The organism is Amphritea atlantica (assembly GCF_018860855.1).
GTDB classification, from domain to species: domain Bacteria; phylum Pseudomonadota; class Gammaproteobacteria; order Pseudomonadales; family Balneatricaceae; genus Amphritea; species Amphritea atlantica_A.
This window is the reverse complement of sequence record NZ_JAHKQE010000005.1, coordinates 1-115343: the sequence shown is the minus strand read 5'-3', so window position 1 is coordinate 115343 and position 115343 is coordinate 1. Positions and strand designations below refer to the sequence as shown.

The 115343-nt window shown below is 47.8% G+C and carries 109 protein-coding genes and 1 tRNA gene (1 of these 110 running past the window's edge); 51 read left to right on the top strand and 59 right to left on the bottom strand.

The features are described from left to right. Positions 1-2080, top strand: the 3' portion of a protein-coding gene (locus KO512_RS02435; RefSeq protein ID WP_215950749.1) for an acyl-[ACP]--phospholipid O-acyltransferase. It extends 1373 nt beyond the left edge of the window; the window shows 2080 of its 3453 coding nt (coding positions 1374-3453); its start codon lies off the left edge, out of view; its stop codon occupies positions 2078-2080. Between the two features lie 141 nt (positions 2081-2221). On the opposite strand, the gene KO512_RS02430 is transcribed toward KO512_RS02435, so the two are convergent. Both KO512_RS02430 and KO512_RS02425 read right to left on the bottom strand, forming a co-directional pair. Beyond that, on the bottom strand, positions 2222-4069 hold the full coding sequence (locus KO512_RS02430) for a monovalent cation:proton antiporter-2 (CPA2) family protein (RefSeq protein ID WP_215950748.1): 1848 nt from the start codon (positions 4067-4069) through the stop codon (positions 2222-2224). 561 nt (positions 4070-4630) lie between these two features. Continuing rightward, positions 4631-5155, bottom strand: a complete 525-nt coding sequence (locus KO512_RS02425; RefSeq protein ID WP_215950747.1) for a lactoylglutathione lyase family protein — start codon at positions 5153-5155, stop codon at positions 4631-4633. Positions 5156-5304: 149 nt separating this feature from the next. Here KO512_RS02425 and KO512_RS02420 point away from each other — a divergent pair, with 149 nt between their 5' ends. Further along, positions 5305-6147 (top strand): LysR family transcriptional regulator, encoded by an 843-nt coding sequence (locus KO512_RS02420; protein WP_252734749.1) that lies wholly within the window; start codon positions 5305-5307, stop codon positions 6145-6147. Between the two features lie 50 nt (positions 6148-6197). Here KO512_RS02420 and KO512_RS02415 read toward each other — a convergent pair whose 3' ends face one another. Beyond that, positions 6198-7967, bottom strand: coding sequence for a sensor domain-containing diguanylate cyclase (locus tag KO512_RS02415; protein ID WP_215950745.1), 1770 nt, complete (start codon positions 7965-7967; stop codon positions 6198-6200). A gap of 410 nt (positions 7968-8377) precedes the next feature. Between KO512_RS02415 and apbC the strand changes: the two genes are divergently transcribed. From apbC to KO512_RS02395, 4 genes are all read left to right on the top strand, one after another. After that, the gene (gene apbC, locus KO512_RS02410) at positions 8378-9190 is read left to right on the top strand and encodes an iron-sulfur cluster carrier protein ApbC (RefSeq protein ID WP_215950744.1); all 813 of its coding nucleotides are present in this window, start codon (positions 8378-8380) and stop codon (positions 9188-9190) included. 141 nt (positions 9191-9331) lie between these two features. Continuing rightward, positions 9332-9898, top strand: coding sequence for a dCTP deaminase (gene dcd / locus KO512_RS02405; protein ID WP_215950743.1), 567 nt, complete (start codon positions 9332-9334; stop codon positions 9896-9898). Next, positions 9895-10536 carry a hypothetical protein gene (locus KO512_RS02400; protein ID WP_215950742.1) on the top strand — a complete coding sequence of 214 codons (642 nt, stop codon included), beginning with the start codon at positions 9895-9897 and terminating at the stop codon, positions 10534-10536. The genes dcd and KO512_RS02400 overlap by 4 nt, the downstream gene beginning before the upstream one ends. A 385-nt stretch (positions 10537-10921) precedes the next feature. Beyond that, a complete protein-coding gene (locus KO512_RS02395) occupies positions 10922-11725 on the top strand; it encodes a hypothetical protein (protein WP_215950741.1) in 804 nt (267 codons plus the stop codon). Between the two features lie 43 nt (positions 11726-11768). Here KO512_RS02395 and KO512_RS02390 read toward each other — a convergent pair whose 3' ends face one another. After that, positions 11769-12248, bottom strand: coding sequence for a MarR family winged helix-turn-helix transcriptional regulator (locus KO512_RS02390; protein WP_215950740.1), 480 nt, complete (start codon positions 12246-12248; stop codon positions 11769-11771). A gap of 288 nt (positions 12249-12536) precedes the next feature. On the opposite strand from KO512_RS02390, the gene ectA reads away from it, so the two are divergent. From ectA to mgtE, 6 genes are all read left to right on the top strand, one after another. Then, on the top strand, positions 12537-13031 hold the full coding sequence (gene ectA, locus KO512_RS02385; RefSeq protein ID WP_215950739.1) for a diaminobutyrate acetyltransferase: 495 nt from the start codon (positions 12537-12539) through the stop codon (positions 13029-13031). Between the two features lie 65 nt (positions 13032-13096). Next, a complete protein-coding gene (gene ectB / locus KO512_RS02380; protein WP_215950738.1) occupies positions 13097-14404 on the top strand; it encodes a diaminobutyrate--2-oxoglutarate transaminase in 1308 nt (435 codons plus the stop codon). 139 nt (positions 14405-14543) lie between these two features. Then, positions 14544-14948: an ectoine synthase gene (locus tag KO512_RS02375; protein ID WP_215950737.1), complete on the top strand. Its 405-nt coding sequence runs from the start codon at positions 14544-14546 to the stop codon at positions 14946-14948. Between the two features lie 17 nt (positions 14949-14965). Then, positions 14966-15865 carry an ectoine hydroxylase gene (thpD, locus tag KO512_RS02370; protein ID WP_252734747.1) on the top strand — a complete coding sequence of 300 codons (900 nt, stop codon included), beginning with the start codon at positions 14966-14968 and terminating at the stop codon, positions 15863-15865. An 88-nt stretch (positions 15866-15953) separates the two neighbouring features. Next, a complete protein-coding gene (locus KO512_RS02365; RefSeq protein WP_215950735.1) occupies positions 15954-17411 on the top strand; it encodes an aspartate kinase in 1458 nt (485 codons plus the stop codon). A gap of 129 nt (positions 17412-17540) precedes the next feature. Then, positions 17541-18890, top strand: a complete 1350-nt coding sequence (gene mgtE, locus KO512_RS02360) for a magnesium transporter (protein WP_215950734.1) — start codon at positions 17541-17543, stop codon at positions 18888-18890. A 60-nt stretch (positions 18891-18950) separates the two neighbouring features. Here mgtE and KO512_RS02355 read toward each other — a convergent pair whose 3' ends face one another. Next, positions 18951-21977, bottom strand: coding sequence for an EAL domain-containing protein (locus tag KO512_RS02355; protein ID WP_215950733.1), 3027 nt, complete (start codon positions 21975-21977; stop codon positions 18951-18953). A gap of 109 nt (positions 21978-22086) precedes the next feature. On the opposite strand from KO512_RS02355, the gene KO512_RS02350 reads away from it, so the two are divergent. Further along, a complete protein-coding gene (locus KO512_RS02350; protein ID WP_215950732.1) occupies positions 22087-22887 on the top strand; it encodes a substrate-binding periplasmic protein in 801 nt (266 codons plus the stop codon). 150 nt (positions 22888-23037) lie between these two features. Here KO512_RS02350 and KO512_RS02345 read toward each other — a convergent pair whose 3' ends face one another. The 5 genes from KO512_RS02345 to KO512_RS02325 form a co-directional block, all read right to left on the bottom strand. Beyond that, complete coding sequence (locus KO512_RS02345; protein WP_303493054.1) at positions 23038-24348, bottom strand: TolC family outer membrane protein; 1311 nt, start codon at positions 24346-24348, stop codon at positions 23038-23040. Further along, positions 24345-27419, bottom strand: a complete 3075-nt coding sequence (locus tag KO512_RS02340) for an efflux RND transporter permease subunit (RefSeq protein WP_215950731.1) — start codon at positions 27417-27419, stop codon at positions 24345-24347. Before KO512_RS02340 ends, KO512_RS02345 begins: the two co-directional genes overlap by 4 nt. Positions 27420-27421: 2 nt before the next feature. Further along, the gene (locus tag KO512_RS02335) at positions 27422-28483 is read right to left on the bottom strand and encodes an efflux RND transporter periplasmic adaptor subunit (protein WP_252734745.1); all 1062 of its coding nucleotides are present in this window, start codon (positions 28481-28483) and stop codon (positions 27422-27424) included. Then, complete coding sequence (locus KO512_RS02330) at positions 28473-29105, bottom strand: TetR/AcrR family transcriptional regulator (RefSeq protein ID WP_215950729.1); 633 nt, start codon at positions 29103-29105, stop codon at positions 28473-28475. The genes KO512_RS02335 and KO512_RS02330 overlap by 11 nt, the downstream gene beginning before the upstream one ends. Positions 29106-29309: 204 nt before the next feature. Beyond that, a complete protein-coding gene (locus KO512_RS02325; protein WP_215950728.1) occupies positions 29310-30491 on the bottom strand; it encodes a pyridoxal phosphate-dependent aminotransferase in 1182 nt (393 codons plus the stop codon). A 260-nt stretch (positions 30492-30751) separates the two neighbouring features. Here KO512_RS02325 and uvrB point away from each other — a divergent pair, with 260 nt between their 5' ends. Continuing rightward, positions 30752-32764, top strand: a complete 2013-nt coding sequence (gene uvrB, locus KO512_RS02320) for an excinuclease ABC subunit UvrB (protein WP_215950727.1) — start codon at positions 30752-30754, stop codon at positions 32762-32764. Between the two features lie 453 nt (positions 32765-33217). On the opposite strand, the gene ald is transcribed toward uvrB, so the two are convergent. From ald to KO512_RS02305, 3 genes are all read right to left on the bottom strand, one after another. After that, positions 33218-34342: an alanine dehydrogenase gene (gene ald / locus KO512_RS02315; RefSeq protein ID WP_215950726.1), complete on the bottom strand. Its 1125-nt coding sequence runs from the start codon at positions 34340-34342 to the stop codon at positions 33218-33220. A 229-nt stretch (positions 34343-34571) separates the two neighbouring features. Then, entirely contained in the window at positions 34572-35516 is a 945-nt protein-coding gene (locus KO512_RS02310; RefSeq protein ID WP_215950725.1) for a sensor histidine kinase, read from the bottom strand. Further along, the gene (locus tag KO512_RS02305) at positions 35513-36067 is read right to left on the bottom strand and encodes a heme NO-binding domain-containing protein (protein ID WP_215950724.1); all 555 of its coding nucleotides are present in this window, start codon (positions 36065-36067) and stop codon (positions 35513-35515) included. Before KO512_RS02305 ends, KO512_RS02310 begins: the two co-directional genes overlap by 4 nt. A 238-nt stretch (positions 36068-36305) precedes the next feature. Between KO512_RS02305 and KO512_RS02300 the strand changes: the two genes are divergently transcribed. The 5 genes from KO512_RS02300 (at position 36306) to KO512_RS02280 (ending at position 42932) form a co-directional block, all read left to right on the top strand. Next, positions 36306-36878, top strand: coding sequence for a response regulator (locus KO512_RS02300; protein WP_215950723.1), 573 nt, complete (start codon positions 36306-36308; stop codon positions 36876-36878). Positions 36879-36978: 100 nt separating this feature from the next. After that, positions 36979-38994, top strand: a complete 2016-nt coding sequence (locus KO512_RS02295) for a putative bifunctional diguanylate cyclase/phosphodiesterase (protein WP_215950722.1) — start codon at positions 36979-36981, stop codon at positions 38992-38994. Positions 38995-39155: 161 nt separating this feature from the next. Further along, positions 39156-40430, top strand: coding sequence for an HD domain-containing phosphohydrolase (locus tag KO512_RS02290; RefSeq protein WP_215950721.1), 1275 nt, complete (start codon positions 39156-39158; stop codon positions 40428-40430). A gap of 45 nt (positions 40431-40475) precedes the next feature. Continuing rightward, positions 40476-41297: a phosphate/phosphite/phosphonate ABC transporter substrate-binding protein gene (locus tag KO512_RS02285; protein WP_215950720.1), complete on the top strand. Its 822-nt coding sequence runs from the start codon at positions 40476-40478 to the stop codon at positions 41295-41297. 15 nt (positions 41298-41312) lie between these two features. Beyond that, positions 41313-42932 (top strand): ATP-binding protein, encoded by a 1620-nt coding sequence (locus KO512_RS02280; RefSeq protein ID WP_215950719.1) that lies wholly within the window; start codon positions 41313-41315, stop codon positions 42930-42932. 88 nt (positions 42933-43020) lie between these two features. On the opposite strand, the gene KO512_RS02275 is transcribed toward KO512_RS02280, so the two are convergent. The 3 genes from KO512_RS02275 to KO512_RS02265 form a co-directional block, all read right to left on the bottom strand. Continuing rightward, positions 43021-43545 carry a HugZ family protein gene (locus KO512_RS02275; protein WP_215950718.1) on the bottom strand — a complete coding sequence of 175 codons (525 nt, stop codon included), beginning with the start codon at positions 43543-43545 and terminating at the stop codon, positions 43021-43023. Between the two features lie 8 nt (positions 43546-43553). Beyond that, positions 43554-43961 (bottom strand): heme utilization cystosolic carrier protein HutX, encoded by a 408-nt coding sequence (gene hutX, locus KO512_RS02270; protein WP_215950717.1) that lies wholly within the window; start codon positions 43959-43961, stop codon positions 43554-43556. 73 nt (positions 43962-44034) lie between these two features. Further along, on the bottom strand, positions 44035-45999 hold the full coding sequence (locus KO512_RS02265; RefSeq protein ID WP_215950716.1) for a TonB-dependent hemoglobin/transferrin/lactoferrin family receptor: 1965 nt from the start codon (positions 45997-45999) through the stop codon (positions 44035-44037). A gap of 327 nt (positions 46000-46326) precedes the next feature. Between KO512_RS02265 and KO512_RS02260 the strand changes: the two genes are divergently transcribed. The 7 genes from KO512_RS02260 (at position 46327) to KO512_RS02230 (ending at position 51103) form a co-directional block, all read left to right on the top strand. Beyond that, positions 46327-47193, top strand: a complete 867-nt coding sequence (locus tag KO512_RS02260; RefSeq protein ID WP_215950715.1) for an energy transducer TonB — start codon at positions 46327-46329, stop codon at positions 47191-47193. A 28-nt stretch (positions 47194-47221) separates the two neighbouring features. Beyond that, positions 47222-47788 (top strand): MotA/TolQ/ExbB proton channel family protein, encoded by a 567-nt coding sequence (locus tag KO512_RS02255; RefSeq protein WP_215950714.1) that lies wholly within the window; start codon positions 47222-47224, stop codon positions 47786-47788. After that, the gene (locus KO512_RS02250; protein ID WP_215950713.1) at positions 47785-48204 is read left to right on the top strand and encodes an ExbD/TolR family protein; all 420 of its coding nucleotides are present in this window, start codon (positions 47785-47787) and stop codon (positions 48202-48204) included. Before KO512_RS02255 ends, KO512_RS02250 begins: the two co-directional genes overlap by 4 nt. Next, a complete protein-coding gene (locus KO512_RS02245) occupies positions 48201-49103 on the top strand; it encodes a heme/hemin ABC transporter substrate-binding protein (protein ID WP_215950712.1) in 903 nt (300 codons plus the stop codon). Before KO512_RS02250 ends, KO512_RS02245 begins: the two co-directional genes overlap by 4 nt. Next, entirely contained in the window at positions 49103-50125 is a 1023-nt protein-coding gene (locus KO512_RS02240; protein WP_215950711.1) for a FecCD family ABC transporter permease, read from the top strand. The genes KO512_RS02245 and KO512_RS02240 overlap by 1 nt, the downstream gene beginning before the upstream one ends. Continuing rightward, positions 50125-50886, top strand: a complete 762-nt coding sequence (locus KO512_RS02235; RefSeq protein ID WP_215950710.1) for a heme ABC transporter ATP-binding protein — start codon at positions 50125-50127, stop codon at positions 50884-50886. Before KO512_RS02240 ends, KO512_RS02235 begins: the two co-directional genes overlap by 1 nt. A 140-nt stretch (positions 50887-51026) precedes the next feature. Then, positions 51027-51103 (top strand) — tRNA-Val (locus KO512_RS02230). Between the two features lie 345 nt (positions 51104-51448). Here the strand turns inward: KO512_RS02230 and KO512_RS02225 are convergent. Next, the gene (locus KO512_RS02225; protein ID WP_215950709.1) at positions 51449-51670 is read right to left on the bottom strand and encodes a hypothetical protein; all 222 of its coding nucleotides are present in this window, start codon (positions 51668-51670) and stop codon (positions 51449-51451) included. A gap of 330 nt (positions 51671-52000) precedes the next feature. Here KO512_RS02225 and KO512_RS02220 point away from each other — a divergent pair, with 330 nt between their 5' ends. Both KO512_RS02220 and KO512_RS02215 read left to right on the top strand, forming a co-directional pair. Beyond that, positions 52001-52864, top strand: coding sequence for a hypothetical protein (locus KO512_RS02220; RefSeq protein ID WP_215950708.1), 864 nt, complete (start codon positions 52001-52003; stop codon positions 52862-52864). A gap of 228 nt (positions 52865-53092) precedes the next feature. Then, the gene (locus KO512_RS02215; RefSeq protein ID WP_252734744.1) at positions 53093-53296 is read left to right on the top strand and encodes a hypothetical protein; all 204 of its coding nucleotides are present in this window, start codon (positions 53093-53095) and stop codon (positions 53294-53296) included. A 346-nt stretch (positions 53297-53642) separates the two neighbouring features. Here the strand turns inward: KO512_RS02215 and KO512_RS02210 are convergent, their stop codons facing one another. Further along, on the bottom strand, positions 53643-54593 hold the full coding sequence (locus tag KO512_RS02210) for a DUF7450 family protein (protein ID WP_215950707.1): 951 nt from the start codon (positions 54591-54593) through the stop codon (positions 53643-53645). Between the two features lie 309 nt (positions 54594-54902). Between KO512_RS02210 and KO512_RS02205 the strand changes: the two genes are divergently transcribed. After that, on the top strand, positions 54903-55778 hold the full coding sequence (locus KO512_RS02205; protein ID WP_215950706.1) for an AEC family transporter: 876 nt from the start codon (positions 54903-54905) through the stop codon (positions 55776-55778). Positions 55779-55871: 93 nt separating this feature from the next. Here the strand turns inward: KO512_RS02205 and KO512_RS02200 are convergent, their stop codons facing one another. From KO512_RS02200 to KO512_RS02170, 7 genes are all read right to left on the bottom strand, one after another. Continuing rightward, positions 55872-56525, bottom strand: a complete 654-nt coding sequence (locus tag KO512_RS02200; RefSeq protein ID WP_215950705.1) for a cytochrome b/b6 domain-containing protein — start codon at positions 56523-56525, stop codon at positions 55872-55874. 79 nt (positions 56526-56604) lie between these two features. Continuing rightward, positions 56605-57078 (bottom strand): c-type cytochrome, encoded by a 474-nt coding sequence (locus KO512_RS02195; protein WP_215950704.1) that lies wholly within the window; start codon positions 57076-57078, stop codon positions 56605-56607. Positions 57079-57406: 328 nt separating this feature from the next. Then, positions 57407-58738 carry a tetratricopeptide repeat protein gene (locus KO512_RS02190; protein WP_215950703.1) on the bottom strand — a complete coding sequence of 444 codons (1332 nt, stop codon included), beginning with the start codon at positions 58736-58738 and terminating at the stop codon, positions 57407-57409. Positions 58739-58853: 115 nt separating this feature from the next. Beyond that, complete coding sequence (locus KO512_RS02185) at positions 58854-60239, bottom strand: aminotransferase family protein (RefSeq protein WP_215950702.1); 1386 nt, start codon at positions 60237-60239, stop codon at positions 58854-58856. A gap of 25 nt (positions 60240-60264) precedes the next feature. Continuing rightward, positions 60265-61026: an SDR family NAD(P)-dependent oxidoreductase gene (locus KO512_RS02180; protein ID WP_215950701.1), complete on the bottom strand. Its 762-nt coding sequence runs from the start codon at positions 61024-61026 to the stop codon at positions 60265-60267. Between the two features lie 10 nt (positions 61027-61036). Further along, the gene (locus tag KO512_RS02175; RefSeq protein ID WP_215950700.1) at positions 61037-61774 is read right to left on the bottom strand and encodes a sulfite exporter TauE/SafE family protein; all 738 of its coding nucleotides are present in this window, start codon (positions 61772-61774) and stop codon (positions 61037-61039) included. A gap of 126 nt (positions 61775-61900) precedes the next feature. Continuing rightward, entirely contained in the window at positions 61901-63370 is a 1470-nt protein-coding gene (locus KO512_RS02170; RefSeq protein WP_215950699.1) for a PLP-dependent aminotransferase family protein, read from the bottom strand. Positions 63371-63535: 165 nt separating this feature from the next. On the opposite strand from KO512_RS02170, the gene tauA reads away from it, so the two are divergent. The 3 genes from tauA (at position 63536) to KO512_RS02155 (ending at position 66415) form a co-directional block, all read left to right on the top strand. Beyond that, a complete protein-coding gene (gene tauA / locus KO512_RS02165) occupies positions 63536-64564 on the top strand; it encodes a taurine ABC transporter substrate-binding protein (protein WP_215950698.1) in 1029 nt (342 codons plus the stop codon). A gap of 97 nt (positions 64565-64661) precedes the next feature. Continuing rightward, entirely contained in the window at positions 64662-65510 is an 849-nt protein-coding gene (locus KO512_RS02160) for a taurine ABC transporter ATP-binding protein (protein WP_215950697.1), read from the top strand. Next, positions 65510-66415, top strand: coding sequence for an ABC transporter permease subunit (locus KO512_RS02155; protein ID WP_215950696.1), 906 nt, complete (start codon positions 65510-65512; stop codon positions 66413-66415). The genes KO512_RS02160 and KO512_RS02155 overlap by 1 nt, the downstream gene beginning before the upstream one ends. 258 nt (positions 66416-66673) lie before the next feature. On the opposite strand, the gene KO512_RS02150 is transcribed toward KO512_RS02155, so the two are convergent. The 8 genes from KO512_RS02150 to KO512_RS02115 form a co-directional block, all read right to left on the bottom strand. Continuing rightward, positions 66674-67186, bottom strand: a complete 513-nt coding sequence (locus tag KO512_RS02150; protein WP_215950695.1) for an RNA methyltransferase — start codon at positions 67184-67186, stop codon at positions 66674-66676. Positions 67187-67209: 23 nt separating this feature from the next. After that, entirely contained in the window at positions 67210-68127 is a 918-nt protein-coding gene (locus KO512_RS02145) for a glutaminase (protein WP_215950694.1), read from the bottom strand. A gap of 11 nt (positions 68128-68138) precedes the next feature. Next, positions 68139-69353: a DEAD/DEAH box helicase gene (locus tag KO512_RS02140; RefSeq protein WP_215950693.1), complete on the bottom strand. Its 1215-nt coding sequence runs from the start codon at positions 69351-69353 to the stop codon at positions 68139-68141. A 198-nt stretch (positions 69354-69551) separates the two neighbouring features. After that, positions 69552-70256: a mobilization protein MobD gene (locus KO512_RS02135; protein ID WP_215950692.1), complete on the bottom strand. Its 705-nt coding sequence runs from the start codon at positions 70254-70256 to the stop codon at positions 69552-69554. A 329-nt stretch (positions 70257-70585) separates the two neighbouring features. Further along, complete coding sequence (locus tag KO512_RS02130) at positions 70586-70888, bottom strand: DsrE family protein (RefSeq protein ID WP_215950691.1); 303 nt, start codon at positions 70886-70888, stop codon at positions 70586-70588. Positions 70889-70907: 19 nt separating this feature from the next. After that, the gene (locus KO512_RS02125) at positions 70908-71639 is read right to left on the bottom strand and encodes an ABC transporter ATP-binding protein (protein ID WP_215950690.1); all 732 of its coding nucleotides are present in this window, start codon (positions 71637-71639) and stop codon (positions 70908-70910) included. After that, the gene (locus KO512_RS02120) at positions 71624-72406 is read right to left on the bottom strand and encodes an ABC transporter permease (protein ID WP_215950689.1); all 783 of its coding nucleotides are present in this window, start codon (positions 72404-72406) and stop codon (positions 71624-71626) included. The genes KO512_RS02125 and KO512_RS02120 overlap by 16 nt, the downstream gene beginning before the upstream one ends. A 9-nt stretch (positions 72407-72415) precedes the next feature. Continuing rightward, positions 72416-73435: an ABC transporter substrate-binding protein gene (locus KO512_RS02115; protein WP_215950688.1), complete on the bottom strand. Its 1020-nt coding sequence runs from the start codon at positions 73433-73435 to the stop codon at positions 72416-72418. 468 nt (positions 73436-73903) lie between these two features. Here KO512_RS02115 and KO512_RS02110 point away from each other — a divergent pair, with 468 nt between their 5' ends. The 6 genes from KO512_RS02110 to KO512_RS02085 all read left to right on the top strand — a co-directional run bounded on the left by KO512_RS02110 (position 73904) and on the right by KO512_RS02085 (position 80525). Beyond that, positions 73904-74209 (top strand): ArsR/SmtB family transcription factor, encoded by a 306-nt coding sequence (locus tag KO512_RS02110; RefSeq protein WP_215950687.1) that lies wholly within the window; start codon positions 73904-73906, stop codon positions 74207-74209. Between the two features lie 26 nt (positions 74210-74235). After that, positions 74236-75288 carry an alkene reductase gene (locus KO512_RS02105; protein WP_215950686.1) on the top strand — a complete coding sequence of 351 codons (1053 nt, stop codon included), beginning with the start codon at positions 74236-74238 and terminating at the stop codon, positions 75286-75288. Positions 75289-75561: 273 nt separating this feature from the next. Next, positions 75562-76224, top strand: a complete 663-nt coding sequence (gene pnuC / locus KO512_RS02100; protein WP_215950685.1) for a nicotinamide riboside transporter PnuC — start codon at positions 75562-75564, stop codon at positions 76222-76224. After that, on the top strand, positions 76182-76733 hold the full coding sequence (locus tag KO512_RS02095; protein ID WP_215950684.1) for an AAA family ATPase: 552 nt from the start codon (positions 76182-76184) through the stop codon (positions 76731-76733). Before pnuC ends, KO512_RS02095 begins: the two co-directional genes overlap by 43 nt. Positions 76734-76885: 152 nt before the next feature. Then, entirely contained in the window at positions 76886-78604 is a 1719-nt protein-coding gene (locus tag KO512_RS02090) for a sensor domain-containing diguanylate cyclase (RefSeq protein ID WP_215950683.1), read from the top strand. Between the two features lie 214 nt (positions 78605-78818). Further along, on the top strand, positions 78819-80525 hold the full coding sequence (locus KO512_RS02085; RefSeq protein WP_215950682.1) for a sensor domain-containing diguanylate cyclase: 1707 nt from the start codon (positions 78819-78821) through the stop codon (positions 80523-80525). 188 nt (positions 80526-80713) lie between these two features. Here the strand turns inward: KO512_RS02085 and KO512_RS02080 are convergent, their stop codons facing one another. Both KO512_RS02080 and KO512_RS02075 read right to left on the bottom strand, forming a co-directional pair. Next, on the bottom strand, positions 80714-81217 hold the full coding sequence (locus KO512_RS02080) for a hypothetical protein (protein ID WP_215950681.1): 504 nt from the start codon (positions 81215-81217) through the stop codon (positions 80714-80716). 147 nt (positions 81218-81364) lie between these two features. Further along, a complete protein-coding gene (locus tag KO512_RS02075) occupies positions 81365-81994 on the bottom strand; it encodes a cation transporter (RefSeq protein ID WP_215950680.1) in 630 nt (209 codons plus the stop codon). An 83-nt stretch (positions 81995-82077) separates the two neighbouring features. On the opposite strand from KO512_RS02075, the gene KO512_RS02070 reads away from it, so the two are divergent. After that, the gene (locus KO512_RS02070; protein ID WP_215950679.1) at positions 82078-82509 is read left to right on the top strand and encodes a MerR family transcriptional regulator; all 432 of its coding nucleotides are present in this window, start codon (positions 82078-82080) and stop codon (positions 82507-82509) included. A 156-nt stretch (positions 82510-82665) separates the two neighbouring features. On the opposite strand, the gene KO512_RS02065 is transcribed toward KO512_RS02070, so the two are convergent. From KO512_RS02065 to KO512_RS02055, 3 genes are all read right to left on the bottom strand, one after another. Beyond that, positions 82666-83529, bottom strand: coding sequence for an aminotransferase class IV (locus KO512_RS02065; RefSeq protein ID WP_215950678.1), 864 nt, complete (start codon positions 83527-83529; stop codon positions 82666-82668). 393 nt (positions 83530-83922) lie between these two features. Beyond that, a complete protein-coding gene (locus KO512_RS02060; protein ID WP_215950677.1) occupies positions 83923-84807 on the bottom strand; it encodes a LysR family transcriptional regulator in 885 nt (294 codons plus the stop codon). 72 nt (positions 84808-84879) lie between these two features. Continuing rightward, positions 84880-85341, bottom strand: a complete 462-nt coding sequence (locus tag KO512_RS02055; RefSeq protein ID WP_215950676.1) for an Lrp/AsnC family transcriptional regulator — start codon at positions 85339-85341, stop codon at positions 84880-84882. 140 nt (positions 85342-85481) lie between these two features. On the opposite strand from KO512_RS02055, the gene KO512_RS02050 reads away from it, so the two are divergent. Further along, positions 85482-86534, top strand: coding sequence for a PLP-dependent cysteine synthase family protein (locus tag KO512_RS02050; RefSeq protein ID WP_215950675.1), 1053 nt, complete (start codon positions 85482-85484; stop codon positions 86532-86534). Positions 86535-86731: 197 nt separating this feature from the next. On the opposite strand, the gene KO512_RS02045 is transcribed toward KO512_RS02050, so the two are convergent. The 8 genes from KO512_RS02045 to KO512_RS02010 all read right to left on the bottom strand — a co-directional run bounded on the left by KO512_RS02045 (position 86732) and on the right by KO512_RS02010 (position 93266). Further along, positions 86732-87016 carry a hypothetical protein gene (locus KO512_RS02045; RefSeq protein WP_215950674.1) on the bottom strand — a complete coding sequence of 95 codons (285 nt, stop codon included), beginning with the start codon at positions 87014-87016 and terminating at the stop codon, positions 86732-86734. 295 nt (positions 87017-87311) lie between these two features. Further along, positions 87312-88166 carry a DUF4392 domain-containing protein gene (locus KO512_RS02040; RefSeq protein ID WP_215950673.1) on the bottom strand — a complete coding sequence of 285 codons (855 nt, stop codon included), beginning with the start codon at positions 88164-88166 and terminating at the stop codon, positions 87312-87314. 87 nt (positions 88167-88253) lie between these two features. After that, positions 88254-89192, bottom strand: coding sequence for a biotin-dependent carboxyltransferase family protein (locus tag KO512_RS02035; protein WP_215950672.1), 939 nt, complete (start codon positions 89190-89192; stop codon positions 88254-88256). Further along, on the bottom strand, positions 89189-89878 hold the full coding sequence (pxpB, locus tag KO512_RS02030; RefSeq protein ID WP_215950774.1) for a 5-oxoprolinase subunit PxpB: 690 nt from the start codon (positions 89876-89878) through the stop codon (positions 89189-89191). The genes KO512_RS02035 and pxpB overlap by 4 nt, the downstream gene beginning before the upstream one ends. 17 nt (positions 89879-89895) lie before the next feature. Next, complete coding sequence (locus KO512_RS02025; RefSeq protein WP_215950671.1) at positions 89896-90630, bottom strand: 5-oxoprolinase subunit PxpA; 735 nt, start codon at positions 90628-90630, stop codon at positions 89896-89898. Between the two features lie 14 nt (positions 90631-90644). Then, the gene (locus tag KO512_RS02020) at positions 90645-91433 is read right to left on the bottom strand and encodes a putative hydro-lyase (protein ID WP_215950670.1); all 789 of its coding nucleotides are present in this window, start codon (positions 91431-91433) and stop codon (positions 90645-90647) included. Between the two features lie 296 nt (positions 91434-91729). Continuing rightward, positions 91730-91927 (bottom strand): hypothetical protein, encoded by a 198-nt coding sequence (locus KO512_RS02015; RefSeq protein ID WP_215950669.1) that lies wholly within the window; start codon positions 91925-91927, stop codon positions 91730-91732. A 130-nt stretch (positions 91928-92057) separates the two neighbouring features. Continuing rightward, positions 92058-93266 carry an EAL and HDOD domain-containing protein gene (locus KO512_RS02010; RefSeq protein ID WP_215950668.1) on the bottom strand — a complete coding sequence of 403 codons (1209 nt, stop codon included), beginning with the start codon at positions 93264-93266 and terminating at the stop codon, positions 92058-92060. A 217-nt stretch (positions 93267-93483) separates the two neighbouring features. On the opposite strand from KO512_RS02010, the gene KO512_RS20415 reads away from it, so the two are divergent. Further along, positions 93484-94002: an SH3 domain-containing protein gene (locus KO512_RS20415; protein ID WP_215950667.1), complete on the top strand. Its 519-nt coding sequence runs from the start codon at positions 93484-93486 to the stop codon at positions 94000-94002. Between the two features lie 376 nt (positions 94003-94378). Here the strand turns inward: KO512_RS20415 and hpf are convergent, their stop codons facing one another. From hpf to modA, 4 genes are all read right to left on the bottom strand, one after another. Then, entirely contained in the window at positions 94379-94726 is a 348-nt protein-coding gene (hpf, locus tag KO512_RS02000; protein ID WP_215950666.1) for a ribosome hibernation-promoting factor, HPF/YfiA family, read from the bottom strand. A 229-nt stretch (positions 94727-94955) separates the two neighbouring features. Beyond that, positions 94956-96056: a molybdenum ABC transporter ATP-binding protein ModC gene (gene modC, locus KO512_RS01995; RefSeq protein ID WP_215950665.1), complete on the bottom strand. Its 1101-nt coding sequence runs from the start codon at positions 96054-96056 to the stop codon at positions 94956-94958. Next, positions 96053-96739 carry a molybdate ABC transporter permease subunit gene (modB, locus tag KO512_RS01990; RefSeq protein WP_215950664.1) on the bottom strand — a complete coding sequence of 229 codons (687 nt, stop codon included), beginning with the start codon at positions 96737-96739 and terminating at the stop codon, positions 96053-96055. The genes modC and modB overlap by 4 nt, the downstream gene beginning before the upstream one ends. Beyond that, positions 96729-97490, bottom strand: coding sequence for a molybdate ABC transporter substrate-binding protein (gene modA, locus KO512_RS01985; RefSeq protein ID WP_215950663.1), 762 nt, complete (start codon positions 97488-97490; stop codon positions 96729-96731). The genes modB and modA overlap by 11 nt, the downstream gene beginning before the upstream one ends. Before the next feature lie 160 nt (positions 97491-97650). Here modA and KO512_RS01980 point away from each other — a divergent pair, with 160 nt between their 5' ends. After that, positions 97651-98439, top strand: coding sequence for a TOBE domain-containing protein (locus KO512_RS01980; RefSeq protein ID WP_215950662.1), 789 nt, complete (start codon positions 97651-97653; stop codon positions 98437-98439). A 44-nt stretch (positions 98440-98483) separates the two neighbouring features. Continuing rightward, positions 98484-99323: a hypothetical protein gene (locus KO512_RS01975; RefSeq protein ID WP_215950661.1), complete on the top strand. Its 840-nt coding sequence runs from the start codon at positions 98484-98486 to the stop codon at positions 99321-99323. A gap of 68 nt (positions 99324-99391) precedes the next feature. On the opposite strand, the gene KO512_RS01970 is transcribed toward KO512_RS01975, so the two are convergent. Together KO512_RS01970 and KO512_RS01965 are read right to left on the bottom strand one after the other, a co-directional pair. Further along, positions 99392-100009, bottom strand: a complete 618-nt coding sequence (locus KO512_RS01970; protein WP_215950660.1) for a glutathione S-transferase family protein — start codon at positions 100007-100009, stop codon at positions 99392-99394. Between the two features lie 12 nt (positions 100010-100021). Further along, positions 100022-100789, bottom strand: coding sequence for a hypothetical protein (locus tag KO512_RS01965; protein ID WP_215950659.1), 768 nt, complete (start codon positions 100787-100789; stop codon positions 100022-100024). Positions 100790-101108: 319 nt separating this feature from the next. On the opposite strand from KO512_RS01965, the gene KO512_RS01960 reads away from it, so the two are divergent. Together KO512_RS01960 and KO512_RS20410 are read left to right on the top strand one after the other, a co-directional pair. Then, the gene (locus KO512_RS01960; RefSeq protein ID WP_215950658.1) at positions 101109-101714 is read left to right on the top strand and encodes a DUF924 family protein; all 606 of its coding nucleotides are present in this window, start codon (positions 101109-101111) and stop codon (positions 101712-101714) included. A gap of 69 nt (positions 101715-101783) precedes the next feature. After that, positions 101784-102740, top strand: a complete 957-nt coding sequence (locus tag KO512_RS20410) for a GGDEF domain-containing protein (protein WP_215950657.1) — start codon at positions 101784-101786, stop codon at positions 102738-102740. Between the two features lie 199 nt (positions 102741-102939). On the opposite strand, the gene KO512_RS01950 is transcribed toward KO512_RS20410, so the two are convergent. After that, positions 102940-104358, bottom strand: coding sequence for an FGGY family carbohydrate kinase (locus KO512_RS01950; protein ID WP_215950656.1), 1419 nt, complete (start codon positions 104356-104358; stop codon positions 102940-102942). A 145-nt stretch (positions 104359-104503) separates the two neighbouring features. Here KO512_RS01950 and KO512_RS01945 point away from each other — a divergent pair, with 145 nt between their 5' ends. Beyond that, the gene (locus tag KO512_RS01945) at positions 104504-106501 is read left to right on the top strand and encodes a tRNA(Met) cytidine acetyltransferase TmcA (RefSeq protein ID WP_215950655.1); all 1998 of its coding nucleotides are present in this window, start codon (positions 104504-104506) and stop codon (positions 106499-106501) included. On the opposite strand, the gene KO512_RS01940 is transcribed toward KO512_RS01945, so the two are convergent. Continuing rightward, complete coding sequence (locus KO512_RS01940) at positions 106474-107313, bottom strand: MOSC domain-containing protein (RefSeq protein ID WP_215950654.1); 840 nt, start codon at positions 107311-107313, stop codon at positions 106474-106476. The genes KO512_RS01945 and KO512_RS01940 overlap by 28 nt on opposite strands. A 162-nt stretch (positions 107314-107475) precedes the next feature. Here KO512_RS01940 and KO512_RS01935 point away from each other — a divergent pair, with 162 nt between their 5' ends. From KO512_RS01935 to KO512_RS01920, 4 genes are all read left to right on the top strand, one after another. Further along, positions 107476-107730, top strand: a complete 255-nt coding sequence (locus KO512_RS01935; protein WP_436792258.1) for a DUF3820 family protein — start codon at positions 107476-107478, stop codon at positions 107728-107730. 113 nt (positions 107731-107843) lie between these two features. Next, entirely contained in the window at positions 107844-108383 is a 540-nt protein-coding gene (locus KO512_RS01930) for a BPSL1445 family SYLF domain-containing lipoprotein (RefSeq protein ID WP_252734743.1), read from the top strand. Between the two features lie 140 nt (positions 108384-108523). Further along, the gene (gene ybaK, locus KO512_RS01925; protein WP_215950652.1) at positions 108524-108997 is read left to right on the top strand and encodes a Cys-tRNA(Pro) deacylase; all 474 of its coding nucleotides are present in this window, start codon (positions 108524-108526) and stop codon (positions 108995-108997) included. A gap of 167 nt (positions 108998-109164) precedes the next feature. Beyond that, positions 109165-109518, top strand: coding sequence for a YkgJ family cysteine cluster protein (locus KO512_RS01920; protein WP_215950651.1), 354 nt, complete (start codon positions 109165-109167; stop codon positions 109516-109518). Positions 109519-109676: 158 nt separating this feature from the next. Here KO512_RS01920 and KO512_RS01915 read toward each other — a convergent pair whose 3' ends face one another. The 5 genes from KO512_RS01915 to KO512_RS01895 all read right to left on the bottom strand — a co-directional run bounded on the left by KO512_RS01915 (position 109677) and on the right by KO512_RS01895 (position 114500). Then, positions 109677-111050, bottom strand: coding sequence for a sigma 54-interacting transcriptional regulator (locus KO512_RS01915; RefSeq protein WP_215950650.1), 1374 nt, complete (start codon positions 111048-111050; stop codon positions 109677-109679). Positions 111051-111072: 22 nt separating this feature from the next. Then, entirely contained in the window at positions 111073-111573 is a 501-nt protein-coding gene (locus tag KO512_RS01910; protein ID WP_215950649.1) for a hypothetical protein, read from the bottom strand. Next, the gene (locus tag KO512_RS01905) at positions 111566-112945 is read right to left on the bottom strand and encodes a sensor histidine kinase (RefSeq protein WP_215950648.1); all 1380 of its coding nucleotides are present in this window, start codon (positions 112943-112945) and stop codon (positions 111566-111568) included. Before KO512_RS01905 ends, KO512_RS01910 begins: the two co-directional genes overlap by 8 nt. A 79-nt stretch (positions 112946-113024) precedes the next feature. Beyond that, positions 113025-113393, bottom strand: a complete 369-nt coding sequence (locus KO512_RS01900; protein ID WP_215950647.1) for a hypothetical protein — start codon at positions 113391-113393, stop codon at positions 113025-113027. Positions 113394-113600: 207 nt separating this feature from the next. Continuing rightward, positions 113601-114500, bottom strand: coding sequence for a fumarylacetoacetate hydrolase family protein (locus KO512_RS01895; RefSeq protein WP_215950646.1), 900 nt, complete (start codon positions 114498-114500; stop codon positions 113601-113603). 143 nt (positions 114501-114643) lie between these two features. On the opposite strand from KO512_RS01895, the gene KO512_RS01890 reads away from it, so the two are divergent. Next, on the top strand, positions 114644-115343 hold a 700-nt coding region (locus KO512_RS01890), incomplete at its 3' end, for a hypothetical protein (protein WP_215950645.1).

Genomic DNA, 115343 nt, shown 5'->3' with positions numbered 1-115343 from the left:
GGATTGGGCGATGATCCAGATGGCTTGCCCACGCCATATCCATTTCGTGATGGAGCGTTCAATCTACGAGCGCTGGTACCTGAAATGGTTTTTATCGATGTATAAAGTGGTGCCTATCTCTAAGGGCAAAAGCCGCGAAGCGTTGAATAGTGTCAGAGAGCTGATTAGCGCGGGTCATGTGGTGTGTCTCTTCCCTGAAGGCGCGATCAGTTATACCGGTCAGATCGGCGAGTTTAAACGGGGTTTTGAGCATGCTTGTGAAGGGGCAAATGGCGTCATCGTACCCTTTTATCTACGAGGCTTATGGGGCAGTCGTTTTTCTCGCTCCACCGATAAGATGAAGACCATTCGCCGTGGTGGGTTGAAGCGAGATGTGATTGTCGCTTACGGGCAGCCGATGCCGGTCAGCAGCAACGCTTCTGAGGTTAAGAAGAAAGTCACTGAGCTATCGATTCATACATGGGAGCGTTATACCCAGACCCTGAAACCGATCCCACAAAGTTTTATTCAGACGGCCAAATCTCAGTTGTCTGATATGGCCATTACCGAAGTGCAGGGTGAACCGCTCAGTTATCGCCGTTTGTTAACCGCCGTGGTGCTGTTTAGTCGGCGGCTTAAAAAAACACCGGGGCAGCGGTTAGGATTATTGCTGCCGACCTCGAGTGCCGGCGCCATTGCTAACCTCGCCGGATTATTTGCCGGACGGACACTGGTTAACCTGAACTTTACTGCCAGTGAGGCGGCGCAATTAGCGGCGTTGGAACAGGCTGAGGTTCGCACCATTCTAACGGCACATAAGTTTGTGGCTAAACTGAAGGCCCGTGGTATTGATCCTGAACCGCTGTTTGCCGGGCGTCAGGTGGTCTACATGGAAGAGGTTAAAGAGACGATTGGCAAAACTGAAGCACTGCTAACCATGGGATTGCTGAGTTTTCTACCTACCTCCGTTCTACAGGGCTGGTTAGGTGCCGGGCGTCGAGTTGAAGATACCGCTGCGATTATGTTTTCGTCCGGCAGTGAAGGCGCGCCGAAGGGGGTTATGCTGAGTCATCGGAATATTTTGGCTAATCTACGTCAGATTGCCGATGTGTTAAATGTGCGGGATGATGACTGCATTATGGCGACACTGCCGCTGTTCCACGCTTTTGGTCTGACGGTCACCACCTTTATGCCATTGATTGAAGGGATACCGGTGGTGTGTCACCCGGACCCAACCGATGGTTTCAATATCGGTAAAGGGGTGGCTAAATATCGGGCGACGATAATCTGTGCGACATCGACATTTTTGCGCCTCTATACTCGCACTAAAAAGCTTCACCCGTTGATGTTTCAGTCTATTCGCGTGGCCGTTGCTGGCGCGGAGCGGCTTGATCCCGCGGTGCGGCAAGCATTTGAAACACGTTTTCGGGTACCGGTGGTTGAGGGCTATGGTTCGACGGAGACAACCCCGGTGGCCAGTGTCAATTTGCCGGATCATCTGTCGGTCGATGGCTGGTTTTTACAGGTGGGCACCCGTTCTGGCACCGTAGGTCTGGCGTTACCTGGATCGACTTTTCGGATTGTTGACCCCGAGACGTTGGCGGAGCTACCGACCGGTGAGGATGGTTTGATTCTGATCGGTGGCACGCAGATTATGCAGGGCTATCTTAATAATCCAACTAAAACCGCAGAGGTTATTGTCGAGCTGGACGGGCTGCGCTGGTATAAAAGCGGAGATAAAGGCCACCTCGACGAGGATGGTTTCCTAACCATTGTTGATCGCTATTCTCGGTTTGCCAAACTCGGTGGCGAGATGGTCAGCCTAGGGGCGGTCGAACTTGAGATACGCAAACACCTTGAGCAAGATGATGCTGGGCTGGTGGCGATTAATATGCCGGATGAGCGTAAAGGCGAGCAGGTCGTGCTGTTGGTGGATGCGGATATCGAGGTAGACGCTTTCCGCCGGGTTCTAGTCAGTCAGATTGCACCGTTGATGTTACCGGCCAAGATCTTTCGGGTTGATCAGGTGCCGCTGTTGGGCAGCGGTAAAACGGATTATCCCGCTGCACGGCTGATGGCAGAGCAGTTGATGAACGCTTGATGATTCATCGCGCCTCTTAAAAGGTTTCTTTTTCGAGGCGCTCGACTTTTCCGTTTGCTTTATGACCGTAGAAAACCCGCAAAAACACTCAGTTGATCGTAGGCTAAGGGGGTTATCGCAAAGGGCTGCCAACCTGTCGTTTTACTTATCCTGAAGTTGCTCTTTCATCGCTGCTTGCATCTCTTTTTCTAGCGAGATAAACAGTTCGATATAGTTATTAACCAGATGACTTTCTTTATTGGCATCAATGGACGCTTTTAGCAGGTCTTTATGGTGTTGTTGTTCCGTCTGGTAATACACTGATTTCGCTTTTTCGGCATTACTCTGTGAAAAACCCAATACCTGTAATGATGTTTTGCTCATTTCCAAGGCAGTGAAATAGGATTCAATAAAAACATGATCAGCACCGGCCTCTTCGAGGGCATAGGCCTGACCACGATCATAAGCGCGTGTAACGATCGGTAAGTTTGGGTGAAACTGCTTTACATGTTTAATCAACGGTAAGACACGCTCTTTATCATTGATGGCTATGATGAACAGCGATGCTTCATCAAGCCCTGCGGTGTTTAACAGGGCAGGATCGGTCGCATCGCCAAAGTAAGCATGCATGCCAATCTTTTTAACTCTATCGATCACAGTGATTGATTGGTCAATAACCGTGGTTTCAAAACCATTTACGGTTAATAAGCGATTGATAACCTGTCCAAAGCGGCCAATGCCGGCAATGATGACTTGCCCCTTTTTATCGATACTATCGGCTTCTTTCGGTTGCTGGCTGACGAGATATTTAGGGGTGATAACCTTGTCATATAAGATGAAGAGTAGCGGAGTCAAAAACATAGAAAGGGTGATCACCGGCGATAGGATGGCGATCCATTCGCCGGGGAGTGCCTGACTCTGTGATGACACACTGAGGACGACAAAACCAAACTCCCCCGCTTGTGCCAAGCTTAATGTCAGTAACCAGCCATCTGATTTTCTAATCCTAAAAATGATCGCTAAGGATAATAGTACCAATGCCTTTATGATAATAACCGCCAGCGTTAAGCTACTAATCAGCCAGAAGTTTTCAGCAATAACTGAAAAGCTAATCCCCGCGCCTACCGTAATGAAAAATAGCCCCAGCAGTAAGCCTTTAAAAGGCTGAATGTTACTTTCTAATTCATGCCGAAATTCGCTGTTCGCCAACACAACTCCGGCTAAAAATGTTCCCAGTGCGGGCGACAGGCCGACTAAACTCATCAACGCAGCGATAGCGATAACCAGTAATAATGCGGTGGCGGTATATATTTCGCGTAGCCCCGTGTTGGCAACCCAGGTGAACAAGGGTTTCGACACATAATGGCCGACGACAATAATCAGAGTGATTGCAAAGGCGATAACACCTGCATATTGCCAGCCAGATAGCTGTTCAACTAATGAAATGTTGTCGTGCTCTGAGGCTGATGAGGCGATCTCTGGCATACCAAAATAGGTTGGGATCGCTAAGAGAGGAATGACCGCCAGCATCGGAATAACGGCGATATCTTGAGATAACAAAATGGAAAATGCGGCCCGGCCACCGTCGGTTTTGTTGAGTGATTTTTCGGCGAAAGTTTGCATGACGATCGCGGTTGATGATAGCGAAAATATGAGCCCGACCACTAATGAGGGTTGCCATGGAAACTCTAATGCCATACCTAGCAGGGTGATAATTAGGGTGGTTAAGCTAAGTTGTAAACCGCCCAAGCTAATGAGTCGGTTTTTCATATTCCATAGCGCTTTAGGTGAAAGCTCTAGACCCACAATAAAGAGCATCATCACGACACCAAACTCAGCAAAGTGTTGAATAGTGGTTGTTTCGTTTCCGACTAATCCGGTAATAGGGCCGATGATGACACCGGCGATGAGGTAACCTAGCACCGAACCTAACCCCAGTCGTTTGGCTAGCGGCACGCAGATGACTGCAACTAAGAGGTAGATAGCAGCTTGGATGAAGTAAGTCGTCATAATGAATTCTTTTGTTCGAAAGTCTTATTGCTAGCGATATTGCTGTCTCTAATGCAGCGAGTCAGGATGTGTTAATAAGCTAAATATTGGCGGATGTGGCGCGGATCAGTATGCCATTTTTTAAGGGGTGTTATCGAGAAAATATCATAGCGATGGCACTGTTGTCATTTCAGTGGTTGGGGTTTGAGGCTCAATGGTTAGCATCAAGCAAGCGAATCGTTCACCGCTGCTAGGCGCTTCACCGTTAACATCAAATGCTTATTTGAATGCGTAGGCGAATATCGCTTCATACTGGGGAGGGCCGCCTACTGATCAGTGTTATCGTGATATAGGGTGAGGATTTTAGTGGTAGCAGGATTCCAAATGACACGCCTACAACGGCGGGTGAATAGCAGATAACTACCTTATCTAATCCCCGTTGAGGGTTAAGCACTATTTTCTTGTGACAAATTGACAGTCACTATTAAAGCAAAGCGGCTGCGATGACCTGAGCCAGCGTTATCGCTGCCGCGGTTGTCTTGAGGATGTTTGGATTAGGGATTAGGGATTAGGGATTAGGGATTAGTTGTAGGCACCTGATGCATAGTGCAGTTCGTAACTATGGCTGTAAATTTCTAGAATATTGCCGAACGGGTCTTCCATATAGATCATCCGGTAAGGTTTTTCACCGGGGTAGTAATAACGTGGTTTTGCCATGCGTTTTTTGCCCCCGGCGGCGACAATTTTTTCTGCTAGGCCTTCAACGTCAGGGTCTTGCACGCAGAAGTGAAATACGCCGGTTTTCCAGTATTCAAAATTATCTTCAGGGTTTTGCTGATTTTTAAATTGGAACAGCTCAACCCCGATGCGATCTCCGGTTGATAGGTGGGCAATTCTAAACGATTCCCAGTTGTCACCAAAGACATCGGTGCACATCTCACCAATAGGGCTGTCATCTTCGATGATCAGTGTCGGCTCCATAATGAGATACCAGCCGAGTACCTCAGTATAGAATTTGACAGCGGCCTCTAGATCAGGGACTGAAATACCTATATGGGAAAAAGTACGCGGGTAGGCGTTAGGTGTGTTAGTGGGTGAATCTTGCATGGTATTCGCTCCAACGCGGTTGTTGTGGTTTGGGGTGGAGAGTGGGTATAGAAAGAGTGTATAAAACCATGTGATTAATATAAAATTATCGTTTATGATTATTTTGATAATTTAACATTATGATTAATCCCGTTTTTCTACGTACCTTCATGAGTCTGGTTCAAACTAAGCATTTCACCCACACCGCACAAATGTTGCATATGACTCAACCAGGGGTGAGTCAGCATATTAAAAAGCTTGAAACCGCGCTGGATAAGCTATTGTTGAATCGCTATGGCAAAACATTTGAACTAACGCCGGCGGGTGAGCGCTTGTATCAGTTTGGCTTACAGCAAGTAGATGCCGAGGCTGAATTAGTGAGTGCACTGGCTGATGATGACCAGTATCGAGGGGCGTGCAAGGTCGCTTGCTCGGGTTCTATGGCCATGCAGCTTTACCCTCAGTTACTCGGGTTACAACAGCAATACCCAGCCATCACTGTGAATATTGAGGCGGCACCTAATATGGCCATTATTGAACGTATTCAAAAAAATCGTTCAGATATCGGCATCGTGACGCAATTAATCGCTGAACCCACATTAGAGCAGCAGGTGTTGGGTGAAGACGCACTTTGCTTAGTGCTGCCCGCAGGGATTGAGGCTAATTGGGAGACATTGCTGCAGTTGGGGTTTATTGATCATTCCGACGGGCAGCATTACGCCACACAAGTGTTGCAGGCTAACTTTCCTGAGTTATACCAAGGCATCGAAAAGATCGCGACATCGGGCTATATCAATCAGCTCAGTCAAATTTTGCTGCCGGTGTCGCAGGGGTTAGGTTTTACGGTTTTACCTCAGTCTTCGGTAAAGGCTTTTCCTTATCCCGAGCAAATTCAATTGGCAACACTGGCATCACCTGTCAATGAAACGGTGTATCTTATCTATAAAAAACACCGCCCCTTAGCGGCGCGCTATGGGTTAATAAAAAGCCTTCTGCTGGGGCTTTGGGCCTAGTTAAGTTTGGCGACGGCATGCGTTATTGGCGAGCAGGCAAGGGCTAACAATTAGCTAACAATCTTATCTCGGCCACTATTTTTGGCTTGATAGAGTTTCCTATCGGCTTGTTCAATCAGGTCATCTACAGACATCGATAAACCTGCATCCACATGGACTACGCCAAAGCTCATAGTGATGTGTTGGTTCTTAATCACAGGGTGGGTCTTGAAGTTCTCTTGGATACTGTTGAGCCGATTCATTACCTGAGTAACATCGGTATTAATGAATACCATGATGAACTCTTCACCGCCGTAGCGGGCAACAATATCGACAGATGCTCGTGTGTTATTTCTTAGGTTTGTAGCAACGGCCACTAAGGCAATATCACCGGCGCTGTGGCCGAACTCATCGTTAATGCGCTTAAAGTGGTCAATATCGCATAATACAAAAGTGATTGGCTGGTGGGATTGCTGAGCCTTTTTTAAGGCGGGTTCCAATACTAGGTTAAAACCTCGTCTGTTATAGAGCTGTGTTAACTCATCGGTTAGCGAGTTCTCAAGTAGAGAAACATTTTCGTCCTGTAAAACAGATGTTCTTTCCGCCACTTTCTTCTCTAAATTCTGCATGATGTCGAAAAGGTTGTCGGCCATCGAACTGAGCCCTTGGCTCAGAGAGTTGATCTCTCGGATATTGCTTAGCGGCTGAGGTAGTTTTTGAATACTTTGAATATTCTTGTTGTTAGCTGCTTGGCTAAGCATTTGTATGGGCTTGCCGATATACCAAGCGATCAATGAGCCGATGAGGCCAATGCAGATAAACAGTGCCAAGGTAATGAGCACAGTGCTTTGAGTGTAGTCTGTTAATAAACTCTTATGATAGGCGCTGGGAATTAGGATGCCGATGAGCCAGTTTTTACCATACTTGAGTGAGATCGATCGGACGAAATATAAATACTCCTGCCCTTTATCACTGAGTTTGTGGGTACCCGGTGTTAAGTTTTGACTCGCCATTTGAAAGGCTTTATTTGGGTGATTGTTAAGGTTAACGCGGGTGGTAACCCCATCCGCTTTGCGATATAGATCACTGTGATCCGAGGTGGCGATTAGTGTCCCATTTTCTTCGGCTAAAAAGATGTAAGCCCCGTCGACGAGCTCAAGCGATTCAAGATATTTATCGAGCTCAATTAACGCGATGCTGGTGGCGGTGACCCCTAAAAGCGAACCTGCTTGATCATATATGGGTGCAGATAAGCCAATGCCGAGGGTTGGAAAACCGTAATAAGGATGGATATCGCTCCAAGCCATTTTGGCCTCTTGAGTGGCATCTGTATAAAAAGGTCTGCCTCTGGGGTCATAGCTAAAGGTGGCATCGGACAGTATTTTTGGGCCGATATTATTCACCGGATCATACTCAAAACCTTCCATCGTCAGCGGTTTGTTAATGAAATTGGCGGCGATATTGTGCTTGCTCCTGTTTGTTGGGTCTTGTGCTGAGGCGAGGTAGCGGCCATCCACCGTTGCCATCGAAATAAAGGTCATTTGATTGTAAGGCGTGGCTTGCTCATAAAATCGACTAGCGAGCGGGGTGAGATCATCGAGTAGCTCAGGCCGGTGGGTAAAGGCCTCAAGGTTCATTTCGACAATATTGCTTAACGGTGCCATAAAATTTTGCACACGGTCATAAATACGGTTTTCAACTTCTTTGATGTATTGCGTGCCGACACTATTGGCTATATTTGAAATAGTAACGGTGGAAACGAAGTACATCGTTATGCCCGATATCAATGCCAGCACGACAAAGGGGGTGACGATCAACCAGCGTAATGGAACAGACTTCATCTACGGTTTTCTCATTTTATAGGTGTCGCCTCAACAGATGCCCGACCAATAACGGGTTGGTAATGGGTTTAACTATAGTCATTAATCAATGATAAATAAGTTGTTTACTACTCATAATGACAGTGTGGTTTAATGTGAGTTTTTTTGGCCGTGTTGCAGCGCTCTCGCGTGCTTTACCCGTAAGCTATTGTTATCGTAATTGTGATAGAGCCCAGCTTCGATATTATGAACCACTGTCTGCTTCTTCATGGTGTGACTTTCATCATTGAAAGGGATTAAATCTCTTTCTACCATCAACGAGAACATCGAGCATCATTGGAGTTATGGGCTACTTTAAGGCATAATTCCTACTAAATTGGTTGGTTATTATTGAGCGGTAATTGGAATGGCCGCTGTTTGGGGTATCTCTAATGCAGAATGTAAAAAATATAGTGGCGGTTGCGTCGGGTAAAGGCGGGGTTGGTAAGTCAACGACGACGGTTAATTTGGCGTTGGCAATGGCCGCTGAAGGCTATCGCGTCGGTGTGCTGGATGCGGATATTTATGGTCCGAGTATGGGTACGATGTTAGGTGTGCCACCGGGAACACGGCCTGAGCCCATTGGTGATAAAGCGATGAAGCCGTTGATCGCGCATGGCTTAGAGGTTATGTCTATTGCGTTTCTGATCGATGAGACGCAGCCGATGGTTTGGCGTGGCCCGATGGCCAGCGGAGCTTTGCAGCAGTTGCTAACGCAGACCGAGTGGAGTGATCTGGATTATCTGTTTGTTGATATGCCGCCGGGTACGGGTGATATTCAATTGACGCTGTCACAGAAAGTGCCGGTGAGTGGTGCGGTCATTGTCACAACGCCGCAGGATATTGCGTTGTTGGATGCCCGTAAAGGGATCGAAATGTTCCGTAAGGTTGATATCCCAGTATTGGGTATTGTTGAGAATATGAGTGTGCATATCTGTAGTCAGTGTGGCCATACTGAAGCGATTTTTGGTAGTGGTGGTGGTGAAGAGCTGTCACAAACCTATGATGCACCGTTATTAGGACAGTTGCCTCTTAAAATGTCGATTCGCGAAGCGGTTGATGGCGGAGTGCCTACACTGGTGGCGGATCCAGATGGGCCAGAGTCTGCGATCTATCGTTCGACGGCGCGTCAGGTTGTTGAGGCGTTGAAGGCGCTAAATGGTGCGCAACAGGCGATGCCGAATATCTCGATCAATCAGGACTGAGGTCTAGACTCGTCATGCGGTCTTTTAGGCGGCGAGACGGGTGAGAACTTACCGCATTTTTTTTGTAAAAGTGCGGTTTTTTTTGAGCAAAAACGATATTATGTGCGGCCGCACAATTAACATACAACTGGAACTGAAAAGATGGGTATCAAATCTGACAGCTGGATTCGTCGTAGATCTTTGGAACAGCGCATGATCGAGCCTTTTGAGCCGGGTCAGGTACGTCGCCGAGGAGATGAAAAACTGATCTCTTATGGTACATCTAGTTATGGTTATGATGTTCGTTGTGCTGATGAATTTAAAATTTTCACCAATATTAATTCCTCTATTGTCGATCCGAAAAATTTCGACGATGGTAGCTTTGTTGATGTGAAATCCGATGTTTGCATTATCCCGCCGAACTCCTTTGCGCTGGCGCGTACGGTTGAGTATTTTCGGATCCCTCGGGATGTGTTGACTATTTGCCTCGGCAAAAGCACTTACGCTCGTTGTGGCATCATTGTCAATGTCACGCCGTTGGAGCCTGAGTGGGAAGGTCATGTGACCCTTGAGTTTTCCAATACAACACCCTTGCCCGCGAGAATTTATGCCAACGAAGGTGTCGCTCAGATGTTGTTTCTAGGGGCGGATGAAGTATGTGAAACCTCATATAAGGATCGTGATGGTAAATATCAGGGTCAAACCGGAGTGGTTGTTCCTCGTACATGATTGAAGCAAGTAAAAAAATTCAGAGTTTCTGGCAGCAAGTAGAACAGACGATCGAACGGTTGTTAATCAGCGAGTCTGAGAGCCAGTTTGAAAATGAATCCCTGTTGCTGGAATACAGTAAAAGCCTGAGAAGCATCGATGCGAATCTGACCTTTCACTTTGAGCGTGAAGAAGGGGAGGGTAATGTTGAGATGGTGTTCGGCTGTGATGGTTATCCTGAATCAATAAGTTCGGTGCTGACCTTGGTGGGTGCGGCACCTGATATCGGTGGTGTTAGCTTCGTCGCGTTTAATAATCGCTATGATCCTGTGCCGGCGACGGTTAACTTTGGCGATGAGCAGTTTCAATTGGACGAGTTTTGGTTCGGCTTTCGGGTCGAATCTGGGCGCTACCATCTGGATATTTATATGCAGGATCTGCCCGCTTCGTTGGATATGGAACCACGTATCGAGGCCGTGATGATCTATCTGGATGCTTTGATTGGCGAATACGATCTGATGACCCGGGTTTCCACCTTGGACTGGTATGATCTGCCTGTTGACCCAGTTGATTATGCACTACAGCCTTTATCGACGTTGCGCAGCTGTTTTGATCAGCGGCGTCATCAGATTAGCCCGATCGGGCTAACCTATCATTGAATCGATGGCGTTAATCGAGGCGTTAGTTGTCTGAAAGAATGTAGATGCTCCCCTCTTCGTTATCTTCATCCGCCGCGTTGTTCCAGAGTATCCAGTTAGACATGATATATCCTCTTCTTATTTTTGTTCGTAGAGGTATGGAGTCTGAGTCTGTTATAAGGAGTCCTGCCTCTCTTTATTTTTTCGGCTGTTAAGCATTAAACATTAGGCTGATGTGAGTCGCGCTAATCTCGTCATGCATCGATGAGGCGAGGGTTGATGTTAAGGGATCGTTTAGAGCTATGTTTAAGTGATAACCTATTCTGTATAGGTGATGATTAGCTGCTTGTCAGCTGATCGACTAATATTCAATGATGCTGTGGGCTGCGGCATTACGGAGATAAATATGAGCCAGTTATTAACAACGCTGATATCGCAGGTAAGAGCTGACTATCTGGATTTGATGGAGACTGGGGGCGGGCGTTACCCCTATACCACGGCAGAAAAAATCTGTAACGAGCGACTCTATCTCGGTGCTGATGAATTGGCGCGTGTGGTGGCTGAAGATCCAACGCTGCTGGCAGCCCGTCGCGGGGCGCTTGTCGTGAGTGAGAGCGAACGCGAAAACCCCTGTGTCGGCATGATTATCAGTGCCAATATTGCGGCGGCGATGATGGAGGGGTTGATCGATATTGCCCTCGATAATAATTGGCTAGAGTTGGGAGAGGATGGACGTCTGCAGCTTGATGCCGAGGAGTTGGCGTTGCCAGAGCTCGATGTAACCGAAGTCGATTACAGTACGTCAGACACAGCACGTGAAAATCTCGTTAAACCGGGTGAGAGTTTACTGACCGGAGTGATGAGCCGTGCCGAGTCGGCCTATGCGGGGTTGTTGGGCGATGCACCCAAAGAGGATGCGTATAGCTTGGCGCTGCAAGTAGCTTCTGAATACTCCCTGTTTGCCCCAGATGATATTGCACCATTAGTACAAGAAAACCCGTTATTGTTGGGGTTGCGAGGTGATGGTATGGTCGATGAAGCCCTGTTCGAGGGCGATCCACCGGCGGGTATGATTATCAGCGCGCATATCACCCAGATGGTGATTTCTCAACTGCTAGAGTTAGCGGTAGAGCAGGGCGCGCTAGGCACCGATAGTAATGGTCATCCACTGCTGCCGGGGGGTGATGCCAGCGAGCCGGTTATCCACTGATTATATTTGACGACGCCGATCGTGTGTCGTCATTTTTTGCAGCTTATTGCTGAGTGCGATCCAGTTCCCCGATATCCAGCAGTGGTGCGGCATCTAGGTGTTGTGCGTTGAGCATAAAGGCGATCCGTTCTAGGCTGGCCACCACCATAGACTGTTCCCAGTTCTGCATATCTTCAAAATTCCTGACAAAAATATCCTGCTGCGTGGTCGGCGCGCCTTTCATTAGTTCGGTGCCTTTATCTGTTAGGCTGACCCACACTTTGCGTTTGTCATCTTTGCCCCGTTCGCGGGCGACCAATTCCTTTTTTTCCAAACGATCAAGAATGCTGGTGATAGTGGCCTGAGTTAACACCATCTCTTTGGCGAGTTCGCCGCTGGTGAGTTGGGTATTCTCTCGGAGTGTTTGCATGACCATCAGCTGTGGTGGCGTCACCCCAGTGCCGCGGCTGATCTCTTTATCTTGCATATCGGTCGAGCGAATAATCTGACGCAGCAATACCAGTGCCTTCTGGCTGTTTTCCATGGCTTATCTCGTGTCAATTTTGGTTGGTTATTCTACGGATATCTGTCCCTATAATCTATGGGATGGGAACGATTTAGAGCCTGAACGAAAATATAATTAGCATATCTAATTAATAATTTTGGTTTAGTTGTGTTATATTGGCGCAAATGCGATGAGTTAAACGTGTTTGTGGCGTTTTTTGGTGCATTTTTCATCAAAATAGCGTTGTTTATCTGTTTTTAGTATGTTTTATAATATAAAAGTAAATCGTAAAGCTAAATAAAAGTAATTCTAAATATTTGAGGATCAATGGATATTGCAAGCGTAACCTTACGCAAACCTAGGGCTGTCGATGGCGACCCTGTTAATACTCTCATTAGTCATATACCCGAATTAGATAGCAACTCCTGTTACTGTAACCTGCTGCAATGTAGCCATTTTTCAGACACCTCTGTGCTGGCTGAAAGTGATGGTGAAGTGGTGGGTTTCGTGAGTGGATATCAGCAACCGAAAGACCCTTCTGTGCTCTTTATCTGGCAGGTGGCTATCGCCCCAGAAGCCAGAGGAATGGGCCTTGCAAGCAAGATGCTTCAAACATTGGTCGCACGTAAAACCGCTGTCTCCGTGACCCATATTGAGACCACCATCACAGCTGATAATCGTGCTTCTTGGGCACTTTTTAATCGGTTGGCAGATGACTGCGGTGCCGCTCTCGAACGCTCTCTGATATTCGATAGCAAAGATCATTTCAACGATAAGCACGATTCTGAGTTTTTGGCACGTATCGGCCCCCTATCGCGCTAATCCTTCGTATAGCTATATAAATTCATTTTTGACTAATTAAGTTTTAAATAACTAAGAGTACTGTTATGAAAATTTTTGAACAGATTGAATCTGAAGTTCAGTCTTATGCTCGTTCGTTTCCACGTATTTTTAACAAGGCGCAAGCCGAATTTCTCTATGATGAAGATGGTAATCGCTATCTCGATTTTCTCGCCGGTGCCGGCACGCTGAATTACGGTCACAACAATCCGCTGTTTAAAGAAAAGTTGCTGGAATATATCCATAGCGATGGTATTACCCATGGTTTGGATCTGCATACCAAAGCAAAAGGGGAATTTCTCGAAGCGTTTAACGAGAAAATTCTGAAGCCGCGTAATTTAGATTATGTGATGCAGTTTACGGGGCCGACCGGAACGAATGCGGTAGAGGCGGCGCTGAAATTGGCGCGGAACCTGACTGGCCGTGAAAACATTATCAGCTTCACTAACGGTTTCCATGGTGTGACGATGGGCGCACTGGCCGCAACGGGTAACTCTCACCACCGAGGTGCTGCAGGCGTGAGCCTAAGTGGTGTGAGCCGAATGCCTTATGACGGCTATCTTGGCGATGATATCGATACCACTGTCTATCTGGATAAAGTGTTGAGCGATTCCAGTAGCGGTATCGATAAGCCCGCCGCGGTTATTGTCGAAACGGTGCAGGGTGAAGGCGGTATTAATGCGGCTAGCTTTGAATGGTTAAAAAACCTAGATCAAGTTTGTAAGAAGCATGAGGTGCTGTTGATTGTTGATGATATTCAGGCGGGGTGTGGCCGCACCGGCACTTACTTCAGCTTTGAAGAAGCCGGTATTAAACCAGATATTGTCACGCTGTCGAAATCGTTGGGCGGCTATGGTTTGCCGTTCGCTGTCGTATTGTTCCGCCCAGAGTTGGATCTATGGAAGCCCGGCGAGCACAACGGCACATTCCGTGGTAACAACTTTGCTTTCATCACGGCGACGGCGGCGATCAATAGTTATTGGTCGGATGATACCTTCTCAAAAGAGGTGAAGGAGAAGGGCCGTTATATTTCACAGCGCTTGGAAAGCATTGTTGAAGAGTATGGCAATGGCAACTTTACTACCCGTGGCCGCGGTATGTTTCAGGGCATTAGCTGTGTGAACGGTGAACTGGCGGACAAAATTACCACCATCGCGTTTAAGAATGGTTTGATGATCGAAACCAGTGGTGCCGATGATCAGGTTGTTAAGTTGCTTTGTCCGTTGATTATCACTATGGAAAACCTAGCAACGGGTATCGATATTCTCGAGAGCGCGATTCGTGAAGTCTGCGCCAAAGAAGACCGTATTCCGAAGCAGAAAAAGTATTTCGATCCTATCGTGCTGGCGAGTTGATCTGGCGGTTGATGGATTGATGCACTCGGCGTGACGTTGACGCGCCATTGGTTGCCGGCGGAAAGCTGTTTTAGGGCGCGAGTTGCGCCTGCTCTTGAGGCCAGCAACACACACCATAATTGAATTAAAAGGGAATAATATGATCGTTCGTGATTTAGCCGCAGCAGAACAAAGTAATCGCCGCATTGTATCGCCGGATGGCAATTGGGAAAGCACGCGGATGCTGCTGAAAGACGACAATATGGGTTTTTCATTCCATATCACGACTATTTATAAAGGCGCCGATTTCGGTATGCATTATCAGAATCATCTGGAATCTGTGTATTGCGTCTCAGGAGAAGGGGAGATTGAAACCTTAGCCGATGGCAAAGTTTATCCGATTAAAGCGGGCACTCTGTATGTGTTAGATAAGCATGATAAGCATATTCTACGGGCTTTCGAAGAGATGAAAATGGCCTGTGTGTTTAACCCGCCGCTGAACGGTAAAGAAGTGCATAACGCAGAAGGAGCCTACGAACTGAATGCTGATACTGTTACAGCATGAAAACCGAAGGAGAGAGTATGTTAGCCTCGCAATCTTACGAGGATCACTATCCATCTCGCCAAGGTGTGCATCAGTTTACCCCACGGCATGATCCCACAGTGTATGCTCCGAATGATCGTGCAGCACCGATCGCCCAGGAGCAGATTGACGCCTATGTCAAAAATGGCTTCGTGGTGCTTGATGATCTGTTTTCGGATGTTGAAATACGGATGTTTCAGCAGGAAATGGAGCGCTTAACCACTGATAAAGAGGGTAAACCTTCAGAAACCATTACCGAGTCGGGCAGTGGTGAAGTGCGCTCCATCTTTCGGGTGCATGAGCGCAGCGCCCTGTTTAAGAAGCTGGCGTCCGATCCCCGTTTAGCTTCGTTGGCCCGTTATATTCTTAACGATGAGGTGTATATCCATCAGTCTCGATTGAACTTTAAGCCGGGATTTCGCGGTAAAGAGTTTTATTGGCACTCTGATTTCGAAACTTGGCACGTTGAAGATGGAATGCCAAGGATGCGGGCGCTGAGTATGTCGATCACGCTGACCGAGAATTTTGATTTCAATGGCTCACTGATGTTGGTGCCAGGTTCGCATCGCCAGTTTGCAAGCTGTGCTGGTGAAACACCGGAAAGCCACTTTAAAACGTCGTTGAAAAAGCAAGAATATGGCGTTCCCTCGGATGATCAGTTAAAGCAGTTGATCGGCGATGGCTCTATCGTTACTGCGAAATGTAAGCCAGGTAGTGTGATTGTGTTTGATTGTAATGTGATGCACGGCTCCAATGGCAATATTACGCCAGCGCCCCGTTCCAATGTGTTTTTTGTATATAACGCGCTGACTAACCGAGTGGTCGAGCCTTTTTGCAATCAGCCTGCACGGCCGGAATACATTTGTAGCCGTCAGCATATTGTGCCGGTGGCTAACTAACCGGCATCTGCTGCTTGCGTTGCCTTTTTTAAGGTAACGCGAGGTGCAGGCTAGGGCGACATTCTATTTATCTAAAATTCTGAGAGTTATGCATACTATAGAAAAAATCGGCGGCACATCGATGTCTGATTATGTGTCGGTACGCGATAATATTATTTTTAAACCCTCTAATCCTAACAGTCTCTATCAGCGGGTGTTTGTTGTCTCGGCCTACGGTGGTATCACCGACAAATTGCTAGAGCATAAGCGCAGTGGCCAGCCTGGGGTTTACGGTCTTTTTGCGAGCAGCATTGAAGACCGTAGCTGGTTATTGGCGTTAGAGCAGCTGAAATGCGAGATGTATGATCATAACCTGAAGTTGTTTGGTAAAGGTAACGCGCTGATTCGCGCCAATAACTTTATTGATGAGCGACTGCAGGATGCGCAAAAGTGTCTGACGGATCTGCATAGCTTATGTATGCATGGGCACTTTGCGCTGGATGCTCACCTAACGACGGTGCGGGAGATGCTAGCCAGTATCGGCGAAGCCCACAGTGCCTGGAATATGGTTGAACTGTTAAAAAAAGATGGTGTAAACGCCTGTTATATCGATTTGACCGGCTGGGACACTGATCGGCATATGTCGTTAGATGAGCGTATCTGTTCTGCGTTTAAGCATCTGGATCTGAGTACACAGTTGCCGGTTGTGACCGGTTATGCCCATAGTCAGGATGGCCTGATGTCCTCCTTTGATCGTGGTTATAGTGAGATGACCTTTAGTCGTCTGGCCGTGCTGACACAGGCTCGCGAAGCGGTTATTCATAAAGAGTTCCACCTGAGCAGCGCCGATCCGCGTCTCGTGGGTGAAGATAACGCTGTGCCTATTGGTCGCACCAACTATGATGTGGCCGATCAGTTAGCCAATCTAGGTATGGAAGCGATTCACCCGAAAGCGGCGAAAGGATTGCGTCAGCACAATGTGCCGTTGCGAGTAAAGAATACCTTCGAGCCAGAACATACCGGTACCTTGATTACCGGTGACTATGTCAGTGATACGCCTCGGGTCGAGATTATTGCCGGCTGCCGTGGCGTTTATGCACTGGAACTGTTTGATCAGGATATGGCTGGCAGTCTCGAAGATTATGATCGCGAGATCTTAGCGCTGATTAAGCGTTTTCGGGCACAGGTTGTCTCTAAAGATGTGAATGCCAATACGATTACCCACTATTTGGCGACTAACCTGAAAACGGTTAAACGCATTCGTGCCGCCCTGGCCGAACGTTTCTCTGATGCAGAATTAGACCACAAGAAGGTGGCTATCGTGTCGGCGATTGGCAGCGATATGGAAGTGCCAGGCATTCTGGCAAAAGCCGTGTGCGCCATCGCTGAGGGTGATGTCAGTGTGTTAGCTATTCATCAGTCGATGCGGCAGGTGGATATGCAGTTTGTGATCCAAGAAAGCGACTATGATGTCACGATTAAAAGCCTGCATAAGGCACTGGTCGAGGTCCACCATCATGGTCGGGCGATCTGCTTGTCGAGCTACTCGGCGCAACGGCTGAATTAATACTATGTTCGATGGTGCCAGAAACTGATAAGTTAGCAGCCTGAACGTTATACCGTTGTTAGCCATGTCGATAGCAGAGCTGTTGAGCGGTGATGACGTTCAGTTCGTTTAATATCAGGAGTGCTATGCATGTCTCAGGGAAATCTACGTATTGATCAGATTCACACAGCGATCGAGCGAGAGGATGAGGTAACACTCAATAATCTGCTGGCCGAGGTGAGTGCCAGTGAAACGGCCCGATTGATTGAGGGTTCCGCCCCCGAAAAGCGTAGTGTGATTTGGGATGTGTTGGATGTTCAAAAGCGCGCCGGTGTGCTCAATAGCGTTAATGGTGATATCCGTCAGTATCTGATTGATCACACCTCCCACGATGAGCTGTTAGAAAGCTTGTTTCTACTACAGCCCGATGAACTGGCCGATATCGACGAGGATCTGCCCGGCACGGTGATCAACGCCATGATCGCCGCGATGGATGAGTTGCGTAAACGCCGCTATAACAGCGTCAAGCATTATCCTGATAATACTGCGGGCGGTTTGATGGATACCGATACCACGGCCGTCAGGGCGGATGTATCTATTCTCTCTGTGTTACGTTATTTGCGCCTGCTACGAAATAAAGAAGGCGAGATGCCTGAACAATTTGATAGCTTAATGGTGGTTGATCGAAATAATAAACTATTAGGTGTATTGCCCCTCAGTGATGTTGTTTCGTTGCCTACGGACACTTTAGTCGCGGATATTCTCGATGATAGCTTTCAGGCGATCCCCGTTGATGCCAGCCAAGAAAAGGTTGCGCGTATATTCCAAGATTGTGACCTGCTGTCTGCCCCCGTTGTCGATGGTAATTACCGCTTGCTCGGGCGTATCACCATCGATGATGTGGTCGATGTGATTCAGGCGCAGGCCGATGCGAAAATGCTGAGTTCTGCCGGTTTGAAAAACCATACCGATATGTTTTCGCCGATTCTAAGCAGCGCGTATAAGCGTGGCTATTGGTTAGGGATTAATTTAGTAACAGCGTTTGTCGCGGCTTGGGTGATCGGGCTATTTGAAGCGGTCATCGAGCAATTGATCGCACTGGCGGTCTTAATGCCCGTGGTGGCGAGTATGGGCGGCGTGGCGGGGTCGCAAACACTGACCATCGTCACCCGAGGGTTGGCATTAAATCAAATAGGCCGCACTAATATCACCCAGCTAATTATCCATGAAGCCTCGGTAGTATTCCTGAATGGTATTGTCTGGGCGTTGACGGTGGCGGCTATTGCGCTGTATTGGTTTGGCGATCCGATGCTCGGCGCGGTGTTCGGCATAGCGTTGATGATTGTGTTGATTACCGGTGTAATCGGGGGGATCTTTATTCCGCTGATTCTTCAGCGGTTGGCTATCGATCCTGCGGTAGCTGGCAGCGTGGTGTTGACCACCTTTACCGATGCCATTGGTTTTTTCTCGTTCCTCGGCTTAGCCAAAGTATTGATCTGATAGGCGTGGTTTGATCAAAGCCCAAGCGCTTAATCCCTTAAGCGCTTGTCGGCGTCCCGTTTAAACAGTGGCTAGACGGCTCTTTAGCAGGTCCAGTAGTAGCTCATTGGTCATTGGTTTAGCCAATAAGTAACCCTGTATCATCGGTGAGCCATATTGTCGCAGAATATCGAGCTGCTCCTGTGTTTCTACACCTTCGACGATAGTTTTTAAAGATAGAGAGTTGGCCAGTGAGATAATCCCTGATACCAGCGCCTGATCATCTTTATCGAACACTAGATCATCAATAAATGATTTATCAATTTTTAAGCGTTTGACGGGATATTTTTTCAGATAGCTGAGGGATGAATAGCCGGTACCGAAGTCATCAATGGCGATATCGATACCTTGCGAGACGATATTATCGAGTTGGTTGTATATTCTCTTCTGATCCATCATCAGTGCACTTTCGGTGATCTCGACGATAATATCGGTTCCACTGAGCTCAAGTGCCATCAACTCTCTATTTAATATATCGGCGACGTTGCCCCGAAGGAACTGCGCACTGGAAATATTGATACTGACCTTGGGCGTTTGTACCGGCGCTTCACCGAAGCTAATGCGAAGTTGTTTGGCAAACTGGCAAGCCTCTTGGATAACCCACTCACCTAAGCTATGAATGAGTGCAGACTCTTCCGCTAGCGGAATGAATTCCAGTGGTGAAATCGTGCCTCTTTCTGGATGCTGCCAGCGAATCAAGGCTTCCACCGATTCAATACTCTGGCCATCCGTTGACCAGATAGGTTGGTAGACCAAATAAAACTCGCCTCGTTCTAAGGCTTTATAAATGTTCTGCTCAAGCAGGCTGCGTTTTCTTGAGACTTCGTTCATCTCTTCATTAAAGTATTCGCGGGTATTGCGTCCAGCTTCTTTCGCTTTATACATGGCGTTATCGGCATTGATCACCAGCTTTTCGCTGATAGCACCATTGTCTGGATAGATGGCGATACCGATACTGCAGGAGATATAAGCCTCGTGGCCGTCAAGCTGATAAGGCCGGACAAGAGCGCTTAGGGCTTTATCGGCAATCTTATCGATGGTTGATAGTTTTTCTAGTTCGGGCACGATAATGGCGAACTCATCACCACCGAGTCGGGCAACGGTATCGCTTTTACGGACACAGGCCTGTAACCGATCAGCTACCTGCTGGAGTAACAGGTCACCGGTGTAGTGGCCGAATGTGTCGTTGACATATTTGAAACGGTCGAGGTCGAGATATATCAGCGCCGCTTTCGTTTGGCTACGTTCTGAAAACGCAATGGCCTGATTTAGACGGTCATCGAACAGGTTTCTGTTAGGTAGTCCGGTTAGTGCATCGTAGTTTGCCTGATGAATAATAACCGCTTCATTATGCTTACGTTTAGTTATATCGCTGAACAGCGTGACATAACCTTCAAGATTGCCTTTCGGGTCATAGCGAGAGGAGATGACCACCCATTGAGGGTAGAGTTCGCCATTCTTACGTCGATTCCAGATCTCACCTTCCCATAAATGCGTCTTTTCAAGCTCTTCGTAAACGGTTTTATAGAAGTTATCGGTGTGTTTTCCAGATTTTAGTATGGCGGGATTTTTACCTAAAACTTCAGATTGTTGATAGCCGGTGATCGATTCAAACGAAGGGTTTACCATCTGAATGCGATTTTGTTGGTCCGTGACCATGATCGCCTCAGCAGCGGCACCGAAGACCTCTGAAGCGAGTCGGAGTTTTTCTTGGGCTTCTTTTTCTTCGGTAATCGGGCGTTTGAGGGCGATAAAATGGGTGATGACGCCGTCATCATTAATGAGTGGGCTGATGGATGCATTTTCCCAATACAGCGTGCCATTTTTATGTTTATTATGAAACTCACCGGTCCACGTTTCGCCATCCACCAGTGTCTGCCACATCGCTTCATATTCATTATCGGCCATATCACCGGATTTGAGAAAGCGAGGGTTTTGGCCAATAATTTCGTTACGATTATAGCCGGTTACGGTTTCGAAACTTCGGTTTACATATTCGATAGAGCCATCTGGGTCGGTTATCACAATAATGGTTGGGTTGTGTTCGACGACTTCAGACAGCAGGTGTACTTCATCTTTCATTTCGAGTGCGTTTTTGCTCAGGCGCACGACAAAATAGGTACCAGCGATGAGCGCACTGATGGCGATGAACAGAATCAGTATCAGACCATTTTTTTGTTTCAGCCAAAGGACCAAGGAGCGTTTATGGTCTGTCACGACAGATACGGCCAATGGATATTTAGAGAGTAGCTCCATACTAATACTAGAGAATTCAACCGAACTGAGTGACCGGTTAACATTTTCAGCATCGGCATTTTCGGCTAATGCGGCCTTGAGGTTGCCGATAACACGGGGGCGGTTGGGGCCATAGAGACCTTTTTGTAGCAAGGCATTGCCAGCAAAGTCGGTTAGGTAAACGCTATCGGATTTTTCTAAATTGAGGTCATTGATATAGCGTTTGAAATAGCTAGGGTTAAAGGTGGCAATAATTAGTAGCTTGTCACCGTCTGCGGCAAGGGTTTCAAAACCGATTGGGATTAAACTACGAAGATTACCCTCTTCAGGAAAATAGCCTTCTTTGGGGAGAAAACGTCCCTTGAGCGGTGTGCCGATCACCATGCCTAAGGAGAAGGGGCTGCGGTTGGGGTTATTTAAGCCTAGAATATTCAGGTTGATATTATTGTTTGCATTATCGTGTGTATCGATAATGGTATTGTTGCCTTTGACCACCACTATTTGACGTAGTTGTGGGGCAAATTTCAGTGTTTTCAGTGCTCGGTCGCGCATATTATTGATATGTGCTGCACTCAGGTTGCCCTCGCGCAGATCATCTGTGAGCGAGATGAGGGTGATCTCTAGGGCTTCAAATGTTCGGGTAATGGTGCTTTCAATCATCCGAGCATAGAGCGCTGACCGTTCGTTTCTTTCATCAATGCTCTGAAGAAAGCTGAGCCACAGCGTAATGCAGATCAGACTGATCGCACAAATCAGTCCTCCATAGAGCCATTTTGCAAAAGAAGGGGGCTTTTTTACATCATATTTGCGCATATATTTACAACTTAAATCAAAGAAACGCTACAAACACCGCCATAGCTCACATAAGATATTGTACCTTAGAAACCATTTGATTCCAGCCACCACTCAGGAAGTCATGTTTATGAAGAATAAGTATCAGATCCCTTCGTTATTTATCGCTGCTGTTATGGCTATCGGTGTTAACTCTGTATTCGCCAGTGAACGGGCTGAAAAGATTCGGGTGGCTGGGGAAATTAAGGTTTGTATCTGGCCGGATTATTTTGCCATCAGTTACCGTAACCCCCGTACGCATCGGCTAGAAGGTATTGATATTGATATGGCCCGTGAGTTGGCCAAGAGCATGAACGTTAAACTTACCTTTGTGGAGAGCTCATTTTCTCAATTGGTCGAGAATATGGGAAATGATGCCTGTGATATTGCGATGCATGCGATAGGTGTGCGTGATGACCGAAAACCCTTTATGGAGTTTTCTCAACCCTATCTCGCGAGTGGTATCTATGCGGTAGGTACAAAAGATAATGATCAGTTAGATAGCTGGGATAAAATTGATAGAGACGGCGTGGTGGTTGTGGTGCAAAAAGGCACCTATATGGAGCCCGTGGTTAAAGCAAGATTTAAGTATGCAGATGTTTCCGTGGTGGATAGCTTTAAAGCGCGTGAGCAGGAAGTGCTCAGTGGCCGGGCCGATGTATTTATGGGCGATTATCCCTATGGAAAACGGATGGTTGCATTGACCAGTTGGGCCGTTTTGTTAGCACCGGATAAACCCTTTGCGAAGACTAATTATGCCTATGCGGTGCCCAAAGGGGAAACAGACTGGCTAAAAGAGATTGATGCTTTTTTGCTGAAGATGAAAACCAGTGGGAAACTAGCAGAGTATGCCGAGAAGAATGGCCTTACTGAGATCTTGGTGGACGACTGAATTTTTAAGTAAGGTGTTGAATGTGCCATCGAGTGAGCAATAGGCTAATTTTAATGCTCAGCTTATGCGGTTACCTCAAACGGAAAAAGGCGGATATCACTGATATCCGCCTTTTTTAATTGTATTTTTTGGGTGTGGGCAACAATACCCTTAGTCTTTTTTCATCCACTGATCGAGGCCGATAACATCGTCAGGGCTAAGGGTGCCGATCTGTTGCTTGAAGTTAAACAGGTTCTGAATGTAATCGAAACGGGCATTGGCATAGTCGCGTTGAGCCGTATAAAGCTGCTGTTCTGCTTGTAAGACATCGACCACATTTCGGGTACCCACATTGAAGCCTTCTTCTGTGGCATTTAATGCGGTTTCACTCGATAGAATACTCTGCTTACGCGCGGCTACACTGAGTACTCCGGTCTGCAGGTTGCGTAACAAATTACGGGTTTCAAGAATCACCCCACGAAGGGCGTCGTCCTGATTATATTGGGCTTCGCTAAAACCGTATTTAGCTTGACGGCTAAGTGAGTTGATGGAACCGCCAGAGTAAATGGGCATCGACAGGCTTAAGCCGATCTGATTGGTTTCCCAGTCTCCGTTGGGATAGCTCGATGAGCCGCTATCCTTATCATGGCTAACGGTAAGCGACAGGGTCGGTAGGCGGCCACTGGCGGCGGCTTGTGATTGACGACGGGCTGCTTCGGTGGTCGCTTGGGCTACTTTAAGCGCTAGGTTGCCCTCTTGAGCTTTTTCGATCCAAGCCTGGGGTTCTATTGGGCTGATGTTTTCCACAGGGTAATTTGTCGCTAGCGGGTCAATGCTACCTACGGGCTGTCCGGTAAGTCGTTCCAGTGCTTGGAAGCTATTATCGAGATCGCCTTCAGCGAGAATACGGGTAACCTTGGCATTGTCGTAGGTGGCCTGAGCTTCCTGAACATCGGTAATGGCGATTAGACCTACTTCGAACTGTGCGTTTACCTGATCAAGACGACGCTTAATCGCTCGCTCTTCGGCTTGCGACGTTTCTAGGGCTGTTTGTGCCCGTAATACATCAAGATAACTAGTTACCACGTGCAGAATCAACGTTTGCTGTGCCTGATCAAACTGAAGTGATGCGGCCTCAGATTGAGCGATACCCTGTTTATAGGTAAACCACGCCGCAGCCGAAAATAATGGTTGGCTTAAGCTGACGGTATAGCCATTGTTGTTATAGTCGGTGGAGTTGTAATTGACCCAAGTGGTGTTACCCGTCAGAGAAAGCGTGGGTAATAATCCGGCACGGCCTTGAGGTAGCGCTTCTTGGCCCGCTTTAGCTGCCGCTTCTGCCGCTTTAAGTTGCGGATCTTGGGCCAGCGCTTGTTGGTAAATGTTGGTCAGTGCCCCAGCACTGACGTGCGGAGCAACCAGGGCACAGCTGATGGCTGTAGCCAGCAGAGTACGATGAATGGTACGTTTAATTGCTTTCACTGCTCTGATCCTTGTTCCATAAGTTGAATGTCCGGCTCTACTTTTTTGAACAGGCGCCGGCCTAAATAGCTGTAAACTGTCGGTACGATAAATAAGGTTAACAAGGTACCGAATGTCAAACCGCCGACGATAACCCAACCTATTTGCTGGCGGCTCTCTGCACCAGCACCAAAGGCAATGGCCAACGGTATGGTGCCGAGCACCATCGCGCCGGTGGTCATCAGAATAGGGCGTAAACGCATGGTGGCCGATTCAATAATGGCTTCTTGTAAATCGCGCCCCTGATCCTGAAGCTGGTTGGCAAATTCTACTATGAGAATACCATGCTTGGTAATCAAACCTATCAAGGTAATCAAACCTATCTGGCTGTAGATATTCAGGCTGCCACCGGTAAAGTACAGAGCCGACAGGCCACCAAACAGTGCGGGTGGTACTGATAACATGATAATCATCGGGTTACGGAAGCTTTCAAACTGCGCCGCCAGAACCAAAAAGGTAAAGACGAGTGCTAAAGCTGCCGTCAGTATCAGACCGCTACCGGACTTCTTGAATTCGCGGGATTGTCCGCCGAAGTCGTAGAGTGTTTCTGGGCTGATTTCTGCCATTTGTTGTTCAATAAAGTCCAGTGCTTCACCGACACTGTAGCCCGGCGCCAGAATGGCTTGGAATTTAACCGCTTTCATCTTATCAAAATGGTTTAGCTCTTTAGGCGCAACACTCTCGTGAATATCGACGACTGAACTCAGTTGAACCATATGGCCATCATTGGTCCGCAAATATAGATTGCTTAGATCGCTTGGGCTGCGGCGCAAAGAGGGCTCTACCTGCAGAATAACATCGTACTGATCACCATCCTTTTTAAAGCGAGTAACATTACGACTGGCCATGTAAGTCTCGATGCTACGTCCGATCAGGTTGATATCCAGCCCCATTTCAGACGCTTGATCCCGATTGACGATCAATGTTAGTTCAGGTTTGTTCAACTTGAGGTCGATATCCGGTTGAATAAAGCCCGGATTTTTCAAGATACGCGCCATCAACTGATCGGAGATTGTCTTAAGCTCAGCAAAATCGGTATTGGATTTGATAATGAATTCCACCGGACGAGAGATAAAGCTCTGTCCTAGCGAGGGTGGGTTCATCGCAAATGACATGGTTCCGATTACGCCGCCAAACAGCTGTGGCGTGAGTTCGGCAACGATCCCCTGCTGCTTTTGGCTTCGTTCGTCCCAAGGTTTAAGGCCAAGGAATGACATGGAGTTCGTCTCTGTTGGAAAACCAACGATGGTGAAATAGCGATCCGCAGAGGTTTGCTTCGCCAGCATTCCTTCAACCTGTTTAGCGTAACGGTCGACATAGTCGACAGAGGCACCATCAGGAGAGATAGACATAGCCAGAATCGTACCACGGTCTTCGACGGGGGCCAGTTCCTGCGGTAGTTGATTAAACAGGAAGCCTGCACCGACAAGACTACCGACCATGATAACAACTGCCAACAACCGTGAGCGTAGTACTTTTTTCAACAGTGACTGATAGCCGTTGGTTAAGCTGACTATCCAGCCTTCGATCAGGTTGAAGATATAGCTGTGACGTTTTTCATGGTGGAGTAAGCGTGAGCACATCATGGGAGACAGTGACAGGGCGATAAAACCAGACACCAATACCGCACCTGCCAATGTGAGTGCAAACTCAGTAAATAGCTTGCCGGTACGTCCTGGTGTAAAGGCAACAGGCGCAAATACCGCAACCAGTGTCAGGGTGGTCGCGATAATCGCAAAGCCGATCTCTTTACTGCCTTTGAATGCCGCTTGAATCGGGGATAAGCCCTCTTCGACGTGGCGATAAATGTTCTCCAGCATCACAATCGCATCATCGACCACCAAGCCGATCGCCAATACCATTGCGAGCAGTGTCAGGGTGTTAATACTGAACCCCATCATCAGCATCAGTGCAAAGCAACCGACGAGGGATAACGGAATGGTCACAATCGGAATTAACGTGGCGCGAATGTTACGCAGGAAGAAAAAGATAACGGCGACAACCAGCAAGCTGGCTTCAAAAATCGTTTGAAAGACCGATTTAATTGACTCCGAAATGAAGATTGAGGAGTCATAGGCGATCTCAATATTAACGCCTTCAGGCAGTGCCGCTTTAATTTGTGGCAGGCGTTCTTGAATGCCGTTGGACACATCCAGTGGATTAGAGGTGGACTGCTTAACGACACCGAGTGCAACGGCAGGTTTACCGTTAAAACGTGACTTTTTACGTTCATCTTCAGGGGCGATTTCTACCCGTGCAACATCTTTAATTCGTACTGGATAGCTGTTTTCATTACGAATAATGATATTTTCGAACTGCTCAACCGTATTCAAGTCCGTGCGGGACAGCACACTGAATTCGCGCTGATTACTTTCAATTCGTCCCGCAGGAATTTCGATGTTCTGGCTACTAAGGGCCGCTTCGATGTCCCGTGGAATAATCTGATAAGCCGCCATACGAGCGGGGTCTAGCCAGATGCGCATGGCGAATCGACGGTCACCAAAGAGCATCACATTGGCCACACCATCGACGGTTTGTAATGGGTCTTTTACCATTCGGTCGGCGATCTCAGAGATCTCCATCATTGAATGGTTATCGGACGATAATGCTAGCCAGAAAACCGGCTGAGCATCGGCTTCGGTTTTCGCCGTAATCGGCTCTTCGACATCATCCGGTAGGTTACCGCGTACTCGACCGACACGGTCGCGAACATCACTGGCGGCATCATCAGGGTCGCGGCTTAGCTTGAATGTCACGGTTATCTGGCTTGATTCCGACCGACTCACCGAGCTGATATAGTCAATGCCTTCAATACCGGAAAGTGAATCCTCAATGATTTGGGTGACTTGAGTTTCAATAATAGATGCACTGGCACCGGGATAACTGGTTTCAACGGTAACCACCGGCACATCAATTTTGGGATATTCTCGGACGGTCAGGCGATCATAGGAAACCGCCCCCACCAGTAATATCAACAGACTCATGACGATCGCGAGTACCGGTCGCTTGATGCTGATTTCAGAAAGGCTCATGCTCAGGCTCCCGGTTGTTCAGCCGCTGGGGCTGAAGGCTGTTCAGTCCCATCAACGAAAATCGGTGTAACGGGCGATCCAGGGAACAGTTTGAGCTGACCGGCTGTTACAATCACCTGATCAACGGACAGGCCGGAGATAATGTTAACCGCGCCATTACGACGGATGCCTAGCTTAACCGGAACCATGTCAATCTTTTCGTCGGTGACTGTCATGACAAAAAATTCATTGTTTTTCGGGATGATCGCTTCTTCTGGCACCATGATCGCGTGATTATCGATCTGAGTGATGATTTGTATCCGAGCAAATAGACCGGCACGCAGCAGATTATCACGGTTTTCTATTTTCGCCCGGATAGCGATGTTATGGTTACGCGCATCAATATTAGGTGATATCGCGTAGATCTCGCCGCTGAAGCTTTCCCCCGGCAGAGCGTCAATCAGTACCTTAACCTGTTGTCCGATACGGATGTTTGACAGTTGATTTTCTGGTACTTTGAAATCGACCTTCATAATGCTGATATCGGTCAGCTGAACGAGGTCTTGACCAATATTGACATAGTCACCCGGGCTAAATTTACGTAAGCCGATAACGCCATCGAAGGGGGCACTGATGGTCATTTTATTCAATTTTGTTTGTGCCACAGCCTGTTGAGCTTGATCAACCTGTAACTGAGCCAGCGAGGAGTCTTTATCTTGCTGTGAGCCAACCCGCTTTTTGACTAGGCTATCGGCGCGTTGGTAGTCGATACGGCTAAGGTTAACCCGCGCTTTGCTTTCCTGCAGCTGGGCTTTATAAAGAGACGATTCGAGCACAATCAGTTGATCACTCGCCTTGACCGGTGCGCCTTCGGTGAATAACACCTTTTCGACGATTCCGCTCTGTTCAGGGCGAAGTATAATCGACTCATTAGCATTGAGTGTCCCGACGGCTTCAATCATATGAACCAACGGTTCACTTTTTACATGGACAACTTCCGCCGGTAGACCCGCCGCTTGGGCTGGCACAGCGATATTCAGTGCCACACCGATAATTAGGGGGGCAAAAAGTTGATTAAGTTTCATGATGTGTTTCATCCCTGTTGGTCGGGTTAAGTGGTGCAAAGAGTGTACATAGCATATCGGCTGCGTCACTTAAGGGCTGGGTGGAGGCTTCCACTTTAGTACGCAGTAATGCGCCTTGCCAGCAATCCCAGAATAACTGAGCTAATGCCCGTGCGGAAAGGTCGTCACGAAAACTCCCTTCCTGTTGTGCGTTTTGAAAATGTATTTCAATACAATCGATGACTCGGCTGCAGGATGAATCGATAATCTGACGAAATGAATCACTCGCATTACCCAGTTCACCCATCAGGTTGGTGAGCAAGCAGCCGGTTGTCATCGGGTCTTCTTTATATTCCTCGATGAAGAGGTCCAGTGAGGCGCGAAACTGAGTGCGTATGTCGCCGCTGGTGATGGCGCTCCATGACTCCCATTTTTCATCATCGAGTTGGTGGCTATATTCTAATACGGCGACCGCGAATTGCTCCTTACTTGAAAAATAATTATAGAAAGAACCTTTAGGCACCTGACAGGTATCTAAAATCTCTTTTAATCCGGTGCCGTGATAACCTTTGCGGTTAAACAACTCCATCCCTGTCTGCAGAATTCTTTCTCGATTGTGTTCATTTCTCTTAGGTCGAGTCATTTTGATTAGACCGGTCGTCTTAAAAAGATAAGAGCAGGATTATAAGTCCCGACTTGGCAAATGCAAATGAAGTATTAAAGAAAATTTGTCATGACTTGTAAACCACCAAATATGGTGCACAAGCTTAATTAGGTTGCAATGGGTTGCACGAATATGGGGCGAAAAAAAACCGAGCAAGCCCGGTTTTTTTACTGTGCAAAATGATTATTTTTCTAACGCCGCTTTGATGCGGTTGAGCGCGTCTTCAAGAATATCCATTGAGGTTGCAAAGGATAAACGCATATTGCCCGGTGCGCCAAAGGCAGAACCCGGTACAAGTGCAACACCGGCTTCCATGAGCAGGAACTCTGCAAGATCGATATCGTTGGCAAACCGATCATCATTGTCGATGATCTGTTGAAAGCTTGGGAACGCATAAAAGGTTCCGTCGGCAGGGATGCAATCAACGCCTTCAATCTCATTGAGTTTTCCAACCACAAAGTCATGACGTTGTTTAAAAGCTTTAACCATCTCGGCGACGCAGCTCTGATCACCATCCAGTGCGGCTTGGGCAGCAACCTGTGAGATCGACGTTGGGTTAGAGGTGCTTTGCGATTGTATTTTCTTCATCGCGCCAATCAGCTTAGCAGGCCCTGCGGCATAGCCGATACGCCAGCCTGTCATTGAATACGCTTTAGAAACACCATTCAGCACAATGGTACGGTCATAGAGTTCGGGCGCGACGTTAAGGATATTGATGAACGGCGCATCGGTATAAAGGATGTGTTCATACATATCATCGGTGGCAACCAGTACATCTGGGTGCTGCGCCAATACATCGGCTAATGCTCGTAGCTCTGCTTCAGTATAAGCAACCCCAGTAGGGTTAGATGGACTGTTCAGTACGAGTAGGCGGGTTTTGGCAGTGATGGCCGCTTCTAGCTGTGCCGGCGTGATTTTAAAACGGGCTTCCTGGGTGGTGGTCACAATGACCGGCACACCTTCACCCATCAATACCATATCGGGATAGGATACCCAGTAAGGCGCGGGGATGATCACTTCATCGCCGGGGTTTAATAGTGCTAGCGACAAATTGAAAAAGCTTTGCTTACCGCCGCAGGATACGAGAATCTGATTGGCTTCGTAGACAAAGCCGTTATCCCGTTTGAACTTTGCAATAATCGCTTTTTTCAGACCAGGCGTACCATCAACCGCTGTGTATTTCGTGAAGCCGTTGTTGAGGGCTTCAATCGCAGCGTTTTTAATATGATCCGGGGTGTCAAAATCAGGTTCGCCGGCGCCCAGGCCAATAATGTTTTTACCTTCAGCGCGTAATTCAGCAGCGCGATTCGTTACTGCCAGCGTGGGAGAAGGTTTGATGCTGTTAACGCGATCGGAAAGTTGCATTGTCCTAGCCATATCCTCTGAAAAAAAGTGGTCGTGTACCACGGTGTGTTCAACCGATAAATAATACCGGAATCTTGGAGACGGAAAAATCATTTTTATAGTCGAAAATGGTTAAAAATAAACTTTATTGCAATAAAGTGTCGTTATGAAACAAATTTAGGTGTTTTTCCTTTCATTGCTCGATCTATCAGCAGAAAGTTTTCCATAAGCGTATAATGTCCCGCTCAGTTTTTTCCTGTTATTAACGAAGAACATCGAATATGAAACAGCGCTTCCAACTACAGTCAAAGTTTCAGCCCGCCGGTGATCAACCCGCCGCGATTAAAGGCTTGGTTGATGGGATTCATGCCGGGCTTGCCGCGCAAACACTGTTAGGTGTCACAGGCTCAGGTAAGACCTTTACCATTGCTAATGTGATCGCCGAGCTGCAACGACCCACTATTATTATGGCGCACAATAAAACCTTGGCGGCGCAGCTTTACGGTGAGTTTCGCGAGTTCTTCCCGAATAATGCGGTCGAGTATTTTGTTTCCTATTATGATTATTACCAGCCTGAGGCGTATGTACCTTCATCCGATACCTTTATTGAGAAGGATGCCTCGATCAACGAGCATATCGAACAGATGCGGTTATCAGCCACCAAAGCACTGCTCGAGCGAGATGATGCCATTATCGTCGCCACGGTTTCGGCGATCTATGGCTTGGGTGATCCTAAATCTTATCTGGGGATGATGTTGCATTTGGATCGAGGCGATCAGGCGGATCAGCGCACTATTTTGCGCCGTCTAGCCGAATTGCAATATACCCGCAACGATATTGAACTACACCGAGGCACCTATCGGGTGCGCGGTGATGTGATCGATGTCTTTCCGGCGGAATCGGAAAAAGAAGCGGTGCGGATCGAGCTATTCGATGATGAAGTTGAAAATTTAAGCTATTTTGATCCGCTTACCGGCGCGGTGTTGCGCCGTGTGCCGCGGGCGACTATCTATCCAAAATCCCATTATGTTACCCCTCGAGAAACCCTGCTGGCAGCGGTGGATAAGATTCTCGCAGAATTGCATCCTCGCTTAGAGCAGCTGCGCAGTAATGATAAGTTGGTTGAGGTGCAGCGTCTTGAGCAACGGGTGATGTATGACGTGGAGATGATCAAGGAGCTCGGTTATTGCTCAGGGATTGAAAACTACTCCCGCTACCTCTCAGGGCGAGATCCCGGCGATCCGCCGCCAACTCTGTTTGACTATCTTCCCGATGACGCTCTGCTCGTCATGGATGAATCCCATGTGACCATTCCGCAACTAGGGGCAATGTATAAAGGCGACCGTTCCCGTAAAGAAACCTTGGTGGAGTATGGTTTTCGTTTGCCATCGGCGCTGGATAACCGGCCGATGAAGTTTGAAGAATGGGAGCGTCAAGCGCCGCAGATGATCATGGTGTCGGCTACGCCAAGCAAATACGAGGCGGCCAATGCGGGTCAAGTGGTCGAGCAGGTGGTACGTCCCACCGGATTACTTGATCCCATTGTCGAGGTTCGCCCCGCGCTGACTCAGGTGGATGACCTGTTAGGTGAGATTAATAAGGTGGCTGCCTTAGGGCAGCGTATTGTGGTCACGGTGCTAACCAAACGGATGGCCGAGGATCTCACCGACTATCTCGATGAGCATGGGGTGCGGGTGCGTTATCTGCATTCGGATATCGATACGGTTGAGCGGGTTGAGATTATCCGCGATCTGCGTATCGGTGAATTTGATGTGCTGGTGGGGATCAACCTGTTGCGTGAAGGTATCGATATGCCAGAAGTGTCGCTGGTGGCGATTCTGGATGCGGATAAGGAGGGCTTTCTACGTTCTGAAACTTCGATGATTCAGACCATTGGTCGGGCGGCCCGAAATATTAATGGTCGGGCAATTCTCTATGCCGATCGGGTGACAGGTTCAATGCAGCGGGCGATGGATGAAACCGAACGCCGCCGCAATAAGCAGATTGCCTACAATAAAGAACATGGTATCACCCCCGTAGGGATTCAAAAATCGGTGGCCGATATTATGGAGGGGGCTTCGGCGATTCCTGGCCGTAAAACGCAAACCGGTCGTAAAGCCGCTGAGCCGGTGGCGGAATATCAGATCGATCCGAAGAAACTTAGCACCAAGGAATTGGCCAAGGCGATGAGTCGCTTGGAAGATCAGATGTATGAAGCGGCTAAAAATCTGGAATTTGAGAAAGCGGCTCAATACCGTGATCAATTGGAAAAACTTAAACATAGTGGGCTGTAAGGCGATAGGAGTGGTGCGGTTCGCAAGCCAGCAGCCCCAACATAACCACCGATAGGTAGGGTGCGGTGAAGGATGAACCGCACCATCGGTGCCGATTATCCACCACATCATTCGTTTCAATACCGGTGCGGTTCGCAAAGCTCACCGCACCCTACGCGAAATGGGCTGAGGTGTGTGGGGGCCGTGTCCCGTGGCGATGGTTGTTGAGGTTTTTTATGTGGTTCGTAAAGCTCACCAGCCCCAAAATAACCGCCGATAGGTAGGGTGCGGTGAAGCATGAACCGCACCATCGGTGCCGATTATCCTCTAAATGTTTCGCGTGAATACCGGTGCGGTTCGCAAAGCTCACCACACCCTACCCGAAATGGGTGCTGTTTGTGGGAGCCGCGTCCCGTGGCGATGGCTGTTGAGGTTTTTTGATGTGGCTTACAAGCTCATCGACCCCTACGAGGTTCATTGTGCCGCGTCTATCGCTTCCGTAGGGGAAAAATAATCATAGTGGAGTGCCTGGGCAACCGCTTTGCAGGTTATTTTGCCTCGGTATACATTCAGCCCATTCATGAGATGAGGGTCATCTTGCAACGCCTGTTGATAACCTTTATCAGCGAGTGCCAAGGCAAAGGGGAGGGTGGCGTTCGTCAGGGCAAAAGTTGAGGTGCGAGCGACACCGCCGGGCATATTCGCAACGCAATAATGGATCACTCCGTCGATTTCATAGGTCGGCTCCTCATGAGTGGTGGCGTGGGAGGTTTCAAAACAGCCGCCCTGATCAATCGCTACATCCACCAGAACTGACCCCTTCTTCATCGTGCTTAGCATCTCCCGAGTGACCAACTTCGGAGCTGCTGCGCCGGGTATCAACACGGCACCGATGACGAGGTCGGCATGACTGACTTCGGCATCGATGGTTTCAACACTCGAGTAGAGCGTTTTTAGCTGTGGTCCATACTGCTCATCGAGGGCTTTTAAACGGGGAATCGAGCGGTCGAGAATGGTCACGTCGGCGCCAAGGCCCATCGCCATGCGGGCGGCATTAATACCGACAACACCACCGCCAATAACGGTGACTTTGGCGGGTGCTACACCCGGTACGCCACCGAGCAGAATACCCATGCCGCCCTGAGCTTTTTCCAACGCATGGGCGCCGGCTTGAATAGACATACGCCCAGCCACTTCACTCATGGGGGCTAGCAGCGGTAGGCCACCTTGTGGGTCGGTGACGGTTTCATAGGCGATAGCGATGGCATCCGAGGCTATTAGTAAGCGGGTTTGCTCTGGATCGGGTGCTAGGTGGAGGTAGGTAAATAATAGCTGGCCCGGCCGCAACATCTTACACTCGTCCGGTTGCGGCTCTTTTACCTTGATGATCATTTCTGCACTTTTGAAAATCTCGGCGGCGGTATCAATTAGAGTGGCTCCTGCTGCCGTATATTGTTCATTCAATAAACCGATAGCCGTGCCACCATCACGCTGCACCATCACTTGATGACCGTGGCTGACGAGTTCTCGCACGCCGGCTGGGGTCATGCCTATCCGATATTCGTTATTTTTAATCTCTTTGGGGATACCGATCAGCATACGGAACACTCCTCTTAGGGGATGTAATATCTTTATTATGATTATTTTTATGTAGCTGCTTTTAACTTAGCACTGCTTTAAGAGATTTATATTCTGTAAATGACTTATTAGAAGAAATATAGCGGCAGCCATGACCGAAATACAGTAATAACCTAGGGTGAAATTTTACCAATGGCTGCTACGGCGAGCCGTTAAATGCCACGGTGTGTGTCATCTATTTAGCGATGGCTTAAGCTTCAACGGGGAGGCGAATTTCAAAACAGCTGCCTTGGCCCTCAGTGCTGGACACATTAATACTGCCCTTGTGATCTTGAATAATGCCATAAGCGATGGATAACCCCATACCGGTGCCTTGACCGACCGGTTTAGTGGTAAAAAAAGGATCGAAAATAGACTTTAAGACGGTCTCCGGTATACCACTGCCGTTATCTTTTATCCGAATCACAATGCTGTCATCTTCAGTGTCTGTGGAGATGTCTATCTGTGCATCCCGGGTTTCGGATAGTGCATGACAGGCGTTCATAATCAGGTTTAGAAAAACCTGGTTTAGCTCCCCAGGATTACATTTCGTGATTGGAATAGTGGCTAGCTGACAGTTAACCTTAATATTATTTTTTAGCTCGCTTTGCAGTATTTTCAGAGTACTGTTGAGACCTTCATTGAGATTGTATTGAATACGTTCGTTGTTGCCGTCATGGGAAAAGTTACGTAACCCTTGGACAATATCTCGCAGCCGAATCAAACCTTGATCGGTATCGCTGAGCAGTTCGGCCACATCTTCGCAGATAAAGTCGAGGTCCTGTTGCTTAATCAGATCTTGCAATTGGCTAGTTTGTTGTTCGGTCAGTTGCTGCTCCGTTAGCCAGCGATGGCCGAGTTTTAGCAATGTATTATAGGCTTCGACATAGCGCTTGAGACTCTCCATGTTACTGAGCACAAAGGCCAGTGGGTTGTTGATCTCATGGGCAACACCGGCGGCGAGGGTGCCTAAGGTTGCCAGTTTTTCAGTACGGATAATCAGCGCCTGTTGCTCTTTCAGCTGGGAGTTTTGGTCGAGTAGCTGCTGATTAGCGAGAAACAGGTTGCGGGTTTTCACCTCTAGCAGTTGTTCTGCAGCCAACCGGGCTTGCTTCTCACGTTGATAAGCGGCTTTGTAGGCCTCTGTTTCGCTCATAATGTTACCTTCGATGACAGGAACTCAATGACTAAATCGCAATGGTCTGCTTGTTGATGCATACACACCGGATGAGTCATATGGATCTCTGTGTCATAGTATTGTGCCGCACCTCGTACTAGGCCTTCTGCCAAAATGCATAATTTTCGGGGCGATTGATATTGCATGACTAATATGTTGTCGGCCGGTTGGTGATAACTAAAGGTGGGTAGGTTGGGGTTTTCATAAAGCTTATTCACCTCGACATGGATTACATCATGCACGCTCAGGAGAAACCTTTTTAGATCAGGCTGTTGCGCCGTAAATTCAGGATAGCGCTGATTCAGTTGACGAAACAGATATTCGCCAAAGTGGCCAATGACCTTCGGGGTCGGAAGGGCAAGGCGAATAGAAATCTCTTGTACCAGAGCCATCAGTTCTTCATCGGGATAGCTGTGGCCAGCAGTATAAATGCCTTTCAGCTGTAGCGACGCCAGAATGGCGTTCCACGTCGGCATACCGGCTTCTTCAATGACCAGCTCTTCAAGAATATTAAAAATAACCCCTTTCATGCGCGCGCCCCTCGGTTTGCCGGTTTAAATCATTTTGCTTTATCGAGCAGTAAGAAGCTATTGCGAGCGTTACTGCGGAGTTAAGTGAGTGATTCGATAGAAATAACAAAATTAAGACCTAGACTAATGTATAAATAGCGCAAATGTCACAAATGTCGCTTTTGTGTTAAAAGTACACTATGCTATAAGTGTCATCAAGTTAAAAGGACCTAAATTGTATGAGGATTGGTGACCAAGAATGAAAACGTTAAGTACTGGTGATATAGCCCAATGGTGCGATGTGAACCTTCGCACTGTGATTCGTTGGATCGAGAAAGGTGATTTAAAAGGGTTTAAATTGCCAGGGCGTGGTAACAACCGAGTGTTGGTTGAGGATTTTATTGCTTTTCTTGATCATCATGGGATGCCGGTGCCTGAGGAACTGCAGGGGTTTGTTAATAATTGCGTGTTGATCGTTGATGATGAAGAGGCGATTACCCGTGCTATTCGGCGAGCATTAAGGTCGGCAGGTTTTGAAACAATTATTGCACACGATGGTTTTCAGGCAGGCAGCTTATTGATGCAGGAGAAACCGGCGTTGATGACACTGGATTTGAGTATGCCGGGGCTTGATGGGTTTTCTGTGCTTGAGTTTGTCCGACAGCAGCCAAACTTAAGCGGACTTAAAATCTTGGTGGTGTCTGCGCTAGATCAGCACAACCTAGATCGCGCACTTCAGTTAGGCGCCGACCAAGTATTGGGTAAACCGTTTACCGAACAAGAATTATTGAGTGCTGTTACAGGGCTATTGGGTACTGTGACACAAACATGAAACATAATTGATTATAGCGACGCCGCACATAATGTTTCATATGTGGATGTCTGTCGACGCTATTCGGGTAATAACAATACCTGAACACTAGGGGGAAAATATGAAAAGAAGAATCCTGCTCGTCGACGATGAATCCGCTATTCTCAATGCGTTAACACGACTGCTGTCACGTAATGGCTATGAGGTATTGACGGCAAATAATGGCGTGGAGGCGTTGGCGTTGATGGAGATAGAGTCGATCTCAGTGGTTCTCTCCGATTATAAAATGCCTATGATGAGTGGCACGCAATTATTGACGATTGTGCATCAACAGTACCCTGAAACTATCGGTTTAATCATGAGTGGTTACGCTGACTTTAACGCGGTTGTCGAAGCGTTGAACAGTGGTGCAGTGTTTCGTTTTGTGGAGAAACCTTGGCACGATCAGCAATTGTTGGCTGTTCTTGATGGTGCCTTTGCAGCACTGAGTGCCCGGCAACGCAAAGCGAGTTATCAACGGTTATTAATTGAAAGTGAGGAAGCACTATTTGAAATTGATGCCGGTGGTGACATTCACCTCATAAACCCCGCTGCGGTAATCCTATGTGACGCGACGGAGGACGCTGTTTTAGGGCAGCGGATCGACCGGGTGTGTCCGTTATTGGATGATGAGCAGTTAATAGACCTTTGTACGGATCAGCAGGAAATGCTTGAACTCGCTGATATCGATAATAGCCGCTCGCTGCGATTGGTGGTTAAGCCTTTGGCGACGGACCGTTGGGCTGTCTCGGCACAATATCGTGCGACGACCTCTTTAGGGGTTAGCGAGTTATTAACCCGTGAACAGCTTATGAGCTATCTGCAGAATCGGCTTGTTCAAATGGATAATCCGACCACTGTTATCTATTTGGATGTGAATGGCTTTAAACGTTTTAACGACAGTTTAGGGTTTAATGACGCAGACTGCTTATTGGCGCAGATCGCTGCGATGTTGTTAGAAGATAAGCCCATCGATAGCCAGTGGGGACGCATGAGTGGCGATGAGTTTGCCCTTGTTTTGAGTGGTCATTATGCAGCGGAGCAGATCGAGACATTAGCCACCCAGTTGCTGGCACCATTTGAAGGGTTGATCGCTTTTAATGATCAAGAGATCCACGTTTCGTTTCGGGTTGGCTATGCGGTGTCCCCCGAGGATGGTGATAGCGCGATTGAGTTAATCCGTAATGCACAAGCATCGGCGAATCACTGTAAGAGAGGGGGACGCTTTCGTGCGCAACGTTATCAGGTGGACAAAAACAGCCCTGATGTGGAGTCGATGGGCTTACAAAGCGATCTTTATCGTGCCTTGGAGCGCAAAGAGCTGTTTGTCGTCTATCAGCCAAAAGTATCACTGATTTCCGGTTGTGTGGAAGGCGCTGAAGCGCTATTGCGCTGGCAGCATGGTCGTCAGGGGTTGATCTCCCCGATGCAGTTTATTCCCCTCGCTGAAGAAACCGGGCTAATCGAGCCGATTGGCGAGTGGGTAATGGCAACCGCGAGCTCGCAACGGCGCATTTGGCAGGCCGAGGGTTTACCGCCGTTTGTGATGTCGATCAACCTGTCAGGCCGGCAGTTGCAGGATGTTTCGCTGATTTCGCAGGTTGAAAATATTCTCAAGCAGTCAGGCTTAGCCCCCGATCAGATCGAGTTAGAAATTACAGAAACATTTTTGATGCAGGATATTGATCACAGTATTGGGCTTTTGCAAGAGCTGAAACACCTTGGGATTCGGCTGGCGATTGATGATTTTGGCACCGGTTACTCCTCGCTAAACTATTTGCACCGTATTCCGTTCGATACCTTAAAAATTGATCGCTCGTTTGTTTCTGGATTAGGCGAGCAAAGAGAAAGCCTCGAGTTGATTAAACATATTATCGCTATGTCTCGAGATCTGGGTAAGAAAGTAGTGGCCGAGGGGGTGGAGTCGCAATGTCAGTTAGAGCTACTGCGAGACTTGGGGTGTGATGAAATTCAAGGGTTCTTTTTTAGCCCACCGGTTTCTGCCGAGCGGTTTAGACGTCTACTAGAGAATCAGCCGTTGGTCGGTGTTGAATACCGTGGTTCATCCAAATTTGCGGCCACTGGATTGCAGTTATAACACACGAACTCGATAGGTCGAATACTCTGTGTCAGTTAACCATAGAGCGTGTCAGTCAGATTATCGCTTATCAATCGCGTTCGTTACAGGATGTATTGTGATCATCAAATAGTCGTGCGTTTATTTAGGTACGGCACAAAGGAGTCCGAGGAGTGAAAAGCATGGATTGTTCAGAATTTACAATATTGCTGGTGGATGATGAGCCGGCGGTGCTTAGTTCGTTAAAGCGGTTGATGCGGCCCCTAAAGTGTACGCTGTACACTGCAGAATCGGCGGTTTTAGGGATTGCAGTGCTGGAACAGCATCCGATTGATCTCGTCATTAGTGATATGCGCATGCCGGAAATCAGTGGCGATCAGTTCTTGGCCGAAGTGGCTGAACGTTGGCCCGCTACCGAACGGGTGGTTATGACCGGCTATGCGGATACACAGGCGGCTATCGATGCAATCAATAACGGCCGTATTAGTCGTTTTATGTCTAAACCCTGGGATGATGCTGATGTTATCAACGTGGTTCAGAAAAGTTTTGAACTCATCGATCTACGACGCACCAATGAACGCTTAGTACGTGACAATGCTGACAAACAACAACGCCTTGAACGACTTAATCAATCATTGGAAAAAACCATTGAGCAGCGCACTCTGCAGTTACAGCAAAACCATGCAAAGCTGATTAATAGTTATCGCTCGACGGTGAGAATGTTTTCTGCCTTGATTGCTCGACGTTTGGGGCAAAATGCTAAACAAGGCGTATCGCTTAATAAGCTATTTTTAGCTGTGGTCAATCTAGCTGATGTGGATAAGAAAGAACTAAAACAACTGTATTACGCTTGGCAGCTTCGCAACCTGGGTAAACTGAGTTTTGATGATGATCTGTTAAAGCCCGCCTATACAGAATTGGCTCCCATACAGCAGCGGCGTTTTCATCAACACCCGCTACTAGCGCATGCATCGATCAGTTTAGTGGAGCCGCTTTATGGGGCGGGGGAAATCATTCGTCAGCATAAAGAGTATTTAGATGGTAGTGGTTATCCGAACGGATTGCGTGATGAAGCTATCGCGCCTGCCGCGCAGTTGTTATGTGTTGTTAATGATTTTGTTGAGCTGACTAATGGGCGTTATCAGATGCAAGCGATGAGTACGGTTGCCGCGCTGGAATATATGCGTGGTAATGCCCGTGAGCGATATAACTCTGAGGATGTTGAGCGGCTGAGTGTGGCGTTGGAAGCCCTCAGCAAAGAAGGCGAAGCTCTGCATGATCGGATTATCCGAAGCCCTGAAATGGTCGAGGGGATGACGCTGAGCCGGGATCTGCTGACTAGTCAAGGGGTCTTATTGTTAAGTGCGGGCCAGGTTTTAGATAACTTAACCATACAGCGAATGATTGATATGGAGATCAATCTAGCTGAAATTCTAAAAATTTATATCGACCAATAAGGGTGATACACGCCTGCATGGTTTCGGTGAGATAGGGTGAGCGTTATGCGGTTTTCAACATTAATAGCGATATTTGTATTAAGTACAACCAGTTTGAACACGGTGGCTGAAAGCCTAAGTTTTGGCATTGTTCCTCAGCAATCCGCGCAAAAGCTGGCGCATCTTTGGACACCTATCACCGATTACTTGAGTGTAAAAACAGGTTATAAGATCCATTTTACCACTGCGAAAGATATCCCCACATTTGAACAGCGTCTCCATGCAGGGTTATACGATATCGCCTATATGAACCCTTATCACTTTACGGTGTTTCATCAGAAACCGGGCTATCGGGCCATTGTGCGGCAGAAGGATAAGCGGATTAAAGGCATTATGGTGGTACGCAAAGATAGCTTAATTCAGAGTCTTGGTGACTTAAACGGTGCCAAGATGGCGTTTCCGTCACCCGCTGCATTTGCTGCCAGTGTGATCCCCCGTAGCCGTCTGAAACAGGATGGTATTAAATTTTCGCCTAGCTATGTTTCATCCCATGATTCAGTTTATCTCGGGGTGGCGCGAGGCTTTTTTCAAGCGGGTGGCGGGGTGCTCCGTACCTTTAATAACACCAGCCCAGCTATCCGGGAACAGCTGCGGGTGTTGTGGACCAGCGAAGGGTATACGCCTCATGCGATAGCCGTTGCACCGAGTATAAATACAATCCAGCAACAGCGTATTCGTGAGGCGTTTTTGGGTATGGCTGATGATCCCCAGGGCGCTGAATTATTAAAGAGTATCCGCTTTAATGCATTTACGCCGGCTAAAAATAAGGACTGGGATGATGTCCGTTCCCTTAATATTACTTTGCTAGATCATCTGTTGGCCGACTAAGTCGAGGGAACAGACATGTCAATTCGTTTAAAAACCATTCTGGGTGTGGCTCTAATTGAAGGCGTTTTGTTACTGGTTTTGCTGCTGACGATTATGGAGTTTATCCGCGAATCCAGTTATGAGGCGTTGAATAAACGGGCGACTACCACCGCCACTTTATTTGCCACCACCACTAAGGATGCCGTGCTGTCGTTTGATTTGGCCTCACTTGAATCGTTTGTTCATGAGGTGATGCAAAACCCTGATTTGGTGTATGCCCGAGTGCTGGCTGACGATGGTACTTTGTTTGCTGAGGCCGGTGACACATCACACCAGCTAAATGATCTGTTTGTTATGGATCATGGCGCCGATGAGATTGACGATGGAGTCTTTGATGCTACCGCGCAGATTGTCGAAGGTGGGCATCGGTATGGCACGGTTGAGTTAGGAATCGGTATCGGTTCGATTAATGAATCCATTAATCAAGTTTATACCTGGGGGTTGGTGTTAGCCTCAGGTGAAATGTTGCTGGTGGCGCTGTTTTCATTTTTACTCGGTGGTTATTTGACCGGCCAGTTACAAAAATTAAGAGAAGCCGCCACCGCTGTCGCCCAAGGTGTGTTTGATATTGAAGTGCCGGTGAGTGGACGTGATGAGGTCGCGGTGGTGGGGCGATCGTTTAACCTGATGGCCAGCAACCTTAAAAAAGCCAGTGAATCAGAGCAATGTTATAAAACGGAATTACAGGCGTTGAACCAATCGCTAGAACAGCGGGTAGCGCAACGGACTGAACAATTACAAAACCAAAATAAGCAGTTAGAAGAGACACTAACAACCCTTAAAAACACTCAACAAAAACTGATTCAGGCGGAAAAAATGGCGAGCTTAGGCACTATGGCCGCCGGCGTCGCCCATGAGATCAACAACCCCGTGAGTTACATAAAAAGTAACCTTGGGTCGTTACAAAAATACGCCGATGACCTGCTGTGTTACGCCGCGGAGATAGAGAAATTGCTGGCAGTCGAGGATGGGAGTAGCGGGCCTTCTCAATTAGCCGCGTTAAAAGAAGAGCAAGATATTGCTTACTTGATTGAAGATCTGCCGCTGCTTTTGAAGGAGTCTCTTGAAGGCATTACTCGGGTTGAAGAGATCGTGGCGGGCTTAAAGAGTTTTTCTCGCTTAGACAGCGACGATATGAAGCCGGCGGATATTAATCAAGGGATTTCCAGCACCCTTAAGCTGGTGAGTAATCAGTTGAAATATCATTGCAGTGTTCATGAAGACTATGGCGAGCTGCCCCTCGTTAACTGTAATTTGGCGCAGATAAACCAGGTGGTGATGAATTTGCTGGTCAACGCATCTCACGCCATTGAGGGGCAGGGGGATATCTATATAAAAACTCGCTGTGTTGATGCGCAGGTGCAGATTGAGATACGTGATACAGGCTGTGGCATGTCGGCCGAGGTCGTTAGTCAGCTGTTTGATCCGTTCTTTACTACTAAAGGTGTTGATCAAGGCACTGGGCTAGGGTTGTCCATTAGTCACGGTATTGTGCAGAAGCATGGTGGTGATATTCAGGTGGTTAGTGAGCTAGGGCGAGGTAGCTGCTTTACTGTGATTCTGCCGCTTGATGAGGCAATAAATGTTAGTGGTTAGCGGTAACGTTTGATAGGGATTACGGTGCTGAAAGCGTCGTCATAAAGCGAGCCGCGGTTGACTCGCTTTATGACACTAGAGCATCTTTTTATGCCGCCGTTCTTTTGATATGCCCGCCGGTGATATGTTGCACTTCGCTGCCGGTGAGTCCCTTGCCCGCGAGGGTATACGCTCTGCCAAAGCCTTTGACATAACGGCCACCGGTTGGCTTCAGCTTAAACAGCTTAAAGTCTGACAGTTGGCTGAGTTTATTAACTCTGTCCCCATGACGGTTAGCCAGTGCATTTATACCCAGCGTCCATTGCTCGGTTGAGTGAGTTAGTAATTCGGCGTCGATTGAATAGTTGACGCGTACCCGCGCAAATAGCTCATTTGCACTGTCTTCATCTTGAATGATCATCACTGCGGCCTTCGGATTAGCCCGTAGGTTGCTGGCATGTACTGCCATTTCGCTGAGCAAGACATACAGGCAGTCATCACCAATGGCGAAGGGTGAATATGATGCGTAAGGTTGGTTTTCGTCGTCAATGGTGGCCAGCTGTAAACTTTGGCGGCTGTTGATAAAGGTTAAAACTTCCGCTTGCACGCGGGCTTGTAGTGATTCTTTGCTCATGGGATTTCCTAATCTTTGTTTAGCTTAAGCTGTTGTTTAATCGCTTTAAAACGAGTGACTTGTTCGGCGATTAGTTCGCCATCCTCTTGTCGCCCTAAAAAAACTTTGAAAATATTGTTGTTGTTTTTATCTTGAAAATTAAAGGCGTAACTGGTTCGGCCTCGATGGGGTTGATCTTGAAAATCGATATGATCAATAACGCTTAGGTTGATATGCCCATGCAGGCCTGGAATCGGCCCATCGAGGTTGTAGTAACCATGGCCAATACTGCCTTCGGGAAAGCAGCCTTTAAACTCAAATACACAACCGCCATGTAAAATAATGGTGGTGGTATGCCCCCAGTTGGCGAGTTCTCGAAGCAGCGCTTCAGCTTGATCGCCCGCAAGGCTTTTACTGAGATGATTGTCCGCGTTCATTAAGGATATTTCTCCGCTAGCCATTAACAGAGCGACTCGATGGGGAGAGTCGTCTGTTAATGGGATGTTATGTTTAGAACTTGTAAGTGGCTGCTAAGGATACTTCTCGCCCGGCTTCATAGAGTTCAGACCATGCTCGGCGGTAGTATTCGTTAGTCACGTTGTTGACCGTCAGGTTGAGGGTTAAGTTGCGAAGGGCTGGCGGTTGCCATTCGGCATAGAGGTCGGTGAGGGTGTAATCATCATAGGTATCACCGGTCGACAGCGCCTGCTCTTCTGCATGTAGTAGGCGAATACCGGCTTTTAGCTCTTGGTTAAAGAACGCGCGGTTGAGATCTGCGGTCCAGGTATCAGCGGGAATGTTGTTGAGCGGATCACCGGTTGATTGGTCTTTACCACGGGTTTGGCCATAACCTAGGGCTAAATTGAGATTGTCTTGGCTGTAGAGGGCGCTGACTTCAAAGCCATAGAGTTTGGCATCATCGACGTTTTCCCAATAGGTATTACCCGGGAAAGGCGAGAATGAAACCGTTTGTTCAATAAAGTTATCGACATGGTTTTCAAACACCGATGTGGTGATCGACCAGGCCGGGTTAACATTCCACTTGGCAATAAACTCGGTGTTTTCTGCTTTCTCGGCTTCTAAATCAGGGTTAGGCAGGAAGGTGTTACACATCCCCGGTCCCATACAAAAGTGTGTACCGGTACTGTAGAGTTCTTCCGCCGTCGGGGCTCTAAAGGCTCTGTCATGGCGCAGCGTGAGTTGTAAGTTGTCAGTGGTTTGCCAGATCAATGCGGCAGAGGGGGATAGAGCACTATCTGAACGGCTTTCACTGAGATTTTTCGCATCGACGGAGAAATCATCATAACGTGCGCCTAGTTCTATCGACCAAGTCGATGAAAGTGGGATATTGGCTTGGGTAAATGCCCCCCACATATCAATATCGGCATCCGGTGGTGTTGGACGGTCAGTGCCGCCACGTTCTGTTGTAAATGTACTGTGTGAACCATCAACGCCATACAGTAGGGTGATGTTACCAAGTTGAGAAAGGTTATTGATATTTAAGCCGAAAGTTTCTTTTTCGGTACTGTCAGCACGTTCATCGCTCACCCGGGTTTCATCGATGTCGATACTGTCCCAATAAGCCATGAACTGTGCATTCACCAGTGGCGATTGGCTATTAATCTTATAATCGACAGAGGCGCCATCATTGACTTGGTCCTTGTCTAACAGAAAAACACTGCTGCCATTGACTTCAGACGTACCATTCGACGGAACACCGCCTTCGACGGTGGCGTGGCGCAGATTAAAGGCGAGGGACTGATCTTCATCGATCTGCCAGTCCAGCTTTGCTAACGCGCCTTGATCTTGCGAGGATGAGTTTTCCAGTGCGTCTCCATTGCCCATTTCAATGTCGTCAGAATCGCGATAGTAGCCACTGAATAACCAGTCGACAGAGTCGGTACGGCCGGCGAGCACCGCGGTGGTGGTGCTCTGATTGTTATTAAAGTTAAAACCGTTTTTGATCAGCCCTCCGAAATCATCACCCGGCTCTAAAATATCGGCTGCGCCAATGGTGGATTGCGCCACCACGCCACCTAAAGCACCCGATCCCCAGAGGCTACTCGCAGGGCCTTTAATCACCTCAACAGATTTTAATAGGACAGGGTCTAAAAAGTAGCTAGGGCGGTGACCGGATTCAAAATCTTGTCGTACGCCGTCGACCGTTTGTAATATCTGATTACCACCAAGGCCGCGAATATTGACGCTTTGATAGCCCGGACGGGAACCGCCTTCAATCAAAATATTAGGTTCATTGGCCAATACTTCAGCGACTGACTGGGGTTGAATCGTGTCGATAGTCCCTTTATCAATGACGATCACCTGGCGTGAAACATCATCAGCGTCTTGTTCCATCCGTGTTGCATTAACAACGACTTTGCCCACATTGAAGACCGGGCTTTCAGCTGTTGATGCAGCTACTGCTGGCATCGCAATGATGCTGCTAATCAGCACCGCTAAAGGATTAGGTTTCATGAATCGTCCTGTTGAGTTGATGTGAATTAAGTTAATAAAACAACCAGCGGCTCGTTCGAAAGATTTTGGTGATCGGGTCATACCAACCCTTTGTTGTTACCGGTAGCGGAAACCTTTGACACCTTAAATCTGTGTTTTTTCGTCGTTCGCTGATCAAGAGTGAAGGCATGGTACTTGACGTGAAAACGAATGTAAATGATAACGATTTGTATTTACAATCATGTAGCGAGTGTTTTAAGATGATTGCGTTTTGCTGCTCAAAGGGTTGATTCTGAAAGGCAGATTTAAAATTTTATTAGGCAAACGCTAGGGCGAAGGTTTGAATTGATGGCTCAGTTCGTTACAAAAAAAGGCTTACTCAGTTGGCGACTATTGTTTATCGGGGCGCTTTTTCTATTACAAAATTGGGCAGTGGCGGCCCTTGGTAAACCTCATGTTATATCGGGGCATGCTGCTGCGAGTAGTCGTCTAGCCGTGGCGATTTCATTTGCGCCGCCGAGAATTAACCAAGCGCTAACAACGACTGAGTCCAATGAGAGTATCGAGGCTGCTGCGCTTGAACCAACGTTAAAGCCTAGTCCTAACGTGGTTGCAGAGAAGGCGCCGCAAAGTGCTGTGTTCCAGCCTTCGGCAGAATTAACCAAGCCTACGTTAACAAAGACAAAGGTGGCAGCGTCAACGAAGACAACGCTGGCGGTCACTAAAGCTTCCCCACCATCCGCAAAGGCAGCGCAAGCTAAACCGGTCGAGCTATCGTCTCAGCAGCCCGTTGCCTTAGCCGAGAGCAATGAGCGTCAACCGAAAACAGCGCCTGTGAATAAACGGTCCGTGGCGTCGTCAGTCGATTCACATACCGCAGCCAATCCTAATTCCAGCCCAATAGCGCACCAAGCAGGACTGGTCGGTAAGCATGAACCTATTATTACCGAGCCGGTTTTTGCTGCTCAGCCCATGCCTCCGCGTTACCCCTCGGTTGCCCGCAAACGAGGTCAAGAAGGGACCGTTTGGCTTGATATTTGGCTGGATGAAAAAGGTCAAAAATCGAAGTTGGAAGTTAGCGAGAGCTCTGGCTTAGCTCTGTTAGATGCCTCTGCGTTAAAAGCGGTCTCTGGTTGGCAATTTAAACCTTATGAAGAAAACGGTATTCGTACCGCATCAAGGGTACGTATCCCTGTTGTTTTTTCACTTAATTGATCCTTGTTACAGGTTTTAAACGGACATTATGAATATTTTTAGCTTATCCCAGCAATACCTCGGGCCATTAGGTGTGCCTTTGTTAATCTGTTTTGTACTGACGCTGTTGATTCTACTCGAACGGATTGCGGTGCTCTGTTATCACAGTATCAAGCGTAGTTTGCCCTCTGCGGGCATGTTATTGCTTGATCAACACGCCGATCAGCCACGCAGTATGCGGTCAGAAATCGCGGCGATCTGGTTGCAGAGTCGTCAACGGACACTGAATCATGGTGTTCGTTTGTTGCATATTATTGCTTTGGTTGCGCCGTTGTTAGGGTTGTTGGGGACGGTGATCGGTTTGATTCAAGTATTTGATTCATTAGGTGGGCATCAAGGACCTATCGATCCTTCAATGATGGCCGAAGGATTGGGCATCGCGATGAAAACCACGGCGGCCGGTTTGATTATCGCCATACCGGCAGTGTTGGGCGCGCATGGCTTTCAGCTATGGGTGGATAAACTGGTTAGCATGACCGAACAGGGTTTGAATGTCGCTAACCTTCGCCTTGAAGGCGTCAAGATGACGGGCGATGGTCGTGGTGGATTGAAATGATCCGCGTGCAACATAAAACGCAGCTTCACAGCAGCTTAGAGCTCACATCGCTGATCGATATCATTTTTATTGTGGTGGTGTTTTTGCTGCTCACCACCAATGCGCGGCTGCTTTCCTTGCCGGTGGATATACCCAGTAGTGATAGCGAGATCAGCCAACAAGAAACGACAACCAAGCCCATCGTCGTGAGTTTATTCAATGAATCGCCAGCTTATGCCATCGGTGAGGAACGCTTCTATACCTGGCCAGAGTTTAAGGCGTCGTTGCTGCTCAATATTGCCGTAGTCTCAACACCAGAAGTATCGATAGCGGCCGCCCGCGATGTGGAGGTAGAACCGTTATTAAAACTTCTGGCGCTGCTGAATGAGCAGCAGGTAACTAATACCCACATTTTAATGGAAGATGCACAGCCATGAACTCATTACTGTTTCGATCGATTAGACGCAAGCCTGTAAAACTTGTCACTTTTATCTGCATTAAGTTGATGTTGATAACGGCCGTCCCCTTATCGGTTTATGCCGAGCAACCGATGCGGGTGATTAGCACGGATGCTGGCGTAACTGAATTGATGTTCGCTCTAGGGCTCGATAAACAGTTGATAGCCGTCGATGTCACCAGTCAATTACCGCCTGATTATCCCAAGCTAGCTAATATTGGTTATCACCGCACTTTATCCGCTGAAGGTTTATTGAGTTTGAATCCAACGGTTGTCATCGGTAGTGAACATACGGGTCCAGAGAATGTGTTGATGGCACTCAAGCAGGCCAACGTTAAATTCGTGCCATTGAATAGTGCCAAAACGGGCCAGCAGTTAGAGGACAATATTCTGCAATTGTCAGCGGCATTGAACCAAACTGATAAGGGGCAGGCTTTACTCGCTAGCGTTAACGGTAAATTGGCTAAGATTGAGCAACATCATTTAGCAGGGGAGCGTGTTGCTTTTCTGCTGGCGATGGATGAAACCAAGTTACGTTTGGCGGGTAGAGGTACCAGTGGTGATGCGTTTATACAGCTAATGAAAGCCGAGAATGTCGCTGGGTTTGATAACTATCGGAATATATCCGCTGAATCTTTGTTAGAGATGCAGCCGACTATCATTATTGTCGCGGGGCGCACCGCTGACACGGCGGTGCCTAAGCTACTTGCGGCTAATGCCGTATTGGCGCATACCCCCGCCGGAAAACAGCAGCGTATTGTGGCCGTTGATGGTGCCTCCTTGGTGGTTGGCTTGAGTGTATCAGCGATCGATGAAGCGATCCGCTTAACGCAGCAGTTATCCACTATTCGCACGCTTGCTGTACAGGGTGATCATTGATGCCGCGGTCTGTCCCACTTTACGCTTTCGCATTGACGGGGCTGTTGCTGGTTTGTGGATTATTATCGCTGGTGGTCGGTGCTATGAGTCTGCCGGTACTTGATAGCTTACTCATTGTTGTCGACAAAGCATTTGATGCAAATTTCAGCCAGCTACACGATTATCAAGAAGTGGTGGTGTTAGAACTGCGGCTACCGCGTTTGTTATTGGCTATTTTTGTGGGCGCTATCTTGGCCCAGTGCGGCGCCGTTGTGCAGGGTTTATTCCGTAACCCCTTGGCCGATCCAGGCATCATCGGAGTATCGTCTGGGGCGGCGGTGGGAGCGATTGTTGCCATTGTTTTATTTCCATCTGCTTGGGGCAGCTGGACGATACCGGTGAGTGCTTTTTTAGGGGGCTTACTCACAACGCTGCTTGTTTATGGTTTTGCGCAATCAAAAAATGGCACCTCGGTATTGGTATTACTATTAGCCGGTGTGGCGATATCGGCGTTTGCTGGGGCGGCCATTGGTTTTTTAAGTTACTTCGCTGATGACAGCAGTTTACGGGAGTTGAGCGTTTGGCAGATGGGATCATTAACCTCTGCGAGCAGCGCTAATTTATGGTTAGCCTTCACCACGATGCTGGTCTTAATGATCGCATTTCAGCGTCGCGCACAAGCTTTGAATGCTGTACTGCTCGGTGAGTCGGAAGCGCGTCATCTAGGCATCAATGTTGAACAACTCAAACTGCAAATGATTATTCTCACCGCGGTGGGTGTCGGCGTGGCGGTATCTTGTGCCGGCATTATCGGTTTTATCGGTTTGGTTGTTCCCCACTTAGTCCGTTTGGCCACCGGATCAAATCATCACTACCTACTACCGCTGTCTGCATTACTGGGGGCCGTGTTGTTGATGTGTTCCGATCTCTTGGCGCGTGTCGTTGTGCAACCTGCCGAGTTGCCCGTGGGATTAGTTACGGTATTACTTGGCGCGCCGTTCTTTTTGGTTTTATTAGTTCAGCAGCGAAAAAATTGGAGTTGATGATGTTACAACTTGATAACGTGACTTTCGCCCCTCAAGGTAAACGGCTGCTAGATGATGTCTCTATAGAGGTCGTGGCGGGGGAGGTGTACGGCTTGCTCGGACCTAACGGTGCGGGTAAAACCACCTTATTGAAAGCCATCAGCGGTGATATTAAGACCCAGGGTTCTATTCGGTTGTACGATAAAACATTAAGCGACTGGAACCGGCGAGACTTAGCTCAGCATTTAGCGGTGCTTCCTCAAGCGAGTCAGCTGGCGTTTCCCTTCAGTGCTAGAGAAGTTGTTGCGTTAGGTTTAACCCCGTTATCCCTCTCACGAGGGCAAGCTAGCCGATTGATCGATGAGAAAATGCAGCTTACTGACTGCACTCGTTTTGCCGATCGGCCCTATCCTTCATTGTCTGGCGGTGAGCGGCAGCGGGTGCAATTAGCCCGAGTATTGTTACAACTAAGTCAGGCCGGTCGGGCACCCTTATTGTTGCTTGATGAACCAACTTCAGCACAGGATTTAGGCCAACAACACAATCTACTTGGGCTGGTTCAGCAGTTAGCTAGGGACGAAGGTTTTGGGGTGATCGCCATCCTACACGACCTTAATCAAGTGCTACGTTATTGTGATAATTGCTGTTTGTTGGATAAGGGGCAAGTTTGTGTGATTGATACCCCCGCCGAGGTGTTATCCGATGCGCGGATACAGCAGCATTGGCAGTATGAATCTCAACGGGTGGTCCTTGGTAATGGTCAGGTAGTTTTGGTCTGAAATCGGCGTATCAGTTAATCGATCGCCGGTTTTGCTGCAGGTTATTTAAAATCGTCATAAAAATGCAAATTAGGGCTTGAACCCGCTTAATCGCTGCGTATAATAGCCAGCGTTGTTTCCCAACGGGGATCAAACATTCTAGGACTATAGCTCAGTTGGTTAGAGCGCTACCTTGACATGGTAGAGGTCGGCAGTTCGAATCTGCCTAGTCCTACCAAACATAGAAAAGCCTCGCAATTGCGAGGCTTTTTGCTATCTGGACTATGCAGATGAAGAACGGTCAGTTCGAGCCGAGCGATGCAACTTCGGCGCCTGCGACGATGGCCGTAAGGGTGAACAGCGAAGCTGTGAATTATTTGTCTAGTTCTACCAAATCTATACTGACGGTTCAGTCGCTTAGAAGCCGAATATAGCTAACACCAAAGCAACTCATATGTTTCTTTATGTCAGCGCTATCAAATCAAGTTAAACCGCTTCGTATTTCGTTAGGTTTAAAACCGTATGACATGATGTTGCAGGTCGGTATTTCTAGAGGCGATACGCCTGATCAGCACAACCGAGGTTACAGAAAAAAGAGGAGTGAGTCGCGTAGGGTGGCGGTGAGGAACGAACCGCACCGATACAGCCAAACATTGATCGCCGGAGGACGCGGCTCCCACACCACTCCCACCTCCGAGTTCTCTCCTGCAAACAAAGGCATCGATGATGTATGCATCGCACTATAGTGTGATATAGCACCCAGTGTAGCGAGTGACGCTAGCATGCCCTCTGGGTGCCTCGTCACGATTGAATCCATATTTGCTGAGCAGCGAGCCAACACGAGCCAACACGAGCCAACAAAAGTATCGAGCCTTTATTTTGATTTAATGGCATCTGGCTATTATGATTGAGGCAATTTTATGGCATGGAAGCAGCCTCGACAGGCACTATAGTTCTATAAGTTGCCTACTTAATGATCGTTAATCTGCTGATATGAAGTTCGCCTTTGCCTTACCATATTTCCAGAGTCATAGAGCTTGGGAGGTATAGTGCCAAATGGCACTGTAATTGGCTGTTATGTTTCTGCGACGCAAAGGACGTGATGAAATGACATTATATATTTACAGGCAACGTTATGAATATTATTCAAACCGATAGTGGAATGACAGATGAGCAAAGATCAAAGATCATCTTTGCAGGAGACTTGATTGTTTTTCAACAACTGCCAGCAATGTTGGAATTATGCCAATACACCGATCAGCTATTATCAGAATCCTTGAATGGCCTATATCCAGAGCAAGCTCAGTACCATTTAAGTGAGCAGGATTATCGAAGATTTGTTGCCGATACACAGAAAAGAATTCAAGCTGACGATAAAGCGAAGGCGATGTTTTTTCATGCGTTGCAGGAAGCAGGTTTAGCGCTAGATTCGACCTATTATGATTACTTTGCTATGCGAGTAGTATCGGCCGAAAAGACTTTTACGGAGGGGCTGCGTACCGTCGTTGGGCATCATCGTGATACATGGGGAAGCAATATACAAGCGCAGACCAACTGGTGGGCACCTATTTATAAGATAGAAGAAGAACGGAGTATTGCCTTTTACCCAGACCACTGGGAGCATCCAACCCTTAACGATACCGCGCAGTGGAGCTTTAAAGAATATCTTGCTGCGCGCCGCGAAACGCCAGAAGGTGTCGCGGTAAGCTACTCTCCTGCACCTCAGTTATTGCGGCCAGTGGATGAAAGCAAGGCGGTAAAAATAGTGATCGAACCAGGTGATATTCTATGTTTTTCCAGTGCTCATTTACATGCGAGTGTGCCCAATACGACCAAGTTAGCACGTTTTAGCGTTGAAATGCGCACCCTTAATTTAACCGATTTGGACGTTGGCCGTGGCGCACCAAATGTCGATAATGCTGGAGGTAACCCTCAGTACCAGTGGTATCGACACACAGTTGATCAGTCACCATTGAGTATGGCGTTGGCGAGTGTATGAGCCGTTGGCGAGTACTCCAAGAAAATAGATAACAAAAACATTAAGTCGTTCGCTGTGTTCACTGGGATGTTCCGCTCGTACTTCTCTGCGCACCCCTTATGTTGGCTTCATCTTTCATTAGGAAATTAAGTTCATGGATATTTCAAGGAAATCCGGCTCGATCTGATATTGATGGTTATTTATCCCGCTACCCTCAACGTATCTACTGATATACGAATAGATACATCCATGACATCCCCAATGTCTGTTGGCCGTAACGTTGCTGAAGTCCTGCGTGCGCTGGATGCACTGCAAGCAACCGCTAAAGGACCTATTGCGACACCAGCTAATTGGCAAGCAGGCGAAGATGTTATCGTGGGTCTGTCGCTGAATGATGAAGAAGCGAAGGCTAAGTTCGGTACTATCGACGTAAAGCTGCCTACCTACGTATGACTAAACAGCCTTCTTAATGGCTCATTCGTTCGCAGGGTAACACCAACACGCTCTGTCCGTAGCTTCGGCTTGCAGGCAGGGCGTTTTTTTTATGGTGCGCTTGCCGATTGAAGTGCAGCATGCAGCTATTCTTGAAAGGGCTATTGTTAAAGGGGTTATTGTTGAAGAGGTTATTGTTGAAGGGTAAGTCGAATCCGCAGAGAGCCTAGTTACTGTTCGTCGCTGACGTTTTAAATAGCTAATAGGCTTGTAGCAGAAACAGAAAAGCCTAGGTCGAAGCCCAGGCTTTTGGTTTGGCGAGACCTGATTTTTGATCGTCAGGCGAATAAAGATTAATTAAGGCTGGTTAATTCAGCGTTTTCTTCATCGGTTTCATTGCGGCCTCGTGGGATTGAGGACGGGCATCGGTGATATGCTTTTTCAGCGATGGGGCGCAGAAGATTTGACGTTCTCCGGTTTGTAATCCATTGCCTTCAAACTGGTTGTTAATCTGTACTTTCAGACTTTTAGGTGAGCGCTGTTTCAGGATGTTATAGCAAACTAGGTGGCGCTCTTTATTTTGGATCTTATAGCTTTTTTTGCCATGAATTTTAGCTGAAGGGTTACACAGCATAACGGGTTGCCCTAATACCACTTTATCGCGACCAAACTGGTCCTGAATGGTGATTTCAACCGGTTTTGATTTTTCAGCAGGCTTCACATCGTAACATTGGAAATGTTCACCTTTTACGTCAACAGGGCCGCCATAGGGGTTAGCATCGGGGCACGTAACGGTTGTGCGTAATGTCACACTATTAACGGCAGTATCGTCTTGCAGGTATATGCTGAAGGTTCCGTCATTGAGCGTATTCAAAATAGAACCTACACCCGGCAGCGATGCTAAGTTGTATGACAGGTTTTTTGATGCGCCTAGGGGGTCATTTTGAGTCCATACGGTGGTGCTAAAAATACCTTGGGCATTATTCAAAAAGCCTAATTTATCATTCACAGGCACTTGATTGCCGAGCGATGTTACCTTCATATTTAATGTCGCTGCCGATACGCTACAGTTCTTGCCTACCTTAATATTAAAGGTGTGCATAAACATTCTATCGGCGCTGGTCTCATTAAAAGTGGCATGCCAACGAGCGCTTATCTGTGTTGGATAATCATAAACACCGGGGGGGAACTCACTATTGGTGATAGTTAATGGGCCTGAATTCTGCGTTGAGGTATAGGAAACGCTTTGAGCATTCACTAATGTAGGGCTGGCAATACCCAGGGTTGTGATGCCGAGGACAAGTAGATACTTTTTCATGATTAAATTCCATTTTGGCGATTTATTAGCGTTATGGTATTTAATCTACAAAAGTTATCGTCAGTGGGTAACTGTCGTGAACGACAGGTTAGAACGGGTATATCTATAAAAGCAGTTTTGAGGCGTTCAATAGCGAATTCGAAAGGTTAATAGTCGGATCTACTGACGGTTTGGCTGTGAATAACAAAGAAAATATGACGTGCTACTGTGAAATTGTAGGTCTTATGGGGTAAATTAGGTGGCCGATAGGCAGTGTTATCCGCGGTGCTGAGTGTCGACTCAATAATTTATCTAACTTAAGGTTCTTGTATGTTTTCAGTGATCTTTTCTATTTTGATGCCTGTTTTTGTTTGTGTCGGTATCGGCTATGGCTGGTCTAAAAGCGGAAAAGATTTTGATACTTCGCTAGTAACAGCCATCGTGACTTATTTTGCGACCCCTTGTTTAGTCTTTTATGCTTTGGCTAAGGTTGAGTTAGAACCATCCTATTTATACGATATGGGGCTAGCGGCCCTAACGGCGATTTTGGCATTTTCACTGATCGGTGCTGCGGTGCTGGCACTGTTTAAACTGCCACAGCGGGCGTTTTTGCAGGCATTAACTTGGCCAAATGTCGGCAATATTGGTCTGCCCTTATGTATGTTGGCCTTTGGTGAAGAAGGGCTCGCGTTGGCGGTGACTTTTTTTACGGTCTATGTGGTTGTGCAGATGACCCTCGGTGTGGCGTTTGTCTCTGGCAGTTTCTCGCTTAAATCATTGCTGAAGATGCCTATTATTCCGGCGACGGCTTTCGCTGCGGTGTTTTTGTTTAGCGATTTGACCGTGCCTGACTGGCTGTTTAATACAACTAAGTTGATTGGTGATCTGACAATACCGTTGATGCTGTTCACGCTCGGTGTCTCACTCGCAAGTCTGAAAGTTGGCAGTCTGAAGGTTGCCTTTGGCTTGTCGGTATTGCGTTTGTTGATGGGATTCGGTGTCGGCTTAGGGATTGTTTGGATGATGGGGCTGACAGGTGCTGCGGCTGGCGTCATTATTTTACAATGTGCCATGCCTGCCGCGGTGTTCTGTTATTTATTTGCCCAGTTATATGATCAGCGTCCGGAAGAGGTCGCCGGACTGGTTATCGTATCCACGTTTATGGGCTTTGTAACATTACCTGCATTACTTTGGTACGTGCTTTAGAGGGGAGCAATTGACCATTACTTAGTCGATTTTAGTAATGGTCAATCGATTTGAATTCTCTTTTAAGAGCTCGCCTACCGCTGTACTAACCGGTTAAATCGGCAAGCTAAACAGGTAATAAACCCAACCGGCACTGATGGCAAGACAGAGAATTAGCGCAATAGGATTGATTGACTCCCGAGGGATCGCATCGCCTAAATCTTTTTTTGTACCTGTCACCATTGATGTCACCAGTTTTTCTTTAAATAGAATACTGTGCACGACAACACCCAGAATATGTAAGCCGACAAGATAAACGAGTATCGACTGAACGAGGTGATGGGTTTGAGCACCTAAACTGGCAATCTCGTCACTGACACTGGCGTAAAACGGCCCTTCCCACATTATCTCATCGGAGGTGACTAAGCCCGATGCGACTTGCAGCATTAGTAATAGGATTAGCGCTACCACCATCATCGCCCCAGCAGGGTTATGGCCGTAGAAGTGTTTTCCTTTACCGGTGACGGTTGCTTTTAGATAGCTAATACCTTGGATCGGAGAGGTCACAAAAGAGCAAAATCGAGCATAACGAGTTCCCACGACGCCCCATAAAACACGGAAAAGAATCAATCCTGATAACGTATAACCACAATAGAAGTGCCATTGCATCAGGCTGTCATCCCAGCGACCGCTATAAATTAGAAATAGGAAGAGTAAAACAAGCACCCAGTGAAAAATTCGAGTTGGAATGTCCCAAATTTTAACCATCAATTCGATACTCCTTATGCTATTGAAGATTGGGTAGACGGTAGCTTTATAACAAACGTATAAAGCTACCGATGAGGTCTTATTTGGCGCGGTAGTCAGTGTGGCAAGATTTACATGATTTACCTAAAGGACCGATAGCATCACGCAGGGCATCAAGACCTTGTCCTGCATTGGCTGCCATGGTTTCAGTGGCGGCGGCAAAGTCTCCGAATTTTTCACCGATTTCAGAGTCTGCTTGCCAAATAGCGGCTTTCGCTTTGGTATGTCCAGAGAGTCCTTCGGCATCCATATCTGAACCTTTTGGCCACATTAGGCTGTTGTCCATTGTCCCAGCATTTTTCAGGTTATTGGCGATTGCTTGGGCGAGATCCGCATCATAATCTCGTTTACCTTTAGCCATTTCGCCTAGGATACCCATGTTAAATTTAACCACTTGAAAATATCCCTGACGGGCTTCAATTTGGTCTTTATAGGCGAAATCTTCTGCCATAGTAGGTGTAGCCACTGTCGCTAATACCGTTGCGCATAATACTGATTTAACAAACATCTTCATTGTTCGACACTCCTAGTCGTATTAAAAATCGTCATAATGGTATCACTACCAGCTATATGAGAAGAGCATAATATTATTGGCGGATAAGTAAAGTTATGTAAAGTAATGTTGCTTAATTCTTTTTCATGGCGTTGCGTTATGTTGGCTCAGTCGACGCTATTTGGGTGAGTCAACTATCGACAACGTAGCTATTTAAACCATAGATCCACGCAGTACCCGTGATGGCCGGTACTGCCGCAGCCCAGTCTTGATAGCGAGATAGAGTGGGTTGATCGCGCTAGAAGAAACCGTCGTCTGAGCATTTCTTCTCGCGGTAAATGGATTTAGCTTATTGTAGAGATAGTACCTGTTGCTGCTTTTTCTGGTTGTATGGGCTTTGAGGGCGTGCCATTAATCGTTCATTCACCAGTGCGGTGGCGAGGTTTTTATTGCCTGCCCGAAGCGCCGCTTCTAGCAGGGTACGCGCGAAGATATCTCGCTGTGCATGGCTGCCGCCAAACTGTGCGGTGGTATTGCGGATGGGCATCAGTTTTTCAATACAGCGGTTGTAGTCACCTTTAGCAAAGGCAACAATCGCTTCACAGACGGGCAGGCCTGTCTGTAACGACATGGCATGGTTGGTCACCTGTGGATCACCGGAGGCAACATATTGTGTTAGGTCTGAGAGTAGGTTGTTAGCCGCTTGTTCATCATGGTTGATGGCAAACGCGATGATGGCATGGGCATCGTTAAAGGTATAAAACAGCTGATCACTTTTCTGTTTCCAAGAGTCGCTGAGGATTTTCGCACGGTCACCCAAGGCTTCATCTTCAAGGTATAACCGCCATAAAACCGATGATGCATCGACCAACGCCATAGGGATCGGTTCGATATCGGCCCAATGAACAAAGTTATCGTATACCTCAATCGCTTTAGCCATCTCGCCGGTTTCTAGCAAGAACAGTTCATGGTGAATCGCATTATGCGACACCATCACATTATCGTTCTGCCAGTTTTGTTCGTAGGCCTGCATAAAGCGCGTGCCTTGTTCATACTTATTTTGCATCTCGAGTGCATGGGCAACGGCATGGATACCCCAAACATCCTGAGGATTGCGGTCGACCGCTTCCCGTGCGGATATTTCCGCTTGCTCATAGTGGCCGGCTTCCTCTTGACCAAAGCTGAGCATGCCCAGTAGATAGCCATACAGCGGGTGTTCTTTGTCCCAAGAGGGTAAGACGCGATAGACTCGTCCCCGCAAATTTGTTGCATCACCGAGGAAGAAGTCCAGTTGATGACCGCTGAGTAGCGCTAAGATATCCAGTGGGTATTCGATCAGGATTTCATCCAAGAGTGCTGAGGCTTTTACCAGATTGCCTTTAGCCCAGGTTTGCAGTGCAGCAACGTGCATCTGTTCACGTCGATTAAGGCCGGAGGGGTCGATGCGAGAGATTGTTTCTAGGCTTTCTAGCGACCATTGCAGATCATCACGGTCGGTGGTCCAAAGATTGATATGGCCGTTAAAAACTTGGCCCATCACGAAATCGGGTTCAGCTTCTAACATCTGTATAGTGAGGGGAACGGGGTTCTTAAAGCGACAGAGATCGGCAATGACTCTGTTATAGAGGTCTAGGGTTGATGGGTTATGAACGGTGATATCTAAATCGGTTAAATCCTTCACAAGTTTCTCTCCTTAGGCTCCTCAGGTAATGACGTTTAGCCGGTCATTAAGATAAATTATCTTTGTTTAACCCTGAAATAACCGCTCAGCGAATGCTGAGCGGTTAGCTACCTGATTATTTAGGTTCAGAGAGTGAAGCAAATACCCCGCCAAGTATGGTCAATATCTGATCAAGTTGTGCCTCAGTGATACACAGAGCCGGGCTCATGTTGATGATATTGTTGTATTGCTCGAAACTACGGTTAGTACGGCCAATCAGTAATCCCGCTTGTTTACAGGCGTTAGCCACTTGAATGGCAACAGATTCATCCACGGGTTCTTTGGTGGTTCGGTCTTTGACCAGTTCGATACCACAGAAGAGTCCAAGGCCACGAACATCGCCGATAATAGGGTATTTCGCTTGCAACGCTTTTAAGCCTGCCAGCAGGGTTTTACCCAATTCGGTGCAATTTTCGAGTAGATTTTCATCTTCAAGAATCTTCATATTAGCGGCAGCCGCCGCAGGGCCCGCTAGACAGCCACCATAGGTCGAAATGTCTCGGAAATAGCCCATTTTATCGTCTGATGAGTCTTCCTGGAGGCTCTCATAGACCGCTTCAGTGGTAACGGTACAGGAGATTGCTGCATAGCCTGATGCGACGCCTTTCGCCATCGTAACGATATCAGGTTGGATATCATAATGCTGATAACCAAACCATTTGCCCGTCCGACCCAAGCCGCAAACCACTTCATCAATGATGAGCAGGATGTCGTATTTTTTACAGATCTGTTCGACCGCTTTCAGATAACCTTCCGGCGGCAGAATAACGCCGCCACCTGCTGTGATCGGTTCAATAATCACCCCACCAACGGTGTCTGGTCCTTCACGAAGAATGACATCTTCCATCAGTTGGGCGGCTTTTAGGCCATAATTTTCGGTTTCACCAAACTGGCTGCGATATTCAAAACAGTGTGGGAATTCGACAAAGTCAGGTACAAAGGGACCAAACTGATCTTTGCGTTGTGACTGACCCGTAGCGCTCAGTGCAGCGAGGGTGGTGCCGTGATAATCACGTTCACGGTAAAGAATTTTGTTCTTTTTGCCCGCGTATTTTTTGTGAGAGATCTGGCGTACCATTTTAAAGGCTTTTTCGTTAGCCTCAGAGCCTGAACTAGAATAGAAAACGCGCTGCATACCGGGCATCTTCTCGATCAGTTTTTTGGCAAAGATAGCGGCAGGTTTGCTGGCCATTGAGCTGGCAAAGAAGTTGAGTTGCATCAACTGCTCGCTGATCGCATCGACAATCTCTTTACGGCCGTAGCCGACATTGGTGACCCAAACACCACCGGCGGATGCATCTAGGTATTGGTTGCCTTCGATATCCCAGAGGTTTAAACCCTCTCCTTTGACAAACAACGGCATCCCTTTTTCGGCAGCAGCACCGGGTGTTAGATGGTGCCATACATGCTCTTTGTCATGGGACCTAATTTGTTCAGTATTATATTCGCTGTACTGTGACATAAGGTTACTCCTGTTATACGTGCTATCAGGCATCGCGGTTAATTGAAAAGGGTGCCCAGCTTTGGCGCACGGGCATGATTTCTAATGTGTTGATATTGAGGTGGGCCGGTAACTGTGCGATCCACAGTAGCGTATCGGCGATATCGTCCGGTTGAATCGCTTCGGCGCCCTGATAAAGGTTGTCATAGGCCTGTTGATCACCGCCGGTTCTGACCAGTGTAAATTCACTTTCGGATAACCCTGGGGCTAAGCAGCTTACGCGCACGCCGGTGCCGCCTAAGTCACAGCGCAAGGCGAGGGAAAACTGCTCGACAAAGGCTTTGGTACCGCAGTAAACGTTGCCACCGGGGTAGGGCCAGTTGGCGGCAATGGAACCAATATTGATAATGCTGCTGCCTTTACCTCGAGCAATTAACTTGGGTAGCAGGGCGTGGGTCACGGTGGTGAGCCCTTTGATATTGGTATCAATCATGCGGTGCCAATCACTCAGTTCTGAGTGTTGCGCCGGTTCAGTGCCTAGCGCTAAGCCGGCGTTGTTAATCAGTAGATCAATATTGTCAAACGGCGCTTTCAGGTTTTCAAAAGCCTGTTGCACTGCAGCGGTATCACAGACATCTAGGCTGAGTGTCATCACGGCTGTTTTAGGGGACAGTTCAGCGGCGATATCGGCTAGGCGCTCCTCTCGGCGGCCGGTAAGAATTAGGTTCCAACCCGCGTTGGCGAAGCGGCGTGCAGCGGCTAAGCCAAAGCCTGAAGTGGCACCGGTAATAACGGCTGTTTTGTTCATCGTGAACTCCTTAACTAAAGATAACTTGGCTGCTGAAGTAGAGGCTGGTGCTGGACAACAGCATTAGAACGGGTAAGGCGATAGGGCGAAACGACAAGGGTGGCTTGCGGTGGAATAACCACTGGCCGCCCTGCACCCCAATCACAGCAGGAATTAATAACAGTAGGGTGGGTTGTAACAGAGCGTAAGTAACCACGCCGCTGCCAGCCATTAACCCAATGGAAATTAGATCGGTGCCGCTGAGAAAGATCACCATCGTGGCACGTTGAACCTGGGCAACATGGGCGGTCATTAGTAGGTAGCAGACAATCGGAAGTCCACCGACTGAGGCTGCAGCGGTAAAGGCGCCGGAGATTCCCCCGATACCACAGGTTTGCCATTGGCTGGCTTTTATCTTGAGGTTACGGACGAATAGGATCCACAGCGCCATGCCTAAAATGGCGATGCTGATAATGAATTTTAGAATGGGGTCGGGCACCTGAATCAATACCGTTAGGCCTAGCGGCATACCGATAATGGCGCCAATACTCAGGTGTTTCAGTAGAGTACGATCGGCGGACTTCCAGGCACTCGATAACATGCCGATAGCACCAATGGCATCGATAATAAGAATGACCGGTACACTCACCTGCGCTGGCCAGATAAGACTCAGTCCGGATATCGCAATGGCCGCAAAGCCAAAGCCAGTATAGCCACGCACAAGGGCGGCGATAAAGACTAATAGCATGGCCAATTCCTGATGAGGCATAAGCAGATCTCCGGTATCAATGACCCGTCAAATACAAATAATGGCGATCGGGTCGTTGGATATACGGTAGATGGGAAAGGGGGATCTGCTATAGGTCCAGCGCAAAGGAAGTTTAGTACCAGCGTTCTAAAATTGGGCAAAAACCTTTTTTAGTGCCGCAATGCCCGGTTCGATCTTATGGTTAGCAATAGCGGAAAAGCCCAGTCTGAAATAGTTTTTGGGTGGATTAGCAATGGGAAAGTGGATCGCTCCGGGTTCTATCAGAATGCTGTTTCGAGCCGCAGCCCATGAGACTTCCTCGGTATTAACCCCCTCAGGGGCTTTTAACCACATCGAGGTGGCGCCGGAATTGACTTCCTGAGTGGTGCGCATATGGGGAAGATGGCGGTTAACAGATTCAACCATCCGTTGAAGTTTAGACGCATTGATCTCACGAATTTTGCGTAAGTAGGTATCGTAGTAGCCGAGTGAGAGGAACAGTGCCAGTTGTCGCTGATTATTGACCGGAGGGTGGCGATACATCAGACGGCGTAATGCGCGAATCTCAGAGATCAGCTCTTCATCTGCCACCATATAGCCGATTCTGATGCCGGGCGAGATCGATTTTGACATACTGCCGATATAAATTACTCGGTTGTGTTCATCGTTTGCTTTCAGGGCGGGTTTGGGGTCTAGCTTCATGTTGATCTCGGAGTCGAAGTCATCTTCGATAATCACTAGATCCTGATTTACTGTCATATCCAGAAGAGACTGGCGTCTCGGGTCACTGAGTTCAGCACCGGTTGGCACCTGACTACTGGGGGTAATGTAGAGATAATCACAACTATCTAAGCGTTCATCAACGATGATGCCATCCTGATCCACTGGCTGCTGATGTATCTGACTGTCAAACAATGAAAAAATGTTAAACGCATCGCGAAAGCAGGGCGTTTCAACACCCACCTTCGTGTTTGTATTGCAGAGTAAGTTGGCCAGCAGGTAGAGGGAGTTCTGGGTGCCGATGGTCACTATGATCTCGTTAGGCTCGACATAGATCCCCCTTCGAGGTAGCAGACGTGTGCGTATCTGCTCAATGAGAATGGGATCGTCCGAGTCCACCATGTCATTGAGCCAGTATTTATTCCAGTGTCCACTCATACTTTTACGGGCAACGTCCCGCCACTGTTCTAATGGAAAGAATTCATGCTGAATCTGCCCGAATATGAATGGATACTCAAAACTTTGCCAGTCGTTGGGTTTGACGATATTCAACTCAGTACTGGGTTTTTTTCGGAATCGGTGTTGCCAGTTAGGTGAGCTATCATCTGACCTGTGCACTACATTGGTGCTAATGGCTTCGGGGCTTCTGAAATCGTGGGCCACAAAATAGCCTTTTCTGGGGCGAGCTTCGAGAAAACCGCTGTCGACTAAACTCTCATAAATAAGCACGATGGTATTGCGTGAAACCCCCAATAACTGGGCTAATCGGCGGGATGATGGTAAGGGCTGGTTGAACGGCAAATTTCCCGAGAGAATAAGGTTAACCAAATGCTCGCGAGTTTGCTCTTGAAGGGTCCGTTCTGGATCAAATTCGATAAGAAAATGTTGTTCAAGCATGTTTTGCTCATCTATTGAAATGTTATTGCTCCAATCTGATGCAAATAATAGTCCATCTGCTGCCTCTGGACCTATTGTTTTAAATGCTTGGATCTATCGCTTATACCACGTCTGCTTCTAGTCTGGTTACAGATCAACCGATTTCACACCTCTAGGAGTATTAATATGAGCGCAAGAAAGATTACCCAGTTTGTTAAAAAAGCAGCCACGCTATCGGTTCTTGCAAGTGGATTTGTATTTTCCAGCTTGGCCAGTGCCGATACGGTAACGATCGGTTACCAGGGAATGATGAATCCTTGGAAAACGGTGATAGCAGAGAAGCAGCTTGAGAAAGCGACTGGGATGGATATCGAGTGGCGTCGTTTTGATTCGGGTGCCAAAGTGATCACGGCAATGGCCTCCGGCGATATTGATATGGCATCTGCGGGTTCTAGCCCCATTGCTGCGGCGGTGAACCGTGGTTTGGATATCGAGCTGATTTGGATCTTAGAGAATATTAATGATGCTGAGGCTCTTGTGGTACGTGATGGCTCGGGTATCTCTGCGCCACAGGACTTAAGAGGCAAAAACATCGGTGTGCCTTTTGTATCGACAACTCACTTCCATATGTTGTTTGCCATGGAGCAGTTTGGTTTAACTGAAAAAGACGTGAAGTTGATCAATATGCAGCCGAATGCGATTAATGCTGCATGGGAACGGGGCGATATCGATGCTGCCTTTATTTGGGATCCAGCGCTGGGCCGTATTAAGCAATCAGGTCATGTGCTGTTTAGTTCCGGTGATCTTAGCCGCTGGGGTAAAGCCACCTTTGATGGTTTGGTGATTAATAAGTCATTCGGTGAAGACAAGCCTGAGTTTGTTGCTCAGGTGATTAAGTTGATTGCCGATGCCGACAGCACTTACCGCGCTGAAAAAGATAGCCTAACGATTGAGTCGCCTATGATCAAAGGGATTGCTTCGATGACTGGCGGTGCTGTGGAAAACGTTGCCGGTGTCTTGGCACTCTATGACTTCCCTAGTTTGACCGAGCAGACCAGTTGTGCCTGGTTGGGTTGTGGTGCTGAAGGTGGCGCGTCTAAAGCGTTGCAATTCACTTCAGAGTTTTTGAAGGAGCAGGGTAAAGTGCGCGCGCTCGCAGATGATTACAGCGTGTTCGTTAACCCATCTTTCGCCGAAGCTGCCGCCAAGCTTTAATCTTTCTGCTAGATAACCGTTTCGCTTAGGTGGCTGATGCTGTCACCCATCTGAGTGAAAGGGTTCGAGTTACACGGCTGTTTATAGGAGATTAGCTATGAGCCGATTACAAATTCGTGATGTATCCGTTCTTTATCCGGGAGTGAATGGTGGTGAAGCCGTCACCGCACTTTCAGGTATTAATTTTAATATCGAACCGGGGGAGTTTGTGGTTGCACTAGGCGCTTCCGGGTGTGGTAAAACAACGCTGCTAAACTTGATGGCAGGTTTTATCCAACCCTCTGAAGGTTATCTGACACTTGGTGAGAGTAGCATTGCTGGTCTACCTCGGGTCGCATGTGGATTAGATCTGAAAGATCAGATTTCAGGGCCGGGCAAAGACCGTGGAGTGGTGTTCCAGAAGCATGCTCTATTACCTTGGCTGAATGTTTTAGAAAACGCCGCGTTTGGCTTAAAGCTACAAGGGGTTGGCGAGAGCGAGCGTAAAGCGCGCGCCGCTGAGTACCTTAAATTAGTTGGCTTAGAAGATTTTCATAATCACCCCGTTTATCAATTATCTGGCGGGATGCAACAGCGGGTAGGTATCGCCCGTGCGCTGACCAACGATCCACAGATGCTACTGCTAGATGAACCGTTAGGCGCATTGGATGCCCTCACGCGAGAAGTGCTGCAGGAGTTACTGTTGGATGTCTGGTTAGAGACTAAGAAAATGATGTTCTTTATCACTCACAGCGTCGAAGAAGCTCTGTTTATGGCGTCACGGTTGATTATTATGTCGCCGCGTCCGGGGCGTATTACCCATGAATTTCCGCTGGAGTTTAATAAGATTTTTCTTGAGAACCGAGATGCTCGGAAAGTTAAATCTATGCCTGAGTTTATTGCTATGCGAGAGAAAGTGTTAGGTATTATTCACGGCGATGAAGCTGCAGGTGGAGGATTACACTAATGAATCAGACAACAGCTGCTACGACACCGGTTAATGCTAAGGTGTCGATTAACCCAGTCGCAACACCCAGTATTCTGAAACGCTGTTTATCCGTATTTGCCGCAGGTCCGGTAAAACCGGGTGAATCCTACGGTGCGCCGGGACAGGGTAAAAGCTTAGCAATCAGTTTATTCACCACGGCGTTACTGATCGGTCTATGGTATATCGCCACCTATTTTCAGTGGGTTAAGCCGTTATTCTTACCATCCCCTGGCGCTGTTGTGATGCGTTTTTGGGAGGTGGCAACTGAAGGTTTTGCTAACGCCACGCTGCTGGAGCATACCGGCTGGAGTATGATGCGGGTATTCTCTGCCTTCTTATTGGCGTTGGTCACCGCTGTGCCCATCGGGATCTTTATGGGGGTTAATCGTATCGCTCGCGGTATTTTTGATCCGATTATTGAGTTCTACCGTCCATTGCCGCCATTGGCCTATTTGCCACTGGTTATCATCTGGTTAGGTATCGGTGAAGTATCCAAAATTGTACTGATCTATCTGGCGATCTTCGCGCCGATGGCGCTGAGTGCTCGGGCCGGTGTTAAGTCCGTTGCGATGGAGCAGATTCATGCCGCTTATTCGATGGGTGCAAGCCGCTGGCAGGTGATTCGTCAGATTATTCTGATCAACGCCTTGCCTGAAATTTTGACCGGTATGCGAATCGGTATTGGTTTTGGCTGGACAACGTTGGTGGCGGCCGAAATGGTTGCAGCACAGGCCGGTTTGGGCTTTATGGTGCTCAATGCAGCAGAGTTTTTGGTCACTGATATCGTCATCATGGGTATTATCGTTATTGGTATCATCGCTTACCTATTCGATATGTTGATGCGCTACTTAGAGAAAAAACTGGTTCCTTGGAAAGGCCGCTGATACCGGTTGAGAGTATTCACGCTTGATTTAAGGCCGTGAAATATAAAGACAGATAGACCGCTTGCCGTGTTTATCTGTCTTTTGCATATTGGCAGGCTATGCCAGTGGTCTATCCAGAAGTGCTTTTAATAAGTGCTTTAAAAAGTGCTTTTATAAAGGCTGCCATCCCGTCGCGAAAAACATCTTTAATCACTTTCCTCACATCACTTTTCTAACCTCAAATTTTCTAAGGTTATCAGTATGTTCGGTATAGCCCGGTTATGGCTTGTTAAACACCAGTCGATTGTTAACATCACGACTCTGTTTAATCAGGTTGGGGTCTATGTCGCGGTTCTGTTTGGCCATGCGGTCATAGAGCAGTACATTGACGGTGGCTGCTAAGTTCATACAGCCGGTGGTCGGTATATAAACAACGGCATCGGCGGCGTTAATCGTGGCTTGATCTATCGAGCTATCCTCTGGGCCAAAGACATAGAGAGCATGCTCTGGGTGGACGAAGTCGGGTAGGGGGGTTGCGCCTTCGGCGAGCTCGATACAGACCATTTTCTGCGGCGCCTTCGCTAACCCAACAAAGGACTCGACTGGGGTTAATGGCACCTTCAGATGAGCGTCACGGGTGTCAGTATGATACTTAGCCGCTCTTTCAAAACGGGTGCCGTTATAGAAGATCGCCGAGGCGCCATAGCAACCCGCCGCCCGCATGACCGCCCCGACATTGGAGGGGCTTTTAGGGTTACACAGCGCAATGGCTGCTGAACCTAGGTTTTCCACAATACAATCCTTATCCAATCAGGTTATCCGAAAATCGACCAACCGGTGTGCTGCACTAGCTTTTCCAGTGCCTCGGTGCCCAGTTTACTGTTGCCCACGTTATCGAGTCCCGGTGACCAGACGGCGATGGAAGCCTTCCCCGGTGCGATGGCTAAAATGCCGCCACCGACACCGCTTTTGCCGGGTAAACCGACACGGAAAGCGAATTCACCAGAGCCATCATAGTGACCACACATTAACATGAGAGAGTTGATACGACGGGCACGTTGGGTGGATACCACGCGGGTGCCGGTGACTGGGTTTCGGCCATTATCGACCAAAAATAGACCGGCTTTAGCCAGTTGTTGAGTATTCATGGCGATCGAGCAATGATGAAAATAGGTTCCTAGCACACAATCGACAGGGTTATCTATCCGTCCGAATGAGGCCATAAAGTGAGCGAGGGAGGCGTTACGATCCCCTTTACTCTGTTCGGAACGCGCTACTTTTTCATCGATACTGATGCTGTCATCATCGGCGATAAAACGCACAAACTGCAGAATTTCCGCCAGCGTTTCTTTCGGCTGGTGGCCCATCAAAATAGCATCGGCAACGGCGATCGCACCGGCATTGATAAAGGGGTTGCGGGGTTTGCCGTGTTCATGTTCTAACTGCACGATGGAGTTAAACGGGTCGCCCGAGGGTTCGCGGCCAACCCGTGCCCAGAGAGCATCACCGAGTTTGCCCAGTGCAATAGTCAGGGTAAAGGCTTTTGAGATACTCTGTATCGAGAACAGTTGTTGGCTATCGCCGGCGCTAAAGACACGGCCATCCGCCATCGCTACGGTGATAGCAAACTGATTAGGGTCGATACAGGCCAGTTGAGGAATATAGTCGGCGACTTTTCCCCGTTCTTCACTGGCACCTATTGTGGCGACGATCTCGTCGAGTATCGCTTGCATCGGTCTGTCTCCTATCGTCTACGTGAGCGACCCGTTGGTTTGCTATGTCTGCTGTTGCCGCGACCTTTCTTTTTTGCTTGGCCGAAATCCTGCTCAAGGCTAGGTTCGTAGCCGGGTAGCCACTGTTGCATTAAGTGGCCATCAAGGATTTTGTGTACTTCATCCAACAGCCATTTCTCATCGGCGCTCAATAGGGTGATTGCAACACCGGTTTCGCCAGCGCGCCCTGTACGGCCAATACGGTGGATATAATCTTCCGCATTGTGGGGCAGCTCATAATTGATTACATATTTAAGTTGCTGAATATCTAAACCGCGAGAGGCGACATCGGTGGCCACCAAAACGCGAATCGAACCCTCTTTAAACCCTTCGAGTGCTCGTTCACGGGCGCCTTGGGATTTATCTCCATGAATGGCGGCGGTTTTTAAGCCGTCTTTGCACATCTCTTTAGCAAGATCATCGGCGCCTTTTTTAGTGCGGGTAAATACCAGTACCTGCTGCCAGTTTTTCGAGCCGATCAAATAGGAAGTGATCTCTCGCTTACGGTGCTTGTCCACTTCATAGGCGATCTGTTCGACTTGACTGGCAGCGGCATTACGCTGATCGACCTCAATCAGCAGTGGATGATTGAGCAGCTGTTGGCTGAGTTTAAAGACGGCATCATCAAAGGTGGCTGAGAACAACAGCGTCTGACGGCTTTGAGGAACCGCCCGAAGAATTCGCTTAATATCATCAATAAAGCCCATATCTAACATTCGATCCGCTTCATCTAAAACGAAGAAGGCCAGTTGACTAAGGTCGACTGCCCCGCGGGATAGTAGATCCATCAAACGGCCAGGTGTGGCCACTAGGATATCGACACCTTGGGCAATGGCATCCAGCTGTGGATTTACGCTGACACCGCCATAAGCGACGACGGTACGCAGTGAGAGGTATTTACCATACTCCTGAAAACTTTGTGCAACTTGTTGCGCCAGCTCCCGCGTAGGGGTCAAAACCAGTGCACTAACGATATTAGCGGAGGTTTGTTGATCGGCTAAGGTATGTAAAATAGGCAGGGCAAAGGCCGCGGTTTTACCGGTACCTGTTTGCGCGCCAGCCATGAGATCCTGCTGTTTGAAAATAGCAGGGATCGCCTCCTTTTGTACGGGAGTTGGCTGGTTATAACCCTTTTCTTCAATGGCTTGCAGCAGTGAAGGGTGTAAACCAAAAGATGAAAAACTCATAACCGAAACCTAAACGTTTTAATTGGCGCGAGTTTAGCAGATAAGCGATGTTTTTGCGGCTCAAAAAGTGACTAAAAATGGTACCGAAGCAGCGCTAAAGTGTTCGTGTTAGGTGGAAGAGGATGAAAACGGGGGAGAGAGTGCTGTTAGTGCAAAATGATAGCGGGGCCAAAACGCTATGAGTAGCCCCGCATCAGCTTATAGATTGCTCATTAAGTCTTCGAGGGTGTGATGAACTTTGTTGACCCATACCCGACTGCGCTGTCTTTCCATTAAGCCTAGATGTGGGGCTTCGTTGTCTTTCAGGTTGGCCGCGGCCCAAAAGCTCAGACCTAGTTTCTCGATCTTCTGCATGGTAGGGGTGTGTAGTGCGGGGATATAAAATTGAGCGACTGGTTTTTGGTTTGAATCAAACCCCTGCAACGCTGCTAAGGCTTCAATATTACTAAAGTCGGTGCCTCGGCCTTGGTTCTTGGCGACAATTACGGATAGTTGATGGCTGTATTTGTTGAGGAAGTTTTCCAGTAGATTTACAGAATCGGGGCCGCTATCGACGGCATACCAGTAGACTAGTTTAATGCCCATCTCTTGACACATGTCGATAACGCCATTCTCTTCGATCCAGCGATCGAGAAAGCGTTCGCTTTGTGCTGGAAGGTCGATTAGGACATTGCAATCATCCTCTAATGCCAGTTCCATAATCTGATCGATACTTTCAAAGTGATCAAGATTAATTGTTCGGGTGTAATCGAGGTAATAGCGACTAAGTGTCGGGTGTGACTGATCGGCATCCAAGCCGACATAGGGTTGTGATTTATCCAAGAAATATTGTGATAGCAGACGGGATAATACCGATTTGCCTACTCCGCCTTTTTCACCACCGACAAAATGAATCGTACTCATGTATTTAATACCCGTAATAATCGTTAAGTGTAATACTGAGGTATAAAATGCGCTAATGAATAAGGGATTTCAAGCCTATTACGTTAATCATTGGTCTGAGGCGGTAAATCCGTCTAAATGCACACTGCATCAGGGCCTAAGTGATGAATAGCTACAGCTTAGGATCTCATTCAACCAGATCTTGCTGCTTGTCATATACGATCAACTTAACGAGTGCAGGCTTTTATTATTTCGGCCTTGCACCCGTGAAGGGAATGCTTTGAACGTTTAGATTAAAGGGTTCTGACCCATTTAATAGGCTCGGGTATTGATTAGCTGACAGGCAACTCTTAAGCGCGAAGATAAGACCAACCAGCGGCTTGCTGATGAGCAAGGTACTGCACAGCGGCCTCCACCAGCTTAACGTCTGCCTGAGCCGTCAGGGATTGCGCTTGTAGGCTATTACGACACATCACCAGTCGACTTAAAATATCTGAGTCTGTCAAGGTGACTGCCACTGCCATTGCGGGGCCATTGACGACGATTTCCACTTGGGCATCGGGTTCTAATTTGAGTAAATTACGAGCGTTATTTTGTGCTCGCTTTAATGCATCCACTGTTGGTGCATGGATCAACAATTGAGTAACGGGCATGAGACTGTCCTTCTAAAAATTAAAGTGCGTTTGCGATCTCTTGAGCCATTTTTTGCAACCTGTCTGTGCCGCGATCTCTTGGACGGGGCAGATCAATGGGTTTATCTAACACGACGTTCGCCGGTGAACCCGATAGTACAATGACTCGATCGGCTAAATACACCGCTTCTTCAATATCGTGGGTGATAAACATCACGGCTTTGCGCGTCTGTTCCCAGATCGCCAGTAACTGATCTTGTAAATGCTGACGGGTGATCGCATCCACCGCACTAAAGGGCTCATCCATTAATAACAAGTGTGGCTTGACCGCTAATGCTCTGGCAATGCCGCCCCGTTGTACTTGGCCACCCGATAGCTGGTGTGGCCAACGCTCAGCCAACTCGTCCAGGCGAGTCAGTTTTAATACTTCGTCTATACGATTGTGTTTTTCTTCGGCCGTCAGTTTGAGCCCTGTCAGCCCGTAAGCCACATTACTGCGCAATCGACGCCAAGGCATGAGGCGACCATCTTGAAACACCACGCTGCGAGAGCGTCGGGTTTCGTCTTCTTCCACGTTTAGCGAAATAGTGCCATGACTCGCTGAGGTTAGGCCCGCGACACAACGTAACAGGGTTGATTTACCAACGCCTGAACCACCAACGACCGCTATAAACTCGCCGTCTTCTATTTGAAGGTTTAAATTGGCAAACACGGGGTCAGGGTTGTTACCGTAGTGATAACTTAGGTCTTCGATCTTTAGGATGGGCGCCATGTTAACACTCGCTTTTCAATGAAACCAAACAGGGTATCGCTCAAGGTGTAAACCAGAGAAATAATCAGCATGTAAACCACAACCACTTCGTAAGCACCCACGCCTGCGGCTGAATTCATCTCTTGTCCCATGCCGGGGACGCCCAACAATTCAGCGGCGATCAAGGTCATCCAAGCTTGTCCGATACCGGTGCGAATGCCTGAAAAAATACCCGTGGCAGCACCCGGTAAGGTTACTTGAAAGGTTTGACGTAAATGGCCATTTTGACCAAAAGCACGGGCCAGTTCATAAAAACGAGAATCCACATTGCGTACCGCAGAATAGGTTGCAAAGTAGTTTACCCAGAATACACCTATGGCAATCACGAAGGCGGCTCCCGCATGGCTTACTTTAAACCAAGCGATGGCAAAGACGACCCAGGCTAATGGCGGAATTGGACGTAGAATCCGCGCGAGCAAAGCATGTAATGCGTCTAGCAGCGATGAAGACGCCGCTAATGTACCCACTAAGAAACCAAGAAACGTACCAATTGCTAAGCCCCATGCGTAATGAACTAAACTTGAGAGGACTGCTGGCATTAAACGTTCGGATGTCCACTCATCAGCCAGAGCTTGTGGCAGTTTAAAGGGGTCTGGAATGGTGCCAGCCGCCGCCCAGCCTGCCGCTTGCGCGTATTTCCACAACAGCACAAATGCGGCTAGCCCTAGGATTCCCAGTAAAGCACGTCCCCATCGTGAGCGTGTTAAAGGGTGAGTGTGTGATTCCATGATGTGGAATTACTCCCTAATGAGTTCGTTATAAAAACGAACATCAAACAGTGCGTTTAGGTCCACGCTTGCTTTAAGTGTGCCTTGGCTGGCTTGAAAGTCATGCATGGTACGGGTGCCGTCGATAATGGCATTCGGATCTGCTTGGAACTGATCGTGTGAGTTCTTTAATGCATTTAAGATAATGTGTTTCGGTAAACGACCGCCACCCACGTATTTACCAACCGCTTTAACCGCTTGTTCTGGGGCGTTACGCAGTTCATTGGTGGCGGCAATGTGTGCTTTCACGAGCGCTTTTACCAGTTCAGGATGCTCATTGATCAATGATTCACGCACGGCTAATACAGCGCCTGGCTGATGAGGGAACATGCCCGAGCCAGAGGCCACGACTTTTGCAGCGGATTTTTTATCACGAATAATGCTGACGACTGGCTCTAAAATAGCTGCGCCATCGACCGCTTCGGTCATCAGTGCTTGCTGTACCTGAGCTGCGCCTTGGTAAATGATGTCGATGTTTTGCTTAATCTCATCACGGCTCATACCCAACTGGTTTTGCAACCAATACTGTAAGACGGTTTCAGGTACTGAACCCCTAGGGAAGGTGGAGATAACGGCTTTACGGCCTTTATCCGCTTTAAAGCGGGCAAAGGCTGTTTTTGCATCACCATTATCAAAGTAAGGAGACAGTTCGCCCAATGCGATCATGCTGATTTGTTCAACAATGTTAGAGGCAACCACTTTAATATCTGCGCCTTTGGCGCGAGCAACCATGGCAGGCCCAATACCAAGATAGGCAACATCTAATTGACCGGCTAGGAGCGCTTGCACAATAGCGGGGCCATTTTGAAATTGGAACAACTTAGGATCGCTAACGCCGGCGTTTTCCAAGGTGTCACCTTCCAAAACAATAAATGCTTGGGAAATCGGAATAATGGGCATATAGCCAATTTCAAGGTTTTTGTCGGCCGCAGTCACTAAACTACTCCAGCCACACAAGAACAAGGTCATCAGGGCCACGAATCGGGACATTAGAGTACTCCAGAGAATTAAAATTTGGCTATGAATTATATATAAACTAAAAGAATATCAAAGCTTATTTTAAGATCATTTAGAACTAAATAAATAAGCATATTTTATGGGGAGGCAATTGAGAGGTATTTTACAGGAAACATATTTTTAAACCCGTCATAAATTACCTGTCGGCTATGGCTTATAGGGGCGATAGCGGTAAACAGACAAAGTGATCGCATCACAATTATCATGCTAAAGATTCATTAGACTAGTATATCGCGCTGTAACGATATATATTTCGTTATATCGTGTTGTAGCGATATTATGAGTTTTGGTGAATTCACGCCCATGGTGATCGATAGTGCGGGGTGATGAATTTGTTATGAGGACCGAAAGCTTGTGAAACCTGTATTCATCGTCCAATTGGTTTTATGTGATGAAGCCAAGTTGTAAAAATCACAGTCCGAGAATACCTAGGGGAAGGCTATGAGTGCCGCTGAACTCGATGAGATGATAAAGGCGTTATCGCATCCGTTACGCCGAGATATTTTGCATTGGCTAAAACAACCTGAACTGTATTTTTCTGCCCAGGTACACCCACTAAGTTTGGGTGTATGTGCCAGCATGATAGATCAACAGGCAGGGTTGTCACAGTCGACGGTATCGGCACACCTGGCAAGTTTACAGCGGGCTGGTTTTATCCGTAGTAAGAAAGTAGGGCAATGGAATTTTTTTTCGCGTAATGAAGCCGTTGTTCAGCAGTTTTTGACACGCTTGAATGAGCAGCTTTAACTTAATTATTTAGACAGGAGACTGTAATGCCAACTATTTTTGATTCGCTCACCATCGGTGATCTGACATTGAAAAACCGTATTGTTATGTCACCGTTAACCCGCTGCCGTGCTGATGAAGGTCGGGTGCCGAATGTGTTGATGGCGGAGTATTATACCCAGCGCAGCAGTGCAGGGTTGATTTTGTCGGAAGCGACCGCCGTTAGCCCGATGGGCGTTGGTTACCCAGATACACCGGGAATTTGGTCTGATGAGCAGGTACAGGGTTGGAAACTGACCACCGATGCGGTACATCAGGCTGGTGGGCGTATTTTTCTTCAGTTATGGCATGTGGGTCGCATCTCCGATCCCTTTTATCTCGATGGTGAGCAGCCAGTTGCTCCTAGCGCAGTTAAACCGGCAGGTCATGTTAGCCTTGTACGGCCGATGAAAGATTATGTTGAGCCACGGGCGATGACATTGACCGAGGTTAAAGCGGTTATCGAGGATTATCGTCAGGGCGCGATTAATGCCAAAGCCGCTGGTTTTGATGGTGTGCATATTCACGGTGCCAACGGCTATCTGTTGGATCAGTTTCTGCAAGATAAAACTAATCGGCGGGATGATGAATATGGTGGTTCATTAGAAAATCGTGCTCGTTTAATGTTGCAAGTTACCGATGCTTGTATCGAGGTTTGGGGTAAGGATCGAGTTGCCATGCACTTAGCCCCGCGAACAGATGCCCATGATATGGGTGACTCAAACCCGAAAGCGACCTTTAGCTATGTGGCTACAGAGCTTGGCAAGCGTGGAATCGCCTTTATTTCGACACGAGAACACGCCGCCGATGACAGCTTAACGCCGTTGTTGAAAGAGTTGTTTGGTGGTCCTGTGATCGCGAATGAGAAATTCACTAAAGCGCTGGCTAATCAGTGGTTGGCCGATGGTAAAGCCGATGCGATTGCCTTCGGTGTGCCCTTTATTGCTAATCCTGATCTGCCTAAACGGTTAGAGCTGGATGCCGAGCTCAATCCACCGCGTCCGGAGCTGTTTTATACTCCAGGTGCTGAGGGATACACCGATTATCCGACCTTGGGCTAAATAGCCGTAACGGAGCGTTAAAGAAAGTAACAGAAGCCTGTATTATGCAGGCTTTTTTCGTTGTTAACGTCAGCGTTTAGGTTACGCAGCGTTTTATAAGTTTTATCTATAAATGCGGGGCTTAAGCTATGCGGTGTGGGTATGCGTGTATAAGCGCCATCGTTCATCGCGGAATTACTGAATCATAGAGTCGTTAAGTTGAACTGTTAATAACTAGAGCCATTAAGTAGAGCTATTAAGTAGAGCTATTAAGTAGAGATAGGCAGGGACATTATGGAAAATAATTTTTTAGCCACGATTGAGTGGCTCCAGCTATTGGGCAGTACGCCGTTGGAAATACTCGCCACCGTTAGTGCGATTCTAGGCGTGCTACTGATCGCCCGACAAAATATCCTTGGCTGGCCGCTAGGCATTCTATGGGCGTCTATCTCTGCTTGGTTAGCAATCACCGAGTGGCAGCTAGTGTCAGATGGTATTCTTTATCTCTCCTATATTCCTATTCAACTCTACTGCTGGTGGGTTTGGCTAAAGGGCGGCGTTACTCAAGCGCAGCCTTTTGTGCCACAGTGGCTGTCTGGGCAGCGGCAGTTATTACTGATCACAGGGGCCATTATCTGTATCACTGCATGGGGACAAGGGATCACTGTTTTGGCCGATAAGGTCAGCTGGATTCCTCAGCCTTCACTGCTGTGGCTAGATGCGATCACGACCGTATTGAGCTTTTTTGCTCAGTTTTTACAGGCGCGTAAGCGGATGGAAAACTGGGTTATCTGGACCATCGTTAATGTGCTCGGCATCTATATTTATTGGTTGAAAGGCTCGCCTATTTATTCGCTTCAGTATGGTATTTTTCTGCTGCTCGGCGTCTATGGCTGGATTCAGTGGCACCGGTCATGTCAATCGAAGCCTCAATCGTCAACGCCGGTGAATTCCTGATGCGGATAGTCATTACTGGTGCAGAGTCTTCCGGTAAAAGCACCTTAACCGAACAGCTTAGTCAGCGGTTAAATCTCCCTTTTGCACCCGAATATGCCCGTGTCTACCTAGAACAGAATGGGCAGGATTATGATCTCGATCAATTGGTACATTTGAGTCAGCTCCATCGGGCCTATCAGCAAGCACAGGTAGGTGATGCGCCGTTGGCTATTTTTGATACAGACTTGATCAACTATAAAGTCTGGGCAGAGGTGGTTTTTGGCCACTGTCCGACGATGATTAGCGATGCAATGACCGAAGAATCATCTCACCGTTATTTGCTCTGTAAACCCGATATCCCTTGGCAGCCTGATCCGTTGCGTCATAACCCTAATGATCGGGAGGTGCTCTATCAGCGGCACCTAAGCGAGATACAGCAGTTGAACCGGCGCTATGAGATTGTAGCGGGGGTGGGAGAGCTGCGCTTGGTTAATGCGTTGGCGGCGTTTGAACGACTGCTTGTGGATTAGATTGAGTGCTTAGTTGCGCCAGACGTGGCTTCATCAAAATAGCTTACTGAGCATCGAAATCCCTGTGTTGTACTCTTTCGGTCACGAATCAGTTAGGATGATGAATAAGCTTTAAAAGTACTCACTTGCGACCGTGTAATAGAAGGCGATTAATGATCTGCACCCGCTTCCATGCCGTTATTTCATTCCTGTTGATTTTGTGTGTTTGTCTCTTTTCTGGTGCCTCTTTCGCCACGACTCAAAAGATCCCAACCCAGGTTATTGGCAGCGATACGGTCAAACTTGAATCGTTCAGAATGGGCTATTTTGTTGATAAAACGGAAGCGATGACGTTTGCAGATGTGCAACCGCAAAGCTTTATACCCTCGGCCAACGGTTTATCGCTAGGCACCACGTCGAAGGTGACTTGGGTAAAGATCGAACTCGAAAATGCTAATACCTCGCCGATTAAGGTTTACCTTCACCACCCGTATGCCTATCACAACAGTAAGGTTGAGCTTTATGAAGTGGTCGATGGCCAGTTAACGCGGTCCCGTTTGCTGGATATGGATGATAAAACAACGTTGCAGTGGATGTATCGTGGTAGCGCGGTGTTTGATATTGAGCTGCAGGCGGCGCAACATAAGACGCTGTTTGTCAAAAGCCAAGCGTTTTCTCATCAATGGTTTAAGCTGAACCTTTACGATGAAAATCAATCCAAACGGGCGCTGCTAGGTCTGTATACTGATATTGCGCTCCTAGTCGGGATGATACTGGCGCTGATTATCTATAACTTTTTGCTGTTCTTCTCTTCGCGGTTAAGAGAACACTTTTTCTATGCCTGTTATCTGGTTTCGGGTGGCTTTTGGATCGCCCTCTCTTATGGCTTGCTGGCCGACCTGTTTGATGTCTATGGCAGTATTACGTTGAAGTGGCATCTATCGTTAGTGTCTATGCCGATTTTTATCTTGCTGTTTATGATCAATATTTTTGAAACCAAGAAAAAATACCCCGTTGAACATTGGGCGTTGCTGTCCATTCTGACGTTGTTAACCGGTGAGTTTATCTATGGTTTATTTGATATTGTCACCGCACTAAAGTATTCCAGTACACTCGCCGCGCTTATGATGCTGGTTACGCTATGTGTGACCCTGTCGATGTTGGTGCGTAAGCATCCTATCGCTTTATTCTTTCTGTTGGGACATGGCTTATTTATCGGCTTTAGTGGCTTAGCCGTTTTGTTTTATAAGGGTGAAATCGCCTTTAATTATGTGAATAGTCATGGCGTCGGTATTGGTATCGTACTTGAAGCATTGGTGTTGGCGCTGATTATTGCTTACCGTATTCGCTCCTTGGAAAGTTTAAAAGCAAATCAAGCGGACCTTCAGCTATTAGCCTCAACGGACCCATTAACACAGCTGTTTAACCGCCGTCATTTTAGTCTTGCTGCGAACCAGCTATTAGAACAGGCGGTACAAGCACAGCAACCTGTGTCTATTGCGATTATTGATATCGATCACTTTAAGATAATTAATGATACCTATGGGCATGAACTGGGCGATAAGTCCATTAAACAGGTTGTCGATGTGATTCGCTCCCAGTGTCGCCACGAAGATCTGTTAGCCCGTTATGGTGGCGAAGAGTTCGTGATTATGATGCCAGATACCTTTGCGCAAGAGGGCTTTTCACTGTCTGAACGCATCCGCCAAGCAATTGAGGCGATGACCTTGAAAACGGATCGCGAACAGTCGGTTAACGTCACCATCAGTGTGGGTATCGCCGAAGTGGACGCTAGAGCTCCAGATCTGCAAGACACCATTAACCGGGCTGATAAAGCGCTCTATCAAGCGAAGAATAACGGTCGTAATCAGTCGCAGTTGTTTGCGGAATAGGGCGGATCGTTGGTGTTTCAACGGCTTGATTACCCTTGAATGCGTGAGGCCAGCTTATGATGCCAGCTGAGTGAGTGCTCAAGGCTGAGTGTCTCTTAGGTTAAGGGTTCTAAAGCCATGCGGAGCCATTGTTATACTTTTTTATTGGGCAATCGGTTAGGATAGATAACATATTATCAATTATGTTCTATTCCTCCGTCATAGAAGATGGCTAATGACCTGTATTCGCCCCTATTTATTGATGCTTGTGTTGTTATTGCTAAGCGGGTTATTTCCTGCGGCGAGTTGGGCTGCGGCACCTGTGCAGGTGATTCAGGGAAGTGCCGTTAAGCTTGAACAGTTTCAGATGGGGTATTTTGTTGACGAAACACAGCAGATGACCTTTGATGAGGTTTTGCAGCAGACCTTTAAGGTATCGAACAATAGTATTTCATTAGGCACGCATGCGAAAACCACTTGGGTGAAAATCGAAGTAGAAAACAGTAACGCTACCCCCTTTGAACTTTACCTTCACCACCCTTATGCCTACCACAACCGTGCGATCGAACTCTATGAGGTTGTCGATGGTAGGTTGACCCGCGAACGGGTGCTGGATACGGATGATAAAAATACTCTGCAGTGGATGTATCGCGGTAGCGCCGTGTTTGATATCGCGTTACAGCCCCATCAACGCAAAACATTACTAGTTAAAAGCATTGCTTATTCGCATCAATGGTTCGCGCTTAATCTGTATGATGCCGACCAATCCAAAAGAGTCTTATTGAGCCAAAGTACCGATATTTCATTGCTTGTCGGTATGTTGCTAGCCCTGATTATTTATAACCTATTGTTGTTTTTATCATCCCGTTTAAAAGAGCATTTTTATTACGCCTGTTACCTAATTTGTGGCGGGTATTGGATCGCGCTCTCATATGGCTTAATCGCCGATGTTTTTGAGGTATACGGCGCTACCGCTTTTCATGGCCACTTGGCCTTAGGCGGCATACCGATCTTCCTATTGTTGTTCATGATGACAACGTTCGAGACGAAGCGAAAGTATCCTATAGAGCACAAGGCGCTACTCTGGACTCTTATTATATTGGTGGGTGATACTCTCTACGGTTTATTTGATATTGTCAGTGCGCTGCAGGATTCAACCACCTTTGCTGCCCTCATGATGGTAGTCACCTTGTCGGTCTCTGTATCGATGCTGATTCGTAAACATCCAGTTGCCTTGTATTTTTTATTAGGCCATGGGCTCTTTGTTATTTTTAGCGTGCTAGCGGTTTTATTTTATAGAGGTGAAGCGGAGTTTAACTATATTAATACCCACGGTGTTGGTATCGGTATTATGCTGGAGGCCTTGATGCTTTCACTGATTATCGCCTACCGTATTCGCTCGCTTGAAAGTATGAAAGCAACCCAACTCGACCTGCAACTGTTAGCCTCAACCGACCCCTTAACACAGCTGCTTAACCGTCGCTCCTTTAATACTGCTGCGAGCCGGCTGTTAGAGCACGCCGCCCAAACAGGGCAGCCGACGTCTGTGGTGATTATCGATATCGATGACTTTAAAAGGATTAATGACAGCTATGGTCATGTTGTGGGTGATAAAGCGATTAAACAGCTCACGGATGTGATTAGATCACACTGTCGTTGTGAAGATGTGCTAGCGCGATATGGCGGTGATGAATTGGTGATTTTGATGCCGAATACCTTGCAAAAAGAGGGGTATATCGTCGCTGAACGTATACGACAGACTTTGGAGCATACGGCTATTAAGGTTGACCCCGGTGAGTCGGTTTACATGACCATTAGCATTGGTGTTACGGAGGTTGAAGATAATCGACGGGATGTCCAAGAGGCCATTATTCGAGCCGACAAAGCGCTCTATCAAGCGAAGAATAACGGTCGTAATCAGTCGCAGTTGTTTACGGAGTAAGACCTCTCGTTGGCTTCAACCGGTTGATTACCGTCCTGACTGCTCAATAAGCGGAAGCTTCTTTTTATGAAGACTGGTTTTATAAAGCTATTTTTATAAAGAGGTTTATATGGGGTATAGGCGTCGAGCGGTTAGTCGATAAGGGGCGCTGAGATCGCCCCAGCTCCCTGAGTGTTCACCCCATCCGCTTAGTATTTACCCATTTCTAATACCGTTGTTGCGGTGACTTTATCATCCTGCATCGCTTTGACCGTGACGTAATACGCATGACCTTTACCGCCAGAGCAGGGCGGCATGTAGGCTCCTGCTTTATCCCAACCTGGGCTGCGATGTGCTTCAATGCTTTTAAAGCCTTCAGGCAGGTCAAATGAATGGCCCGCGACGGAGGGGATAGTTACTTCGCGCTCGCTGCCATTAAACATAAACTGCATGCGCCCATGTCCACCGTTATCCATTTTTTTAGAATCACGGTCGCTGTATTCCAGTACGATTGCGTTGGCGCCTGCTGGAATATCACTGACAACTAACGCCGGCGTGGATGGATTCTGGCCACCAAATTTTTGGCATTGCTGTCCTGCAGGTATTTGATTGCCATCCCAAGCCGTATCAGCAAATTTAGCCTCTAGGGCGAATGCGTTAGCACTCATCACGGAGGTCACGACTAATGGAAAAAGTAGTTTAGAGTGGATCATAACGGCTCCTATCACTGTGTTTTTTATTCTGCATATAAGCAACGAATGACGTCAGTATAGGCAGGGTTTGTTAAATAGCGTATCCAGTATAGTGATAATAAGCTTCAGTGTGATTAAGTTGTGCTAATTGTCGTTAGATAACTCTCGCTATTGTTGCTCAGTGCGTAATTCCGTTAACGCATGTTTCATGACTTCCAGAGCAGCGCTGAGACTCAGTGCTGCGATGAGGGCTGCAACCGCGAGATCGGGCCAGCCGGTGTCGGTTGCGAGAACGCCGCCAGCGGCCATCATCACCGCGATATTACTAAGCGCATCATTGCGGCTGCATAACCAAATGGAGCGCATATTGCTGTCGCCGCTGCGGTAGCGAAACAGCAGTAAGGCAACCACAGCATTAACGACCAGTGCTGACATCCCTATGGTGCCCATCACAATGGGATCGGGTGTACTGCCGGTATAGGCGCGATAGATAGCGCTGCCAATGACCCAAAGGCCGAAAGCAGCCATCGTGGCGCTCTTAAACAGGGCCGCTTTTGCGCGGACATGTAATGCCATGGCGATGACGAACAGCGTAATGCCGTAGTTCACAGCATCGCCGAAGAAGTCCAGAGCATCCGCTTGTAACGATATTGAACCGCTGGCAATGCTGCCTACGATCTCGACAAAAAACATCACTGCGTTACTTAACAGGGCGATCCATAAGATACGCCGGAACAGTGGGTTATTACGTTCAGTATCCGTTGTATTGTCACAGGCACAGCTATTACATCCCGCCATGGTTGATACACCCATTTATTTATTAGGCTAAAAGACATAGTCTACAACCTACAGTCGCTATAGGTTCAAGAGGAACTTTGAAAATGGCACAACAATTTTCTATTGGTGAAATGGCGAAGGTTGGCAATTGTCAGGTGCAGACTATCCGCTATTACGAAGAGATCGGGATGTTACTGAAGCCGAGTCGCACGGCGGGTAATCAGCGTGTCTATACACAGGCACATCGAGATCGCCTGAATTTTATCCGCCATAGCCGTGAACTGGGGTTTTCATTGGCGCAGATTCGAACAATATTGGCGTTAAATGATGATCCGAGTCATTGTTGCGCTGAGGTGGATAAAATCGCCCGTGCGCATCTAAGCGAAGTCGAATCAAAAATCGCAAGGCTAGACGATATGCGCACAGAACTGCAGCGGATGATCGGCGCGTGTGCAGGAGGGCTGGTGTCAGATTGCCGTATCATCGAAGCCCTATCTGATCATAGCTTGTGTCTATCGGATGAACACCAAAAATGATCTAGGTGGCTGTTATCTTGAGGTTTTGCTCAAGGGAGAGAAGGGGTTTTATTAGGTTGAGTCGGGCAGTATTGGTAAAAAAAAGGCCCGATGACGGCATGCCGTTATCAGACCTTTTTTAAAGCGTCACATTCAATGATGAGTTAAACGCTTAGCTTAGTAGTCGAACTTAGCCGCAGTGTAGATCTTGAAGGCTTTTTCCCAGATTTCGCCAACTTCACCATTACCGACAGGCTTGCCATCAAGTGTAGTGACCGGAGCGATCTCTTTAGATGAGCTTGTTACCCAAACTTCGTCAGCATTACGAACTTCATCCATCGTAACGGTGCGCTCTTCAAGTTTCAGAGAACCGTCTGCTTTGATGCTGTCGATGATGATACGACGGGTAATACCCGGCAAGATCTGGTTGTCCTGAATCGGGGTGCTAATAACACCATCTTTAACAATAAACGCGTTGCATGAACTACCTTCAGTCAGCTCACCTTTAGCATTGTAAAGCAGTGCTTCATCGTTGCCGCTTGCATGGCCTTCCTGATAATGGATAACGTTACCCAGCAGTGCAGTAGACTTAATGTGGCAACGCTGCCAGCGTAGATCTTCAGTACTGATCAGGCTGTATTGATGCACTTTAGCGCGGTCAGCGGGTTCAGGTGTTTTGATGCCGAAAGCAAAACAAAAGATTGTTGGTTCAACATTTTCTGGGTAAGCGTGGTTACGCTTGGTGTCAGTACCACGGGAAACATGTACGTAAACACCCAAGTTTTCGCCGAGGTCGCTGTTTTTAGCGATCAGATCGTCGAGCAGTGTTTTCCACTCGTCAGCGGTGTGGCTGTTTTTTATCTCGATGATAGATAAGCCGTTGATCATACGGTTGATATGAGGCATCAGGCCTACAGATTTACCGTTGTAGTATGGAATAACTTCGTAGATACCGTCGCCAAATAGGAAACCGCGGTCGAGTGGAGAGATGCGGGCTTCTTCTAGCGGCAAGTATTCGCCATTCAGGTAAGCAATGCTCATATTAACCTTCCTTAAACGTGTTAGGGATCATGCGTAACGGGCAGCCGAAGATATTATACTCGGGCTCTATAACCTTATTGCATGTTCCAGAGTTATTTGACACTGAGTTGCTGAATATTTTTGATCGTAAACCGATCGGAGAACAGCTTCTGGGTCTCGTGACTGTACAGTAAACCAAGCTTTGCTTGTGGCTTTGAGCTGACGGTAAACTGCAAACTGACTTTTTGGGTTGCACCCAGTTTCTTAGAAAAGAGGAATAGTTGCAATAGCTTGAAAAAGATAAGAGAAATAATCTGTTTATGCTGGTTATTTAGCAGATGATATTGTGAAAATGTATAAATAAGGCGTAAAAATCTGCCGTGACATCATTTTGCGGGGCAACAACTAGTCTGTTCAGGCGGTGTTAACAATGATCTCTCGCCCACTTTTTACCAGGAGTTGGGGCAAAATTCGGTCATCATCTAAACGCCAGCAGGCGCAAAAGGGCAGTTCCGGTGGTTTAGGCCCTGGGTTGACCTGCACCAACCGTCCCTGTTCTAAATAGGGGCGGATGACCGGTTCTGGTAGAAGTGCCATACCCGCTCCTTCAAGCGTTAAGGTGAGTAGATTGGCGACCGAGCTACAGGTATGAAATATCGGTGTTTCCTCTAGCGACCGAAACAGAGTTTGCAGATAGTCCCAGGGGCGAGTGTCCCTCGGAAAGCTGAGAATAGGGGATTGGCATAGGCTTTCGACACTGTTAACCGGATTGTCTAACAGGCGTTGTGGTGTGGTACACCAAGACTGCGGGAAACTACACAGGGGTTCTGTGACGAGTCCGCGCTGGTTGTTATCCCCCGCGACCATCAATGCGAGATCTAACTGATTGTCCTGTAGTTGGCGAGTCAGCGTGGGCGTGACATCACTGATGAGCTCGAAAGACATCAGTGGATGTTGCTGTTGCCACTGTTGTAGCAATGGCGATAGATAGAGGTGCCCTAGGGTATCGGTAATGCCAATTCTGAGGGTGCCTTTTTGTGGGTTCTGATCGGTTATCTGTTGTTTCATCTCTTGGCTAATGGCCAATAGCTTTTCGGCGTAGGGCAGAAGCTGCATACCGCGGGATGAGATGCGGGTGCCACTCTTATCACGGATAAACAGCTGTGCGCCGAGCTCCTCTTCTAAGGCGTTGATTCTGGCCGAGATCGCCGGCTGAGTTGCATGCAGCTGTTGGGCGGCAGCATGAAAACTACCCAGTCGGGCTACTTTTACGAAGGTGTTTAAATTTCTCAGACGCATGGGACAGACTCAGAAGATAATGTTGTCACTATATAGAAGCTTGCTGACGGAGCAAAGCACCAGCGATAAATCTCAGCAGTAGCTCAGGGGTAATCGGGTGGAGAACTTAATCTCTTCCATGGCGAAGCTGGAGGTGACATCGGTTAGCCCCTTAACGTCAGTAATCAGTTTTTTATAGAAGCGGTCGAAGGAGTCAATATCCTTGGTGACCACCCGTAGTAGGTAATCCCACTCGCCGGCCATACGATAACACTCCATCACTTCCTCAAAGCTTAATATCGCCTCGGCAAACTGTTTTAACCATTGTTCTTCATGTTGCTGTGTTTTGATATGCACAAATACCGATACGCCGACACCAATTTTTTTGCTATCTAACAGGACGACACGGGCTTTGATAATACCGGCGCTTTCTAACCGTTTGATACGTTTCCAGCAGGGTGTCGTGGATAAGTTAGCCTGTTCAGCAATGTCGGCAACGGAAAGGGTTATATCCTGCTGCAAAAGATTGAGTATTTTCTTATCGGTGCTATCCATGACAAATTAATCTTCTATTTATTTAATATAGGAAAAATTATTCTATAGATGACCGTTTATTGCCAGTAAAAAGCAAAAAATATCTATCCGCTAGGTTTTATACTTTGATCTGTTGAATGATGCTTTGAGGAGTGACAGTTATGAATGCTTGGATACAGCAGGCGGTGGCGTTGATTAAGGCGGATGCGCAACGCTCTGCGGATACCCATTTGATTAAATTGGACGTGCCGGTGTTAGCGGGGATCGATCTCTATCTGAAGGATGAGAGCAGCCACCCGACCGGAAGTTTAAAGCACCGTTTGGCCCGTTCGCTGTTTCTTTACGCGCTATGTAATGGCCAGATTCGTCAGGATACCACGGTCATTGAAGCTTCATCTGGTAGTACGGCTGTATCAGAAGCTTATTTTGCGCGCATGATTGGCGTGCCTTTTGTTGCCGTGATGCCGCGTAAAACCGCGAAAGCTAAAATTAAACAGGTCGAATTTTATGGCGGGCGCTGTCACTTTGTTGAATGTGCTACCGAGATGCATGCTGCGGCTGCAACTTTAGCTCAGGATTGTAACGGTCACTTTATGGATCAGTTTCGCTATGCCGAGCGGGCAACCGATTGGCGGGGTAACAGTAATATTGCTGAAAGTATCTTTAGGCAGATGCAGCTTGAGAGGCATCCGGTACCCAGTGCGATTGTGATGAGTGCAGGCACTGGTGGTACTACGGCGACGTTAGGCCGGTATATCCGTTATAAGGGATTTAATACCGAGTTACTGGCGGTTGATCCCGAGAATTCGGTATTTTATGACGTGTGGAAAACCGGTGATCGGTCGATTGAGATTAATCAGGGTGGGCGGATTGAAGGCATCGGACGGCCTAAAGCGGAGGAATCTTTTCAGCCGAGTGTGATCGATCGTATGTTGCAAGTACCCGATGCTGCGTCGGTAGCTGCGATGTATTGGTTGGAACAGTTGATGGGACGAAAAGTGGGCGCGTCAACGGGGACGAACCTATGGGGGATGTTAACCCTAGCGGCTGAGATGCGTGAGCGGTCAGAGCAAGGTTCTTTGGTCACCCTTATTTGTGACAGTGGTGAGCGGTATCTCGATAGTTACTATGATGCGGCATGGGTCGCGGACAATATCGGTGATGTTGCCATTTATCAGCAGTCGTTAATCTCACTGTTGGATGGCGGTTCTTAGATTGAATTCTTAAGTTGAGTGCTTAAGTTGAGTGCTTAAGTTGAGCTGATAGTGATGATGGATGTTTAAATCGGAGGGGAGACAGGGGCAGAGCTTATGTCTGCAAGAATCGAGAGACGGCAGAGCGATCGGTTAAGTGATCGATGCCGTTGAACAGGCGCAGAGTTTACCTTGTTAAGCGTTAAGCTGCCCTTTGATTATTCCTGTATTTTTAACGCTTTCACCTTGGGTAGCGCTTGCATCTTTGCCTTATTGTTAGGGGTTTTCTCAAGAGTGCTTCCAGAAGTGCCTGCTGGATTTAATTCCTCTTTATTGCTCGCGGTTGCGGTGCAGGTTCCCGTCGATGGGTGTCTATCGCTGCAGTCATCCACCGTTACGCAACCACCGGAGCCACACCAGATATCGGCAGATGCCGGAAGGCTGACAGCGGCTATACAGGGGAAGAAAAAAACGGCTATATATTTTTTAGGTATTATATTCATTGAAAATACTCGTTGGTTGTTTGGTCTTATTTGAGCATGAATATCGTGGTAATCATAGCGCTTGGCGTAATGGTGATATCAGGGCGTGAAAGCTGTATCGGTGCTTGTGATCTTGCTAATTGATGGCTGATAGGTTTTTTTCAGCATGCTTAGGAAAGGGTCTATCGATTGAGCGTGTTGCGCTGGTGACGTTGGAGCGCAGCGTCAATAAAAAAGGCTGATGGGGTATCAGCCTTTATTGAGTATCACAAAAACAGCTAAGTATGACCGTCGTCTACGAAGCGGTTTTGAGGTTTTAGTCGGTATAACCGATCAGCGCCCGTAATCCAGCAATGACGCTGTCGCCTTCTTCTAACGGCAGGCCGTCTTCGGTAAGCTGATTAATGCGGGTAACGCCATCAACACTGCCCAGTTTTGACAGATATTCGATGATGGCCAGAGGATCGGTTTCACCCAACAGGTCACGACCGCTCCACAGGCTAAAGAAGGTGATCAGCCCGTAAGCGCCCCAGTTGGATACATCGGCAATCAGCAGTTCATCCACGCAGGTGGCGGCGGGCATGATATCCAGCCCTTTGATTGCTTCGGTGATGTTACCCATGCCGATTTCGTTACCGCCATCACCAATACCGATGGTTGGGCATTTAGCATTGTTAACAAAGGTGTCAAAGCAGGCGGTCCGTGCGCTAATGCTTTCGCCGCGCATGTTGTAGTAGTCGCCGTCTGCTGCTTGTCCTGGGCGTTCAATAGACAATACCGCATCAGGGTTGTAGTTGTAGAGCGCTTGGAAGGCTTCTAAGGTGCGTTCCTGGTGTTCGCCGACACGGATCTCATGGACGCGATATTTGTCCATCAACGCCTGTGAGACCGGTGGGCCACAGACCAAAACAGGGGTTGCACCGAGTTTTTCAAGCGCATCGTAAAGGGCGATAGCGCCTAATGGGCCATCGGTTTCAAAGGTGTCAACGACAGGGAAGCCGGTACCGATTAATACATGCCCTCGGCATTTATACAGTGTGCGGGCTGCCCGTAGGTAGTAACCCGTCGATAGAGCGGGTTGAACTGTTTTCATACCGCGTAAATTACGGGCAACTAATAGGTCTTCTACCTGTTTGCTCAGTGTTGCTTCATTGATCTGATTCTGTGACATAGAGAGTACTCTGTTAATCATTTCGTTATAGGGCCGGCGAGATACTGTGTCGGCAATGAATGACGATATTTATTTTTAGTAATGCATTTAATCGACGGGTTCCGGCTCGGTGTTGTTAAAGCGAACATGAGCCAAGCAATGTAGATTGTGGGCATCATCAATACTAATCTCGTCGAATGAGATCCTAGAACCGGGCAGTAGCTGTGCCATGCGTGCGGTATCCATCGCAATCATAGAGCCGATTTTGGGATAACCACCGATGGTTTGACGATCATTCAGCAACACAATCGGTTGACCATCGGCAGGAATCTGAATCGCACCATGACAGATGCCTTCCGAGAGAATGCCATCGATGGTGGGTTTGATTTCTGGCCCCTCTAGGCGATAACCCATTCGATCGGCGCGATCAGTGACCTTATACTCGCTACTAAAGAACAGCCGTTTTTGGTAATCGCTGAAGGCATTTTGCTGATAACCGGTAATCACCCGCAGGCTAATATTATCGGCATAATCAGGTCGATGGGTTTCGGCTAGGCGGAATCCGCGGTGCTTCGTTGCTGGGCTGCAATTGAGAAAGTCGCCTTGCTGTAGTTTTTCACCGGTAAAGCCGCCGATGCCTTCACGGGTCACGGTGGCACTGCTGGAAAAGCTATGTTCAACCTGAAAACCACCGCTGACAGCCAAGTAGGCACGGGTGCCTTGAGCCGAAAATCCTACGTCGATCTTATCGCCCGCTTTGATCTTGTGAGCATGCCAGCGGTCTTGCTCAACGCCATTAATTTTCAGCGGCATTTCGGCGCCAGTCAGTACGATCTGTGCGTCGGTGTCCGCTTGCAGTACCAGCCCGCCAAAGCTGATTTCTAGGGCGGTGGTATTCAGTGGATTATCGACCAATCGGTTCGCCCACTTGAAGGCTTGTGTATCGAGGGGGCCGCCGGTGGTTAAACCGATACGGTGATGACCAAAACGGCCTGCATCTTGAATCAGGGTTAGCAAGCCGGGTTGTATGACTTTAAAACCGCTCATTTAATCTCTCCCAGTTCGCCGCCTTGAGCGAAAAACTCTTCTCGGCTGATCGGGTTGAATTTAATGCGATCACCTACCTGTACCGGCATGGTCGGTGTTGCTTTAGGGTCAAACATGCGGGTCGGGCAAAGCCCGATCAGATTCCAGCCACCGGGGGACACGGCGGGGTAAACGGCGGTCTGACGGTCGGCAATGGCGATCGCACCACGGGGTACCTTCATGCGTGGGGTCGAGAGGCGTGGGGCCGCGATACGCTCATCCACTTCACCTAGATAGGCAAAGCCGGGAGCAAAGCCGATGGCATAAACCCGATATTCCATCTCGCTATGCAGCTTAATAACGTCGTCGATACTGAGGTTGGCGCGCTGTGCAAGCGCTTCAAGGTCGGGGCCAGATTCGGTGCTGTAGTAAGCGGGCAGAATAACTAAGTTTCCTTCGCTGCTGTCGCTATCACTGAGCTGGCCTAAAACTTTACGAATACAGCGGCGTACTTCTAAGTGATCGGTTGCCAGCTGGTCATAGATGACCAGTAGTGAGGCATAGGAGGGCACCATGTCGATCAACTTACCGCTTAACTCCGATTCGAGGATGGTCACGGCTTGTTGCACTTGAGCAGAAACCCGTGGGTCGGTTTTTTCGCCGAAATAGACAATCAGGGCGTTTTCCCCAGCAATCTCGATGCGCATGTCGTTGGTCTCAGTCATCATTGGCGAATCAGCTCGCGAATTTCTTGAATCGCATTGACGCCATCCATATTATCGCCATGCACACAGAGAGTATCGGCCCGCAGTGTTAGGGTTTCACCGCTAACGGTGGTGACAGTGCCCTGTTCTTTCAGTTGCTTAACCTGTGCGAGCATCTTCTCTTTGTTATGCACTGCACCGGGTTTGGTGCGTGATAGCAGTTTGCCATCATCGTCATAGCAACGGTCGGCAAAGATCTCAAACCAGAGCTCGAGGCCGATACTATCGGCTTCTTGCTGGTGGTGTTCCGCTTGTGGGGTGCTTTGCAGCATCAAGACTAAGGGACGATGATATTCAGAGACCGCCTGCATAATGATGGCACGGACAGCCGCATCGGCCATCATATCGTTATACATGGCGCCGTGGGGTTTCACGTAGGTCAGTGATTGTCCCTGCGTGCTAGCCATACCATCAATAGCGGCTATCTGATAAAGCACCATCGCTTTAAGCTCTGCAGCGCTGGCTTTTATGCTGCGTCGGCCAAAGCCGACGATATCTGGATAACCCGGGTGAGCACCAATGGTGACATCGTTTTGTTTGGCCAGTGCGAGGGTTTTTTGCAGCACCAGTGGATCACCCGCATGAAAACCGCAAGCGATGTTCGCCTGATCAATATAGGGCATGACGGCTTCATCAAGGCCCATTTTCCAAGAACCAAAACTTTCACCTAGATCACAATTGAGTCTTAACGACATCTTCTGTACTCCTCTTACAATATCGCCAGACGGCTGTTAGGTAGATCGGTAATCAGCATGTGGCCGGGACTGTGCGTAATGCAAAAATCAGGTTTAGCCTGTTCGATGGCCACCTGAGGGGTTACACCACAGGCCCAAAATACCGGCAGTTCACCCTCTTTAATAGTGACGGCATCGCCGAAGTCCGGTGTGTTGATATCGTTAATACCGATCTGGCTGGGATCACCGAGGTGCAGTGGCGCACCATGAACCGATGGGAAACGGGTACAGATCTGGACGGCGCGGATGGCATCAGCCGCTTTCATCGGCCGCATGCTTACGACGGTTGTGCCACTGAAGCGACCGGCACTTTTGCAAGGAATATTAGTGCGATACATCGGTACGTTAACGCCTTCAGTGATATTACGTACTTCAAGGCCATCGGCAATCAGCGCTTCTTCAAAGGAGAAAGAGCAGCCTAGCACGAAGGTGACGAGATCATCACGCCAGCAGGATGTTAGATCGGCAACTTCTTGGGTCAGTACGCCTTTCTCGTAGATACGGTATTTAGGGACATCGCTGCGAATGTCGATATCTTGGCCAAGGTCCGGCAGCATAAATTCACCGGGTTGGTTAGACATGCCGACGATCGGGCAGGGCTTTGGATTTTTTTGGCAGAACTGTAGAAAGTCGTTGGCCCACTCTTTTGGCAAAATGGCTAAGTTGCCCTGGACAAAACCTTGGCCGTAACCTGAGGTATTACCGGTAAATTCACCACGACGAATCTGTTGGCGGATCTCAAAAGGTGTCATTTCTTTGTTCATCAGTTAAACCTTATTCTGCGGGCCGCTGAGCGGCGATTCTTGAATTATCCTAACCTGTTTGTGCTATCGCTTCATAGTAGAGGCGATATTGAAGCATGATCAACTGCCAAGAGAGGCAGGTGATGATATCTGTTTTGCAGAGGAAGTAGCTTAACCCTGCGGTGATAAACGGATGCAGGACGCTGACGAGAGTGCCTGAATGGCAGGGATAGGGAATGACTGACCAGGATCACTGGCCAGTCGGCTAACTGAATATCTACAAATGTTGAGAAATCAGTTAATAAACCTGTTTATGACTACTGCGACTGTTCGGTCACCCACTGATCAACTTGTGCTTTAGTTCGGCCGAAAAAGACAACGCGAGCGGTAGTGTTAAGAGTGCCGTTATGTCCGATAGAACGACGATAAACCCACCAGCTGTTGGCTGCTTTTTCAATGATTTCGTCAACGTGACGTAGTTGCTGAAATTGGTTCAGCGGTATCATTGTGCTCATGGTATTTGTCGTGCTCCTGATTAAAATCATCACTATTATCAATAAGGCTTTATTGTGGCGGTGCTATAGAGAGCTGTCTAATGAATAATCGCTTATAGATCTGATAACAATTTTTTATCAGGCTTTGATATTAGGCTGCCATTCTTTCCATGGTGTCGAGCACCCAACCCAAACTGTCCTGATAGGCTTGATTGAGTCGTTCGGGGTTATAGGCTAAGGGTAATGAGTCCCACTCACCAAGAATAAAGCTGTTGACGGTTGTTAATAGCTCGCCATAGGGGCCTAGGCCTTCCCGAATGGCTATTTCAATGTCTTCATTGAGAACAACTTGTTTTAGAATATCATCTTTGGGCGTATCCAGCAGGGTGTCTAATCCAGCAAAAATGCCCATCATAAAGCCACTGGACCCTGATAGATTTGGCTGATTTTCAGCCAGTAATTCGCACATCCTCGCGCGTACCAAGGTATGCCGTGTTAATTCGTCAAGCTTACCATGCTCGCCAGAGACCGCCATCAGGGCGCACCAGCGTTTTATTTCGGTGGTGCCTAACAGGGTAACGGCTTCATCAATACTGTCTATTTTTCGAATCAGATTAAAGAGTGACGAGTTAACAATACGAACGATTTTTAGTGTAAGTTGAGGGTCTCGTTTAACAATCTCGCTAACGGCGGCGGTGGTGGCTAGCGGATCCGTTAACAGCGCCATTAACTCAAGCATTACCGTTTCATTTGAACTGAGTTTTCGACCTTCGACGATTTGTGGTTTGCAGAGGAAATACCCTTGAAAGAGCTTAAACCCAAGTGCTTTGCAGCGATTGAATTCTTCCAGTGTTTCTATTTTTTCGGCTAGGAGGGTGACGTTGAATCGTTTCAGTAGCTTGGTATGTTCCTCTAGTTCTTGATCGGTCAGTGCGAGCAGGTCGAGTTTGACGATATGAACCATTTTGAGAATCGGGTCGTATTCTGGGCTATAGATAAAATCATCTAGCGCCATACGATATCCGGCATCAATATAGCGCTTAACCGATAGTATTAAGAGCTCATCTACCTCTATGTCCTCAAGGATCTCAAGCACAATATGTTTGCGAGAGAGTTCGGGAATATACGCCGATTCTAACATCTCTTTAGTCATATTGATGAAAGCAGGAACGGTCGTCACTTTACTGGAATGGCAGATACTGGTGTAGTTGTTGAGTAACACTTGCGATGTCGCACTATTACCATCGGTAAGCAGGCAAGGAGCCTGATTATTAACATCTCGGTATAACAACTCATAAGCGACGACATTGAGATTGGCATCGAAGATTGGCTGGCGAGCCATGAGGATATCCTGCGCCATGATTGCTCCTTGAGTGGCCGAATTTTAATAAACAGGAGAAATAATTCTTTTATTGTTTATTCACCCATTAATTATAGCGCTTTTTGTCCTGACAAAACCTATCTATATCACTAAACTAATCGTTCAAAAAGAGCTATTCAGCTGAGCGAGGTTTGCTCGTGGTTAGACAGTTGTTATGATGACTGGCTATGCAGTTGATTTCTAAGGATTGAGTTAGGTGAAAATTAGAATTTTAAGATCACTCGTGTTAGTGCTGTTTAGTTTTTTCTCTACGGTGTCATTGGCGTTTGATTATTTTGTCGTCAATGATGATGCAGCGGTCTATTCGACGCCGGATAGTAGCGGTAAGCCAGTGACTCATCTAGGTCAGGGTAATGTGTTACTGCAGATTGATAAGCAAGGGGCGTGGTCGAAAGTTTTTTTTCTTTCAACCAATCGGCAGCCGCTTAAGGGATGGATGCGCAGTAATAGGCTCACGGCACAGCAGCAGGGACAGCCACAGGTCCAGCAAAATCAGCCGTTGGCAAGTGGTAAGACGTTAACCGTATTCGCTAATAGTCTGCGACTGCGACAGGGACCTGGGACTCAATATTCGGTGGTTGGTAGCTTGAAACAAAACCAGCAGGTCGCCGAGCTGGCACGCGAAGGCGATTGGGTAAAAATTGCTTATCGTAATGGGGCCGGTAAACGGGTCGAGGCGTGGACCGCTGGACGTTATCTTCGGGCGAAACCCTAGACACGAGAGCCTTTGTCGCCGCTCTTGGTTATAGACTGTTTGCGTTGGAATGGGGCCAGAAGATCGATCTAATCTCGAATGAGATATTTAGTTGCATTAATCAGGCCGGTAAGCGCGTTGATCGGCCGCATTGATTGGCCATGTTGCTGAGTCTCAGTGACGAATTATTTTTTACAAGCATCGGTCAGACGTTTTTGATGATCTAGGTTGATTGTGAGGCGCGCTGGATATAATTATAGATAAGCCATTCAGAGACATCACTCAAAGTATTTATGGTGTTTTGGCTTTAATGGTTGGTTTTGCATGTGATTAATCGGTGTATGAAACTAAAAAAGGCTGAACAATGTTCAGCCTTTTTTGAGTTCTAACGGAGAGCTTATTCCTCTTCGTCCAGAACGTCTTCAGCTTCATCCATCACCGGAGTGGCTGCACCTTTTTTGTTGGTTTGAATATCACGCATCTTAGCCAACTGTTTGTCGATTTTTTGTGCCATAGAATCTAGGGCAGCAAATAGATTTTCTTCACTGGCTTTAGCAAAGAGATCTTTACCGGTAGCGTGGACTGTCGCTTCAACAACTTCTACTTTACCATTGCTCTTTTCAATAGTGACCTGGGCGCTGGTGATATTGTTATAACGTCTTTGACTCTCCTCTAACCAGGCTTCAATTTTTTCTCGTAATGCCGGAGAAACTTTGTCATTGCGGTTGGTAATATTGATATTCATGATGTAACCCTTACTGCAAACTATGCTTGATGTCACATCTACAGAATGCCCTTTTCAGATTTTATTGCAAGCGAATATGTCATAAAAAAATAACCATTTTGAGTTAATTGTTTTAGGTCAATTGTGCTTGGTTAAAATACCATCAATCTAGATGTTTGATTAAACGGGCGGAACGCCGTTAGGCTGTTCGCTTGTCTGATAATGATTGTTCTGAGTGGTGAATTATGTATCAACTGTTCTTCAGATTCGCTACTTGGTCATTCCGTGAGATGCTGCCGCCCTTTATCTGAGCAAATAGCTGTTCACCGAGTTGGATCGATAGCTCCTCAGCGGCCCAGCGTGTGATTGAGGACTTGAGGATATGTTGTCCTGCACGAAGCGTAATAAGGCAGGCTGAGGTGTTGTCTGTTGCTGTGATATCGATCACTGAAACGGGGATGACATTGCGGATACTGCTCTGTTCCGGTGGTGTACGTACCAATGATATATCCCTGGCATGGATGCGCATTCTGACTCGGCTAGAGATCGGTGCATCGATAAAGGGCGTCCACAAGGAGAGGCTATCTCCTAGGTCGAGGCAACTCATTGAATAGCGGCGGCTATGTTCTCCGATACAAGCTTCCAAGATAACGCTGATATCTTGCTCGGGTTGCCAAGGTAGCATCGCCTCAGAGTTCCAGATATCTGCCACGGCACCATGGCGAATAATACGGCCTTGATCAATGAGTACCATCTGATCGGCTAACCGTAGGAGCTCATCTAAACTGTGGCTAACATAGATGATCGGGATGTTGATCTCTTTAACCAGCTGTTCGATATAGGGTAGTAGTTCTTTTTTACGCGGCTCATCGAGAGAGGCTAAAGGCTCATCCATAAGCAACATCGCGGGATTGCTCAGCAGTGCGCGCCCAATGGCTACCCGTTGCTGTTCTCCCCCAGACAGCGCGGCTGGGTAACGGTGTAATAGATGTTTGATACCCAGTAGCTCAGTAATGGTTTGTAGTTGATGCGGGTCTTTATATCGTCGGCCGTAGTTGAGGTTGCCGTTAACCGTGTAGTGGGGAAAGAGTCGAGAACCCTGAAAGACATAACCAATCTGACGTTTTTCTGGCGGCAGATTAATCTTGCGTATCGCGTCAAAAACGACTCGATTACCGATAACTATTTTACCTGCATCGGGTTTTTGGAGCCCTGCAATCAGGTTGATAATAGAGGTTTTTCCGGCCCCTGAACGGCCAAATAGAGCGGTAATGCCGGTTTCTTGCAGGTTTATATCGATATTAATAGTGATCTCACCGAGTTGCTTTTCAAGCTGTACCTGCAATGTCATAGGGCGAGCCTCTTGTGTGCCATGCGGGTCAACCATTCAGAGATCAATAGCGCGACCAATGCAACAACGATTGAAATCAGGCATAGCCGCGCAGCTTGTGCTTCAGCGCCGGGGGTTTCAATAAAGCTGAACATCGCCAACGGTAGGGTGCGAGTTTCCCCTGGGATATTGGATACAAAGGTGATGGTTGCGCCAAATTCGCCTAAGCTGCGTGCAAATGCGAGGATCGTGCCGGCCAGCAGTCCGGGGACAGTGAGCGGTAAAGTGATGGTGAAAAACACCTTTAGTGGTGAGGCTCCGAGGGTGCGAGCCGCCTGTTCAAGTTTTATATCGACGGTTTGCAGTGATAGTCGAATAGCGCGGACCATTAGCGGAAAAGCAACAATGGCTGCTGCTAACGCTGCCCCTTGCCAGCTAAAACTAAAGGAAACACCGAACCATTCATACAGTCGGCTACCGATGGCTCCCTGTCGGCCCATGCTGATTAACAGCAGGTAACCGATAACCACCGGAGGTAATACCAAGGGTAGGTGAATCAGACTGTCGAGCAGGGCTTTGCCGGGAAAGTGGTATCGGGCTAATACCCAAGCAACCAGTATGGCCAGCGGCAGACTAAATAATACGGCGCTGCCGGAGACTTTCAGACTCAGCAGCAGGGCGCTTACTTCGTACTCACTGAGCATGGTTAGGATTTAGACTGAAAGGTTGGAATCCATAGCGACTAAAGATAGCGCTGGCCTCGTTTGAAAACAGAAATTGATATAGCTGCATGGCGTCCGGCAAAGAGTGCTGTAGAAGCGCCACAGGATAAACAATGGATTCATGCAGCGTTTCAGGAATGAGTTCAATATGGTGGAGTTTTTGGCTTTGCAGCGCATCGGTGTTGTAGACAATGCCATAAGGCGCTTCACCTCGTTCCACTAATAGCAGCGTTGCTCGGACATTCTGGCCGAGGGCTAGATGGGATACTAGCGACGGCCATTGGCCAGTATTCTCTAGCGCTTGACGGGCATAGATACCGGCTGGAACATGATCTGGATTGGCGAGGGCGAGTCGTTCATCACCTAATTGCTCTGCGAGAGTTGTCAGGCTAGCGGATTGTTTGGCGTATTCGCTGCTGATCAATGCCAGACGGTTTTTTAAGAGTGGTTTATTGGTGTCCGGCTGAATAGCCTTTTTTTCAGCCAGGAATTGCATCCAACGGGTGTTGGCGGAAATAAACAGGTCGGCGGGTGCGCCGGCGGCGATCTGTCGGGCCAGTGATGACGATGAGGCAAATGAGGTAATTACTTTGTGATGATAACGTGCTTCGTACAGCTGACTAATCTCTTCGATAGCATTAGTCATGGATGATGCGGCATAGAGGGTGAGCGGTCGTGCTTGTAGCGATACGGACAGGGTTAAACAGCAGAGAAACAAAAATATTTTATCCATGGTTAACCCTCACTCTTCATTCTCACGCATAGTTGGTTTGAATGGCGATCTGTTAAATAGCGTTTTTTCGTGTGAATTTCGCTATATAATAAATTGCATAGCGATACGTTATATATTTTTTTATATAACGTCAAACGATCGTGTGTTGAGAGGGCAGATTATGGAATTAACAGCACAGCTGACGCTCTCACTCGAAGAGCAGCTTTACGCTAATCCGCGGCGAATGCATTTGTTGGCTTGTATCGTTGAGACTGGGTCTTTGAGTCGTGGTGCGAAACGAGCCGGTATGAGTTATAAGGCGGCTTGGGATGCGGTTAATGATATGAATAGTCGTGCTGATCAAGCGGTGCTAACGCTGGCTGTAGGCGGGAAAGGTGGCGGCGGGGCACAGTTAACCCCCTTTGGTGAACGATTAGTTAAGTTATATCAAATGTTGACCGATATACAGAACCGTGCGCTGAATGCATTACAGGATGAATCGGTTTCGTTGGATAGTCTCTTGGAGGCCGTTTCATTGTTCTCCGCTCAAAGCAGTGCTCGAAATCAATTATTGGGACGTATCAGTCATATCCTTACAGACGAAGTGAATGACCTCGTGACGATTGATATTGGGTTGACTGAGGAGAGAGGTGTTAGTTTACTAGCGGAGATCACTCACCGTAGTCTAGTGCGTTTAGGATTACATTCAGGTAGTGAGGTGTTAGTGCTGATTAAAGCCCCGGCCATTGGTTTGCAGGCTCAAGAGTCGACCGAGGTAAACTCGCTGGCGGCGCGGGTTTCAAGTGTCGTCGGCAGCGATCATGAGCAGGAAGTGATGTTAACGATTGCCGATACACTTGAATTGTGCGCAGTGGTCGACACGCAAAGTGCAGCAGTGTGGCAGGTCGGGCAATCGGTGAATGCTATCATTGACCCAAAACAGATTGTATTGGCAGCGCTCAGTGAATAGTTTTTAAGCTTATTTTTAGGCTAGGTATTAGCGGAACAGTATCGATGACCCAAGACCAGCAAAGAATATCAACCTCGGCTTTGGCTAAAGCTCTGGGTAAAAGCAGTCGGCAGATGTTTGCTGAGTTAGAAGCGCTCGGCTGGATTAAACGAACAGATAATCAGTGGCAACTGACCAGCAAGGGGGAGTTTGAGCAAGGGAATTATCGTGATAGTGAGCGTTATGGTCGTTATATTGTCTGGCCAGACAGCGTGGTCGAACATCGGGCACTGGTTAATACAGAAGATCAGTTTACTACGGCTAAAGGTTTGGGGCTAAAAACCGGCTTGCCGGCCGCTCGGATTAATCAGTTATTGGCGGAACTTGGCTGGGTAAAACCCTGGTTGAAAGGCTGGCAGATCACGCCATTCGGTGCCGCTCAGGGTGGGGTGCAGAAAGAGGATGCCAGCACGGCGATCGGCTATGTTAGCTGGCCGAAAAAGTTGACTGAAAATACCTTGTTCAAACGCAGTCTCGCGCAGTTTAAATATCCGGCAGATGCTGAGAGTATGACGGGCTGTCGTGCAATGGATGGTCATTTACTGCGTTCAGCTGCAGAGGTGAAGATTGATAACTGGTTATATCTGTCAGGTATCTCCCATGCCTGTCATAAGCCGCTACCGCTTGAAGAGGTTGCCTTAGCTGATTTTTATCTACCGCAAATTAGAGTGTATATCGAGTTTTGGGGCAGCGAAAATGATCCCTCTTATTTAGCCGAGAAGATGCGCAAGAAGGCGTTGTATGAACAACATAATTTGAATGTGATCGAATTTCAGGAGAGTGATTTGGTTCAGTTGGAAGAGCTGCTTCCCCGACAACTTCGCCGGTTTGGGCTGGAGTGCTGAAGGGGCGTTGTAATTGAGTTGATTAACGGTGACGATAGTAAAGCGTGTTATGGCTCACGAGTGACGGGTTAAGGAACCGCCATACCCCGTTGAACAAATTCGATATGACTCATGGTGTCCATCCAGGCTTTTACATGAGGAAAGTCATCTAGTTCAATCTCCTGCCATTCATAGCGGCAGGCCCAAGGATAGATCGCAAAGTCCGCAATGCTGAGGTCTTGATCCAGTACGAAGGTGCGGTCAGTTAATTGTTTATCCAACACGCCCCATAGTCGACGGGTTTCATCACCATAACGTTTTTTTGCGTAGGGAACTGTTTCTTTAGCAAAGCGATTAAAGTGATGGGCTTGACCTAGCATCGGACCAAAACCACCCATTTGCCACATCAGCCATTGCAAACATTCAATTCTTTTCATTGGGTCGGTAGGGATGAAATTACCGGTTTTTTCCGCTAAATAGAGCAGAATAGCTCCACTTTCAAAGAGTTTAACCTGTTTACCATCGGGACCATTTTCATCGGTGATAGCGGGGATTTTGTTATTGGGGCTGATACTGAGAAAATCGGGTTTGAACTGATCGTCGGCAAGAATATTGACGGGGTGAACGATGTAAGGCAAAGCGGTGGCTTCCAGCATAATTGAAACTTTGCGGCCGTTGGGTGTACCCCAAGTGTATAGGTCGATCATAGGTGACTCCTGTCACTGTTGCTGGGTGAAGTGGTTGTAGATATCGATCAGTTCATCCTGACTGAAGGTGACAATAATGAGTTCCTGTCCGGGTGTAATCAGGTCTGGGTTTTGTCCTAATACACCTTTGTGATAATTGTAAACATAGGTGTCTTTCACCTTTTCATCTAGAATAGTTCCCAGAAAGGAGCTGTTTTTGTTTTCTAGGCGCTCATCCGCTTCCATGGGGATTGCTGCGCTGATCGTTTGCTTTTCTAGCTGAATACCGCTGGCAAACGTGTCAATCAAGCCCTGTTGAATGATGCCCCACAAACCCTGTTTGTCGTCAGCATTGACGCCATGAATATAGAACAGGGTATCGGCGGCGTTATCGGGATTGTTGAGCAGCTCTTTGAGTCGGATTTGATCGGCCATGGGGAGCTGGCTGGCTAAAATAATAGCGTTTTGATGTTGCTGCGAGTTACCAATCGTTTCGAGCTGCACCCCGAAGGTGATGGCGTTAGCATCGTCAACCGCTTGGGTGCCAGCGGCGGCTGTTGTTTGCTCTGTTGGTAGTTTTAACAGTTGATCTTGGGTAACAAAGTTATTTGCTTGGCCGATCTCGATAACCTGATCGGGCTTGGAGGTAAGATTTTCTATATGGCGTTTAGCCGCCATTTTAGATAACTCATCGGGTTGTACGTTTGGCGTTGTGACCTGGCTTGGTTGAGGCGGGTTTAGATAGAGATAACCGCCTACACCTGCCGCCGCTAGAATGATTAAAATCAGTAAGTTCCGCATCGTTCCCTCGTTAGAAATTATGACTCAACTGTACTCAAATAATAAAGAGTGATTTATTCTTATAAGGTTCAGACTAAAACAGATTTCCTGCAGATAAAAGGTAAATTATGTAACAACAGAATGCTTCTGTGGTCGTTTGATAGAACAGGCTTTACCTACCTCTTCTATACTGAGTAGGATATCAAGGTGTGTTGGAGCCTGAACGGGTGCGGCGCTAGGTGATCGATGGGCTGTTTTGAGTTAGCTGTATTGAGCACCTAAAAGCACGTATCACGCTTGTTTTAATATCTTTACCGAGTCGTAAGAAATGGGTGTTGAGATGACAGAACAGATTGAGCAGATTTTACAATTCTGGTTTGGCGAGTTGAAGCAAGGTTATCCTGTGACTAATCGCAAGTCGTTGTGGTGGTTTGGTGATGAGGCGATGGATCGGCAGCTTGATGAGCTATTTGGTCATCAGGTCAGGCAGGCGCTTTGGGGGCAATTAGATGACTGGGCAGGACAGCCCCGTGGTCGTTTGGCGCTAATTATACTTCTCGATCAATTTACCCGCAGTATCTATCGTGGCTCGGCTGATGCCTTTTCCGGTGATGCCCGAGCAGAGCAACTGTGTCGCGAAGGACTGAAAAAAGGCCATGACGCCGCATTAGAGGGGAGTGAGAAATTGTTCTTTTTGATGCCTTTAGAGCATGCCGAAGATCTTAGTGCGCAGAATCTTTGTGTGGCACAACTGGAAAATTTACTCTGTGAAACGCCACAGGAGTACCGTCATCATATCGATAACGCCCTTGATTTCGCCCATGAACACCGCGATCTTATTGTGCGTTTTGGCCGTTTTCCCTATCGCAATAAAATCCTTGATCGTTCCTCAACCCCCGAGGAGTTGGCGTATCTTAATCAGCCTCATAAACGTTATGGGCAGTAGGTATTTGCATCACCTAGTAAAAAAGTATTTACTCAACCTAAATGTGAGCGCTATTTAAGGAATTCAACGGTGATAGATACCAGACAGACTGAAACCAACGATCGGGTTCAGACCATTGTTATTCTGGTGGTTTCAATAATTGTGTTTGTTATGCTGTATCTCGGTGGTCAGGTGTATGAGGAACGGGTAGCCGTTCAGCAGGTGCGTCTGGCGCTGGAGCATCGTGTGGCGGGTGTTGATCCGGTGTTGGCGAGTAAAGCGAGCGATAGTGAGCAGTTGTGGTCTGTTTATAGCGCGCAAGACTCACTCACTGAAAGTGAATTTCATCAACTGGCCGATCCTATTATGGCGAGTCATCAAAGTTATTTACCCTTGTTTATTGCTTTTATGGCAGCGGGATTAACGTTCGTCACGCTTGGTATGATATTGAATATGAAAGCACGTACACGGCGATACGATAAAATTATTGCGGCTAAAGATGTCGCTCTGCAGCAGAGTCAGGAAAAACTTGCGTCGGTCACGGTGGTCGATGAGTTAACCGGCCTGACTAATGGTCGTCATTTTAACAAAGTACTGTCGACCGAGTGTCGCCGAGCGGTCAGAGAGTTTAGTCCCTTGACGCTGATGCTTATCGCGGTTGATAAGCCCGATGAAGCATTAGCGGATGAGATCACGGATCAGCAGTTATGCAAAATTGCAGGGGTTCTAAAAAGTGCTATATCACGGCCAGGGGATCAAGTTGCGAGAATTGCACCTGCTCAATTCGCATTATTATTACCCGCGACTAACGAGCAGTCGCCAGTGTTGGCCGAACGGCTCTGTCAGGATGTTAAGGATATCGAGTCGACACACCGGTTGAGTGTGAGTATCGGTACCAGTACGCTGCAGCCATCGGCACAGCTCACGGCTGAGAGTATTCTGGCAAAAACCGAATCTGCGCTAGCAGAGGCGATCGAGTGTGGTGGTGGGCAGGTGCGGGCTCACACGGAAGAGTCCCAAGAAATGCCGGTTACATTCGATCATTAAACGACCTTAATTTTGCGCTTTTCGCGCTGAGTGTTGTTTATTTTGCGGTATTAAAGGCCAGCGAAATAAAGTGCCCCCAATGGTTGGATAGCCAACATTGGGGGGTCTTTTTGTGTGCTTGATATTTTGAAGACTATATTTTCAAAACTATATTTTCAAGGCTATATTTTGATGATTGGTTTGCTTTCAGTAGAGCCCGTTACGTAAGCGAACTTAAATGGTTTTCAAAGCTCTTCAGCCAAACCTGATAGCGTTGTTGTAGGGCTGGGTTCGTTGTTGGTTCAAAGGTTGTATCGGGTTGCATCTGCCTGACACTATTGGGCAGTGTTTGCCAAGCGGCGCCCAAGGCTGTGATGTCATGTTGATCATAGCGTAATACCGGTAAGCCACTGAGGTCTGCCACCCGTTGGCAGAGTGAATTATACAGGCTAGCCTGACCATCAATAATAATCTGCTGAGCGGGCGGTAGTGCCGACATCGCTTGTATATTACGGCATATCAAGAAAACAATACTTTCCATAACCGCCACCATCTGTGCTTTTGGATCACCAGAGTCGTTAATCCAACAAGAACGCTCCAACGGCTGCCAATAGGGAGAGCCTACCCCTGAAACCATATTCATAAACAGCGGTGGGTCGGTGTAGTGGTCGGCCCATTCGTCGATAAGCTGTGATTCTGGTCGACAGTGATTGAAAGCCCACTCCAGTGCATTTGTCGCACCGTTAATAATCGCTTCGGCACTATAGAGCGGCTGTTTAGCGGCTTGAATAAGGTGGTGCAACAGTCGTTCTTGAGAGTGAAGTCCGCGTGTTGTCAAGGCTCTGTTCATAAAGCCTCCGCTGCCTAGGTGGATATATAGATCATCCTGTGATGGGTCGCCAAAAGCAAAAAGTGAGGCGGCCTGATCGCTACTGACAAAGTCGAGAGGCAAGCTGATACCGGGCAGTTTTAAAGTACCAAAATGGAACTGACTAAAACGTACTTTCGGTAGCAGTGAATCTGGTAGCTGCAGCAGTTCTACCAATTCAGGGTGCCAGTTGCGATCTTTGAGGGAGTAGAGCATCGTTCTTGCCGCCGTAACACCATCGATAAGGTCGGGCTGTTCATGCAGTAACTGTTTGATCAGCCATGCGGAGATCGGCCCTCCTCGAATACGGTGTTTCGGATTATTGGTGCTCATATGCTCCATACACCAGCGCAACTTGGCGGCGGGCAAATAAACATTCGGATAAAGACCGGTTAGCTGCCTGAGCATGCTCGCCAAAGGCATTAGTTCCTCTATATACGGTAGGCCACGTTGATCTTGCCAACAGAGTATTGGTGTTAATGGCTTACCGTTATCGGCATCCCAGCAAAGAGTACTGGCACGCTGGGTGATGAGTGCCGAGGTTCTTAGGTGGTGTCTCTGGTCACGGGTTAGTTTACTGATCGCTTCAAGCGCGGCTTGCTTAAGCGATATCAATATGGATTGGGGGTGTTGTTCCGCACGGTTGGGTGGCGTTAGCTGGGTTTTGATCGGTACTTTACCCCAACTTAGACAGGTACCGAGGCGATCGTAAACCTTCGCTCGGCAATAGTGACTTCCTTGATCCATTACAAGGCATAAATCAGCGCGCATTGCTCGCCTCCTCAGCCTGTAAGATTTTATTGTCGATAGCCATGATCGCTGATGTCGTCTCCTTAACGTTTTCTTCCTGATTACTTATATCCTGACAGCGCGGAGAGTGTAAAATTCAATTATTGACCAAGTAAAAGGTAATGTTGTGGCGAGTGGGAAATCGGTTCTGAATAATCTTACGAGAGGGCTAGAGGATGCGCAGCGCCGCTCACATCGATTATTAGTGGTGCTAAGCGGCAGCCAGGCGTGGTGTCAGGCGCAACTTGACGGTTTTACATACCTAGGCTCATCTTTCGGTGAGCGTGCGGGAAATGAGGCTCAGTGGCTCTGGATTGGTGATGCGCAGAGTGGCTTAACATCCCCCATTGCTCTGCCGCCTATCAGTGCTAAACAGGCACATCAGCTGTTAGGCCAAGAGTGTCAGGGTATTATTTATGATGCTTGGAGTGGTTTTAATCCTAACGGGTTTGGCCAAGTAGTCGGAACGCTGGTGGCGGGTGGTGTGTTTATCCTCATCACGCCTGCCGCCGATGCGTGGCAGGATTATAGCGACCCAGAATACCGTCATATTGCCGTGCCACCGTTTACCGCCGCGGATGTGGGGCGACGTTTTATTCAGCATTTACAAAAGACTATTGCGGCGGACACTGGATTAATCCACTTTTGCGAAGGTGAACTCAATGCTAACCCGCTGATTTTTGAGGGTGAGCATGGGGTTCACTGCGTGGCGGACATTAATCATCAGCAGGATCTATCATCGATAGCGGTACCCGCGCCGTTTAAAACCAAGGATCAGCAAGACACTGTCCAGCATTGTGTCAATATTCTTAGCCAATTGCAGGCAGTCACGGTGATCACTGCGGATCGAGGTCGCGGTAAAAGTGCCGCACTGGGTATTTTAGTGGCTCGCTTGATGCAAAAACATCAGAAGAGTAACGCGGCAGCGACAAATCCTTTATTAGAAATACTGCTAACAGCGCCTTCACGAGGGGCAATACAGGCGGTTGTGACTCTGTTGCAAAGACTGCTTCCGGCGGACGAATTAACCTATGAGCGGGATTGTTGGCACTATGGTGAAAGTCGGCTGCGGTTTCTGCTGCCTGATCAGCTGTTACAACAAAAACCGGAGGCCGATCTACTGTTGGTGGATGAGGCGGCGGCGATTCCTGCGCCGTTACTGCTTAGTCTGCTTGATTATCCGCGGGTTATCTTTGCATCGACCCTACATGGCTATGAAGGCACTGGGCAGGGGTTCTCGGTGCGCTTTCTGCCCTATCTTGATCGCCGAGTGCCGCAGCGCAAGTTGTTACGTATGCATCAGCCGGTGCGTTGGGCGGAAGGTGATCCGCTAGAGCGTTTTAGTTATCAGGCATTGCTGTTGGATGCAGAGCCTGCTGATCTGTCGGATTATGTGGCTGAGCGCGACGATGTGTGTTACCGAAAGCTAGATCGGGATGAGTTAGTGGCCGATACCCGCCGTCTGAAACAACTATTTGGACTGTTAATGTTGGCCCATTACCGCACGACACCGGGAGATCTGCGGATTCTCTTGGATAGTCCCAATATCGAAATATGGGGGGCATCGGTTGAGCATAAAGGTGAGACTCAATTAGTGGCGGCGGTGCTATTGGCGTATGAGGGGCCAATCGATACTGATCTAGCTGAGGCAATTATGAAGGGTACTCGACGACCTAAAGGGCAGTTGATTCCTCAGACGTTATTAGCTCACTGTCAGATAGCGGATGCGGCCCACTGTCGAGGGCTTCGAGTGATGCGGATTGCGGTACACCCTCAGTTACAGCGACAGGGGATCGGAAGTGCGTTGTTGCAGGCTGTTGAGCAGGGCAGCCAAGATATCGATTGGTTAGGGACGAGTTTTGGTGCGACCTCCGCATTATGTTGTTTTTGGCAGCGTTTTGGGCTGCAGTTGCAGCGTTTAGGGCATAGCCGCGATAAGGTCAGCGGGACCTATGCGGCAGTGATGTTACGCGGGATCTCTCCCGCAGGAGTGGCGTTGCAGCGTCAGGGCAGGGTTAAAGCCACAGAGCAACGTCAGCAGATGAGCGCATCACAGCGGGCGCTTATCGGTACTGATCTTTTAGCACTGTTTGATTATCAGCCTTCAAGCGGTGCGCTTGGATAGTGTTCGGGCTCTGTGGTTTCCAATATTTCGAGCGGATCATTAAGGCTGACAATACCAGCATTGAGTGCAATCAGATTTTGACCAAAATGGGCTTCGCCATCCGCTCCTTTACGGTATTTTTTTAATACGCTCAAGGGTTCTCGGTCGGGGTTGCGTTGTAACGTTGTTGGATCGGTGGTGGTGAGAATGCAGCGCCCGCAGGGTTTAACCACTTCAAATTCAACATCGCCTAGGCGGATGCGCTTCCAGCTATCTTCCGCATAGGCATCACAATGGTCGATCACGAGGTTGGGGCGCATCTGTTCCATCAGCACGGTACTCTGGCAGCGTTGGTTCAGATCTGTTAGTGATGCTTGGGAGATCAGCAGCAGTGGGTAACCATCGGCAAAGGCGACTTGATGGTTGGGACGATCGCTGACGGGGCGATCAGATTGTTGGTCGAAGAAGTAGAGTTTGCAAGGTTGTTGCAAGTAGTCTGAAAACCATTGTTGTGCTTGCTTGCCACCGTTGCGCGCATGAATGCGGTCTTTCCAGACACTTATATCATCGTATTGCTGGCCTAATTGGTGATATTCGAGCCGGAGTGGTTTGACATTAGGAGCTGAGATAAATAAACCATTTTGTAACAGGGCACACTTAACGGCCAGTAATGCGGGGTGAGTGCGTGCCGTTAGAAATTTACCCTGTTCATTACAGAGCACAAACTGCCGGTCAAAGGCTAACCCTGTTGCGGTGACAGCGCTGCGACTCAGACTAACAGGGGCGGTCGATTTAATAGGATAAATTGTAATAGCGGAAAGACGAGCGGGCATATCAGATACTCTATTAACCAAATGGGGTCGTAATGACGGCCTATTATCCTCGCTTTGATTGTCTTAAAATGCAATTATCCTGTTTACCCATGCCATTGATCTTGCTGTTATTTGGCCATTCAGGGGGGCGAATCTTGCTGTATAGTGCAGGCGCTGAATAGATTGAGTGATAAACCGATTCCGTATGAGGCACGCATGGAGATAACCCCCGAAAGGCTACAGAAGTTGGCCAATATGCCGATGCCGTTTGGTAAATACAAAGGGCGATTACTGTTAGAACTACCGGAACCTTATCTGGTGTGGTTTGCCGGTAAAGGGTTTCCCGAAGGAGAGATCGGTATTCTGTTGCAGATACTCTATGAAGTAAAACTTAATGGCCTAGAAGATGTGCTTCGCCCGTTAACCAAACGGTATTAACGATTAGCGGCGGTCTGTTTGCTGTATTGCAGGTTGTTACTCATACTTTCTTTATGAGGTTTCAGAACAGCGCGAGTGAATCGCGCGGCTGTATATACTCAATGGAGAAGTCGATGAAATATGTAATGCTTTGTGTGACGTTATCCCTGCTGATGTTCATGCCCTATCAGGCCCATGCCGCGTCAGCCCAAGAGATAGAGTCAAAGGTCAATCAGGCGCTGAGTGAGCTATATCAGCATAGCGCTGCGGGAAAAGAATTGGCGACTAATGCTGCGGGTATTTTAGTGTTCCCTGAAGTCATTAAAGCCGGTATTGGCATCGGTGGTGAATACGGTGAAGGTGCTTTGCGGGTCGGCGGTAAAACCGTGAGTTACTACAATGTTGCCTCGGCTTCTATTGGCTTTCAGTTAGGCGCGCAGATAAAGGCTGAGGTCTTACTGTTTATGACCGCAGATGCACTGGCTAAATTCCGTCATAGCGATGGTTGGGAAGCGGGTGTTGATGGCAGTGTCGCGTTAGCAACACTGGGAGCGGGTGGTACGCTCGATTCTAATACACTGCAACAACCTATAATTGGTTTTATCTTTTCAAATAAAGGTCTGATGTATAATCTTAGTATTGAAGGCTCGAAAATAACCAAGATTCAACGATAATGTATGGTCTGCTTTTGGCCTAGATAATCAGTGGCACAAGTAAGCCGAGACCTAGATACTCTTAAATTTAGCTTCGCTTAAATCTAGATGACCATTAAATAATGTAATTGAGAGACCGGTAAACCCGAGTAAATGTACAGATGACGCCTGCGATTAAATTAGCAAAACGAGCAAAAATTAACTTCACCCTGCATGAATATGATCATGACGCCGACTGTGAGTCTTATGGCGATGAGGCTGCCGAGGCACTTAATGTTTCTCCTCAGCGTGTTTATAAAACCTTGATGGTGGCACTTAACGGTGATAATCGTCAGTTGGCGGTAGCGATTGTGCCCGTTGTGGGGCAGTTAAATCTTAAAGCGACAGCCAGTGCATTGAAGGCTAAAAAAGTGACGATGGCTGAGCCGCAGCAGGCGCAGCGAAGCAGTGGCTACCTCGTCGGTGGTATCAGTCCATTAGGGCAAAAAAAACGTTTAGCGACGCTGCTTGATGAGTCGGCTAAGCAATTTGATACTATCTTTGTGAGTGCGGGGAAAAGAGGCTTAGAAGTGGAGTTAAGCCCTGCTGATCTGCTGCAACTGACCGATGGTATGATGGCTGATATTGGTCGCTAAGAACGACCGTCGTCAATTTGTTGCTGCCTTTAGTGGTGGCAAAAAGCGCGCTTATTCGTGTGAGCCGTGTGTGGCGGGTGAGGTTATAGGCATTTAGATAAATGCTGAGTAGCGTAATAGAGGTCGACATAGCGTGATTATCGTTGTGAGCTGTTTGAAGAGTCGAAATGAACAATAACCAAGATATTATCGTGCGATTGCGTGAACGTATTCCCTCGTTTGAATGTACGCCGGGGTGTCACGATTGCTGTGGCCCAGTAACGGCTTCTTCTGAAGAGATGTCACGTTTGCCGGTGAAGTCTGATGCGGAACATGAAGCCGCCTTAGATGAGTTTAACTGTGTACACTTAGGGCCACATGGTTGCACTGTGTATGGGGAACGTCCGTTGATCTGTCGATTGTTTGGCACCACACCCAATATGGCGTGCCCCAACGGCTGTCGCCCAACCGAGATGATTGAGCCTGAGGTTGAGGGGCAGATTCATCAGTTGATCGCGAACACACGGCAAGTGTTGGTCTAAGTGAGCGACGCCCGCTCCTGAGGGCTTAGTCTGATTTAGGGGCGTATTACCCTATGCTCTTATTGAACGGACGGCTATTGGTTGAAGTATAGGATAATCATTAGCTCAACGTAAAAAAAGCTGATGTGTTGAGCATCAGCCTTTTTAATGAGCAGAAGTCAGCCTACCTTTTTCTCTTCTATGTACTCATTCGCTTTACGTCCCAGCTTAAACTGAGAGGCTTCTAAGTCATGCTTATTGAGCAACTTATAAAAGTCGGTACGGTTGCGTTGTGCGATCTTTGCTGCCTGAGTCACATTCCCGGCGGTGATATGCATCACTTTGGTGAGGTAGCTTCTTTCAAAACTGGAGCGTGCCTCGTTGAATGATGGGATCACGCGGTCCTGATTCGCGATCGCCTGATTCACTAAGCCCTCGCTAATAATCGGAGCGCTAGACAGCGCAACGGTTTGCTCAACGACATTTTCCAGCTGTCGGACGTTACCAGGCCAAGCGGCTTGCGCCAAGATGTGTAATGCATTTGGAGAGATGCCTTTCACCTTCGGGTTATGTCGTTTAGCCGATTGTTCAACAAAATAACGCGCCAGCAGAGGGATATCTTCGGGACGCTCACGCAGCGCAGGCAGATCTAGATTGACCACATTCAGACGGTAATAAAGATCTTCGCGGAATTCGCCATCTTCCATCGCGAGTTCTAGGTTGCGGTGGGTGGCTGAGATGACACGGACATCGATATCGATGGAGCGGGTCGAGCCGACAGGGCGGATCGTACGCTCCTGAATTGCCCGAAGCAGTTTAACCTGTAACGTGGTCGGCATATCGCCGATTTCATCAAGAAACAGCGTGCCACCCTGAGCGGACTGAAATAGCCCCTCATGTTGAGTGACTGCACCGGTAAATGCGCCTTTTGCGTGGCCAAAGAGTTCAGATTCCAGTAGCTGTTCGGGTAGTGCGCCACAGTTAATAGCGACAAAGGGGTTAGCACGACGATCGCTGGCAAGGTGGATCGCTTTGGCCATTAACTCTTTACCGGTTCCACTCGGGCCTGTGATCAGGACACTGACATTTGATTTAGCCACTCGTTGCGCCTGACTGAGACGTTCATTCATCAGCGGGCTCTGGGTGACGATGGCGCTACGCCAGCTATCATCTTGTGGGTGAGCCGAGTCTAGGGCTGAATTAATGGTACTGAGCAGCTGATCTTTATCGATAGGCTTAGTAAGGAATCCGAAAACGCCTTTCTGGGTCGCTTCAACTGCTTCGGGAATCGAGCCGTGGGCGGTGATAATCACCACCGGAATGGCTGGGTGATCTTCTTGTATCGCCGAAAACAGCGCCATGCCATCCATGCCATCCATGCGTAGATCGCTCAGCACAAGGTCGGGTGTTTCATGTTTTATCCGCTGCAGCGCTTCGACACCTGAATTGGCGGTGTCTATGCGAAAACCCGAAGCGCTCAGGCGTAAGCTTAAAACTTTAAGGATACCTGGGTCATCATCAACGATAAGAATCAGTTGTTGAGTCGATTTCATTTTTTGCTCCTAATCTGTCTTTCTAGCGAGACAGTTCATTCTCAATACGAGTTAATGCTTCTATTTGCTGTTTGAGCTTATCTCGTTCGGCAGATAGTGCTTTGCGTTCAAGGTCTGCGTTATTCAGGGCATGCTGTAAGGTCATGACCGCCTGTGTGTATTGGTAACGCACCAGTAGGTATTGTTCGGCCTCACATTCAGGGTTTTGATTCAGCTCGAGCTGCTCAAACAACCTAATCGATTTTTTCAGCTGGGCGGTTGTGTTGCTAGGCTGACTGAGTAAGATCGCTAATGTGGCTTTTTGTTCATTTTCAATTGCTTGTTTTAACATCAAGGTCTTAGCGCTGCCTTGTGCTTGTTGATACCGTTGTTCTTGCTCGACCCACGTGCTGATATCGCCGGAAACACATAACGGCTTAGTGCTTTTTTCAGGAGATACAAGAAATGGAAGCGAGAAGGGGTTCGTCGTTTGGCAGCCGCTGACCATGAAGAGGGTCAATATGATTAACAGCGCTTTACTCATTAGTTATCTGTCCTTGATTTGGAATACTGATCATAAAACTAACAAAACCATCCTGATTACTATGAAGTTCTAAATTGCCGCCCATCGCCTTAATCGATTCTCGGGCGATACTTAAACCGATCCCTGAACCTTTAACCGACCCCTGACGTTTATTGACGCCTTGAAAAAAGGGATCAAACAGTTGCGACAGGTCGGTGTCGGGAATCTCTGGGCCCGTGTTACCGATCTCGATTTTTAGGCTGCTATCCTGAACCGTTAGGGATATTTTTAGCAACCCTTTTTCACTGCCATACACCGAAGCGTTGGAAATGAGATTGCTGAGGGTCCGTTGGAGTAGCTCTTTATCGATTAGCCAAGGGCAATCCTGTTTAGGTAATGTTACCTGAATCTGCTTCTGTTTGAGTAACAATTGATGGGATGCTAATGATTCTTTAATAATGGGTAAAATTGGTTGGGTTTGCAGATCGTGCTCACCCGCGTGCTGCAACCGGTTGTAATCTAATAGTTGTTCAATTAGAGATTGTAGCGAGATGCTGTTTTCCTGCATCAGGGTGATAATCTCTTTCTGGTCATCGGTCAGTGGCCCAGCGAGCTCTTCCGCTAATAGGTCTGTTCCTTCTCTCAATGTCGTCAGCGGTGTTTTTAACTCATGGGACATATGTCTCAAAAAGGCTTGTTTTTCCTGTTCGAGTAACTGCAAATGGGTTTCGAGCCATTCCAGTTGCTGGTTGAGCGCCAGAAATTCTTTCGGTCCCTTGAACGGTTTCGACATATCTAACTGGCCGTGACCTAGGGCTTTTATGCGTAGCATCAGCTGTTTAACCGGCTGAGTGATACGTATGCTGAAAAATAGAATAAGAATGGTGGACAGGGTGATTAAGAGTCCCGCCTGAAGCCAGAGCAGGTTTTGTTGTTCCTCTGCTTTAGCGTTGAGTGATTCTAACCGCAGGTCTAGCTTTTTACGGGTGTCATCATAGAGCGTTTGGGTCAAAGGCACGAGGGCGCTGACCTTTGCGTCGGCTTCTTTGTTCAGTGGCGTTGTTTCAAGCTCGGCAATCAGTGAGAAAATAGTTTCAATATTACTGGAGTCGATTAGAAAGCTGTGTAACTGAAGCAGTTGTTTGTATTCTGCTAATTGGGAACGAAAACGATCTTCAATATTGGCTTTTTTGAGGACTTCGTATTGTCGAGCTGAACGTACAAGGTCGCCGGAGAGTTCTCGGAGGTGCTGGCTACGGCTAAAAAAATCAAGCGCTTCTTTCGCGTGCTCACGCCCCTGGCGAGACAGCGTCACCATGGAGTCGGTTGCTTGATAGATCAACACGCCTAGTGGTGCCACGACCAGAAAAAAAGCCAGCACCACCAGTTGCATTAATGATCGCGTTTGCAGCGAAGAGCGATTCACCGTATCTAAATTATCTATAGTATGACGTTTCCTAAGCGGTATATATTCATATAATCCTCAAGGCTGAGAGGTTAAGAATGTTGCGAAGTCCCTTTACTTCAGCCTGTAAAGGCTCTACCTCTTGCTGGTTAAGCACACCATCATTGTTGATATCTAGCTGATGAAAACGTCTCGCTAGGGATGGGTGGTGACGCATTTCAGTTAATGATACTTCATTGTCGTGATTTCTATCGAGCGATTCAAACATTGATAGTGAACGTGTTCTGTTGATCTGTGCCGTCTCTTGAGGCAGTTCAGAACGAATATGTTCAATCACTTCGATATTGGATAGTCGTTTTAATGATAAATTATCAGGCTTTGCCTGAGCCAGCGTTGTGGTTAATGTTAGCGCTAAGAGTAGGGTTGCCGTACGCATGCCTGTAGTCCAGTTCAGTAATAATGTTGTATTACTGGGTAATAAGCAATTGTTGGGCCTATCTTATAAAAATCATATTAAAACAATAAGATAACTATAAGTTAGCGCCGATTTGACCCTATTTAGTATGAACTAATTTTGCATTACTGTCTCTTTAAAGAGACTCTTATTTCTTCGCTGTTTGCTATTGCTATATAAAACAATAGCTTAAGTGGTTATTGATTTAAGACACGGGTGCGGACTGATGAAGCTATTGTGTTCAGGTTCTTGTAATACGGGGTTGCTGAGGCGGCCAATATTTTCGATCTCTACCGTGACGCGATCACCCGGTTTCATGTAGCCTCTAGGCTTCATTTTAACGCCTACACCACTGCAGGTGCCGGTTGCGATCACATCGCCGGGTTTAAGCGTGCACACTGATGAGAGTGTGGCGACCAATTGGTAGCAATCAAAAATCAGGTGACGAGTATTGGAATGCTGTCGTAGCTCGTCATTGAGCCACGTTTTGAGTTCTAGATTATGAGGGTCGATACTGTCCGAGGTTACGATCCAAGGTCCCGTTGGGCCGTGACTATCGAAGGATTTGCCTAGCGTCCAGGTAGGCGACTTAATCTGCCAGTCTCTGACGGATACATCATTAACAATGGTATAGCCGGCAATTGCTTGGGGCGCTTCTTCTGCGCTGATATTGCGGCAGTACTGACCGATAACCAATGCTAATTCGCCTTCATAATCCAGTTTGTCTGAAATATTGGGGCGATAAATGGGCGCCTCTGGATCAGTGACACAGCTAGATTGTTTATTAAATAGTGTTGGGAATGTCGGTATGGCTAAACCCGTTTCGGCGATATGATCCGCGTAGTTAAGGCCAACGCCGATAAATTTCTCCGGCTGCGAAATGGGTGCCAATAACTGTACCTGATCTAGGTTGAGTGCACGTGGTGAGGTGGCGATATATTCTTCAAGAAGAGGGCGTAGTTCTAATACACGGCTGAGCAGTACCGGCATAGTACCTGAAAAAATAGAGGCTGGAATGGGAATGATTTGTTGCTCAACGACACAGCCTAGCTGTTCTTTACCTGAATGTATAAAGCGTGCAAGTTTCATAATCGGCCGTTCCTAATTATATGAAAGTGAAAGTGATTTTAGCAGAGTTTAAGTCGATAATTCTGCTCAGTTCACTACTTTAAGCCGAATGAATTGCAGGGTATGCTAATAGGAATTTATTGCATGATGAATGACGGAAACTGATGACCGGAAAGGCTATTCATATTTCACCTGTATTCATGGCGTTAATCTTGACAGGATGTGCGGTCGATAAACCACGGCCTTTTCCTTCACCGGCGCCGCTTCAAACACTCTCTGGTGTGATCGTTGAACGTCAGGAGCAGCTTTGGTTTCAACCTTGTTACGAAAAGCGCTGGTGGCCGGTGCAGGATTTTACCGTACAGCAGGAGCTGACCGAATATTACCAGCAGTTTACAAAGTACAGCCACAAAGATCTGTACGTTGAATTACAGGGTGCAGTCGATGTGACTTTGGATAACACCTTGCTGGTTAAAAATGTTAACACCGTCGGTGGTACGGCGGCCACCTGTCATTTCCGCTTAGATGATATCCTGTTTCGGGCAGCCGGCAGTAAGCCCCATTGGGTGGCCGATATCTACCCGGATCATGTGGTGGTGAAGAGTATTAATCCGCTGGGGCGTTTTAGTTTTAAAACGACGGCAGTAACAACAGATACTCATAGTGCGGATGTGATTTTTGCTGATGAAACCGAAGCGGAACCCGCTTATACGGTTGCTCACTACCGTGAGTCCGGCGATGAAAAGAGTGGCGATAAACGTCGTCAACCATCTTCGCGCAAAAAGCCGTTTGATATCACTATTATTGAAAAGCGTTGTGTGGATACGGCAAGCGGTACATTACTACCGTTAACGGCGCAGATGA

Coding starts and splice junctions, on each gene's coding strand:
- KO512_RS02035 (WP_215950672.1), bottom strand. CDS start 89,192: ATGAGCGGTTTTAAAGTCATACAACCCGGCTTGCTAACCCTGATTCAA.
- KO512_RS02280 (WP_215950719.1), top strand. CDS start 41,313: ATGTCAATTCGTTTAAAAACCATTCTGGGTGTGGCTCTAATTGAAGGC.
- KO512_RS02125 (WP_215950690.1), bottom strand. CDS start 71,639: ATGGCGCCCATCCTAAAGATCGAAGACCTAAGTTATCACTACGGTAAC.
- tauA (WP_215950698.1), top strand. CDS start 63,536: ATGAGCGCAAGAAAGATTACCCAGTTTGTTAAAAAAGCAGCCACGCTA.
- KO512_RS01920 (WP_215950651.1), top strand. CDS start 109,165: ATGAACAATAACCAAGATATTATCGTGCGATTGCGTGAACGTATTCCC.
- ald (WP_215950726.1), bottom strand. CDS start 34,342: ATGCTGATCGGTATCCCCAAAGAGATTAAAAATAACGAATATCGGATA.
- KO512_RS02400 (WP_215950742.1), top strand. CDS start 9,895: ATGATTGAAGCAAGTAAAAAAATTCAGAGTTTCTGGCAGCAAGTAGAA.
- KO512_RS02170 (WP_215950699.1), bottom strand. CDS start 63,370: ATGCTTGAACAACATTTTCTTATCGAATTTGATCCAGAACGGACCCTT.
- KO512_RS01970 (WP_215950660.1), bottom strand. CDS start 100,009: ATGATCGACCTATACACTTGGGGTACACCCAACGGCCGCAAAGTTTCA.
- KO512_RS02110 (WP_215950687.1), top strand. CDS start 73,904: ATGAGTGCCGCTGAACTCGATGAGATGATAAAGGCGTTATCGCATCCG.
- KO512_RS02300 (WP_215950723.1), top strand. CDS start 36,306: ATGAAAACGTTAAGTACTGGTGATATAGCCCAATGGTGCGATGTGAAC.
- hpf (WP_215950666.1), bottom strand. CDS start 94,726: ATGAATATCAATATTACCAACCGCAATGACAAAGTTTCTCCGGCATTA.
- KO512_RS01895 (WP_215950646.1), bottom strand. CDS start 114,500: ATGAAACTTGCACGCTTTATACATTCAGGTAAAGAACAGCTAGGCTGT.
- KO512_RS02265 (WP_215950716.1), bottom strand. CDS start 45,999: ATGAAACCTAATCCTTTAGCGGTGCTGATTAGCAGCATCATTGCGATG.
- KO512_RS02340 (WP_215950731.1), bottom strand. CDS start 27,419: ATGAGCCTTTCTGAAATCAGCATCAAGCGACCGGTACTCGCGATCGTC.
- KO512_RS02085 (WP_215950682.1), top strand. CDS start 78,819: ATGACCTGTATTCGCCCCTATTTATTGATGCTTGTGTTGTTATTGCTA.
- KO512_RS01900 (WP_215950647.1), bottom strand. CDS start 113,393: ATGCGTACGGCAACCCTACTCTTAGCGCTAACATTAACCACAACGCTG.
- modC (WP_215950665.1), bottom strand. CDS start 96,056: ATGACATTGCAGGTACAGCTTGAAAAGCAACTCGGTGAGATCACTATT.
- KO512_RS02260 (WP_215950715.1), top strand. CDS start 46,327: ATGGCTCAGTTCGTTACAAAAAAAGGCTTACTCAGTTGGCGACTATTG.
- KO512_RS02120 (WP_215950689.1), bottom strand. CDS start 72,406: ATGGAATCACACACTCACCCTTTAACACGCTCACGATGGGGACGTGCT.
- KO512_RS02200 (WP_215950705.1), bottom strand. CDS start 56,525: ATGGTTAAAATTTGGGACATTCCAACTCGAATTTTTCACTGGGTGCTT.
- KO512_RS02145 (WP_215950694.1), bottom strand. CDS start 68,127: ATGCAAGCGATACTCGACGAGATCGTCGCCACAATAGGTGCCAGTGAA.
- KO512_RS02330 (WP_215950729.1), bottom strand. CDS start 29,105: ATGACTCGACCTAAGAGAAATGAACACAATCGAGAAAGAATTCTGCAG.
- KO512_RS02180 (WP_215950701.1), bottom strand. CDS start 61,026: ATGAACAAAACAGCCGTTATTACCGGTGCCACTTCAGGCTTTGGCTTA.
- KO512_RS02155 (WP_215950696.1), top strand. CDS start 65,510: ATGAATCAGACAACAGCTGCTACGACACCGGTTAATGCTAAGGTGTCG.
- KO512_RS02240 (WP_215950711.1), top strand. CDS start 49,103: ATGCCGCGGTCTGTCCCACTTTACGCTTTCGCATTGACGGGGCTGTTG.
- KO512_RS02130 (WP_215950691.1), bottom strand. CDS start 70,888: ATGCCCGTTACTCAATTGTTGATCCATGCACCAACAGTGGATGCATTA.
- KO512_RS02055 (WP_215950676.1), bottom strand. CDS start 85,341: ATGGATAGCACCGATAAGAAAATACTCAATCTTTTGCAGCAGGATATA.
- KO512_RS02425 (WP_215950747.1), bottom strand. CDS start 5,155: ATGCAAGATTCACCCACTAACACACCTAACGCCTACCCGCGTACTTTT.
- KO512_RS01910 (WP_215950649.1), bottom strand. CDS start 111,573: ATGAGTAAAGCGCTGTTAATCATATTGACCCTCTTCATGGTCAGCGGC.
- KO512_RS02010 (WP_215950668.1), bottom strand. CDS start 93,266: ATGGCGCAGGATATCCTCATGGCTCGCCAGCCAATCTTCGATGCCAAT.
- KO512_RS02365 (WP_215950735.1), top strand. CDS start 15,954: ATGCATACTATAGAAAAAATCGGCGGCACATCGATGTCTGATTATGTG.
- dcd (WP_215950743.1), top strand. CDS start 9,332: ATGGGTATCAAATCTGACAGCTGGATTCGTCGTAGATCTTTGGAACAG.
- ectB (WP_215950738.1), top strand. CDS start 13,097: ATGAAAATTTTTGAACAGATTGAATCTGAAGTTCAGTCTTATGCTCGT.
- KO512_RS02075 (WP_215950680.1), bottom strand. CDS start 81,994: ATGGCGGGATGTAATAGCTGTGCCTGTGACAATACAACGGATACTGAA.
- KO512_RS02415 (WP_215950745.1), bottom strand. CDS start 7,967: ATGAAGTCTGTTCCATTACGCTGGTTGATCGTCACCCCCTTTGTCGTG.
- KO512_RS02325 (WP_215950728.1), bottom strand. CDS start 30,491: ATGCAACTTTCCGATCGCGTTAACAGCATCAAACCTTCTCCCACGCTG.
- uvrB (WP_215950727.1), top strand. CDS start 30,752: ATGAAACAGCGCTTCCAACTACAGTCAAAGTTTCAGCCCGCCGGTGAT.
- KO512_RS02210 (WP_215950707.1), bottom strand. CDS start 54,593: ATGAAAAAGTATCTACTTGTCCTCGGCATCACAACCCTGGGTATTGCC.
- KO512_RS02140 (WP_215950693.1), bottom strand. CDS start 69,353: ATGAGTTTTTCATCTTTTGGTTTACACCCTTCACTGCTGCAAGCCATT.
- ectA (WP_215950739.1), top strand. CDS start 12,537: ATGGATATTGCAAGCGTAACCTTACGCAAACCTAGGGCTGTCGATGGC.
- KO512_RS01975 (WP_215950661.1), top strand. CDS start 98,484: ATGACCCAAGACCAGCAAAGAATATCAACCTCGGCTTTGGCTAAAGCT.
- KO512_RS01915 (WP_215950650.1), bottom strand. CDS start 111,050: ATGAAATCGACTCAACAACTGATTCTTATCGTTGATGATGACCCAGGT.
- KO512_RS01960 (WP_215950658.1), top strand. CDS start 101,109: ATGACAGAACAGATTGAGCAGATTTTACAATTCTGGTTTGGCGAGTTG.
- apbC (WP_215950744.1), top strand. CDS start 8,378: ATGCAGAATGTAAAAAATATAGTGGCGGTTGCGTCGGGTAAAGGCGGG.
- KO512_RS01980 (WP_215950662.1), top strand. CDS start 97,651: ATGGAATTAACAGCACAGCTGACGCTCTCACTCGAAGAGCAGCTTTAC.
- KO512_RS02215 (WP_252734744.1), top strand. CDS start 53,093: ATGACATCCCCAATGTCTGTTGGCCGTAACGTTGCTGAAGTCCTGCGT.
- KO512_RS02290 (WP_215950721.1), top strand. CDS start 39,156: ATGGATTGTTCAGAATTTACAATATTGCTGGTGGATGATGAGCCGGCG.
- KO512_RS02025 (WP_215950671.1), bottom strand. CDS start 90,630: ATGTCGTTAAGACTCAATTGTGATCTAGGTGAAAGTTTTGGTTCTTGG.
- KO512_RS02195 (WP_215950704.1), bottom strand. CDS start 57,078: ATGAAGATGTTTGTTAAATCAGTATTATGCGCAACGGTATTAGCGACA.
- KO512_RS02070 (WP_215950679.1), top strand. CDS start 82,078: ATGGCACAACAATTTTCTATTGGTGAAATGGCGAAGGTTGGCAATTGT.
- KO512_RS02305 (WP_215950724.1), bottom strand. CDS start 36,067: ATGAAAGGGGTTATTTTTAATATTCTTGAAGAGCTGGTCATTGAAGAA.
- KO512_RS02390 (WP_215950740.1), bottom strand. CDS start 12,248: ATGGAAAACAGCCAGAAGGCACTGGTATTGCTGCGTCAGATTATTCGC.
- hutX (WP_215950717.1), bottom strand. CDS start 43,961: ATGAACGCGGACAATCATCTCAGTAAAAGCCTTGCGGGCGATCAAGCT.
- KO512_RS02115 (WP_215950688.1), bottom strand. CDS start 73,435: ATGTCCCGATTCGTGGCCCTGATGACCTTGTTCTTGTGTGGCTGGAGT.
- KO512_RS01930 (WP_252734743.1), top strand. CDS start 107,844: ATGAAATATGTAATGCTTTGTGTGACGTTATCCCTGCTGATGTTCATG.
- KO512_RS02015 (WP_215950669.1), bottom strand. CDS start 91,927: ATGAGCACAATGATACCGCTGAACCAATTTCAGCAACTACGTCACGTT.
- KO512_RS02275 (WP_215950718.1), bottom strand. CDS start 43,545: ATGAGCAAAGAATCACTACAAGCCCGCGTGCAAGCGGAAGTTTTAACC.
- KO512_RS02175 (WP_215950700.1), bottom strand. CDS start 61,774: ATGCCTCATCAGGAATTGGCCATGCTATTAGTCTTTATCGCCGCCCTT.
- KO512_RS01905 (WP_215950648.1), bottom strand. CDS start 112,945: ATGCAACTGGTGGTGCTGGCTTTTTTTCTGGTCGTGGCACCACTAGGC.
- KO512_RS02235 (WP_215950710.1), top strand. CDS start 50,125: ATGATGTTACAACTTGATAACGTGACTTTCGCCCCTCAAGGTAAACGG.
- KO512_RS02335 (WP_252734745.1), bottom strand. CDS start 28,483: ATGAAACTTAATCAACTTTTTGCCCCCCTAATTATCGGTGTGGCACTG.
- KO512_RS02310 (WP_215950725.1), bottom strand. CDS start 35,516: ATGAGCGAAACAGAGGCCTACAAAGCCGCTTATCAACGTGAGAAGCAA.
- KO512_RS02080 (WP_215950681.1), bottom strand. CDS start 81,217: ATGATCCACTCTAAACTACTTTTTCCATTAGTCGTGACCTCCGTGATG.
- KO512_RS01940 (WP_215950654.1), bottom strand. CDS start 107,313: ATGCCCGCTCGTCTTTCCGCTATTACAATTTATCCTATTAAATCGACC.
- KO512_RS02295 (WP_215950722.1), top strand. CDS start 36,979: ATGAAAAGAAGAATCCTGCTCGTCGACGATGAATCCGCTATTCTCAAT.
- KO512_RS02375 (WP_215950737.1), top strand. CDS start 14,544: ATGATCGTTCGTGATTTAGCCGCAGCAGAACAAAGTAATCGCCGCATT.
- KO512_RS02185 (WP_215950702.1), bottom strand. CDS start 60,239: ATGTCACAGTACAGCGAATATAATACTGAACAAATTAGGTCCCATGAC.
- KO512_RS02135 (WP_215950692.1), bottom strand. CDS start 70,256: ATGAGTACGATTCATTTTGTCGGTGGTGAAAAAGGCGGAGTAGGCAAA.
- KO512_RS02250 (WP_215950713.1), top strand. CDS start 47,785: ATGATCCGCGTGCAACATAAAACGCAGCTTCACAGCAGCTTAGAGCTC.
- KO512_RS02350 (WP_215950732.1), top strand. CDS start 22,087: ATGAAGAATAAGTATCAGATCCCTTCGTTATTTATCGCTGCTGTTATG.
- KO512_RS02090 (WP_215950683.1), top strand. CDS start 76,886: ATGATCTGCACCCGCTTCCATGCCGTTATTTCATTCCTGTTGATTTTG.
- pnuC (WP_215950685.1), top strand. CDS start 75,562: ATGGAAAATAATTTTTTAGCCACGATTGAGTGGCTCCAGCTATTGGGC.
- pxpB (WP_215950774.1), bottom strand. CDS start 89,878: ATGCGCATCGAGATTGCTGGGGAAAACGCCCTGATTGTCTATTTCGGC.
- ybaK (WP_215950652.1), top strand. CDS start 108,524: ATGACGCCTGCGATTAAATTAGCAAAACGAGCAAAAATTAACTTCACC.
- KO512_RS02430 (WP_215950748.1), bottom strand. CDS start 4,069: ATGACGACTTACTTCATCCAAGCTGCTATCTACCTCTTAGTTGCAGTC.
- KO512_RS02220 (WP_215950708.1), top strand. CDS start 52,001: ATGAATATTATTCAAACCGATAGTGGAATGACAGATGAGCAAAGATCA.
- KO512_RS02105 (WP_215950686.1), top strand. CDS start 74,236: ATGCCAACTATTTTTGATTCGCTCACCATCGGTGATCTGACATTGAAA.
- KO512_RS02255 (WP_215950714.1), top strand. CDS start 47,222: ATGAATATTTTTAGCTTATCCCAGCAATACCTCGGGCCATTAGGTGTG.
- modA (WP_215950663.1), bottom strand. CDS start 97,490: ATGGATAAAATATTTTTGTTTCTCTGCTGTTTAACCCTGTCCGTATCG.
- KO512_RS02065 (WP_215950678.1), bottom strand. CDS start 83,529: ATGAGCATTGCTTACCTGAATGGCGAATACTTGCCGCTAGAAGAAGCC.
- KO512_RS02420 (WP_252734749.1), top strand. CDS start 5,305: ATGAGTCTGGTTCAAACTAAGCATTTCACCCACACCGCACAAATGTTG.
- KO512_RS02355 (WP_215950733.1), bottom strand. CDS start 21,977: ATGCGCAAATATGATGTAAAAAAGCCCCCTTCTTTTGCAAAATGGCTC.
- KO512_RS02245 (WP_215950712.1), top strand. CDS start 48,201: ATGAACTCATTACTGTTTCGATCGATTAGACGCAAGCCTGTAAAACTT.
- KO512_RS02205 (WP_215950706.1), top strand. CDS start 54,903: ATGTTTTCAGTGATCTTTTCTATTTTGATGCCTGTTTTTGTTTGTGTC.
- KO512_RS02395 (WP_215950741.1), top strand. CDS start 10,922: ATGAGCCAGTTATTAACAACGCTGATATCGCAGGTAAGAGCTGACTAT.
- modB (WP_215950664.1), bottom strand. CDS start 96,739: ATGCTCAGTGAGTACGAAGTAAGCGCCCTGCTGCTGAGTCTGAAAGTC.
- KO512_RS02285 (WP_215950720.1), top strand. CDS start 40,476: ATGCGGTTTTCAACATTAATAGCGATATTTGTATTAAGTACAACCAGT.
- KO512_RS02060 (WP_215950677.1), bottom strand. CDS start 84,807: ATGCGTCTGAGAAATTTAAACACCTTCGTAAAAGTAGCCCGACTGGGT.
- KO512_RS01965 (WP_215950659.1), bottom strand. CDS start 100,789: ATGCGGAACTTACTGATTTTAATCATTCTAGCGGCGGCAGGTGTAGGC.
- mgtE (WP_215950734.1), top strand. CDS start 17,541: ATGTCTCAGGGAAATCTACGTATTGATCAGATTCACACAGCGATCGAG.
- KO512_RS02095 (WP_215950684.1), top strand. CDS start 76,182: ATGTCAATCGAAGCCTCAATCGTCAACGCCGGTGAATTCCTGATGCGG.
- KO512_RS02160 (WP_215950697.1), top strand. CDS start 64,662: ATGAGCCGATTACAAATTCGTGATGTATCCGTTCTTTATCCGGGAGTG.
- KO512_RS02020 (WP_215950670.1), bottom strand. CDS start 91,433: ATGAACAAAGAAATGACACCTTTTGAGATCCGCCAACAGATTCGTCGT.
- thpD (WP_252734747.1), top strand. CDS start 14,966: ATGTTAGCCTCGCAATCTTACGAGGATCACTATCCATCTCGCCAAGGT.
- KO512_RS01950 (WP_215950656.1), bottom strand. CDS start 104,358: ATGCGCGCTGATTTATGCCTTGTAATGGATCAAGGAAGTCACTATTGC.
- KO512_RS02045 (WP_215950674.1), bottom strand. CDS start 87,016: ATGAATATAATACCTAAAAAATATATAGCCGTTTTTTTCTTCCCCTGT.
- KO512_RS02040 (WP_215950673.1), bottom strand. CDS start 88,166: ATGTCACAGAATCAGATCAATGAAGCAACACTGAGCAAACAGGTAGAA.
- KO512_RS02050 (WP_215950675.1), top strand. CDS start 85,482: ATGAATGCTTGGATACAGCAGGCGGTGGCGTTGATTAAGGCGGATGCG.